Consider the following 90,445-nt stretch of genomic DNA (forward strand, 5'->3'; position numbering starts at 1 on the left):
GCCAATGCTCGGCCACGTGGGCCGCCGTGAGCTGGTAGCGTTCCGCGGCGCTCGCATACAGGAGGGTCGGCTTGCCGCCGAAGGCGCTCACGAAGTGGCGGTTGCAGGGATAGCAGGGGTCCGGCATCAGGACTTCGTCGCCCTCGGCCACCAGGGCGGCGCAGGCCAGCAGCAGGCCGGCCGAGGCGCCGGCGGTGACCACGATGCGGCGCGGATCGATGTCCAGGCCGTAGAAGCGGGCATAGTGGCCGGAAATCGCCTCGCGCAGCGCCGGCAGGCCCAGCGATTCGGTGTATTGGGTGGCGCCGCCGCGGATCGCTTCCATGGCGGCCTGCGCCACCATGTCCGGTGCGGTGAAGTCGGGTTCGCCGACGCTCATGCTGACGACGTCGATGCCGGCGCGGCTCATGGCGGCAGCCTGCTTGACCATTTCCATGACGCGGAAGGGTTCGATGGCGTCGACGCGGGATGCGACCTGGAGAGCGCGGGTCGCGAGCGCGCTGGTATTCTGTGTATCTGGCATCCGCTTATCTTACCTCAGGCCGGCGCCGGCTGCTCGGCGCGCAGCAGCCGGGCGCAGTCGGCGGCCGGCAGCGGCTTGCTGACGTAATAGCCCTGGATTTCGTCGCAGTCATACCTTTCCAGCTCGCGTATCTGTTCGACATTCTCGACGCCCTCGGCCACCACTTTCAGGTTCAGGCTGTGCGCCAGCCGGATCACGGCCTTGGTGATGGCGGCGTCGTCGAGGTCGTCCGGCAGGTCGCGAACAAAGGTGCGGTCGATCTTCAGGGCGTCCAGCGGGAAGCGCTTCAGGTAGGCCAGGCTCGAATAGCCGGTGCCGAAATCGTCCACCGACAGGCGCATGCCGAGCGCCTTGATGCGCGACAGGATCGCCACCGCCGCCTCCGGATTCGTCATCAGCATCGATTCGGTCAGCTCGAATTCCAGCAGGGTCGGATCGACCCCGGCCTCGCCGACGATGCGTTCGATGACGGCGGCCAGGTCGGTCTGCTGCAGCTGGCGGGCCGACAGGTTGATCGCCACCGGCGGCATGGGCAGGCCGGCCGCTTCCCAGCTGCGCAGCTGGCGGCAGACTTCGCCGATCACCCATTCGCCGGCCGGCAGGATCAGGCCGGTGTCCTCGAGGATGGAGATGAATTCGAGCGGCGCTACCAGGCCGCGCTGCGGATGGTTCCAGCGCAGCAGGGCCTCGAAGCCGCTGATGCTGCCGCTCGCGAGGTCGAGCTTGGGCTGGTAGTGCAGCAGGAATTCGTCGCGTTCCAGCGCCTGGCGCAGCTGGGACTCGAGCTGCAGGCGCTGGGCCGCGTTCTCGTGCTGGGCCGCCGAATAGAACTGCCAGGTGTTGCGGCCGCTGTTCTTGGCGCCGTACATGGCGGTGTCGGCGCTCTTGAGCAGCTGCTCGGCGCTGGTGCCGTCTTCCGGATAGCTGGCGATACCGATGCTGGCCGAGACGAACAGCTGCTGGCCCTGCAGGTGGAAGGGCTGGGCCAGCGCCTCGACGATGCGGGTCGCGATCAGCGAGGCGTCGCCCGAATGCCGCTCGTTCGCGCCGAGCCAGGGCAGCACCACCGCGAATTCATCGCCGCCCAGGCGCGCCACCACATTGTCTTCGCGCGCGCAGGCTTCCAGGCGCGCCGCGGCCTGCACCAGCAACTGGTCGCCGACGCCGTGGCCGAGCATGTCGTTGACGTTCTTGAAGCGGTCCAGGTCGATGAACATCACGGCGGCGCGGTGGCCGTGGCGGCCGGCGCGGTCAATCGCCTCTTCCAGGCAGGCACCCAGCTGGCGCCGGTTCGGCAGATTGGTCAGGGAGTCGTACTGGGCCAGGTAGGTCAGGCGCCGGCGCGCTTCCTGGCGCTCGACCCAGGTGGCGAGGATGTTGGCGATCCCGCGCAGGAACACGGCGTCGTCCTCGTCGAAGCGGCGCTGGCCGTCGCAGTAGGCGCCCAGCACGCCGTACTGGCCGACGCCGGCGTCGAGGCCGGCGCGCAGGCCGTGCATCGCCGCCAGCGGCGCGAACCAGGGGCGCAGGCCGGTTGCCGCCGGTTCCGCCAGCGGAGCGCCGGCGCAGCCGAGCTGCAGTCCGGCCGCCTGCGCCAGCCTGCCGGCGCCGCTGCGCAAGGTCAGCTGGCGCTCCGGGCCGATCTCGAACAGGGCGGCGCAGGGCGTGCCGAGGCCGTGCGCGGCGGCCTGCACGGCGTCGACGAACAGGTCGTCGAGGTCGTTGGCGGCCAGGGCCTTGCGGCCGAGCTCCGCGATCAGGGTCTGGCGCTTGGCGTTTTCCACGATCGCGCGTTCGAATTCCTTGCGCTCGGTGATGTCGATGTCGATGCACAGGTAGCGCTCGATGGCGCCGTCCGCCTCGAAGATCGGGACGATGGTCCGGTACCACTGCAGGCGGCCGGCGCGGCCTTCGACCGTGACCTCGCCGTTCCAGACCTGGGGCGAGGGACTCCAGGCCGCGGCGCTGCCGGCCGGACGGCCGAATTCGGCCAGCTCGCGGCCGAGCGCCTCGGCGCGCGTGTAGCCGCTGCTGCGCTCGAACAGTTCGTTGACGCCGACGATGCGGCCGGCCGGGTCGACGTCGCACACGATGGCGGCCTGGTCCACCGCGCTCTTGTGCTGCATGAGGGAGTTCATCAGCGAGTCGATGCGCTGGCCGTACTGCACGCGCAGGCTGGCGGCGCCCCGGTTGACGGCGCGGATCGCTTCCTGGATCTCGGTCGGGGCGTCGGCCTGCAGGTCGGCTTCGGCGGTGACGCGGCCGGCGGCGACGTCGTCCTCGAAGGAGCGCAGGCGGCCCAGGTTCGACAGCCAGCGCTTCAGCAGGGTGCGCAACAGCGCCACCCCGAGCACGAAGGCGACCAGGGCGAAGGTCGCGGTCTCGATCACCAGCGCCCATAGTTGGGAGGCGATCTTGTCGGCGTCGAACTCGAGCCGGATCACGCCGTAGTCGCGGCCGCCGACATTGGCCACGCGGTTGACCTCGTACAGCTTGGAGGCGATCAGCTGCGTCAGCCAGTCCGGCGCCGGCACGCGTTCGATTTTCGGCGCCTGCACCCGCAGCGTGCCGCCGGCGACGTCGATGAAGGCGGCGCTCTTGAACGGCGACTGGAACAGCATCTTGCCGAGGGTGCGCTGAACGGTGTCGTAGTCGCCGATCACCGCGCTGTCCTCGATGTTCTGGGCCGCGACCTCGATCAGGGTCATGGCCGCGTCCTGGGTCTCGTCGACGTGCTGCAGGAACTGGTAGCGGTAGAACAGGGCCAGGCCGATGCCGAGGAAGAGCAGCATGGTGAGGCTGAAGACGGTGAATACCCGGCCGGCCAGGGAACGCGGCAGCAGGGCGGTCGGCGACATCTTCCTGAGTGTCGAAGACATGCGGCTCAGCACGGTCATGGCGCCGTTCCTGTGTTAGCGCAGGCTGGCCGGCGCGTCGGCGTAGAAAGCCCGGTAGCCGGCGTAGTCGGCGTCGCCGGCCGGGACGAAGGCGACCGGCTTGGGTGCGCGCACCAGCTCGGTTGCGGCGTCCAGGATCTTGCGGCCTTCCGGATCGTCCCGCATGGTCAGGAAGGCCCTGGCGACGGCGCGCACCTCGGCGGCCGGCACGCGGGGTGAGGCCATCAGCGCCAGTTCGTTGTATGGCGGCGAGCTCCACAGGACCCGGAAAGCCTTGCCTTCGCGCTTCGCATAACCGTCGACCAGTTGCGAGTTGGCGCCGGTCGCCTTGACCTTGCCGGCGAACATCTGACTGAAGGCGGCGTCGTGGTTGCCGGTGAAGACCGGGGTGACGGCAATATTCTTGCGCAGCAGCTGGGCGTAGGGAATCTTGTAGGCCACCAGGGCTTCGGGTCCAGGGAAGGCGATGGCGTTGCCGGCCAGCTCACCGATGTCCTTGACCGGCGAATCGGCCGGGACCACGATCACGCCGTGCACCGGCGGCGCATCGCGGCGGCCGAACACGGTCCAGCCCATTTTTTCGCGGTCCGGGCTGAACAGGTGGTTGGTGAAGGCGAAATCGACTTCGCGCGCCAGCACGTAACTGGTGGTGTCGGCCGAGGTGCGGCCCAGCTTGAGGTTCAGATGCACGCCGCTCTTGTTCGAGACGTAGCGGATGATGGGATTCCAGAAGCTGGCCGAGATCTGCAGGTTGTACTGGTTGACCGGCGAGAAGTTGTAGCTGTGCGGTTCGGCGGCCGCGGCGCGCGCGAACAGGAGACAGGCCAGCGTCAACAGGCCGGTTTTGGGGAGCGTGTGCATGGTGTCGTGACAGGTCATGGACGCCGCTGCGCCCGGTAGAGTCACGCACTATATATCAGATTTCCTTTTTGCAACAGATCGGGTCTGTTCGCCAATCTTTCTTCTGATGCGCACACGCGACAGACGGAGCGATGGGGGAGAAGGGGGCGCAGGACGCGCCCCCGGATGGCGTTGAAACTTACTGGTGCGACTGGTGGCTGGCCGTCAGCTTGCGCATCAGGGGCAGGGCCAGCAGGGCGATCACGGTGCAGGCCACCGCGCCCATGCCCAGCTTGTTGAACAGGCTGGTGTAGATCGGCAGGGTCTGCACCGGATCGGTCAGGTCCTTCGGCACGCTGGCCAGGTTGGCGACCACGCCGCCCAGGTATTGGGAGATACCGGTGGCAACGAAATAGGCGCCCATCATGAAGCCGCTCATGCGGGCCGGCACGTAGCGCGCCACCATCGCCAGGCCCAGGCCCGACACCAGCAGTTCGCCCAGCGAGTACAGGCCGTAGCCGGCGATCATGACCCACGACGAGGTCATGCCGTTCACCGCGAAGGCGCCGGCCACGCCGTAGGCGAAAAAGCCGGCTGCCACCGCGGCGAAGCCGAGCGCGAACTTGCCGGCGATCGACAGGTCCTTGCCGGTGCGGCCTGCGGCCGAGTACACCCAGGCAAGCACCGGGCTCAGCACCATGATCCAGATCGCGTTCAGGGCCTGGAACTGGGCCGGCGACCAGGTCCACAGGTGGGCGCCGAAGACACTGAAGTCGAGCTCGACGTTACGCAGGGCGAACAGCGACAGCGAGGTCGACATCTGCTGGTAGAAGATGAAGAAGAACACGGTCTGCAGGGTCAGCACCAGGGCGGCGATCAGGCCGGCGCGCTCGCTCGGCTCGCTCTTGCGGATCAGGTGCACGAAGATGCCCAGCACGACGAAGCCGGCCAGGTAGACGAAGGCGCGCGCCAGGCCCTGGTTTTCCAGGATCTCGGCCGAGCCGAACACCACCAGCACGGCGCCGACCAGCACGGCGGCCAGCTTGCCGACCTGCAGGGGACGCTCGTCCGGCAGGCTGCCGACGTGGGCGATGGTGGCGCGCATCAGGGCCACGTTCAGCAGGCCGACCACCAGGCCGACGGCGCAGACCCCGAAGGCGGCGTGCCAGCCGAAGTTGTTGCCGTACGTGGCGTTGACGTAATCCTTGATCCAGGGCGTGGCCAGCATCGAGACGGTCGAGCCGACGTTCACGGCCATGTAGTACAGGGTGAAGGCGGAGTCGATCTTGGAATCGTCGCCTTCATAGATCTTGCGCACCAGGTTGGCGGTGTTGGGTTTGAACAGGCCGTTGCCGACCACTACCACGCCGAGGGCGCAGAACAGGAAGCGGGTGCTCTCGGTCGGTACCGACATCAGCGCGTAGCCGACGGTCAGGACCATGGCGCCGAGGTACATCGAGCGCTTGGTGCCCAGCACCTTGTCGCCGATCCATCCGCCGATTGCGGGAGCCACGTAGATCAGGGCGGCGGCCGCGCTCCAGACCAGGTTGGCGCGGCTGTCCTCGAAGCCGAGGCGTTCGACCATGTAATAGACGATCAGCGCCTGCATGCCGTAATAGCCGAAGCGCTCCCACAGCTCGATCAGAGCGACGGTGAGGAAGGAACGGGTTTGTGTGTAGGGTAGGGGTAGGGTTTCGGTTTTCATGGGTCTCCCGGATTCTCGGATGCCTGCCTTGTGGACAAGCAATCCCCGGATGCTACGCGACCCCGGCCCTTCGCGCAATGCCGGAAAACGGCGCGTAAAGACTGTCGTGGCGGGCTCTGCGGCTTTTTTCGCTGTCGTGCGGCACGAAAAAACTTGCTGAATATAAAATGGAACGTTGCCCGAGTCTGTCCGACCAATCGAGGATCGAAACGACACCATGAGAGTGCGCACCCACCTGAGCCTGCTTGCCGCGGCGGTCTTCCTGCCCATGATCGTCGGCGCCGGCGTCGCCATCAAGCTGCTGCTCGATGCGGAGCGCCATGCGGTGCTGCGCGGCATGCAGGAACTGGCGCGGGCTTCCGTGCTGGCGATGGACCAGGAACTGACGGCCGCGATCGCCGCCGGCCAGGCCCTGTCGACCTCGGCGCGCCTGCAGCAAGGCGATTTCGGCTCCTTCTATGTGCAGTCGCAGGCGGCGAATGCCGGCAGCGGCCGCCAGACCGCGGTGCTGCAAGAGGATGGCCAGCAACTTTTCAATACCGCGGTCCCCTACGGCCAGCCGGTGGCGGCCCCGGCACGCGGCGCCCTCCAGCGGGTGCGCGCCGTGTTCGCGCGCCAGCGTCCGACCGTGTCGAACCTGATCGTCGGCAGTTCCACCCACCGCTACATCATCTCGGTCGAGCTGCCGCTGGTGCTGGACGACGGCCGCCGGGTCCTGCTCGACCAGTGGTTCGGCATTTCCCACCTGAACAGCCTGCTGCCGCGCGACGTTCCGGCCGGCTGGCAGGTGGCGGTGTTCGACCGCGACGGCGCGACCCTGGCCCGCAACGGCGCCTGGTTGGCCGAGATCGCTTCGCGCGCCCGTCCCGACCTGCTGGCGGCGTTGCGCTCCGGCGCGGTCCAGGCCGATGCCGCCGATGCCAGAGGTGCGCCGATGACGGTGGCGCTGGCCCGCTCGGCCCTGTCCGGCTGGACCGCAGCGATCGGGGTGCCGTCCAGCGAACTCGCGGCCACCGCGGCGCGTGCGGTGTCGCTGATCGCCGCGACCCTGCTGTGCGCGGTGGCGCTGGCGCTGGCGGGGGCGATCCTGTTCGCGCGGCGTCTGTTGGCGGCGACGGAATACCTGGGCGCCGCCACCGAGGGCATGGCGGAAGGCTGGCTGCCGCCGCCGGCCGACCTGCGGATCACCGAACTGAACAGCTTGCAGCAGGTGCTGCACGCCGTCTCGAGGCGCCTGCAGAAGGCCGAGACCGGACGCCGCAAGCACCTGGCCGAAGTGCAGGCGGCGCGCAGCGTGGCCGAGTCGCAGAATCGCGCCAAGGACGAATTCCTGGCCATGCTGGGCCATGAGCTGCGCAATCCGCTGGGCGCGATCAGCTCCGCCATCGCCCTGATCCAGATGGGGGCGAGCGGGCCGGCGGCGGAACGCGCCCACCAGATCATCGGTCGCCAGAGCCGCCACCTGGCGCACCTGGTGGACGAGCTGCTCGACGCCAACCGCGTGTTGAGCGGCAAGGTGGTGCTGGCGCTGGCGCCGCTCGAGCTGGCCGCCGCCGTGCGCGAAGCCGCGCTGACCCTGCAGACCCGGGGTGCCACCAGCGAGCATCACGTCGAGCTCGACCTCGAGCCGGTGTGGGTGAACAGCGATCCGACCCGCCTGCAGCAGGTGATCGGCAACCTGATCGAGAACGCCACCAAGTACACCCAGGCCGGCGGCCACATCCGCGTCAGCACGCGGCGGCGCGAAGACATGGCGGAGCTGGTCGTGGCGGACGACGGCAAGGGCATCGAGGCCGAGCTGCTGCCGCGCGTGTGGGACGTGTTCGTGCAGGGCAAGGTGGCGAACCGCAGCAAGGGCGGCCTCGGGATCGGGCTGGCGGTGGTCAAGTCGCTGGTCGAGCAGCAGCACGGTTCGGTGGCCGTGGTCAGCCGTGGCGCGCGGCAGGGCAGCACCTTCACGATCCGCTTGCCGCTGGCGCCCGAGGCCGTGGCCGCCGTCGAGGCGCCCGCGCCCGAGGCGGCGCCGCTGGACGGCCTGCGGGTGCTGGTGGTCGAGGACAACCAGGACCTGCGCGAGATGATGTGCGCACTGCTGGCCTCGCGCGGCTGCGCGGTGAGCTGCGCCGCCGATGGCCATGGCGGCATCGCGCTGGCCCGCAACGCGCTGCCGCAGATCGCCTTCATTGACATCGACCTGCCCGACATCTCGGGCCACGAGGTGGCGCGCGCGCTGGGCGAGCAGGGCGGGATCCGGCTGGTGGCCGTTACCGGCTATGGCCAGCCGGACGATGTGCGGCGCGCGCTGGCGGCCGGCTTCGACCGCCATCTCAAGAAACCGGTGCGCCTGGAAGACCTCGAACGCGCGATCGGCGAGCTCGACGTGGTGCGCTGAATACAGTCAAGCAACAAAGAATGCGCCGTCTGCCGCAAACGCTTGCGGCAGCATTTCCCTCTCTTTGGCAGCGCTACCATTTGTCCTGGGCAATCGCCCGGCGCAGGCCCGGGGTCGGAGCGTTTTCGCCGCCGCTGCCGCTCGAGCTCGTCTTTATGCAAGCAGGATCCTGTACGATTGAATTCCCATTGGAGATTATCGAGTTGTAAAGTATTCTTGGTTTCAAATGTGAGGTACCAGATACTCACAACAACCTTATATCCTCATTTATGGCTGACTCCTCCCCAGGTTCTGCCGTTGGATACCGCGATGACGCCGTCATCGCGGGACTGCTTCATGAGCGCGGTGTGCATGTCCAGGGCCGCGACCCGGCCGCCGAGCGCAGTGCGCTGGCCTTGCTGGCCCAGTGCCTGGCCGACGAGCCCGAGCTGTTGCTGCAGCGGATAGCCGAGACGGCGCGCGCGCTGTGCGGTGCGAGCGCGGTGGTGATCGCCGTGCGCGAACCCGGCAAGGATGGCGAGGAAATCTGCTGGTGTGCGGTGGCGGGCGGCGGCGACGGCCAGGTGGGAAAGCGCTTTCCGCTGCAATCCTGCCCCTGCGGCGTATGCGTGCAGGCGGATGGCGCGGTGCTGTTCGAACACCCGGAACGGGAGTTCGAATCGGTCCGTGAGGCCGGCGTGAAGGTGGCGGAAGCCCTCGGCGTGCCGTGGCGCGTGCGCGGGCGTCCGGCCGGCGCGCTGATGGCGATCCTGGCCGACGAGGGCGAGAACTTCGATGCCCACGACCTCGAGCTGCTGCGCGAACTGGCAGGCTTCGCCGCCGCCGCGCACCGGGCCGGCGGCGCCCTGCGCGACAATCCGGACCCCGAACGGCTCGAACGCGAAGTGGAGCAGCGGATGCGGCCCGTCCTCGAAAGCAAGCAGACGCTGGAGCGGGAGGTCGAGGAAAGCCGCGCCGCCGAGCGCGCGCTGCGCGAACACAAGGCCCTGGTCGATGCCACCCTCAGCATCAGCACCGTCGGCGTCGCCTACTTCGACCTCGACGGCACCATCCATGAAGTGAACGAAGCCTACCAGCGCATGACCGGCTACAGCGGGGAAGAGCTGCGCGATTTCGAGAACTGGAAGGCCTCGACCGCGCCCGAGTTCTGGGACCTGACCCTGCGCTCGGGCTACGAGCTGCGCGACATCGGGGTCACGCGTCCCTACACCAAGCAGATGCTGCGCCGGGACGGCAGTCGCTGGTGGGGCCTGTACGCGCCGGCCCGCATTTCCGGCGAGGGCGCGAACGCGCGCTGCGTCTGCTTCATCCTCGACGTCACAGAACTGAAGGAGGCCGAGGCGCGCCTGGCCGAGAGCGAGCAGCGCTTCCGCGCCCTGGTCGAGGGTTTCGGCCAGGCGGTCTGGGAGACCGATGCGGACGGCAACTTCGTCGCCCCTTCTCCCAGTTGGTGCGCGTATACCGGGCAGCGCGAGGCGTCCTCGATGGGCAAGGGCTGGCTCGACGCCGTGCACCCGGACGACCGCGACTACGTGCGCCGCGAATGGCTCGCCGCGCTGGCGATGCGGCGCGGGATCAACATGGAATTCCGCGTCCACGTGGCGATGGGCGGCTGGCGCTGGACCAATGTGCGCGCCGCGCCCCTGTTCGGCCCGGACGGCAGCCTGCGCAAGTGGTTCGGCATGAACATCGACATCGACGAGCGGCGCCGTACCCAGGCCGCGCTGGCCGAGAGCGAGCGCCGCTACCGCATGCTGTTCGAGGCGATGGACGAAGGCTTCCTGCTGGCCACCGTGCAGCACGACGAGAACGGCCGCGCGGTCGGACTGGCGTATTCGGAAGCGAATCCGGCGGCGGTGCGCATGACCAGCATTCACTACGTCGGCCCCGGCCAGCTGAAGGTGAGGCCCGAGCACGAGCCCTGCTGGCTGGATGCCTGCGCCCAGGTCGCGCGCACCGGCGTCAGTGCGCGCTCGCAGTGCTTTGCCGAGGCCTTGTCCTGCTGGTTCGATTTTTATGTGTATCCGGTCGGCGGCGGCGAGGCGCCGCGGGTGGCGATCCTGTTCCACGACATCACGGTGCGCAAGCGCGCCGAGGACGCGCTGCGCGAGAGCGAAGCCCGGTTCCGCGCGCTGGCCGACGCCTCGCCGGCCCTGATCTACCAGTTCGACGCCGACGGCTGCCTGATGTACCTGAACCAGCGCGGCCCCGACGAGGGCGGCCCGGCCGGCGAGGCCGACTGCTGGCGCGCCATCGTCCAGCCGGACGACATGAACGCCTACCTGCTGGAAGTCTGCGAGGGCATCCGCCAGCGCGCCGCCTACACCCAGCGGGTCCGGGTGCCGGCGCGCGACGGCAGCTGGCGCTGGTTCGAGTCGCATGCCGCGCCCTGGTACACGGGCGACGGCCAGCACCGCGGCTACGTCGGCATCTCGCTCGACATCACCGGCGCCGTGCAGGCCGAGGAAGCGCTGAAGGAGGCCGACCGCCGCAAGGACGAGTTCCTGGCGACCCTGGCCCACGAGCTGCGCAACCCGCTGGCGCCGATCAGCAACGCGGTCCAGCTGATGCGCCGGCCCGACGGACGGCGCCAGTCCGACCGCGTGGTCGAGATGGTCGGGCGCCAGGTGCGCCAGATCGTGACCCTGGTCGACGACCTGATGGAAGTCTCGCGCATCACCCGCGGCAAGATCGACCTGCGGCTGGAGCGGGTGCCGATCGGCGAGATCATCCACAGCGCGGTCGAGACCAGCCAGCTGGCGATCGAGCGCGCCGGCCACCAGCTGGCGGTGGCCCTGCCGGAGGAGCCGCTGGTGCTGCAGGCCGACCGCGTGCGCCTGACCCAGGTGTTCGCCAACCTGCTCAACAACGCCGCCAAGTACACCGATCCGGGCGGCCGCATCTGGGTCGAGGTCTGGCGCGAGGATGGGCAGGTCCTGACCTCGGTGCGCGATACCGGGATCGGCATCCCGGCCGAGTCGCTGGGACGGGTGTTCGACATGTTCGCCCAGGCCCACCGCGCGGTCGGGCGCGGCCAGGGCGGTCTCGGGATCGGCCTGACCATGGTGCGCAGCCTGGTCGAGATGCACCACGGGAGCGTCGAGGCGCACAGCGGCGGCAGCGGGGCGGGCAGCGAATTCCTGGTGCGCCTGCCGCTGGCGCCGGTGGACGAGGGCCGCAGCGAGCGCCCGGGCCTGGCTCTGGCGCGGCCGAACGCGCCCTTCGCCGGCCAGCGCATCATGGTGGTGGACGACAACCGCGATGCCGCCGATACTCTCGGCCTGCTGCTGGAAGCCGACGGCGCCGACGTGCGCGTGGTCTACGACGGCCGCGCCGCGCTGGCGATGGCGGAAAGCTTTCTGCCGTCCAGCGTCCTGCTCGATATCGGCATGCCCGGCATGGACGGCTACGAGGTCGCGCGCCGCCTGCGCCAGGACGAGCGCTTCGCCAACATGCGCATCATCGCGCTGACCGGCTGGGGCCAGGATTCGGACCGCCGCCAGACCCGCAACCGTGGCTTCAGCCATCATTTGACCAAGCCGGTCAGCCTGGAGGACCTTCACCGAATCCTGATCTGACGCAAAATATCGACAAATCGCAATAATTTCCAGGCGTTTTCATTCACCCTGCATTTTTTATGCAAAGTGAGTTAGCTAACGTCAAAGCCCGATAGCGGCTGATAGACTGAAATCACGTCAACCCGTATTGGGAGGCAGCGATGACGTGGATTTCAGAATTTGTCAGGTATCTATCCGTGCTGGGCGACCCCAGGCTGGAGCCGGGCACGGTCGAAGGACTGCCCCCGTTCGCGCTGCGCCAGACGGCCGATGCGCTGAAGGCCGCCGGCTGGACCACGACCTATGAATACAATGGCGATGACGCCTGGGTCGATTACGCCCGCATCGACATGCGCAAGGGCCGCTCCAAGCTCAGGATCCTGTGGGACCCGGACAGCGGCGGCAGCATCGACGGGCCGCAGACCGTGCTCGAAGGGCTGCGCCCGCTCGACCCGTGGATGGACGAAGCCGGCGAGGGCCGGATCGATTATCAGAAGCGCTCGTCCGGACCCAGGTAGCGCCACTGCCCGGCGGGCAGCTCGCCCAGCTTGACGCGGCCGATCCGCACCCGCTTCAGGCCGATCACCTTCAATCCGACCATGTCGCACATGCGGCGGATCTGGCGCTTGCGGCCTTCCTTCAGGGTAAAGCTGAGCTGGTCGTCGTTCTGCCAGCGCACCTTGGCCGGCAGCAGCGGCTTGCCGTCCATCCACAGGCCGTGGTTGAGCTTTTTGAGCTCGGCGTCCGGCAGCTTGCCTGGCTTGGTGTACTGGACCCGCACCAGGTATTCCTTCTCGATTGCCGTGTCCTCGCCGATCAGCTGGCGCGCGATGCGGCCGTCCTGGGTCAGCACCAACAGGCCGACCGAGTCGATGTCCAGGCGCCCGGCCGGCACCAGGGAGCGCAGCTGGGTCGGGTGGAACTGCTCGGGCGAGGGATCGTCCTTCCAGCGGTTTTCCGGCTTGACCAGCACCACGGCCGGCTTGTAGCCGTCTTCGGCCTGGCCGCTCACATAGCCGACCGGCTTGTTGATCAGCACCGTCACGCGCTTGCTCTGCTCGGCCGCGGCCTGGCGCTCCACCGTGATCTTCTGGTGCGGCAGCACCTTGCTGCCCAGTTCGTTGACGACCTTGCCGTCGACCCGCACCCAGCCTTTGGCGATCCAGTCGTCGGCTTCGCGGCGGGAGGAGAGGCCCAGTTCGGACATGCGTTTGGAGAGGCGTACGGGTTCGGTCATAAGTGGTAAAAGTTGAACCGTCGTCCCCGCGCAGGCGGGGACTACGTTGGTTAAATTTTCAAAGCGTCGAGCAGCTCGGTTTCCAACTGCACCTGCACCCGCTGATTATGCAAGGCCTGCCCATCGATCAGGAACACGTCCTCGACGCGCTCCCCGAGCGTCATGATCTTGGCGGTATGCAGGTTGATGCGGTAGCGCGCCAGCACGCTGGCGATCGCATACAGCAGGCCGTTGCGGTCGTTGGCGGCGATCGACAGCAGCCAGAACTGGCCGCGCTCGTCCGGGCGCAGCTCCACGGTCGGGATGATCGGGAAGTTGCGCGACATCCGCGACAGGCGGGCGCGCAGCGGCGGGCTGAGCGCTTCCTGGCGGGTCAGCACCTCGCACAGCTCGTGCTCGATCAGGCTGATGATGTCGCGGTAGTTGTTGGCGAAATTCTCGTCCGTGATCAGGAAGGTGTCGAGCGCGTAGCCGTCCCGGGTCGTGTGGATCTTGGCGTCGAGGATCGAGAAGTTCTTGCGGTCGAAATAGCTGCAGATGCGCGCGAACAGGTCGGGCTGGTCCTTCACGTACACCGTCACCTGCAGGCCTTCGCCGATCGGCGCCAGGCGCGATTTCACGACCGGCTTGTCGCGTCCCAGCTTGTCGACCAGGGCCCGGGTCTGCCAGGCGATGTCGGAGGCGTCATGGCGCAGGAAGTAGGCGACGTCGAGCTGTTCCCAGAGTTTCTCGTGGGCGTGCGGGCCGAGCCCGAACAGGCGCAACGTGGCCAGGGCTTCCTGCTGGCGCGCCCGCAGTTCGCGGTCGGCCGAAGGCGGTTCGCCGCCCAGCACCCGCAGGGTCATCTTGTACAGGTCTTCCAGCAGCTTGGCCTTCCAGGCGTTCCACACCTTGGGGCTGGTGCCGCGGATATCGGCCACGGTCAACAGGTAGAGGGCGGTCAGGTGGCGTTCGTCCTTCACCAGGCCGGCAAACGCCGCGATCACGTCCGGATCGGATAAATCCTGCTTCTGCGCCACCTGCGACATGGTCAGGTGCTGCTCGACCAGGAATACCACCAGCTCGGTGTCTTCCTGCGAGATGCCGTGGTCGCGGCAGAATTCGAGCACGTCCTGCTTGCCGAGTTCGGAGTGGTCGCCGCCGCGGCCTTTCGCGATGTCGTGGAAGAGGGCGGCCACGTACAGCAGCCAGCGGTCGCGGAAGTTCGCGATCAGCTGGCTGCAGAAGGGGTATTCGTGGGCGTGTTCCGTCATCGTGAAGCGGCGCATGTTCCGCACCACCATCATGATGTGCTGGTCCACCGTGTAGACGTGGAACAGGTCGTGCTGCATCTGGCCGATGATGCGGCGGAAGTTCGGCAGGTAGCGGCCCAGCACGCCCATGTCGTTCATGCGGCGCAACGCGTGCACCAGGCCGACCGGGGCTTGCAGGATGCGCAGGAACAACGCGCGATGCAGGGGATTGGCGCGGAAGGATTCGTCGATCAAGGTGCGCGCATGCCACAGCGCGCGCGTGGTGCGCGCCGTCATGCCCTTGATGTCGGGACGTTCCGTCATCACCACGAAGATTTCCAGCACCGCGGACGGGTTGGCCTCGAAGGTGTCGTCCGCGGCGATGTCGATGAAGCCGTTGACTTCGTTGAAGCGCGGATTGATCGGCATCGGCCTTGATGCCTGGGGGAACAGCTGGGCCTCGATGTTCTGCAGCAGGATGGTGTTCATCTGGGTCACCACCTTGGCGGCCCAGTAATAGCGCTGCATCAGGTATTCGCTGGCGCGGCGCGCTTCCAGGCCCTGGCCGGTCGAGGTCAGGCCGAAGGTCTCGGCGATCTGGGTCTGGACGTCGAACACCAGGCGGTCCTCGCGGCGCCGGGTCTGCAGGTGCAGGCGCACGCGGATGTCCTTGAAGGCGTATTCCTTCTCCATCAGCTGGCGCGCCTCGGCGCGCGTGATCAGGCCGCGGATCGCCAGCTGGGTCCAGGAATTGCCGAGTCCCGCCGCCTTCGCCACCCACAGGATCACCTGCAGGTCGCGCAGGGCGCCCGGGCTCTCCTTCACGTTCGGTTCCAGGCTGTAGGGCGTGAACTCGTACTTGGCGTGGCGCAGCCGCATCTCGGCGGTCTTGGCGTGGAAGAAGGCCTGCGGATCCATCGCCTCGGCATAGCGCCGCTGCAGCTCGGCGAACAGGGCCTGGCTGCCGGTGACCAGGCGCGCCTCGAGCAGGCTCGTTTGCACCGTGATGTCGGCCGCCGACTCGCTCATGCATTCGTCGACGGTGCGGATGGCGTGGCCGATCTCCAGGCCCAGGTCCCACAGCAGCTGGACGAACTGCTCCAGCCTGGCCTGGGTGAGGGCGTCCGGCGGATCGCCCAGCAGGATCAGGAGGTCGACGTCCGAGTGCGGGAACAGCTCGCCGCGGCCGTAGCCACCGACCCCGACCAGTGCCGTTTCAAGCGGCAGCCCGGCCGCGCGCCAGGCGTCGCCCAGCACGCCGTCGACGCTGTGGCGCAGGCCGCGCAGCAGCTTCTCGGGTTTGCCGTTCTCGCGGAAGTCGGCAATGATGCGCTGGCGCTCGTCCTTCAGGCGCTGCCGCAGCTGCGTCTGGAGGCTGGCCTGCGGTTCGGTGGCGATGGTGCCGCTCATCTCATGCAGCGATTCAGGCCGGGACGGCGTCCTTGTTCAGCACGATCGCCGGCGGCGGCGGGGTGCCGGCCGAGGTGGTCAGCACCTCGTAGCCGGTTTCCGTTACCAGGATCATGTGCTCCCACTGGGCCGACAGGCTGCGGTCCCTGGTCTTGATGGTCCAGCCGTCCGGCATCTCGCGGATGTCGCGCTTGCCGGCGTTGATCATCGGCTCGATCGTGAAGATCATGCCGGCCTTCAGTTCCTCGCCGGTGCCCGGGCGGCCGTAGTGCAGCACCTGGGGCTCTTCGTGGAAGACCTTGCCGATGCCGTGGCCGCAGAATTCGCGCACCACCGAGAAGCCGTTCTTCTCGGCGTGCTGCTGGATCACGTGGCCGATGTCGCCCAGGTGGGCGCCCGGCTTGACCTTGCTGATGCCCAGCCACATGCATTCGTAGGTGATCTCGGACAGGCGGCGTGCCTGGATCGAGGGTTCGCCCAGCAGGAACATGCGGCTGTTATCGCCGTGGAAACCGTCCTTGGTGATCACGGTGACGTCGATGTTGACCGAGTCGCCGGCCTTCAGCACCTTGTCGCCCGGGATGCCGTGGCAGATCACGTCGTTGACCGAGGTGCAGACGGCCTTGGGGAAGGGCGGGTAGCCCGGCGGCGCGTAGTTCAGCGGGGCCGGCACGGTGCCCTGCACCTGGACCATGTATTCGTGGCAGAGGCGATCGAGTTCGCCGGTGGTGACGCCCGGCTTGACGAAGGGGGTGATGTAGTCGAGCACTTCGGCGCCGAGGCGGCCGGCGATGCGCATGCCTTCGATCTCTTCTTGGGTCTTGATGGTGATGGACATAATTTGTCTGTGACGCGAATTCAGTTCTGCAAGGGGATATCCGTCCATTATATGTGATCGGGCGGCACGTATGAACTTGAAATCGGAGGCAAATCCCGTTAGAATCTCGGGTTGCTCGTGTTCGTATCGAGCAATGTTGTAAAAAACGTCTTTTTTATTGAATCGCGAATGCGGCCGACAAGGGTGCCTGACACAGGTGTACCGGCCGTTATTCAAGACTTAACCCTGGAGAATCAAATGTCCGTTACTATGCGCGAAATGCTGGAAGCCGGTGTTCACTTCGGCCACCAGACCCGTTTCTGGAACCCGAAAATGGCACCGTTCATCTTCGGTCATCGCAACAAGATCCACATCATCAACCTGGAAAAAACCATGGCGATGTACCAGGATGCGATGAAAACCATCAAGCAGATCGCTGCCAACCGCGGCACCATCCTGCTGGTCGGCACCAAGCGCCAGGCCCGCGACATCATCGCCGCTGAAGCCCAGCGCGCTGGTGTGCCGTACGTCGACCAGCGCTGGCTGGGTGGCATGCTGACCAACTTCAAGACCATCAAGACCTCGATCAAGCGCCTGAAGGACATGGAAGCCGCGATCGAATCGGGTGAAGTCGAGAAGATGTCGAAGAAAGAAGCCCTGATGTTCTCGCGCGAGCTGGACAAGCTGCAGAAGTCGATCGGCGGCATCAAGGACCTGCAGGGCGTGCCGGACGCGATCTTCGTGGTCGACGTCGGCTACCACAAGGGCGCCGTCACCGAAGCCGGCAAGCTGGGCATCCCGGTCATCGGCGTGGTCGACACCAACCACTCGCCGGAAGGCGTTACCCACGTGATCCCGGGTAACGATGACTCCTCGAAGGCCATCACCCTGTACGCACGCGGCGTTGCCGATGCGATCCTGGAAGGCCGCGCCAACGCCACCAACGACGTCGTCGAGGCGGTCAAGGCTGGCGACGACTTCGTCGAAGTTTCCGAGCAAGCATAATGCCGGCGGGCGTCAGCCCGCTGGAGTGAAAGAAGGGGCGCCGAGCCTGGATCGAGCGCCCTTTTTTGCAAGCAGATTCAGCAAGAACAAACCTATTTAGGAGAAATGACATGGCAGCGATTACTGCAGCGATGGTTGGCGAACTGCGCGCCAAGACCGATGCCCCGATGATGGAGTGCAAGAAGGCACTGAACGAAGCCGAAGGCGACATGGCACGTGCCGAAGAGATCCTGCGCGTCAAGCTGGGCGGCAAGGCCTCGAAAGCAGCTTCGCGCATCACCGCCGAAGGCGTGGTGACGGCTTACGTTGCCGGCAACATCGGCGCGCTGGTCGAAATCAACAGCGAAACCGACTTCGTCGCCAAGAACGACGAGTTCATGGCCATGGCCAACCTGGCTGCCAAGCTGGTCGCCGAGAACAACCCGGCCGACGTCGCTGCCCTGGCCGCCCTGCCGGTCGACGGCAAGACCTTCGACGACGTGCGTACGGCACTGATCGGCAAAATCGGCGAGAATATGACCGTTCGCCGCTTCCAGCGCTTCGAAACCACCGGCAAGCTGGCTTCCTACCTGCACGGCGCGCGCATCGGCGTGATCGTCGACTACGACGGCGCCGACGAGCAAGTGGGCAAAGACGTCGCCATGCACATCGCCGCGATGAAGCCGGTCGCCCTGTCGGCTGAGCAAGTGCCGGCCGAGCTGATCGAGAAAGAGCGTTCGGTCGCCCAGCTGAAAGCCAAGGAAGACGCCGAGAAGGCCGTCGCCGAAGGCAAGCAGCCGCAATCGGAAGAGATCGTTGCCAAGCGCATCGACGGTTCGGTGCAGAAGTACCTGAAGGAAGTGTCGCTGTTCAACCAGGCTTTCGTGAAGAACGACAAGCAGAGCATCGAGCAGATGCTGAAGGCGAACAACGCCACCGTCAAGGCATTCACCATGTACGTGGTGGGCGAAGGCATCGAGAAGAAAGTCGACGACTTCGCAGCAGAAGTTGCCGCCCAGATGGCCGCAGCCAAGCAGTAAGCAGCAGTAAAAAGAAGACGGGCCGAAAGGCCCGTTTTCATAGTAGTACCCCGAATTCGAATCATCTAACATCCAGGAGCCCCATTCATGACCAAACCAGCCTACCAACGAGTCCTCCTCAAACTGTCTGGCGAAGCGCTGATGGGCGACGACCAGTTCGGCATCAACCGCGCCACCATCGAGCGCATGGTGGCCGACGTGGCGGAGGTGCAGAAGCTGGGCGTGGAACTGGCGGTCGTGATCGGCGGCGGCAACATCTTCCGTGGCGTGGCTCCGGGTGCGCAGGGCATGGACCGCGCGACCGCCGACTACATGGGCATGCTGGCCACCGTGATGAACGCGCTGGCCCTGGCCGACGCCATGCGCCAGCAGGGCATCACCGCGCGCGTGATGTCGGCGATCGGCATCGAGCAGGTGGTCGAGCCCTATGTGCGTCCGAAGGCCCTGCAATACCTGGAAGAGGGCAAGGTGGTCGTGTTCGCCGCCGGCACCGGCAACCCCTTCTTCACCACCGATACCGCGGCCGCCCTGCGCGGCTCCGAAATCTCGGCCGAGATTGTTTTGAAGGCAACCAAGGTCGATGGCGTATATACTGCCGATCCGAAGAAGGATCCGCACGCTACCCGCTACGAGCAGATCACTTTCGACGAAGCGATCGCCAAGCATCTGCAGGTGATGGACGCCACCGCGTTCGCCCTGTGCCGCGACCAGAAGCTGCCGATCAAGGTGTTCTCGATCGTCAAGCCGGGCGCGCTCAAGCGCGTGATCATGGGCGAAGACGAGGGTACACTGGTACACGTTTAACATTCCTTATTTAGCAAAACACAGGAGAGCAGTATGTCCGTCGCTGACGTGAAGAAAAACGCCCAGGACAAGATGGCCAAGTCCATCGACACCCTGAAGGCCGACCTGGCCAAGGTCCGCACCGGCCGCGCCCACACCGGCATCCTCGACCACGTGATGGTGGATTACTATGGTTCGCCCACCGCGCTGCCGATGGTTGCCAACCTGACCCTGATCGACGCCCGCACCATCGGTGTGACGCCGTACGAAAAGAAGATGCTCAGCACCATCGAGAAGGCGATCCGCGATTCGGACCTCGGCCTGAATCCGTCGACCTTCGGCGAAATGGTCCGCGTGCCGACCCCGGCCCTGACCGAAGAGCGCCGCAAGGAAATGGTCAAGCTGGCCAAGTCGGAAGCGGAAGACGCCAAGATTGCCGTGCGTAACGTGCGCCGCGACGCCAACGAACAGCTGAAGCGCCTCATCAAGGACAAGGCCATCTCGGAAGACGACGAGCGCCGCGCCCAGGACGAGATCCAGAAGCTGACCGACAAGTCCGTCATCGACATCGACAAGCTCGTTACCGAAAAAGAGAAAGAAATCATGACGGTGTAAACTGCGGGGGCGGGGCGCCTTTGTGCCCGCAGCCGCAAACTGTCCGCCGGCCGGGTCCGCCCGTGCCGGCGCCTTGTTTTTACCGCCGATACCGGCCTGATTTATGATTTTCAAAAGTTCGACCACCGCAGTTCCCGACGCGCCGGCGGTACCGCGCCACATCGCCATCATCATGGACGGCAATGGACGCTGGGCGACCAAGCGCCTGCTGCCGCGCGTGGCCGGTCACGTCAAGGGCGTGGACGCCGTGCGCAAGATCGTCGAGGCTTGCGTGGAGCGCGGCGTCGAGTACCTGACGCTGTTCGCTTTTTCCTCGGAAAACTGGCGCCGTCCGGCCGATGAGGTGTCCTACCTGATGGGCCTGTTCGTCGCCGCGCTCGAGCGCGAAGTGGCGAAGATGCACGCCAATAACATCCGCCTGAAGGTGGTGGGCGACCTGTCGCGCTTCGATCCGAAGCTGCAGGACATGATCGCCAACGCCGAGCGCAAGACCGCCAACAATACCCGCCTGACCGTGACCGTGTGCGCCAACTACGGCGGCCGCTGGGACATCATGCAGGCGACCGGCAAGATGGTGGCCGCCAATCCGGGCGTGACCGAATTCACCGAAGAGATGCTGGCGCCGCACCTGGCGATGGCCTACGCGCCGGAGCCGGACCTGTTCATCCGCACCGGCGGCGAAGAGCGCATCTCGAACTTCCTGCTGTGGCAGCTGGCCTATTCTGAGCTGTACTTCACCGACGCCTTCTGGCCGGACTTCTCGCCGGAGTCGCTCGACACCGCCATCGCCTCCTACCAGAGCCGCGAACGCCGCTTTGGCCGTACCGGCGAGCAGGTAGCAACCAAGGCCGCACGCTGATGCTGAAAACCCGCGTCATTACCGCAATCGTCCTGCTGGCAGTCCTGCTGCCGGTCCTGTATTTCAACAACTTCACGGCATTTGCGGTGGTGGCCACGGTGTTTTTCGGCGCCGCCGTCTGGGAATGCGTGCGCCTCTTCAATCCCGGCACCGGCAGCGCCCACATCATCGCCCTGGTCTGGACCGCCGTGTTCGCCGTCTCGGTGCTGACCGGCCACCTGAACGCCGCCTTCTGGGCCGCGCTCAGCCTGGCGCTGTGGATCGCCCGCTTCACGCCCTCGCTCAAGTTCGGCCTGCCGCCGCTGGGCAGCCCGTCCAACACGCTGCTGAGCCTGGTCTACGGCTTCGCGATCTTCGGCTGCTTCGTGGCCATCGTGGTGCTGTTCTCGTCCTCGCCGCTGTACCTGCTGTCGGTGATGGCGATCGTGTGGGTGGCCGACATCGGCGCCTACTTCTCCGGCAAGGCCTTCGGCAAGCGCAAGCTGGCGCCGTCGATCTCGCCGGGCAAATCCTGGGAAGGCGCGATCGGCGGCGGCATCGCCGTGCTGGTCCTGGCCTCGCTGTCCGTCGCGTACGGCGGCGCCGCCTTCGCAGGCACCTTCGCCGCGCGCGTCCAGCGCGGCTACGGCTGGCCGGCCCTGCTGGCCATCCTGGTCCTGATGGTCGCCGCCAGCATCGTCGGCGACCTCTTCGAGTCCCAGCTCAAGCGCCGCGCCGGCATGAAGGACAGCAGCAAGCTGCTGCCCGGCCACGGCGGCGTCCTCGACCGGATCGATGCCCTGATCCCGGTCCTGCCGCTCGCAGCCCTCATCGGCTCGCGTCTTTAAGCGGCTCTGAAGGAGCACACAATGCAACGCGTTACCATCCTGGGCGCCACCGGCTCGATCGGCGTCTCGACCCTCGACGTGCTCGCGCGTCATCCCGAACACTATGAAGTCTACGCGCTCAGCGCTCACAGCCGCGTCGACGAGCTGGCGGCCCAGTGCCGCCGGTTCCGCCCGGCGCGCGCGGTGGTCGGCTCGCCCGGCGCTGCCGCGCGCCTGAGTCAGCTGATCGCCGACCTGCCGACCGACGTCTCCTGGGGCGAGCAGGCCCTGTGCGAGATCGCCTCCAGCAGCGGCACCGATACCGTGATGGCCGCCATCGTCGGCGCCGCCGGCCTGGCGCCGACCCTGGCCGCCGCCCGCGCCGGCAAGAAGGTCCTGCTGGCGAACAAGGAAGCGCTGGTGATGTCCGGCCAGCTGTTCATGGACGCCGTGCGCGAGCACAAGGCGACCCTGCTGCCGATCGACAGCGAACACAACGCCATCTTCCAGTCGCTGCCAAGCCACTATGCGCGCAAGCCGGACGCGGCCGGCGTGGCCAAAATCCTGTTGACGGCGTCCGGCGGTCCCTTCCTCAAGCGCGAGGTCGAGACCCTCGAACACGTGACGCCGGAAGAGGCCTGCAAGCATCCGAACTGGTCGATGGGCCGCAAGATCTCGGTCGATTCCGCCACCATGATGAACAAGGGCCTGGAAGTGATCGAGGCTCACTGGCTGTTCGGCGCGCCCGCCGACCTGATCGAGGTGGTGATCCATCCGCAGAGCGTGATCCATTCGATGGTGTCGTATGTGGATGGCTCGGTGCTGGCCCAGCTCGGCAACCCCGACATGCGCACCCCGATCGCCCACGCGCTGGCCTTCCCGGAGCGGATCGCGTCCGGCGTGGCCCAGCTCGACCTCACCAGCATGGCGGCGCTGGAATTCCATGCACCGGACTTCCGCCGCTTCCCCTGCCTGGCGCTGGCCTTCGACGCCCTGCGCGCGGGCGGCACCGCGCCGGCCCTGCTGAACGCGGCCAACGAAGTGGCGGTGCAGGCCTTCCTCGACCGCCGCATCGGCTTCCGCGACATCGACCGCGTGGTGAGTCGCGTGATGATCGAAGTGCCGCATGGCGCGGCATCGAGCATCGACGCGGTGCTGGCCCAGGACGCGCAGGCGCGCCTGGCCGCCGGCCGCATCGCAGACAGCCTGGCGCGGGCCTGACGCCATGTTCAGCCACATCCTGATCGGCTTCCTGCTTGGCCTCGGCCCGCTGATCATCGTCCACGAACTGGGCCACTACTGGGTTGCGCGACTGTGCGGCGTGAAGGTGCGCCGCTTCTCGATCGGCATGGGCAGGGTGGTGTGGTCGCGCCGCTTCGGCGCCGACCAGACCGAATGGGCGCTGTCGGTGCTGCCGCTCGGCGGCTACGTCAAGCTGGTGGACAGCCGCGACCCGTCGACCGCCCCGCTGGACGCCAGCGAGGAAGCGCGCGAGTTCACGCGCCAGAACGTGTGGAAGCGCATGGCCATCATCGCCGCCGGTCCTGCCATCAACTTCGCGCTGGCGATCCTGCTGATGGCCGGCCTGTTCATGGTCGGCAAGGAAGAGCCGGGCACGCGCCTGCGCGCCATGCAGTCCGACACGCCGGTGTACGTGGCCGGCGTGCGCGGCGGCGACGCCGTCACCGAGGTGAACGGCAAGCCGGTCGCGGCCTGGAGCGACATGCGCTGGGAGATCGTGCGCGCCGCGATCGACAAGCGCGACGCCGAACTGACCCTGCGCGGCGCCGGCGGCAGACCCTACCGCGCCGTGATCCCCGCATCCACGCTGGCGCGCTTCGACCCGGACGGCAAGACCGACGTCATGGAGCAGCTCGGCATGCAGATGTGGCGCCCGCGTCCGAGCGTGGAAAAGGTGATCCCGGGCGGGGCCGCCGAACGCGCCGGCCTGCGCCACGGCGACCTGCTCACCGCCATCGACGGCAAGCCGGTCAACGACGGCATCGACGTCATCACCACCGTGCGCAAGGCGCCGGGCCGGACCCTGCAGCTGGACCTGCTGCGCGAGGGCCAACCCCTCCACCTGGCGATCACCCCGGACCGCGACCCGGCGAGGGGAGAAGGCGTGATCAAGCTGCTGGTGGCGCAGATGCCGGAGATGGTGAAACTGCAGGCCGGCCCGTTGCAGGCGGTCGCCAAGGGCGCCGGCCGCGCCTGGGACGGCGCCGTCACCACCCTGAAGATGATCGGGAAGATGCTGACCGGCGAGGTCTCGCTGAAAAACGTGTCGGGTCCGATCACGATCGCCGGGGTGGCCGGACAGGCCGCGGACGCTGGCTTTGCGACCTATATCGAGATGCTGGCCTTCATCAGCCTGAGCCTGGGTGTAATGAATCTGTTACCAATTCCCGTTCTGGATGGCGGCCAATTGCTGTATTATTCGCTGGAAGTTTTGACCGGGCGCCCCTTGTCCGCGCGTGTCGGAGAGATCGCGCAGCTCGCCGGGTTCGGCCTGATGCTCATGCTGATGGCGCTCGCCGTCTTCAACGACCTGGTGCGGCTGCTCTGATACCGGGCGCAGAATACGAAGTTCGTCCAATGACTGACCCATTGATCTAACCAATGAAATTACACTCTGATCGTCCTGCCTTGCCCCGCTTCGCCATGCCTTCCCGTCGCAGCCTGATCGGCGCCGCCGTGCTGGCGCTTTGCGCCAGCCACGCTCAAGCCGTCGCTCCCTTCGTCGTGAAGGACATCCGGGTCGAAGGCATCCAGCGGACCGAGGCAGGCACGGTGTTCAGCTACCTGCCGGTACGCGTCGGCGAAACCTTCGACGACGACAAGGGCACCGCTGCGATCAAGGCCCTGTATGCCACCGGCTTCTTCAAGGACGTGCGCCTGGAAGAAGAGAACGGCGTGCTGGTCGTGCTGGTGGAAGAACGTCCCGCCATTTCGAGCGTGGACTTCACCGGCACCAAGGAATTCGAGAAGGACATGCTGGTCAAGGCGCTGAAGGAAATCGGCGTCGGCGAAACCAAGATCTTCGACAAGGCATCGGTCGACCGCGCCGAGCAGGAACTGAAGCGCCAGTACCTGTCGCATGGCCTGTACGGCGTGAAGATCACCACCACGGTCACCCCGATCGAGCGCAACCGCGTGACGATCATGTTCAACGTCGACGAAGGCGATGCCGCCAAGATCAAGGGCATCAACATCGTCGGCAACAAGGCCTTCTCCGACAAGCAGCTGCGCGAACTGCTGCAGCTGAATACCTCGGGCTGGTTCACCTGGTATTCGAAGGCAGACCAGTATTCGAAGCAGAAGCTGACCGGCGACCTCGAGTCGATCAAGTCCTGGTACGCCAACCACGGCTACCTGGAAGCGACCGTCGAATCGACCCAGGTCGCGATCACCCCGGACAAGAAGGACATCTACCTGACCATCAACATCACCGAGGGCGAGAAGTACACCGTCACCGGCGTCAAGATGGAAGGCGAGACCTTCGGCCGCGAACAGGAACTGAAGCAGCTGATCCTGCTGCGTCCGGGCGCGACCTATTCGGGCGAGCTGCTCGAAGCCTCGAACAAGCGCATCTCCGACCGCCTGGCGAGCTTCGGCTACGCCTTCGCCAATGTGAACGCGAACCCGGAAATCGACCAGGCCAAGCACGAAGTCAAGTTCACCTTCATCGTCGATCCGGGCAAGCGCGCCTACGTGCGCCACATGACGATCTCGGGCAATACCATCACCCGCGACGAAGTCATCCGCCGCGAATTCCGCCAGTTCGAGAGCTCGTGGTACGACCCGAACCGCGTGAAGCTGTCGCGCGACCGCGTCGACCGCCTCGGCTACTTCAAGGACGTGACCGTCGAGACCCCGGAAAACCAGGGCACCACCGACCAGGTCGACGTCAATATCGCGGTCACCGAAAAACCGACCGGTAACTTCATGATCGGCGGCGCGTTCTCGCAGGCCGAGAAGTTCACCTTCACGGCTTCGGTCACCCAGGCCAACTTCGCCGGCAGCGGCAACACGGTCGGCGTCGAACTGAACACCAGCAAGTACAACCGCACGATCTCGTTCGCGCAGACCAATCCGTACTTCACCGACGAAGGCGTGTCGCGCGCCTTCCAGCTCTACCTGCGCACCTCGCGTCCGCCGGCGCTGAACATCGGTTCCTACACCGTGCGCCAGATGGGCGGCAACCTGACCTTCGGCGTGCCGTTCTCCGAAACCGACACCGTCTACTTCGGCGCCGGCCTCGAACGCACCAAGCTGGAAACCGACGACAGCTCGCCGACGCTGTACAAGGAATTCGTGCGCCAGAACTCGAGCGACAAGCTGACCAAGCAGACCGGCGTGGGCACCGCGACCACCGATGCGATCCCGTTCACCGTGGCCTGGGGCCGTGACTCGCGCGACAGCGCCATCACGCCGACCCGCGGCCGCTACCAGCGCGCCAACCTGGAGATCGACCTGATCGGCGACGCCAAGTACTACCGCGCGATCTACGAACACCAGTGGTACCGTCCGCTGACCCGCTGGATGACCCTGGCCCTGAAGGGCGAGCTGGACATCGGCGGCGGCCTGAAGGGCCACGCCTACCCGGTCTTCAAGAACTTCTACGGCGGCGGCATCGGTTCGGTGCGCGGCTACGAGAGCTCGTCGCTGGGCCTGGTCGACCCCTACACCCTGGACGCCCTGGGCGGCGCGCGCCGCGTGATCGGCAACGCCGAACTGCAGTTCCCGTTCCCGGGCAGCGGCACCGACCGCTCGCTGCGCTGGTTCACCTTCGCCGACACCGGCCAGGTTTATCAGGAAGGCCAGCGCATGCGCCTCGACCAGCTGCGCTACTCGGCGGGTATCGGCCTGTCGTGGATTTCCCCTGTGGGTCCGCTCAAGTTGAGTTATGCTAAGCCCTTGAACGCCAAGCCGGGCGACCGCCTGGAACGCTTCCAGTTCCAGATGGGTACCGGCTTCTGACAAGGATTGCGGAGCTCATGTTGGAGCTCATGTTGGAGCTCATGTTGGAGATTAAGTTGAATAAATCGATAGCCTCGTTGCCCAGGACCTTGGCGCTGGCCGCCGTCTGCGCGGGCGCGCTGCTGCATGTGAATGCACAGGCGCAGGTGCAGGCGCCGACCGGCCGGATCGGCTTCATCTACACCGAAAGGCTGATGACGGAGTCGCGCCTGGCAAAGTCGGCGGACGAGAAGATCCAGGCCGAGTTCTCGAAGCGCCAGAAGCAGGTCGACGACATGGTCAAGCGCTTCAAGACGGCGCGCGAGAAATTCGACGAAGACGCGCCGAAGCTCAACGACATCGACCGCACCCGCCGCACCCGCGAGCTGCTCGACATGGAGAAGGACGTCCAGCGCATGCAGCGCGAGTTCAACGAGGACCTGCTGCAGCGGAAGAACGAGGAACGCGCCGCCATCGCGCAGCGCGCCTTCAAACTGATCGAACAGGTGGCCGAACAGGAACACCTGGACGTCGTGCTGCAGGAAGCCATCTGGTCCAGCCCGCGCATCGACATCACCGACAAGATCCTCAAGCTGCTCGACAAATAAGCGGCAGCGCACAAGACGAACGCCGGCCGGACGGATGCGCCCGGCCGGCGTATCATTATCAAGATTGACTTCACTTTTTTACGGAACGACCAGATGGGCACTCGACTGGGTGAATTGGTCGAACGCTTCGGCGGACAGCTGGTGGGAGACCCGAACCTCGAGGTTCGGGGCATCGCACCCCTCGACAGCGCCGACGCTTCGCACATCAGCTTTCTAAGCAACAGCAAACTGCGCGCACTGGCGGCGCAAAGCCGGGCGGCGGCACTGATCGTCGCCCCGCTGGACGACGCCACCGTCGCCGCCACCTACGAAGGCGCGCGCATCGTCACCACCAACCCCTATGCCTACTTTGCCCGCGCCGCGCAGTACTTTGCCGCGCTGGAAGAAGTGCCGCCCCCCTGCGGGGTCCATCCGACGGCCAGCGTGCACGAGAGCGCGCAGATCGACCCGACGGCCCATATCGGCCCGCAGGTGACGGTCGAGGCGGGCGCCCGGATCGCGGCCGGCGCGGTGATCGACGCCGGCTGCTTCATCGGCCGCGAGGCGGAGATCGGCGAGCGCACCCACCTGTTCGCCAACGTGAGCTTCCACGCGCGCTGTAAAATCGGCAAGCGCGGCATCCTGCACTCGGGCGCGGTGATCGGCACCGACGGCTTCGGCTTCGCCAAGGAGAACGGCGTCTACATCAAGATCCCGCAGACCGGCCGCGTGATCCTGGGCGACGACGTCGACGTCGGCGCCAACACCACCATCGACCGCGGCGCCATGGCCGACACCATCATCGAGGATGGGGTCAAGCTCGACAACCAGATCCAGATCGGCCACAACTGCCATATCGGCGCCAACACGGCCATGGCCGGCTGCGTGGGCGTGGCGGGCAGCGCGAAGATCGGCAAGAATTGCACCTTCGGCGGCGCCGCCATGGTGCTCGGCCACCTGGAAATCGTGGACAATGTCCATATCTCCTCGGGCAGCATGGTCTCGCGCTCGGTGCTGGAGCCGGGGCAGTACACCGGCTTCTACCCGCTGGCCAAGAATTCCGAGTGGGAGCGCAGCGCCGCCATCGTGCGCAACCTGTCCTCGATGCGCGAGAAGATCCGCACGCTGGAAAAGCAAATCAAAACCCTGACTGACAACGCAGAACAAAAATGACGACCGAACAAAACCAAGGCGCCAAGACCCTCGCATCTAAAACTCTTGGTATCACCCAGATCAAGGAATACCTGCCGCACCGCTATCCGCTGCTGCTGGTCGACCGCGTGGTCGATTATGAGCTGGGCAAGACCATCACCGCGATCAAGAACGTCACGGTGAACGAGGAATTCTTCAACGGCCACTTCCCGCACCAGCCGGTGATGCCGGGCGTGCTGATGGTCGAGGCGCTGGCACAGACCGCCGCCATCCTGTCCTTCATGACCATGGGCGTGAAGCCGGACGAGAGCTCGGTGGTCTACTTCGTCGGCATCGACAACTGCCGCTTCAAGCGCCCGGTCGGCCCCGGTGACCAGCTCAGGATGGACGTCGAGATCCTGCGCAGCTCGCGCGGCATCTGGAAGTACAAGGCGCAGGCTAGCGTCGACGGCAAGGTCGCCGTCGAAGCGGAACTGATGTGCACGATCCGCGCCAACGAATCGGCGGCCGGTTCGGCTAACCCCCAAGCGGCAGCGGGGCAGTAATGAGCGGCCGGATTCACCCGACCGCGATCGTCGATCCGAAGGCGGAGCTGGACAGCTCGGTCGAGGTCGGCCCGTACTCGATCGTCGGCCCGCATGTGCGCATCGGTTCCGGCACCGTGGTCGGACCGCACGTGGTCATCGAAGGCCACACGACGATCGGCAAGGACAACCGGATCTTCCAGTTCGCCTCGCTGGGCGCGGCGCCGCAGGACAAGAAGTGGGCCGGCGAGCCGACCCGCCTCGAAGTCGGCGACCGCAATACCATCCGCGAATTCGTCACCTTCAACCTGGGCACCGCGCAGGATGCCGGCGTGACCCGCCTCGGCGACGACAACTGGATCTCGGCCTACGTCCACCTGGCGCACGACTGCCAGGTCGGCAGCAACACGATCTTCTCGAACAACGCCCAGCTGGCCGGCCACGTCCACGTGGGCGACTGGGCGATCCTGTCGGGCTACTGCGGCGTCCACCAGTTCTGCAAGATCGGCGCCCATGCCTTCATCGGCATGTACACCAGCCTGACCCAGGACGTGCCGCCGTACGTGCTGGTCTCGGGCAATCCGGCCGAGGCCCACGGCGTCAACATCGAAGGCCTGAAGCGCCGCGGTTTCACGCGCGAGCAGATCAACGCGATCCGCGCCGCGTACAAGACCATCTACCGCAGCGGCAAGACGCTGGAAGAAGCGAAGGCGCAAATGACGGAAGAGGCGGCCGAGGGCGGCGAGGGCGTGGCGCAGATCCAGGCCATGCTCGACTTCCTCGGCGCCACCAGCCGTGGCATCGTCCGCTGATTTGACCGCGCCTGTTCATCTGGCGCTGGTGGCGGGCGAGGTCTCCGGCGACATGCTGGCGGCGCGCCTGATGGCCGGCCTCAGGCCGCATCTGCCCGAGGTCCGCTTCTCGGGCATCGGCGGCCCGCGCATGCTGGAGCAGGGCCTGGTATCCGACGTGCCGATGGACACGCTGACGGTACGCGGCCTGCTGCCGGTGCTGATGCGCTACCGCGAACTGAAGGGCATCCAGAACCGCCTGCGCGACCGCTTGATCGAGGAGCGGCCGGCCGCCTTCATCGGCGCCGACTACCCCGGCTTCAACCTGGGCCTGGAAGAGCAGCTGCGGGCGAGCGGCATCCCGACCCTGCACTTCGTCGGGCCGCAGATCTGGGCCTGGCGGGGAGGGCGGATCAAGAAGATCCAGCGCGCGGTCTCGCACATGCTGCTGATCTTCCCCTTCGAAGAAGAGATCTACCGCAAGGCCGGCGTGCCGGCGACCTATATCGGCCACCCGCTGGCCGAACAGATCCCCCTGCAGCCCGACGTGGCGGCGGCCAGGCGCCAGCTCGGCATCCCGGAAGACGCCAGGGTCGTGACCGTGATGCCGGGCAGCCGCATGTCCGAGATCAAGTACCTGAGCGGACCCTTCGCGGGCGCCGTGCAACTGCTGGCCCGGCGCGACAGGAGCATCCGTTTCATCGCGCCGATGGCGGGCGGGCGCCAGAAGGCGTATTTTATGCAGATGATGGCGAAGGCCGGGCTGCAGGATCTGATTGGCTCCGGCGTGCTCGAGCTGATCGACGGCCAGTCGCACGCGGCCATCGCGGCGGCGGACGCGGTGCTGGCGGCCTCCGGCACGGCGACGCTGGAAGTGGCGCTGTTCAAGAAGCCGATGGCGATCGCCTACAAGGTGGTGCAGGCCGAGTGGCTGCTGATCCGGAACATGGGCTACCTGCCGTGGATCGGGCTGCCGAACATCCTGGCGCGCGAGTTCGTGGTGCCGGAATTCCTGCAGCACGCGGCCACGCCGCAAGCCCTGGCGGACGCGGTCTGGTTCCAGCTGACGGACGAGGCGAATCGCCGGCGCCTGCAGCAGCGCTTCCTCGACATGCACCACAGCCTGCTGCGCAACAGCGCCGAGGCCAGCGCCCAGGCGGTGCTCGAGGTCATAGGACAAGGATAATGAGCAAGAAGAAGTTCGATTTCTATCCGGGACTGCCCGCCAGGGGCCGTCCCTTCACCATTTCCGACGTCGTCTGCGGCGTGGACGAGGCCGGCCGCGGCCCGCTGGCCGGCCCGGTGTTCGCCGCCGCCGTCATCCTCGACCCCAGGCGGCCGATCGAGGGCCTGCGCGATTCCAAGAAGCTGACCGAGGCGCGCCGCGACGAGCTGGCACCCATCATCCGCGAACAGGCGCTGGCCTGGGCCATCGCCGAGTGCTCGCACATTGAAATCGACACGCTGAACATCCTGCAGGCGACCATGCTGGCGATGCGCCGCGCGGTCGAGCAGCTGGGAACCCTGCCGACCATCGCCCTCATCGACGGCAACCGCTGCCCGCAGCTGCCCGAGGCGATCCGCGCCCACGCCGTGGTCGAGGGCGACGACAAGGTGCACGCCATCTCGGCCGCCTCGATCCTGGCCAAGACCGCGCGCGACGCCGCCCTGGTGGCCCTGCACGAAACCTGGCCGCAGTACGCCTTCGACCAGCACAAGGGCTATTCGACCGCCCTGCATCTGGAGCGCCTGCGCCAGCATGGGCCATGCCCGGTGCACCGCCGCTCCTTCGCGCCGGTGCGCGCGCTGCTGCAGGCCGACCTGCTGGCGCATTTCGAGGTCGATCCGGCATGAAGACCGTCAGTTCGCGCGACAACCCCTTCTACAAGGACCTCAAGCAGCTCGCCACCAGCTCGCAGGCGCGCCGCAAGGCCGGCCGCTCGCTGCTGGACGGCGTCCACCTGTGCCAGGCCTGGCTCGACCTCAAGGGCCTGCCTGCGCATTGCGTGGTGTCCGAGGATGCGCTGTCGAATCCGGAGGTGGCGGCGATCGTCGCCCGCGTCGAGGCCGATCGCGGCTTCGTCACCGCGCTGCCGGACGCCCTGTTCGGCGCCATCAGCCAGGTCGAACACGGCGTCAACCTGGTGTTCGTGGTCGAGACCCCGGCGCCGCGGGTGCCCGATGTGCTGGGCGAATCGGCGGTGCTGCTGGACGGCGTCCAGGACCCCGGCAACGTCGGCTCCATCCTGCGCAGCGCCGGCGCCGCCGGCATCCGGCAGGTATGGTGCAGCCCCGGCACCGCCTTCTGCTGGTCGCCGAAGGTGCTGCGCGCCGCAATGGGCGCCCACTTCGTGCTGGAGATCTTCGAGAACGTGGAGCTCGCGCCTGTGGTGCGCAAGGCGCAGGTGCCGGTGCTGGCGACCAGCGGCTATGCCGCCGACTGCCTGTACGACGTCGAGCTGTCCGGGCCGGTGGCCTGGATCCTCGGCCATGAGGGGCAGGGCGTGTCGCAGGAGCTGCTGGACCTCGCCAGCCGGCGCGTCGCCGTGCCGCACGCCGGCCAGGTGGAGTCGCTGAACGTGGCGGCCTGCGCGGCGGTGTGCTTTTTCGAGCAATTACGGCAAACCAGGCAACAGCCGCAGCGCCGGGCATAGACGGCACCGCCTGCGCCATGTACCCTTGGGGCTGGGCAAGCGGAGTCGAAATGGACACAATGCAGTCAGCTTTACAGAACCTACATTTCCTGGTGGCGGAAGCCGAACCGGTGCAGCGCCGCGCGCTGATCGAGGCGCTCGGCCAGCTGGGCGCGAGCCGCGTCACCGACGTCCCCGACGGCCCCACCGCGCTGCGCACCCTGCAGGCCGGCTTCACGCCGAAAGTCGACGTCGCCGTCATCGACCTGGCCATGGGCGGCATGGACGGCCTCGAACTGCTGCGCGCGATCGCCGCGCTGAAGTCGAGCGTTCGCCTGATCGTGGTCGGCGCCCAGCCGGCCAGCGTGCTGTTCTCGGTCGAGACCCTGGCCCAGGCCTACGGCGTCGAGCTGCTGGGCACCATCGCCAAGCCGGTCTCCAGCGCCAAGCTCAAGACCCTGCTGGACAATCTCCAGCCCGCGGCGCGGCCGCGCGCGGTGGCCAGGACGCCGGCGTTCAGCTTCGCCGAAGTCGGCGCCGGCCTGCAGCAGCGCCAGTTCGAACCCTTCTTCCAGCCCAAGATCGAGCTGGCCACCGGCCAGGTCAAGGGCCTCGAGACCTTCGCGCGCTGGCGCCATCCCGAGCACGGCGTGCTGGGTCCGGGCGCCTTCATCGACGCGCTGGAGCAGAACAACCGCGTCGACTTCCTCGACTGGACCATGATCGAGCTGTCGGTCGAGCGCTGCCGCCAGTACCACGACCAGGGCATCCCGATCTCGATCTCGCTGAACCTGGCGCCCGAGACCCTGGCGCATCCGAACTTCATCCGCCAGGTGTCGTCCTGCATGAAGCGCCACGGCGTGATGCCGGACTATCTCACCTTCGAGATGACGGAATCGTCGATCCTGAAATTCGACGTCGACTTCATCGAACGCCTGGTGCGCCTGCGCATGATGGGGTTCGGCCTGGCGATCGACGACTACGGCACCGGACGCTCCAACCTGCAGCTGCTGGCGCGGATCCCGTTCTCGGAACTGAAGATCGACCGCTCCTTCGTCGACGGCGCATCGAAGAAGCGCCCGCTGGGCACCGTGCTGAAATCCTGCCTGGGACTCGCGCACAGCCTGGACCGCATGTCGGTGGCGGTGGGCGTGGAGACGCGCCAGGACTGGGACTTCCTGCAGGGGCTGGGATGCACGTATGCGCAGGGCTACCATATTGCCAATCCGATGGAGGCGGGCGCCTTCCCGGGTTGGCTGGAAGACTGGCGGCACTTTTTCTAAGCGTTGGCCGAGGGGTCGGAGCGCACACGCGAAAACCGGACTCTGACCCCTCCGCCGCCTAGTACTCCCGACGATCCGGCTTGATCTCCTGGAGTATGGTCGTCGAAATCTCTTCGATCGACTTGGTGGTCGACGACAGCCAGCGGATCCCCTCGCGCTGCATCAGGGTCTCGGCCTCGTTCACCTCATAGCGGCAATTCTCAAGCGACGCGTATTTGCTGCCGGCCCGCCGTTCGTTGCGGATCTCGGCCAGGCGCTCCGGCGTGATCGTCAATCCGAACAGCTTGTGCTTGAAGGGCGGCAGTGCCGAGGGCAGGCGGCCGCGTTCGAAATCGTCCGGGATCAGCGGATAGTTGGCGGCCTTGATCCCGTACTGCATCGCCAGGTACAGGCTGGTCGGGGTCTTGCCCGAGCGCGAGACGCCGACCAGGATCACGTCCGCATCCGCCAGGTTCTTGTGCGACTGGCCGTCGTCATGGGCCAGCGAGAAGTTGATGGCCTCGATGCGGCTCTTGTATTCCTCGCTGTCGACCACGTTGTGGATGCGGCCGATGGTGTGGGTCGACTTCACGCCCAATTCCTGTTCCAGCGGCGCGACGAAGGTCTGGAACAGGTCCATGTGCATGCCCTGGGCGGCGCGGATCACGGCCGAGAGATCGTGCTTCACGAGGGTCGAGAACACGATCGGACGCTGGTTGTCCGACAGCGCGACTTCGTTGATGCGGCGCGCCGCCTCATACGCTTTCTCGATGGTATCGATGAAGGGCAGGCGGATCTGGCGGAAGCGCATTTCGAACTGGCTCAGCACCGCGTGGCCGAAGGTTTCGGCCGTGATGCCGGTGCCGTCGGACACGAAGAACACGGTGCGCGCGCCGCTCGGGGTGGTGGGGGTGGTCAAAGAGGTCATGGTGCCTGTTTGCTAAGATGATGACAAAGTTGCAGCCGGCGCACTGTGAATCAGGCCGGCGCGCGGTAAAATGCTCGGCAACGGTTTTTGGATTGTGCTGCACGGCGCGAAGAATAACAAGAAAACACCGCCGCCCGGCACCGCCAGCGAAAGATTTCCATCATCAAAAAAGGTGTTTCATCATGACTAACCTGTCTACTGCAGCATTGAAGACACTTGACCCCGCGGCGTCGGGTGAAAGCGTCTACGTCGCTTCCTTCGAAAACCTGCGCATGACCGACGTCGAGTCGGTCGGCGGCAAGAACGCCTCGCTGGGCGAGATGATCAGCCAGCTGGCCGAAGCCGGCGTGCGCGTGCCGGGCGGCTTTGCCACCACGGCCGACGCCTTCCGCGACTTCCTGCGCCACAGCGCCGATGGCGGTCCTTCGCTGGGCCAGCGCATCGCGCAGCGCCTGGAAAGCCTGGACGTCGACGACGTGCGCGCCCTGGCCGCGGCCGGCGCCGAGATCCGCCAGTGGATCGTCGAGACCCCGTTCCAGCCGCGCCTGGAGCAGGAGATCCACGCCTTCTACGACCGCCTGGTGGCCGATTCGGACACCGAGGTCTCGTTCGCGGTGCGCTCCTCGGCCACCGCCGAAGACCTGCCGGACGCCTCCTTCGCCGGCCAGCAGGAAACCTTCCTGAACGTGGTCGGCATCGACAACGTGCTGGAAGCCATGAAGCACGTGTTCGCCTCGCTGTACAACGACCGCGCGATCTCCTACCGCGTGCACAAGGGCTTCACCCACGCCGAGGTCGCGCTGTCGGCCGGCGTGCAGCGCATGGTCCGTTCCGATACCGGCGCGGCGGGCGTCATGTTCACCATCGACACCGAGTCGGGCTTCAAGGACGTGGTCTTCATCACCTCCAGCTACGGCCTGGGCGAGACCGTGGTGCAGGGCGCCGTCAACCCGGACGAGTACTACGTGCACAAGCCGATGCTCGAGCTGGGCAAGAAGCCGGTCATCCGCCGCAACATCGGCTCGAAGCTGATCAAGATGGAGTTCACCAAGGAAGCCAAGGCGGGCCGCTCGGTGCAGACCGTCGACGTGCCGGTCGAGCTGCGCAACCGCTACTCGCTGAACGACGAGGAAGTCGTCGAGCTGGCCAAGTACGCCGTCATCATCGAGAAGCACTACGGCCGCCCGATGGACATCGAGTGGGGCAAGGACGGCCGCGACGGCAAGCTGTACATCCTGCAGGCGCGTCCGGAAACCGTGAAGTCGCAGCAGAAGGCCGGCGACGCCCAGCAGCGCTTCAAGCTGAAGGGCACCGGCACCGTGCTGGCCTCGGGCCGTGCGATCGGCCAGAAGATCGGCGCCGGTCCGGTGCGCGTGATCAGCGATCCGTCCGAGATGGAACGCGTGCAGCCGGGCGACGTGCTGGTGGCCGACATGACCGACCCGAACTGGGAACCGGTCATGAAACGCGCCTCGGCGATCGTCACCAACCGCGGCGGCCGCACCTGCCACGCGGCGATCATCGCGCGTGAGCTGGGCGTGCCGGCGGTGGTCGGCTGCGGCGACGCCACCGAAGTGCTGAAGGACGGCACCTTCGTCACCGTCTCCTGCGCCGAAGGCGACGAAGGCCGGATCTACGACGGCCTGCTGGAAACCGAGGTGTCGGAAGAAGTGCGCGGCGAACTGCCGCCGCTGAAGACCAAGATCATGCTCAACGTCGGCAACCCGCAGCTGGCCTTCGACTTCCAGTCGGTGCCGAACGGCGGCGTCGGCCTGGCCCGCCTCGAGTTCATCATCAACAACAACATCGGCGTGCACCCGAAGGCCATCCTCGAGTACCCGAACATCGACGCCGACCTGAAGAAGGCCGTCGAGTCGGTCGCCCGCGGCCACGCCTCGCCGAAAGCCTTCTACGTCGACAAGCTGGCCGAAGGCGTGGCGACCATCGCCGCCGCCTTCTGGCCGAAGCCCGTCATCGTGCGCCTGTCCGACTTCAAGTCGAACGAGTACAAGAAGCTGATCGGCGGCTCGCGCTACGAGCCGGACGAAGAGAACCCGATGCTGGGCTTCCGCGGCGCGGCGCGCTACCTGGCCGAAGACTTCGCCGAGTCCTTCGAGATGGAATGCATGGCCATGAAGCGCGTGCGCGAAGAAATGGGCCTGACCAACGTCGAGATCATGATCCCCTTCGTGCGCACCCTCGGCCAGGCCGAGAAGGTCATCGCGCTGCTGGCCAAGTACGGCCTGAAACGCGGCGAAGGTGGAGGCGAAGGCGGCCTGCGCGTGATCATGATGTGCGAAGTCCCGTCGAACGCCATCCTGGCCGAGCAGTTCCTGCAGTACTTCGACGGCTTCTCGATCGGTTCCAACGACCTGACCCAGCTGACCCTGGGCCTGGACCGCGACTCCGGCATGGAGCTGCTGGCCAAGGACTTCGACGAGCGCGACCCCGCCGTGAAAGCCATGCTCTCGCTGGCCATCAAGGCCTGCCGCGCGCAGGGCAAGTACATCGGCATCTGCGGCCAGGGTCCTTCGGACAACCCGGACTTCGCGCAGTGGCTGGTGGAACAGGGCATCGAGTCGATGTCGCTGAACCCTGACTCGGTGATCGATACCTGGAAGAAGCTGGCGGCGATGTAAGCAAGTTAGCGTTCGCCAGAACCCCCGCCCTTGTTGCACAACGGCGGGGGTTTTTCATTGGGGGCGCGGGTCAAGCCTGCGGCTGAAACGCAATCACCGCCATCCCCGCCAGCGCCAGGCCGGCACCGACCAGGTCGAAGCGGGTCAGCGCGATCCCGTCCACGAAGCGCAGCCACAGCAGGGCGACGGCGATATACATGCCGCCGTAGGCCGCATAGGTGCGGCCGGCGGCGCTCGGGTGCAGGGTGAGCAGCCAGGCGAACAGTGCCAGCGAGACGCAGGCCGGCAGCAGCAGCCAGGCGCTCTTGCCGGCCTTCAGCACCAGCCAGGGCAGGTAGCAGCCGAGGATTTCGGCCAGCGCCGTCAGTGCGAACAGGGCTGCGTATTTGGCGCCGAGGAGCATGTCGGTCGTGTCAGGCTGAACTGGCTAAACGGGCAATGCGATTTTCGCGAGCACGGCGCGGGCATCGACCACCGCGTTGCGGCCGCCGGCCTTGGCCGCGTAGAGGGCGGCGTCGGCGCGCGACAGCATGGCATCGATGCTCTCGCCCGGATGCAGGGTGGCGGCGCCGATGCTGACCGTGTAGCCGACGCCGATGTGGTCGTCCTCGCCCGGCGTGCGGTCGAGGCCGCGGCGCAGGCGCTCGGCCACCAGCAGGGCGGTCTCGGCGGCGGTATCGGGCAGCAGCACCGCGAACTCTTCGCCGCCCAGGCGGGCGACGGTGTCGATGCTGCGTACCACCGCGCCGGTGCGCTCGACGATGTCGGCCAGCACCTGGTCGCCGGTGGCGTGACCGTGGGTGTCGTTGATGCGCTTGAAGTAATCGACGTCGAACAGCAGCAGCGACAGCGGGCTGCTGCGGCGCTGGGCGCGCGCCAGCTCGCGCTCGGCCACCGCGAAGAAGGCGCGGCGCGAGTGCGCGCCGGTCAGGTGGTCGTGGTTGGCCGCGTGCTGGGCACGCGCGATCAGGTCGGCGTTCGCCATCATGACGGCGCCAAGTGTCAAGCCCGGCAGGGCAAGCGCCCCGGCCGCGAAAAACACCATGCCGACCGCGACTTCATTCCACGGCAGGACAACGCCGGCCAGCTGGACGCCATACACCAGCGCGCGCACCAGCTGTACGGCGGCATTCGCAAGCGCAGCGTACATCGTGAACAGGATCGGATAGCGCCGCGCCGATCTCTTGAGCGCCTCACGCAGCAGCATGGCCAGCTCGAGCTGCAACGCGCTGTGCAGGAGCGACATCGAAATTACGCGTCCCGGCAGCGTGTCGATACCATGGTGGAGGGCGACAATGAGAAACAGGCCCAGCGCCACGAACCCGCCCAGGCGCAACCACGAAATCTCCAGGCCCAGGTGGCGCCGGAATCCGGCCATGAGCATGACTGCGGTGCCGAGCAACAAGGCGTTCGCGACTTCGATCGTCAGGAATGCAGGGACGATTCCGCGTGCCGCGAACAGCGGCAGCGACAACACCGCCAGGGCGTTACCCGCGCACCACTCGCGAATACCGAGCGCGCCGCTGTCGCGCAGCGAAAACAGCACGAGCAGCATGACGGCGGAAAGCGCCATCGTTACCAGCAGAAGGCTTACGACGGTCAACATGGAGGGGTAGGGCAAGGGAAGGATAGATTTCCGTATGGTATCAAAAATTGACGAAAAATTGATATCAAACCCCCTTTGCATATCAATTTTCGTCCCCAAAATGGTGCAGAAGCAACTATAACGTTGACTCCTCGTACAGACGCGATAGACTAGGGATAATGAATTGTCTATTCAAGTCATCATCGAAACCGCAAAAGACATAGCGAACCCTCGTCACCCAAGCCGGGAGACGGGGGTTTTCGACTTTTTCAGGCAAGTGGGAAGAGAAGGAGGAAACCATGGCTGAGTGGATGGGCTGGCTCGTCGCCGCCGGCGTGCTCGTGATCCTGGAGCTGTTCACCGGGACGTTTTATCTCTTGATGATCGCCATCGGACTGGCGATCGGCGGGCTGGTGGCCCTGCTTGGCGCCGGCGGTCCCGTGCAGACCATCGCGGCGGCCGGGGTCGGCGTGCTGGCGACCGCGCTGCTGCACCGTTCGCGCTTCGGCCGGCCGGCCAGGCACGACGCCGCGCGCGACCGCAACGTCAACCTCGACATCGGCCAGCGCGTGACGGTGCCGGGCTGGGACAACGGCCGCGCCCGCGTGATGTACCGCGGCGCGCTGTGGGACGTCGAGCTTGGCCAGGGCGCCACGCCGCAGGCCGGCGAGTACCGCATCGTCGAGGTGCAGGGCAGCCGGCTGGTGGTGTCGAATGCGGTTTCGCATTCATAAGATTTGCTTAAGATTACAACTCATCTATAAGGGATGCTCATGGAATTTTCATTCGGTACGGTGGCACTGGTGATCTTCGTCATCGCGCTGGTCTTCGTGTTCAAGACCATCAACGTGGTGCCCCAGCAGCACGCCTGGGTGGTCGAGCGGCTCGGCAAGTACCACGCCACGCTCGCGCCCGGACTGAACATCGTCGTGCCCTTTGTCGACCGCATCGCCTACAAGCACAGCCTGAAGGAGATTCCGCTCGACGTGCCGCCCCAGGTCTGCATCACCAAGGACAATACCCAGCTGCAGGTGGACGGCATCCTGTACTTCCAGGTGACCGACGCCATGCGCGCTTCCTACGGCGCCTCGAACTACATCCAGGCCATCACCCAGCTGGCCCAGACCACGCTGCGTTCCGTGATCGGACGGATGGAGCTGGACAAGACCTTCGAGGAGCGCGACCACATCAACACGACCATCGTTAACGCGATCGACGAGTCGGCCGCCAACTGGGGCGTGAAGGTACTGCGCTACGAGATCAAGGACCTGACGCCGCCGGCCGAGATCCTGCACTCGATGCAGCGCCAGATCACCGCCGAGCGCGAGAAGCGCGCCCTGATCGCGGCCTCCGAGGGCCGCCGCCAGGAAGCGATCAACATCGCCAGCGGCGAGCGCGAGGCCGCCATCGCCCGGTCCGAAGGCGAGAAGCAGGCCGCCATTAACCGCGCCCAGGGCGAGGCGGCCGCCATCGTGGCGCTGGCCGACGCCAGCGCGACCGCGCTGCGCCAGGTGGGCGATGCGATCCGCAGCCCGGGCGGCGTCGACGCCGTCAACCTGCGCGTGGCCGAAGAGTATGTCCACGCCTTCGGCAACCTGGCCAAGACCAACAACGCCATCATCGTGCCGGCGAATCTGGGCGAGATGAGCGGCCTGATCGCGAGCGCCCTGCAGATCGTCAAGGTGCAAAAGTAATGCGGGTGGTGGTCGTCACCGGCGGCTCGGACGGCATCGGCGCCGAGATCGCCCGCCGGCTGGCGGCGCGGGACGGTGCCGCGGGCGGTCGAAACTTGGCGTTGGTGCTGGGCGCGCGCGACCGCGAAAAGCTGGAGCAGGTGGCAGGCCAGTGCGCGGCCCTCGGCGCACAGGCGCTTGCGGTGCCCACCGACGTCGCCGACCCGGACCAGTGCCGGCGCCTGATCGACACGGCCGTGCAGCGCTTCGGCCGCATCGACGTGCTGGTCAACAATGCCGGCCGCTCGGCCCATGCCTTGTTCGAGGAAGTGCCGGATCTCGGCTGGTACGAAGAGCTCATGCGCATCAACCTGTGGGGCAGCGTGTGGTGCACCCAGGCCGCCTTGCCGCACCTGAAGGCGGCGCGCGGACGGATCGTCGCCGTGTCTTCGCTGGCCGGCCTGATCGGCGTGCCGGGACGCACCGCCTACAGCGCCAGCAAGTTCGCGATGACCGGCTTCTTCGAGGCCCTGCGCGCGGAGCTGAAGGGCGCCGGCGTCTCGGTCACGATCGCCTATCCGGGCGTGGTCGATACCCGGATCCGCTACCGCGGTTTCAACGCCCTGGGCCAGGAGATGGGCAGCAGCGGCCTGCGCGAGGAGGGCGCGATGACGGTGCAGGAATGCGCGCGCCTGATCGTCGACGGCATGGAAGCGCGCCGGCGCGAAGTCGTGATGACGGCCAAGGGCAAGCTTGGCCGGCTTCTCAAACTTCTTGCGCCGGGCCTGGTGGAGAAGATGGCGCTGGCGGCATTGAAGGACGAGGTCAAGCCGCTCTAAGCCATCAGAAATCGACGCTGGCCGACACGCTCACGTTGCGCGGCGCGCCCAGCACCAGGTAGCCGGCGCCCGGATAGCCGCCCGCCGAGGCCCAGTAGTTGCGGTCGAAGGCATTGTCGATGCGGGCGCGGAAGCTCACGTCGCGGTCCATGATGCGGGTGAGGTAGTTCGCGCCCAGGTCGAAGCGGCTCCAGGACGGCAGCTGCTGGGTGTTGGCGGCGTCCGCGTACTGCTTCGAGGTGGTGACGGCGCGCGCGTTCAGCGACAGGCCCGGCACCTGCGCGATGTCCCATTCGGCGCCCAGGTTCAGCTGGGTCCCGGGCACGCCGATCGCATCCTTGCCCTGGTTGACGCCGCCGGCGGTGCGGCGCTGTTCGGCGTCCAGCAGGGTCAGGCCGCCCAGCACGCGCAGGCCGTGCATCGGCATGCCGAACACGGACAGCTCGAGGCCGCGGTTGCGCTGCTCGCCGAAGATGCCGAACACGCGGTTCTCGACATAGGCCATCGGCTGGGCGGTGGTGAAGACGGCCGCCGTCATGCCCAGTTTGCCGCTGTCGTACTTCACGCCGATTTCCTTCTGGCGCGAGGTGTAGGGCGCGAAGACCTGGCCCTGGTTGATGGGCACCACGGTGGAGCCGGAAGCGGTCGGGCCCTGCTGCAGCGCCTCGGCATAGTTCGCGTACAGCGACAAATTCTTCATCGGCTTGTAGACGATGCCGGCGACCGGGGTGTTGGCGCTTTCGTCGTAGGCGGCGTTCTGCAGGCCGCTCGTGTAGTCGTAGCTGGTGTCCTTGATGCGCTGGTGGCGCAGGCCGACCGTGATGCGCAGCGCGTCGTCCAGCAGGGCCATCGAGTCGGCGATCGCGTAGCTGCCGAGGATGGACTTGTGGGTCAGCAGCGGATGGTCCATCGAGCCGCCGGTGAAGAAGGTGGGCGAGGGCGCCGTCACGTCGACCGGGCGATACAGATTGGTCGGCCAGCCGGCGAAGTCGCTCATGCCGTAGGCGTTGAAGGACTTCATCTCGAAGCCTGATGCGCTGGCGCTGATGGTGTGCCTGACCGGACCGGTGCGCAGCTCGCCGCGCACGCCGACTTCGCCGGTGCGGGTGCGGTCGTCGCGTACGTTGTCGAAGCGGCCCATGTTCAGACCGCCGTTGTTGTCGGTGGTGGTGGTCGTGGTCAGCGCGTTGAACTCGCTGCCCTTGCGGGCGCCGAAGGCGGCCCAGCCGGTCAGGTTCGGGGCCAGGTCGACCTCGCCGCGCAGGGTGCCGAAGGTGTCGCGCTCGTTGGAGTGGGTCCAGGGCTGGGCGAAGTTGTGGCCGGCTTCCGGCGCGGCGGGCACGGCCAGGCCGGCGCCGACCGTCACGCTGGGACGGGCGTTGTCGAGGATGTGTTCCTGGAAGCCGACGTCGGCCGACAGGCGGTAGTTGTTGCCGCGGTAGTCCATGCCCACCGACAGCACGTTCAGCTGGCGCGATTCGCGGTCGACGGCGGTGTCGCCGTCGCGGCGCACGGCGTTCACGCGAATGCCGGCGCGATCGCCTTCGCCGAAGCGGCGCGCGACGTCGAAGGCGCCAAGCACCTGGCCGCCCGATTCCACCCCCAGTGTCACCTGGTCGAGCGGGTGGTTCGGCGCGCGTTTCGGCACCAGGTTGACGGCGCCGCCGATGCCGCCGCCGCCCGGGGCCGCGCCGTTGACGAAGCTGTTCGCGCCGCGCAGGATCTCGACGCGTTCCAGCAGTTCGGAGGCCACGAACTGGCGCGGCAGCAGGCCGTACAGGCCGTTGTACGCCATGTCGTCCGAGTTCACGGCAAAGCCGCGGATCACGTACAGCTCCTGGAAGTTGCCGAAGCCGCGCGCCACCCGCACCGAAGGATCGTTCTGGACCACGTCGGCCACGCTGCGGGCCTGCTGGTCCTGGATCAGGGCCTGGGTGTAGTTGGTGGCATTGAAGGGGGTGTCCATGATGTCGGCATTGCCCAGCAGGCCGAGACGCCCGCCGCGCGCCACCTGGCCGCCGGCATAGGCCGCGGACAGGCCCTGGGCCGATGCGTCGGCCGAGGCGCTCACGACGACGGTGGCGATGCCGGGCTGGGTGCCGGATTGCGCGTCCCGGGAAGCGGGAGCGGTCTGGGCGTGGGCGATGGAGCTTGCCAGCAGCAGGGCGCCGAAAGCGGCCGGGGTCAGGGTGGTGCGGGGGAGTGCGTGGTTCTTCATGACATTCTTGCTTTTGATGAGAATAATTCTCATTATATCCATCGCGCTTGATTTCGTAAATGAGAACTATTATTATTTAGCCTCATCCGCAAGCTCGCGCCACCGTCTCCGTCCTTCATGTCCCCCGCAAACCTCCGCCGCTGGTCCTGGATCCACAAATGGAGCAGCCTGGTCTGCACCGTCTTCATGCTGCTGCTTTGCCTGACCGGCCTGCCGCTGATCTACCACCACGAGATCGGCCGCCTGCTGGGTAACGAGGTCGAGCCGCCGGCGCTGACGGCGCAACAACAGGCGAATCCGCCGCGCGCCGACCTGGACAGCGTGATCGCCGCCGGCAAGGCGCGCTATCCGGACAAAGTGATGATGTATATGTCGCAGGAGGCCGACCAGCCGGCGCTGTGGTTCCTGACCATGGGCAGGCATGCGAACGATCCGGACTTCGTCTCGATCGCGATCGACGCCCGCACCGCGCGCTATGTGGCCGAACCGCCGATCGAGGGCGGGGCGGTGATGGCCTTCCTGTTCCACCTGCACGTCGACCTGTTCGCCGGCGTGCCGGGCAAGCTCTTCCTCGGCTTGATGGGTCTGCTGCTGGTCCTTGCGATCGGCTCCGGCGTGGTGCTGTACGCGCCCTTCATGCGCAAGCTGGAATTCGGCGCGGTCCGCCACGGCCGTACGGCGCGCCTGAAATGGCTGGACCTGCACAACCTGCTCGGCATCGTGACCCTGGTGTGGGCCCTGGTGGTGGGCGTCACCGGCGTGGTCAACACCCTGGCCGACGTGCTGCTGCAGGTCTGGCAGTCGACCGAGATCGCGGCCATGGTCAAGCCCTATGAAGGGTTGCCGCCGCCCGCGAAGCTGGCGTCGATGGAAGAGTCGGTGGCGCGCGCCCAGGCGCTGCAGCCGGGCATGAAGGTCGGTTTCATCGCCTTCCCGGGCACCCCCTTCGCCAGCGCGCATCACTATGGCGTCTACATGCGCGGCGACCAGGCCCTGACCGCCAAGCTGGTCAAGCCGGTGCTGGTCGACGCCGGTACCGGCCAGGTGACGGACCAGCGCACGCTGCCCTGGTACCTGAGCACCCTGCTGCTGTCGCAGCCGCTGCACTTCGGCGACTACGGCGGCGCCGGCATGAAATTCCTGTGGGCGCTGCTCGACCTGGCGACCATCGTCGTGCTGGGCAGCGGCCTGTACCTGTGGCTCAGGCGGGGCCGCGCGGCCAAGGCGAAGGCTGGGGATGAGGCGCGCGTACGGGCGGCGGGACAGCCTGCGCTGGCGCGCGAAGGAGAGCCGCGATGAGCGCCTTCCGTTCCTTGTGGGGCATGCCGATCCTCCTCGGCGTGCTGACCGCGGTCGGGCTGGTGGCGGGACTGCTGGGCGATGGCTGGTGGGATGTCGCGGCCGTGATCTGCCTCGGGATACCGGTGGCGGTGGGCGCGTGGCATATCGGGAAACCCCGCTAGGGTGGGCACGGTGTGCCCCCAGCGGCATGCATACCTGCGCTTTAATTTTCTGTTAAGCATACTCCCGCCAAACCATCGTATAAGGTGGATGAGAACAATTCCAAGGAGCCCGCAGTGAAGAACTTCGTCCGCAACAACAAAGGCTTCCTGGCCTTTCTGGTCCTGTTCGGCGTGTTCCGCTCGGCGGTGGCGGACTGGAATCCGATTCCCTCGGCCTCGATGCACCCCAATCTGTTGGAAGGCGACGTGGTGCTGGTGAACCGCATGGCCTTCGATCTGAAGGTGCCGCTCACCGACGTGGTGCTGGCGCGCATGGGCGAGCCGGCGCGCGGCGACATCGTCACCTTCCGTTCGCCGAAGGACGGTATTCTCCTGATCAAGCGCCTGGTGGCGCTGCCCGGCGACACCGTCGAAATGCGCAACGAGCGCCTCTACATCAACGGCAAGGGCGCGGACTACGGCATGGTGGCGGAGTCGCTGGATTCGATCCAGGGCGCGACCCTGCGCGCGCTGCAGCTGTCCGAATCGATCGAAGGCGGCAAGGGCTGGCGCCGCCACATCCAGGTGCTCCCGGACGTGGTTGCGCCGCGCACCTTCGGCCCGCTGCGGGTGCCGGACGGCCAGTACCTGATGCTGGGCGATAACCGCGACAACAGCGCCGACTCGCGCATGATCGGCCTGGTGCCGCGCAAGCTGCTGGTCGGACGCGCCGAGCGCGTGCTGGTGTCGGCCGACTACCAGGGCAACTGGATGCCGCGCACCGAGCGTTTTGGCATGTCCCTCTACCATGTAAACTGATTGTCGTTACAATCCCGCCTTTGGTTTAGCGAAGGCGATGTAGATGCAAAGACTGTTGACGGTGATCCTGGCCTGCCTGGGTATGGTGGGCGCGCTGGCGATCGATACCTATCTTCCCTCCATTCCCGCGATCGGGCGCGCCTTCGCCGTCGGTCCGGTGGCCGTGCAGCAGACCCTGAGCGTGTTCCTGTTCACGTTCGCCTTCATGATGCTGTTCTACGGGACCCTGTCCGATTCCTTCGGCCGCCGTCCCGTGATCATGGTGGCGCTGGTCATGTACACCCTCGGCTCGGTCGGCGCCGCGCTGGCGCCCACCTTCGGCTGGCTGCTCGCCTTCCGCGCGCTGCAGGGCTTGTCGGCGGGCGCGGGCTCGGTGATCGGCCAGGCCATCGTCCAGGACCGCTTCAGCGGTGCCCAGGCCCAGAAGATGATGTCCCACATCATGATGGTGTTCGGCCTGGCGCCGGCTATCGCGCCGGTGCTGGGCGGCTGGCTGCACGTCACCTTCGGCTGGCGCGCCACCTTCTGGTTCCTGGCGCTGTTCGGCGCGCTGATGCTGGTCCTGTGCTGGCGCCTGCTGCCGGAAAGCCTGCCGCCCGAAAAGCGCCACGCCTTCCATGGCGTCGCCATCGCCCGCAACTACCTGAAGGTGCTTGGCCATCCGCAGTTCCTGCTGCTGTCGCTGTCGGTGGGCCTGGCCTTTGGCGGCCTGTCCCTCTACATCGGCTCGGCGGCCAACTTCGTGATGGAGATCCTGCACCTGCCCGAAACCGCTTTCGCCTGGATGTTCATCCCGCTGATCAGCGGCATGGTGATCGGTTCGGCCTGGGGCGGCAAGCGCGCCGGCAGCCATGCGCCGGCAACGATGCGCGCGATCGGCTTCGGCCTGATGCTGCTTGCCTGCGTGCTGAACGTCGGCTATACCGCCTGGGCCGGCGCCGCCGTCGCCGTGCCCTGGGCCGTGCTGCCGCTGATGGTGTACACCTTCGGCCTGGCGGTGAGCATGCCGGCCATCCAGGTGGGCGCGCTGAGCCTGTTCCCGGACAACCGCGGCCTGGCCTCCTCGATGCTGGCCTTCATCCAGATGATGTCCTTCGCGCTGGTGTCGGGACTGGCCGCGCCGCTGCTGTTCGGCAGCGCCTTCAAGCTGGCCTGCGGCGTGACGGTGGGCCTGGCCGGCAGCTACGCGGCGGCGCGCCTGGCGGGCCTGGCGGCGCGCGACGTGCATACCCAAAAGTGATGTGCGGGCGGCGCCGCTGGCGCTAGACTGGCGTTTTCCGCACCGGAGAACGCCATGCATATGCGCGCACGCAGCCTCGTCCTGACCGCCCTGATGCTGGCCGGCGCCGCCGGGGCGCAGACGCCGGTCGGCGACTACCACCAGCACATCTTCAGCGCCGAAGACATCGCGTTGGCCGGCCCCGACTCCGGCCTGCAGCCGCTGGGCGCGAAGGACGTGATCGCACTGCTGGACGCCGCCGGCATCCGCAAGGCGACCCTGCTGTCGGTCGCCTTCTGGTACGGCAAGCCGGGCCGCCGGGTCGAGGACGAAGCCGGGCAGGTGCGCCGCGAAAACGACTGGACCGCCGCCCAGGCCGCGCGCTATCCGGACCGCCTGATCGCTTTCTGCAGCTTCAATCCGCTGAAGGACTACGCGTTGCAGGAGCTGAAGCGCTGCGCCGCCACCCCGGACATGGGACGCGGGATCAAGCTCCATTTCGGGAATTCGGACGTGCAGCTCGACGATCCTGCCCACGTGGCGCGCTTGCGCGAGGTGTTCGCCGCCGCCAACGCGGCGCACATGGCGATCGTTGTCCACATGCGGGCCAGCATCAGCAAGGAGAGGCCCTACGGTGCACGCCAGGCCAGGATCTTCGTCGAACAGCTGCTGCCGGCGGCGCCCGACGTGGTCGTGCAGGTGGCGCATTTCGCCGGCAGCGGGCCGGGCTACGAGGACCCACCGGCGCGCGAAGCGATGGCGGCGCTGGCGAGCAGCGTCGCCCGGCGCGATCCGCGCACCCGCAATCTGTATTTCGACATCGCCTCCATCGTCGATCGCGACATCAGCCCGGAACTTGCGCGGCTTGTCGCGGACACGATCCGCCAGGTCGGGTCGGGCAGGGTGCTGTACGGGACCGATGCGGCCCAGGGCGCCAACCTGCGGCCACGCGAATCCTGGGCCGCCTTCAGGAAGCTGCCGCTGACCGACGCCGAATTCGCGCAGATCGCCGCGAACGTGCCGCCGTATTTCCGCTGAGCTTCAGCGGCGGTTGCTCTTCATCGCCTTTTCGATTTCGCGCTTGGCGTCGCGGTCGCGTTCGGTGTCGCGCTTGTCGTGCTGTTTCTTGCCCTTGGCCAGGCCGACTTCGCACTTCACGCGGCCGCCCTTGAAGTGCAGGTTGAGCGGGACCAGGGTATAGCCGGATCGTTCGACCTTGCCGACCAGCTTCTCGATCTCGGCCTTGTGCAGCAGCAGCTTGCGGGTGCGCAGGGCTTCCGGATGGCTCCAGGCGGAGGTCGCGGTCAGGGCGCTGATGTGGGCGCCGAACAGGAACAGCTCGCCGTTGCGGACGACGACGTAGGCTTCCTTGATCTGCACGCGCCCTTCGCGGATCGCCTTGATTTCCCAGCCTTGCAGCACCAAGCCGGCCTCGTAGCGGTCCTCGATGAAGTAGTCGAAAAAGGCTTTCTTATTATCAATAATACTCATGAAATAGCTAAAATGCGCGCGTCGGTTAAACTACTGTTAATCCAACATCATAACAAACGGCTGACAAATGGCAGTAGTGCACAAATCAGTTTTCTTGGGCTATAGCGCCGAGCAAATGTTCGACCTCGTCGCAAAGGTCGAGGATTATCCGAAATTTCTCCCCTGGTGCAGCGGTGTGAAGCTCATCGAACGGACGGGCGACAACCTGACCGCCTCCCTGCAGATCAACTTCCACGGCGTGAAACAGAGCTTTACCACTGCCAACCACAACCAGCGTCCGACCCAGATGAAAATGCACCTGGTCGACGGGCCCTTCAAGATGCTGGAAGCGGTCTGGTCCTTCAAGTCGCTGCGCGCGGACGCCTGCAAGATCGACTTCGACATGCAGTACGAGTTCTCCAGCGTGATCCTGGAACAGATCGTCGGGCCGGTGTTCGGCATGATCGCCAACACCATGGTCGATTCCTTCTGCAAGCGTGCCGAGCAGGTGTATGGAATCTAAAACGCCCCAGTCGGCCGGCGAGCTGCAGGTCACTATCGTCTACGCCACGCCGAAGGACGAGTTCATCCATCCGATGCGCGTCGCGCCCGGCACCACGGCCGGCCAGGCGATCGAACACAGCGGCGTGCTGGCGCGCTTCCCGGAAATCAGCCTGGTGACCCAGACGGTCGGCATCTACGGCAAGAAGAAGTCGCTGGACACGGTATTGCGCGAGCGCGACCGGGTCGAGATCTACCGGCCGCTGGTGGCGGATCCGAAGGATTCCAGGCGCAGGCGCGCCGCCAGGAAGTAGGGTGGGGCGCTAGATTACGGACATTGCGCCAGAGTGCGCCTTGCCTTTTCCAGCCGCTGCGCGCGCTCCTCGTCCGATACGTAGTCGCGCTCGCCCTTCTTGTCGATGCGCACCAGACGTACGCCTGCATTTAACTGTGCCTGTTCCGCGCGCGCCGCATCGCATCCGGCCGCACGCGCCTTGTCTGCGGCAAGCGCTTCCCCCTCTTCCTTGGCCCGGCTGGCGGAACGCTTCCGGTAGTCCGCCTCGCGCTCCATCCAGCCCGGCGTGGACGGCTTTTCGGCGGACGCACCGGGCGTGGACGCCGGCTCGGGCGCCGGTTCCAGTCCGCGCGGCACCTTCAGGATACGGCTCGGCGGCGTGCCGGGCGGCGGCGGGCGATCCGAGAAGACGCGCGCGCCTTTTTCATCGATCCAGCTGTATTGGGCATGGGCGAGCTGCGGGAGCAGGGCGAGGGCGCCAATCGACAGGAGGCGCAGCCAGCTTGGGTTCATGATGTTTCCTTGCGTTATCTTTACCCTGATTTCGCCATGATTCGCCGGGCATGTCAACGTGCGTGGTTTTTCGCCGAATGGATGGGTTTCAGGTGCATTCGGGCCTTTTTTGGCCCCATGAAGACGTTTTACGGGAGTTTCTGTATAATTCGCTTTTGCGCCTATAGGAAATAAAACTATGCGTCTTCTTCAGAAAGCACTCACCTTCGATGATGTGCTGCTCGTCCCGGCCTACTCCAACATCCTCCCGGCCAACACGTCCCTGCGAACCAAACTGACCCGGAATATCTCGCTGAACATTCCGCTGCTGTCGGCCGCAATGGACACCGTGACCGAAGCCCGTCTCGCGATCGCGATGGCGCAGGAAGGCGGCATCGGCATCATCCACAAGAACCTGCGTCCCGCCGACCAGGCTCGCGAAGTGGCGCGCGTCAAGCGCTTCGAGGCCGGCGTGCTGCGCGACCCGATCACGGTCCCGCCGACGATGAAGATCCGCGACGTGATCGCCCTGCAGCACCAGCACGGCTTCAGCGGCTTCCCGGTGGTGGAAGGCAAGCAGGTGATCGGCATCATCACCAACCGCGACCTGCGCTTCGAGGAAGACCTGGACGCGGAAGTGCGCACCAAGATGACCCCGCGCGAAAAGCTCGTCTACGTCAATGAAGACGCCGACACGCTTGAGGCCAAGCGCCTGATGAACAAGCACCGCCTGGAGCGCGTGCTGGTCGTGAACGACGCTTTCGAACTGCGCGGTTTGATCACCGTGAAGGACATCCTGAAGTCGCATGAACACCCGAACGCATCCAAGGATGCGCAAGGCAAGCTGCTCGTGGGCGCGGCAGTGGGCGTGGGCGACAAGGACAAGGAACGCGTGGAACTGCTGGTGAAGGCCGGCGTGGACGTGCTGGTGGTCGACACCGCCCACGGCCACTCGCAGGGCATCCTGGACCGCGTCAAGTGGATCAAGGACACCTACCCGCAGGTGGACGTCATCGGCGGCAATATCGCTACCGCGGCCGCCGCGCGCGCGCTGGTCGAAGCCGGCGCCGACGCCGTCAAGGTCGGCATCGGCCCGGGCTCGATCTGCACCACCCGTATCGTCGCCGGTGTCGGCGTGCCGCAGATCACCGCGATCTCGAACGTGGCCGAAGCGCTCGAAGGCACGGGCGTACCCTGCATCGCCGATGGCGGCATCCGCTTCTCGGGCGATATCTCGAAAGCGCTGGCAGCCGGCGCCCACACCGTCATGATGGGCTCGATGTTCGCCGGTACCGAAGAGGCGCCGGGCGAAGTGATCCTCTACCAGGGCCGCAGCTACAAGGGCTACCGCGGCATGGGCTCGCTGGGCGCGATGGCCGAAGGCTCGGCCGACCGCTACTTCCAGGAAGCCTCGAGCAAGGCCGACAAGTTCGTGCCGGAAGGTATCGAAGGCCGCGTCGCCTACAAGGGCAGCGTGCTGGCCATCATCTACCAGCTGGTCGGCGGCGTGCGCCAGTCGATGGGCTATTGCGGCTGCGCGAGCATCGAAGAACTGCGTGCGAAAGCCGAGTTCGTCGAGATCACTTCGGCAGGCATGCGTGAATCCCACGTCCACGACGTGCAGATCACCAAGGAAGCGCCGAACTACCGCTCCGAATAAAGATCCCGAGACGCGGCCCCTGCGGCCGCGTTTTTGTATTCGCTATCAGAAGACCATATGCATTCCAAAATCCTCATCCTCGACTTCGGTTCCCAGGTTACCCAGCTGATCGCCCGCCGCGTGCGCGACGCCGGCGTGTTCTCCGAGGTCTACCCCTACGACATCGGCGACGACTTCGTCCGCAACTACGGCGCTTCCGGCGTGATCCTGTCCGGCAGCCATAACTCGACCCTGGAAGGCGACTCGCCGCGCGCGCCGCAGGCCGTGTTCGAACTCGGCGTGCCGGTGCTGGGCATCTGCTACGGCATGCAGACCATGGCGGCCCAGCTGGGCGGCAAGGTCGAAAACGGCAAGGTGCGCGAATTCGGCTACGCCGAGGTGCGCGCCCGCGGCCACACCAGGCTCCTGAACGGCATCAACGACTTCGTCACCGATGAAGGCCACGGCATGCTGAAGGTCTGGATGAGCCACGGCGACAAGGTCCTGGAAATGCCGGAAGGCTTCAAGCTGATGGGCTCCACCGACAGCTGCCCGGTGGCCGCCATGGCCGACGAAGAACGCCGCTTCTACGCGCTGCAGTTCCACCCGGAAGTCACCCACACCACGCAAGGCGAAGCCATCATCGGCCGCTTCGTGCACGAGATCTGCGGCTGCAAGAGCGACTGGAACATGCCGGACTACATCGGCGAAGCCGTCGAGAAGATCCGCGCCCAGGTCGGCAGCGACGAAGTCATCCTCGGCCTGTCCGGCGGCGTCGACTCGAGCGTGGCCGCAGCCCTGATCCACCGCGCCATCGGCGACCAGCTGACCTGCGTCTTCGTCGACCACGGCCTGCTGCGCAAGGACGAGGGCAAGATGGTCATGGACATGTTCTCGAAGAACCTCGGCGTGAAGGTGCTGCGCATCGACGCGAGCGACCAGTTCATGGGCCACCTGGCCGGCGTGACCGATCCCGAGCAGAAGCGCAAGATCATCGGCCGCGAATTCGTCGAAGTGTTCCAGGAACAGGCCAAGCAGCTGACTTCCGCTCGCTGGCTGGCCCAGGGCACGATCTACCCGGACGTGATCGAATCTGCAGGCAAGGGCAAGAAGGGCCAGACCATCAAGAGCCACCACAATGTGGGCGGCCTGCCGGAAACGCTCAACCTGCAGTTGCTGGAGCCGCTGCGCGAGCTGTTCAAGGACGAGGTGCGCAAGCTGGGCGTGGCCCTGGGCCTGCCGCACGACATGGTGTACCGTCACCCGTTCCCGGGTCCGGGCCTGGGCGTGCGTATCCTGGGCGAAGTGAAGCGCGAATACGCCGACCTGCTGCGCGAAGCGGATGCGATCTTCATCGAAGAGCTGCGCAATACCCCGTTCGTGGCGCCGATGGTGCCGGGTATCGACGCGGGTAAAGCGCCGGTGAACTGGTACGAGGCGACGTCGCAGGCGTTTGCCGTGTTCCTGCCGGTGAAGTCGGTCGGCGTGATGGGCGATGGCCGTACCTATGAATACGTGGTGGCGCTGCGTGCCGTGCAGACCCTGGACTTCATGACGGCGCAGTGGGCGCATCTGCCGCACGATCTGCTGGGCCGGGTGTCGAACCGGATCATCAACGAGGTTCGTGGTTTGAATCGCGTTGTTTATGATATTTCGGGTAAGCCGCCGGCGACCATCGAGTGGGAGTGACGGGAGTTCTCTAACTAGTTGATTCTAAGTTGGAATTTAATGAGCCGTTGATCATTGCCAGAATGATCAACGGTTTTTTTATCCGGGCGAGTAAGTTCGGGTATGCCAAAGTATTGCCAAGTAAGAGATTTTATTAGGATTAGACGTGGCACTGGCCATGAATCGCCACCATCTTCCTAGATACTCTATAGCCGTAAAGAATATCGCTTTTCAAACTCGGCAGGCGTTCAAGCCCATCATAGACTGAGTGTCGTGGCAGTTATCGCACCTGCTCATGCTTTGCACCAAGTTGTGTGGTGCTGACGAGGCAGCAGAACGACGCGCTGCGTGATCTGAACGCAACGCTCGAACAACGTGTGCGTGATCGGACAGCGGAGCTGAGTGCGGCCCAGAACTCCTTGCAGGCTTCGCACGAGCGGCTGAAGTCGAATTTCCTCACATTGATCAAAGTCCTGTCGAGCCTGATCGAAATGCGCGGGGGAGCTGTCGCGGGGCATGGACGGCGGATCGCCGACTTGGCGCGCCGGATCGCGCTGCGGATGGGCTTGACCCCGCGTGAAGCGCAGGACGTGTTCGTGGCGGGCCTGCTGCATGAAATCGGCAAGACCGGGTTTCCAGACAGTTTGCTCGGCATGCCGGAGTCAATGCTGAGGGGGGACAACCTGGGGCGCTACCGCAAATATCCGCTGCTTGGCGAGCAGTTGCTCATGCCTCTCGAAGAATTGCGCGAAGTCGCCGCCATCGTGCGCGCCCATCGCGAGCGTTTCGACGGTAGCGGCTTTCCCGACGGCGTGGCTGGCTTCGACATACCGCTCGCGGCGCGCATTTTGGCGGTGGCCCACGACTTCGAAGCATTGCAGCAGGGCCTGCTTGTTCAGCAGCAGATGGACGCCAGGCGGGCAACCGATCTGGTGGTGGAAAGCAGAGGCAAGCGCTACGACCCAGGCGTGGTTGGGGCATTCTACGATATCCGGACCGGACGCAGTATCTCCGAGGAAGTCGCGGAGATTGCCATGGGGATAACACAGCTCAAGCCGGGGATGGTGCTCAGCCGCGACCTGCTGTCCGCAGAAGGCGCCTTGCTGCTGTCGACAGATCACGTGCTGAGCGAGCGGATGCTGAAACAGCTTACCGAATTCGAGCACAGGGCGGGTACCGAACTTCAACTCTTCATCAGGTCTGGAGCAGCGCATGCGCCGTATTCTGATTCTTGACGACGAGCCTGGCGTACTGAATGCGCTGAGGCGCACGCTACGCTCGGCATTCCCCAAGGAGAGCGTCACGATCGAAACATTCGACGATCCCGAAAGCGCCGTTCTGCGTGCTGGCGACCAGGACTTCGATGTCGTGATTTCAGACTTTCGCATGCCGGGCCTCAACGGCGCCGACGTGCTGCAGCTGGTGAAGGGGCTGCAGCCCACCGCGACGCGCATCGTCGTGAGCGCGACCACGGATTACGCCGACATCATCGCGGCAGTCAACCGGGCCGAGGTGTTTCGTTACTTGGCTAAGCCATGGGAGCACGAGGAATTGGTCGCAACGGTGCGGGAAGCGTTCGAGCGGCGGGACTGCCTGATGCAGTCTAGGCCGGGGCAGCCTGCCGCGCAAGCGTCGGAAGTCCGCGCCGACCAGGAGGAATGCGCGCCGCACCAGTGCGAGTTGCAACAGCTTGAACAGGAAGAGCCAGGCATTACGCACGTGAATTGGGATGAACATGGGAATATTCGGCTTTTCTGATCGAGATGCGTCGAGCACGCGCGCTCGGACGAGCGGCTTCGCAGGTGCACTGAAACATGCTGGGTTCTTGAGCGAGACCTTGTCGATATGAAAAAATGGATTTCGCGTTTGATAGGCAACGCTGAAGCGGGGACGAACGAAGGTGCCGGCCAGGATGCCGATGGCACGGCGCAGGCGCGGCAGGCGGAGCGTACTTGCGCCGAGATCGATGCCGCCTACTATCGATGGCTGACCGCGTCCGCGGGATTCAACGCGCCTGCCGAGTTGGAAACCTCGATTCTCGATCAGGTGCAAGGCCTGTGCGACTCTCCGGGCGAGGCGGCCGAACTGGTGCCACGCGTGCCCGAGGTGATTCCGCGCCTGTTGCGTAGCCTGCGCGACGAGGAGGTCTCGGTCGCGGAGCTGTCGCGCCAGGTGGAGCAAGACGTCGTGCTGGTTGCGGAAGTCATTCGCGAGGCCAACAGCGCCTACTATCGGCCCTTGACCGCAGTCAAGACCGTCGAAGCCGCGATCATGATGCTTGGGCAAAATGGATTACGCATGTTACTTGCCCGTATCGGTTTTCGGCCTGTCATCAAAATGCAGTCCGGTGGATTTTTGCGGCGAGTTGCGCCCCAGATCTGGGGCCAGTCCGAAAAATGCGCGCTTGCCGCAAGCCTGGTGGCGCCGGGCCTGACCACCGGCGTGTTCGAGTCCTATCTGGCCGGCCTGATGCAGAACGTCGGTCTGGTCGTCGCGTTCCGGCTCGCTGAGCGTGTGTGCGAGCCAGGCAAGGTTCCTGCGTCCAGCCAGTTTGGTGTCAAGCTGCTGGCCTGTAGTCGGGCTCTCTCGGCGGCGATTGCAAGACATTGGGATTTTCCGCAGGACGTCGCAGACGCCATTGCGCAGGCAGCTGATCCTGGCGAGTCAAACCTTGCCCTGGCGCTTCGCCAGGGCGATTGTATTGCCAAGCTGCGGCTGCTGCTCGACAGCGGTGTCCTATCCGCAGACGATAACCTCATCTCGGATGCACTCGACAGTTTCCAGCAGCGCTGCCTGCGAAAGCTGTGCAATGTGGAAAGTTAAAGACATTTCGATTGCTTGCAATGCAGAGAAATCAGTAGCTCAACCATTTTGTCGGAACGGAAGGCATTTGCAACCTAATGCCGCCGAAAAAAAGAACGCGCTTGAAAGTGAAATCAAGCTAATGCGACAAATTTTATGTGTGTGCTCGTCGAGTGCTACAACATGCCGGTGCGCTACGCCTGTCTGGCGCGCAAGTTCTTTGAAACGTTGTCAATTTTCGATCATGGCCGCCCAATCTGGCATTCGGCGCCATTAGACCGGGACAGAACACTGTTCTTGCCGCTTAGTCTACAAGTGGCAGCGCGTGTCGGGGCCTCGACAATGCAGGTGCTATATTGTTCGAAAAAGATTGCAAGACGACGAGGCGCTTGAATCCGTCTTTTTCTTTGCCGCAACTTGGGGGGCTAAGGAATGGCCCGGTCCGCGCTTTATGGAGTTGATGCAATCGAATGCCAGATACCGATCGAAATCGCACACTTCTACCTGCCTTCCTAGTACTGCTGCTTGGATGCTCCGTTTCGTTCTCCGCTTTCGAACTCGAAAATCGCCTCGCTGGCGAACGTACCGCGCTTCACGCGGCGACCGACGCGGCCCAGTACCAGTACGCACTTGAGCAGGGCATCGGCGCTTACGCGCATTTAAGCCGGGACCTGGCGGGTTACGTCGCGGCCGCCGGTGATTCTGGCGAAGCTGGCTTCGTAAGATATGCGCGCACCGCCGATGTGCTTGCCGAGCATCCGGGCCTTCGCTCGATTGGATATGTTGAGCAGGTGCCAGGCTCCAGCCTGAATACCAATGCCTTGTTCTCATACTGGTACATGTATCCGCGAAGTGCAGAGGCGCTGCGTGCCTGGGAGCCCGACTTGTCGAAAGTACCTGAACGCCGGCGGGCAATGCAGGTGGCCCGCGATTCCGGCTTGCCCACCTCTACGCAACCGCATTCCTACCTGAGCAGCTCGAATGCAACGCCAGTGGTCGCCGTTTTCTCGCCCGTCTACCGCACGGCGCTCCCGCCAACTACGATTGCCGAGCGGCGCGCAGCATTGCGCGGCTTTGTTTTTTTAGTTGTCGATGTTGACGAGGCAGTGGAGCGGGTAATGGGGCCGGGATTTCGTCGGTCATTCGACCTTGAGATTTACGATGGATCGGTGCGCCCCGAGAATCAGTTGTATGACGGCGACAAACGACCGCACTTTCGCTTGGGCGACCGTGATTTTCCTGTGGCCCGCCAATCCGACCTTACGTTCGCTAACCGCACGTGGAAACTGTTTTTCTTCGCAAAGGCTGTGTACCGCGAGCGTTATTACAATCCCTACGGCGCAGTGATCCTGTTGGCGGGCTTTATGGCGTCGATCGGACTCGCCTACCTCACTGCAGCGTGGATGCGGCGTGTGGCCAAGCGCTCGCGCCGGCGCGCAGAAGTCATGCGCTTTGACACGATCTTCGAAAAACACCCTTTTGCGGCCTATTCCCTCGATCACCGACACCGCTTCCTGAGTGCAAACGCGAAGGCCTTGAATGATTTTAAATTGAGCAAGCAAGACCTGATCGGGAAGCCCATCGAGGAGATGATCGTGCCGGAGAATCTGTCGCGCTTTCTCCAGGCGTTTGCGGAGGTCTTGAATGGGGATTCGGTGTCCTTCGAATCGGCGCTGATCGATAACGTTGGCGTGCGCATCGAGGTGAGCATGATCATGCTTCCGGTAATAGCTAACGATCGGGTGATCAGTGTTCTCGGTATTGCCGAAAACATCACTGAACGAAAATTGATCGAGTGGCGCCTTGCGGACTCTCAGCGGATGCTCAAACTGGTCATCGACAACATTCCCCAGAGGGTATTCTGGAAGGACTCGCAGCTCAGATATCTGGGCTGTAACGAGGCGTTTTCTCGTGATGCAGGCTTGGCGCGACCCGAAGACATCGTTGGCAAGAGCGATTTTGAACTGGCTTGGCGGGCAAGCGCGGAATTGTACCGGAATGACGACATCGAGACGATGCGCTCCAACGAGCCAAAAATCAATTTCGAGGAGCGTCAGCTGCGTGATGATGGCAGTGAGACCTGGTTGCGTACAAGCAAAATACCGCTCTATGACATTGACGGACGCACCGTCGCGTTGCTCGGGTTATACGAAGATATCACTGATCGTAAGTTGCTTGAACGACAGCTGCAGCAATTGGCGCATTACGACAGTCTGACCGGGCTGGCCAATCGCGCCTTCTTCTACCACCACTTGGAATTGGTGACGTCGCGCGTGAAGCGCCGTCATGCGACAGTGGCGCTGCTGTACCTCGACCTTGACCGGTTCAAGGCGATCAACGATACCTATGGCCACGACGCAGGCGACGTGGTGCTCAAGGCGTTCGGTCAGCGCATCAAGCACGTGGTGCGAGAGACGGACCTCGTGGTACGCCTCGGCGGCGACGAATTCGCCGTGCTGCTGGAGGATTTGCCCGACCGCAAGACCGCAGAAACCGTGGCGCGCAAGCTTGTTGCGGTGATGCAGGCGCCATTTCCACTCGGCTCGGCCGACGTGGCGGCCGGCACTAGCGTCGGTGTCGCCTTTCTCGAGCCAGGTATGGCTGGCGACGAGGCGGTGCGCAGGGCGGATCAGGCGATGTATCGGGCCAAGCGTGGCGGACGCAACCGGCACGAGGTTTACGGCTCTGCTCTCTAAGCGTGCATTTGCAGGAGATTGTCGCCATCGGTAGAGAGCCTGGATAGCGGTGCTATGTCGCCGATCCCTTGGCGGGGACGGCCACGGTCGTAATCGTCGTTCCACTGGCGGAAGACATCCGTCCGCTCGTCAGAATCGGTGTAGACGAAACCATGGATCCACTCGTGTAGCGCTGACTAGATGATGCGATCTGCCTTACCGTTGGTTTGCGGTCGGTAGAGTCGGACGACGCGATGCTTAAGTGTTGGACGACAAAGGTTGGAGCCGCTTTTCAGCCCAGGCCTACGCGTCTTCGCAAGTGGACAAGAGCTACGGGAGAATCCGCGGCCAGTTGATCTATCTCTGCAGAGTTGTCGGCTCTGCCGTTGAAATCGCCGACTTCCGGCTCAGTTCGCGCCGCAATCGTGCGTGGCCTGCTCGCGTACATAATTTGCGCCGGAACCAATTTGAATGGCGACCGCCGCTGGTCATGCTCGATGTCGCTTCCCAGCGACGGTTGCTTGTCGGTTGCTCATCAACCGGGATTCACTGATGAGCTACCGTCAGCTCCTCATAGAAAGGAGCAATCCGAATTAGCGGATGTCGCAACTGCGTGTTGTTTGATCAACCAGAAGTCCCAGGTCTGGCGTAGTGTCCCGCCATGCGGAAGTGCAACATGCTACTGCTAATGGTACGGATCAGTTTGTAGTGAAAAAAGCTTCATCGAATCAACGGGCTAGCTCATCCATTGATAGAATGGGAATGACGCCAGGCTCGCCGGCGGCTGAAAAGCTTAGGCAGTAACGGCAACACGAGCCCCTGATTTCAGGGGCTTTTTTTCATGTTCACGAGAACAAAAGACGGAATCCTGAGAATGAGGAAAAGCAGGGCAATGACCCGAACGCGACGATTGTGCAGCACGCTGATGGGCATCGCATTGAGTTCCCTTGCTTGCGCACAGGGCCATTCCGTCGTTCTGGCCGACTACAACCATGCCGTCTGGACCGCGAGCGACGGCGCGCCCGTACACGTCGAGCGCATGACGCAAACGCCCGATGGCTGGCTGTGGCTGGGGACGCCGAACGGCCTGTACCGCTTCGACGGCGTGCGTTTCCACCCCTTCGTCGCAGCCAACGGCGAGCACTTGCTGAGCCCCCGGATCTGGGAGCTGGCACCCCAGCCCAACGGCGACCTGTACATCGCTTACGAGGCCCCGGGCCTGAGTGTACTGCACGCGGACGGCCGGCTTGAGCATCTCGCTCCGGGAACGAAGGAGAGTCCCGTCAGCAGGACCAATGACGTGGTACGCGACGGCGAAGGCGCGCTGTGGGTCGGCACATCCTCCGGTCTGCGGCGCCTGCAGCAGGGGCGCTGGTCGAAGCTGGGAGCGGCGCAAGGCTGCCCCGATGCGCCGTTGACGATCGCACTTGATCGCAACGACCGGTTATGGGCCACCAATGGCCGTCACCTGTTCCGCTACGACCGGGACGCCGAGCGTTGCGTCCCCGCCAGCCTGACTGCACCAAACCGCGACGCTTCCGAAAAGATGCTGGGATTCCGGACCTCGCAGGACGGCCGGCTCTGGGTTGGAGCGGATAGCTATCTTGCGCTCGTATCGGCGCCGGCGCCCGGTGCTACCGCGCGACCGGGCTACCTCAGCCAGGGATCGGGCAGTACCGCCATCTTCGACCGGGCCGGCAACCTGTGGGCACTGCGCTGTCCGACCGGCGTCTGCCTGGCCGCATACGCCGGCGTGGGCCAGGCGAGCTACATCGACGTGGCTGCGGCGACGACGAGCCGGCTCGACCAGCCTGGCCAGCTGAGCTCGCTGGCGCCGCGCGTGATCTTCGAAGACCGTGAAGGCGATATCTGGCTCGGTTCTGCGACCGGTATCGAGCGCTTCCGCCGGAATACCTTGCGCCCCTTGGGGCTGCCGGCCATCAAGGGAGATTTCCATGTCGCGCCCGACGCCGACGGCAGCGTGTGGGTGGTCGCTCCCCAGGAGATGCGGGGATGGCGCTACGATCCTGCGTCGCGCCGTCTCACGGCGTTGCCGGGCAAGTATCGCGGTGCCACGCTTGCGCCCGACGGTGCGGTCGTGCTCCTCAGGGAGGACGGCATTACGGTGCGCCGCGCCGGTGTCGAGACCGTTATCGACCTGCCGGGACCGCTGCCGATGGCGGCCTGGGCACGCGGCGACGGCCACCGGGTCTGGCTCGGCGGGGTGAACGTCCCGGTCCAGCTTTGGGACGGCCACGCCTGGCGGCCGCTGGCCGACCTGCCTGGCGCCGAATTCGTCTTCAGCACGGCGGGCCAGCCCGGCCAGATGTGGCGCGGACTGGCCGATGGCCGCCTGGTGCTGTTCGAGGGTGGCCGCCTGCGGGGGGAATACGGCCAGGCTGCGCTGGGCAACATCGGCCAGGCGACTTGCCTGTCGACGGCGCCCGAACTCGTCGTGGGCGGCGAAGCTGGCGTGGCAGTGTTGCACGAAGGGCGCTTCCGGCGCTTGCGCGTGGAGCGCGACGATGTGCTGCGCCGTGTCACCGGCTTCTTCGTGGCGGCCGACGGCACCCGCTGGCTGAACGGCGGCATCGGCCTGCTGCGTGTCGAAGCAAGCGATTGGCGCCGGGCGGTGGATAGCGGTGCGCCGCTGCGCTATGCCTTGCTGGACGCGCGCGACGGCTACTCGGGCACTGCGGCGGGTGTAGCGTCGTTGAGGTTGGTGGGCGAGCGCCTGTGGGTGACGACCACCGACGGCATCGTCGAGCTCGACCCGTCGCGGCGCGAACGCAATCCGCTGGCGCCGCAGCCCTTGCTGCTGGCGGTGACCGGGGATGAGCTTGCCTACCCGCTGACGCGCCCGCCGCTGATCCGCGCCGGCACCACGCGCCTGCGCTTCGACTTCACCGCGCCTGCGCTGAGCCGGCCCGAACGCATCGTCTTCAGCTACCGCCTCGACGGCGTGGACCGTGCCTGGCAAACCGGCTCCGAACGCAGCGCCACCTATACGGGGCTGGCGCCGGGAGACTACCGCTTCCGGGTGCGCGCCATGAACGAGGACGGCGTGTGGAGCGAAGGCGAACGGACTCTCGACCTGCACGTGGCGCCGACCCTGGTGCAGACCGCCTGGTTCAAGCTGGCGTGCGTGCTGGCCGGCCTGCTGCTGCTCTGGCTCGGCTACCGCCTGCGCCTGCGCTTCCTGACGCGGACCTTGACCGAGCGTATGAGTGCGCGGATGGAAGAGCGCGAACGCATCGCACGCGACCTGCACGACACCGTGCTGCAGACTTTCCAGGGTTTCGTGATGAAGGTGACGACGATCCTGCCCGCATCGGAGTCCGCGCTGGCGGACTCTTTGAGGCGCAGCCTGCGCGACGCCAAGGCCGCCATCGAGGAAGGGCGCGACAAGGTCGCAGCCCTGCGCGAGGGCGCGCACCACGAGCCCTCGCTGTGCGACTATCTTCGCACGACGGGGGAGCAGGACGCCGGGCCGGGCCAGCACTTCACGCTGCGCTGCGTGGGCAGGGCGCGGGCGCTGCATCCGATCGTCGAGCAGGAGTTGTGCGCCATCGGCCGCGAAGCCTTGCGCAACGCCTTCCGCCATGCGGATGCAAAACTGCACGAAGCGGTCGTGGAGTACGGTGCAGGCGCCCTGGTGCTGACCGTGCGGGACGACGGCCGCGGTATCGACGCCGGCGCCAGGGACAAGCAGGGCCACTGGGGCTTGCGCGGCATCGAGGAGCGCGCCCGGCGCATCCATGCCGACGCGCGCCTGCGCACGGCGCCCGGCGCCGGCACGAGCTGGCGGATCGAAATCAAGGCGGCGCTGGCGTATGCGGACGTGCGCCGGGGCCTGCGCTGGCGCTGGCCCTGGCGACGCTGACGTTCAGCGGCTCTGGACGTCCTGGCCGGTGCGCGACTCGAGCTGCGACGGCGCCGGCCTCACCGGCGCCTGGACGGCGGCGTGACGCAGGATCGACTGCGACTGGGACACCGGGCGCGTGATCGGCGAACGCTTGGCGCCGAGTGCGAAGTCGCTGGGCCGGTTCAGGCCCGTGGCCACCACGGTCACGCGCATGGCGTCGCCCAGCGACTCGTCGTAGACCGCGCCGAACTTGATGATGGCCTCGTCGCCGGTCTGCGAGCAGATCGCGTTCATTACCGCCTTCGTTTCACGCAGCTTCAGCGTTTCCTCGGATGCGGCAATGTTGACCAGCACACCGCGCGCGGCGCGCAGGTTCGAGCCGTCGAGCAGCGGGCAGGCAATGGCTTCTTCGGCCGCCTTGACGGCACGGTCTTCGCCGCTGTGCTGGGCGGAGCCCATCATGGCCATGCCGGTCTGGCGCATGACCGTGCGCACGTCCTCGAAATCGACGTTGACCATTCCAGGCACGGTGATGATTTCGGCAATCCCGGTCACCGCCTTGCTCAGCACATCGTCGGCGGCGGCAAACGCCTCCTTTTGCGTGATGTCGCCACCGAGGACTTCCTCGAGGCGGCTATTGAGGACGATGACGAGCGAGTCGACGCATCGGGCCAGGGTGGCGATGCCTTCTTCCGCTACGCGCATGCGCCGCGGACCTTCGAATTCGAAGGGCTTCGACACCACGCCGACGGTCAGGATGCCCAGCTCGCGCGCCACTTCGGCAATCACGGGCGCGGCGCCGGTGCCGGTGCCGCCGCCCATGCCGGCGGTGAGGAACACCATGTCGGCGCCTTTGAGCGCATCGGCGATGATGGTGCGTTCGCGCGTGGCGCTTTCGCGTCCGACGATCGGGTCGCTGCCTGCGCCGAGTCCGCTCTCGCCGAGCTGGATCCGTTTTTCGGTCTTGGTGTTCGACAGCGCTTGCGCGTCTGTATTCGCGCAAATGAATTCGAAGGTCGACACTCCGGAGGAGGCCATATGGCTGACGGCATTGCCGCCGGCACCGCCAACCCCGATTATCTTGATGACCGTTGCCGGTTGGGGAATGTTTGTTTCGGACAAGGAATACTCCGTTTGAAATTGTGTGTTCGACCGGCTGTAATTGCTGCGCGACAAGCGCATGCTGGTGCCGAGCCTATTAGACTACTTGCTGAGGTGCGCACGCGAAAGTTTGAAAACGTTACATTCGAAAATAATTGTAATAACGCGTGCAATGGCGCCGAAACGCTGGTGTGCGCTTAGGTGTGCAGCAAGGCCACGAACTGCATGAGCTCGTTTTCGCCAAGGTCCGACACTGCCGAGAAATTCATCCCGCCAGCGCTCCACCGGACCAGGTGATAGCCTTGCCTGTCTGTCATCTGCGGCCTTGTAGGCAGATCCTTGCCTGGCCAGATCGTCACATTAATCGGATGGCGATGGCGGCGGTAGACGAGGACCGCGACATTCTGGCCCGCCAGATAGTCGAGCCGGCCACCGATCAGCGGATATCCTTGCGCTGCGAGGTCGATGACTGGGGGAGCGAAGGGCAGCTTGCCGTTGAACCAGGGTTTGACGGTGTGTTGATCGGACGAGACAAGGTCGGTCAGGTGGTCGACTTGCAGGGACCGTATGTGACTTGCGACCAGTTCATCGGTCAGGATCTGTTGCGGCGACCGCGCCATGCGGTACTCGCCGACAACCCAGGCCAGGGCCGCTGCCAGCGCCACGGTGAGCGCCGCGGCGGTTTGCGGCCACCAGCTTCGCCGTGCAAGCGGGCTCGTGCGAGGCATCCGACTGGACGGCAGGCCCGTGACGACCTGCGCGTGCAGCGCCGGCGGTGCGCTGAAATACGGCGCTTTCTCACGTATCCGCATGCCGGCGCTGCGTTGTTCCTCGATCTCGCGCCGGCACGCGAGACAGGTCTCGAGATGACGATCCACCGCGAGCGTGTCGACGATGCCCAGCTCCCGGTCGACATAGGCGGGCAAGAGTTGCTGGATCTCGCTATGCTCCATCATTCCCTCCGATAGCCTCGCCGAGGTTTCTCGCGAGAAGCTTGCGGCCCCGTCCCAGCCTTGACATCACCGTGCCGATCGGAATACCGGCAATCTCGGCGATTTCCTTGTACGACAATTCTTCCAGTTCGCGCAGGACGACGACCTCGCGAAATTCAAGAGGCAGGGCGGCAAGCGCCTGTTGTACGGCCCGATCGCAATCCTGTTGCATCAGCCGGGCCTCCGGATTCCCACGGGTTTCGTCCAGGCCGTGGAGTTCTTCGTCGAATGCCGTCTCTGGCGGCACGCCTTTTTCACGCAATCCGCTGTAAAAGGTGTTGCGCACGATGCGAAGCAGCCACACGCGTCCGTCGCTGCCATGAAATCCTGAAAAATACTTGAACGCACGCATCGCGGCCTCCTGCACGATGTCCTGCGCATCCTCGCGGTTGCGGGTCAACCAGCAAGCGAGATTGAAGGCCGAATTCAGATGCGGCAGGATCAATTCCCGGAATCGCACTTCAAGGGCCGAGCTGTCCATACGCATCCTTCGCTTGTCATCCCATCAAGACTGCGCTCGCCTGGATTTTATTCCCGATTCGTCGGGTGGTCCGGGAATAAGACGTCGCTGCCGCCGGTATACGGCTTACCGATCCGATCGAATCGGGGATGAACATGGAGGAAGCAATGGAACACACTATCGACCGGCGCGATTTCCTCAAGCTGGCAGGGCTGGGTGGCGTGGTGTTTGCGTCCGGCCTGGCCGGCTGGGCCAGCGCAGGTACACCAGAAAAGGATTTTTATTTTGTTCAGCTGTCGGACGCGCACTGGGGTTTTGAGGGACCGCCCAATCCCGATGCCCGCGGGACGCTGCCGAAAGCAGTCGCGGCCGTGAACAAGCTGGAGCCGCCGCCCGATTTCATCGTTTTTACCGGCGACCTGACGCACACGACCGATGATCCGGTGGAGCGCCGCAAGAGGCTGGGCGAATTCAAGGGGATCATCGACGGTTTGAAGGTCAAGGATCTGCATTTCATGCCAGGCGAGCACGACGCATCGCTGGACCATGGTGCCGCCTTCCAGGAATTCTTTGGCGACACCCACTACAGCTTCGACCACAAGGGCGTGCATTTCATTGTGCTGGACAATGTCTCCGACCCCGCAGGAAGAATCGGCGACGCCCAGCTCGCGTGGCTGGCCAGCGACCTCGGCAAGACAGCAGCGAACCTGCCGGTCGTCGTGTTCACGCATCGTCCCTTGTTCGACCTGTATCCACAATGGGACTGGGCCACGCGGGATGGCGCGGCGGCTGTCGAGCTGTTGATGCCGCGCGCGAACGTCACTGTTTTCTACGGCCATATTCATCAAGAAAATCATCACATGACCGGCCATATTGCCCACCATGCGGCGCGTTCCCTGATCTATCCCTTGCCGGCGCCAGGATCGCAACCCAAGCGCGCACCGCTGCCATGGGATGCCGGGCATCCCTATCGCGGATTGGGATACCGCGAGGTGGCCGCGCAGCAGGCGGGGCAGGCCTTTCAATTGCAGGAATTCCCCGTCCAGGGAGGCTCGTCATGAAACCCTGCCTGCAGCGGCGCCTGTTCGTGCTTGGCACGGCGGCGGCTACCCTGAGCATGCTGGTTCCCGCAAGCGCGAGGCGCGAGCAGGAGCGCCTGGTGCAAGTGCGCGCCCGGCGATTCACGTTCGAGCCGGATGAGATCCGGCTCGCGCTTGGCGTACCGGTCAGCTTCGAATTCACTTCGCTGGACGTCCCGATGGGTTTCAATTTGCCGGACTTCGGTGTGCGAAGCGATATCCTGCCCGGTATGGTGACACGGCTCCGCCTGACGCCGGACAAGGCCGGTCAGTTCCCGTTTCATTGCGATATCTTTTGCGGATCCGGCCATGAAACGATGTCCGGAATGATTGTCGTGAGTTGAGGCGTGGTCCAGTCGTCCGCCCCGAATGTCCAGGATGTTCTAGAATTCCCCCGATCCATCTCGTCTGCCGCATGTGGTCTCGTCAGGAGGAGGGCATATGAACCTGTCGCAGGTGACCGTCCAGCCGGCTCCCAGGCCCGGCAGTTCTTTCCACCAGGCCCTCCGCATCCTGCCGCGGCCGCGCCGCGCCGCCATGTTCGATATCTATGCTTTCTGCCGCGCGGTGGACGACATCGCCGATGGCGCGGCGCCGCCTGCCGAAAAGCGTGCGGCGCTGGAGCGTTGGCGCGAGGACGTGCACGCATGCATCGACGGCGCCGGCCCGGCGCATCTGGCGAACTTGCAGCGTGATATTGCCACTTTCTCACTCGCACGCCCCGATTTCGACGCCGTCATCGACGGCATGCTCATGGACGCACAGTCCGAGCCTAGCTGCGCGCCGCCGGCGGCGACGCTCGACCTGTACTGCGACCGCGTCGCCAGTGCGGTCGGCCGGCTGTCGGTCAGGGTGTTCGGCCTGCCGGACGACGACGGCATCCTGCTCGCGCATCACCTTGGGCGCGCCCTGCAGTTGACCAATATTCTGCGCGACATCGACGAGGACGCCGGCATCGGTCGCGCCTATCTGCCGCGTGAATTGCTGATGGAAGCGGGTATTGGCCCTGGCGACGGCGGGTGGAAGGCGGCGGCGATCGCAGCCGATCCCGCACTTCCGCAAGCCTGTGTCCGGCTAGCCGGCCAGGCGCGCGCCTATTTCGACGAGGCCACGAATGTCATGCGCGGTCATCGCGGCGGCTGCGTGCGGACACCGCGCATCATGGGCGCGGTGTACCAGGCGCTGCTGGCGCGCATGCTCGAGCGGGGCTGGGCCGGGCCTCGCGGCGCGGTCAGGGTCGGCAGCCTCGAACGGCTCGGCATCCTGCTGCGGCATGCCGTTCTATAGCCCATCAATTCTGTAAAGGAATCATGATGCGATATTCAGCGTTCCGGGCATTGCATGTGGGGACGGCGGGTGCAGGCGGGGTCGCGCATGAGGCGCGCAGCCGCGGTCTCGAGCAGGGAATCGAGCGCGCGCTCCGGGCGGTCCTGGCCGAGCAGCGGCCGGACGGGCACTGGGTCTACGAACTGGAAGCGGATGCCACCATCCCTGCCGAGTACGTGCTGATGGTGCACGCGCTGGGCGAGCCGGCCGACCCGGCGCTGGAAGCGCGAATCGGCCGCTACCTTCGCCGCAAGCAGGGCGCGCACGGCGGCTGGCCGCTGTTTCATGACGGCGCCTACGACCCGAGCGCCAGCGTGAAAGCTTATTTCGCCCTGAAAATGATCGGCGATTCGCCGGATGCGCCGCACATGGTCCGGGCGCGAGAGGCGATCCGGGCGCGCGGCGGCGCCGAACGCAGCAACGTGTTTACCCGCATCCTGCTGGCGCTGTACGGTGTCGTGTGCTGGGACGCCGTGCCGGTCATGCCGGTCGAAATCGCGCTGCTGCCGCGCTGGTTCCCCTTCCATTTGTCCAAGGTCTCCTACTGGACCCGCACCGTGCTGACGCCCCTGCTGGTGCTCGACGCGCTCAAGCCGCGCGCGCGCAACCCGCGCGGGGTCGGCATCGACGAGCTGTTCCTGGCGCCGCCGCGCGAGCTTGGCCCGGCAGCTTGCGCGCCGCACCAGAATCCGTTCTGGTTCGCCTTCTTCAGCAAGGCCGAGGCCTGCGTCCGACTGCTGCAGCCCGGCATGCCGGCCCGCCTGCGGCGCCGCGCGATAGCACGCGCCAGCAGTTTCGTACGCGAGCGGCTCAACGGCGAGCACGGGCTCGGCGCCATTTTTCCGGCCATGGTCAACGCCGTCATGATGTTCGATGCGATGGGCGTCCCGCGCGACGATCCGGATGCCGTCCGTGCGCGCCGTGCGGTCGACAGGCTGCTGGTGGACCGTGGCGACGAAACCTACTGCCAGCCCTGCTTTTCCCCAGTGTGGGATACCGCGCTGATGAGCCATGCCCTCCTCGAAACGGGCACGCCGGAAGCGCTCGAGGCGGCGCGCCGCGGCCTCGAGTGGCTGCGTCCCCTGCAGATCGTCGACCTGCACGGCGACTGGGCGGAGCGCCGCCCCGGCCTGCGCCCCGGTGGCTGGGCCTTCCAGTATGCGAATGCGCACTATCCGGACGTCGACGATACGGCGGTCGTGGCGATGGCCATGCATCGCTACGACCGGCTCCAGCCCGAGCCCGGTTTCCAGGACGCGGTCGAGCGCGCCCGCGAATGGGTACTCGGCATGCAGTGCCGCGGCGGGCGCCACGGGCACGGCTGGGGTGCCTTCGACCCGGAGAACACCCACCTCTACCTGAACAACATTCCCTTCGCCGATCACGGCGCGCTCCTCGATCCGCCCACTGCGGACGTGTCCGCGCGCTGCGTGTCGATGCTGGCCCAGCTCGATCCGGCTGCCTGCCGCGACCGGAAGGCGCCGGCCCGGCGTGCGCTGGCATGGCTGCTCGACGAGCAGGAAGCGTGCGGCGCATGGTATGGACGCTGGGGCATGAACTATATCTATGGCGCCTGGAGCGTGCTGTGCGCGCTCGGCGCCGCCGGCCTGGACATGAAGGACGAGGCGGCCGTGCGCGCCGTCGCATGGCTGGCATCGATCCAGAACGAGGATGGCGGCTGGGGCGAGGACGGCGACAGCTACCGTCTCGGCTACGACGGCCACCGGCCATTCCAGTCGACACCTTCGCAGACCGCATGGGCGGTGCTCGGGATGATGGCGGTGGGAGCGGTCGACTCGCCGGCCGTCGCCCGCGGCATCGCCTGGCTGCTCGAGCGGCAGCGCGAGGATGGGCTGTGGGACGAGCAACACCACACCGCGACCGGCTTCGAACGCGTGTTCTATCTGCGTTACCACGGCTATGCGCGCTATTTCCCCTTGTGGGCGCTGGCGCGCTACCGCAAGCTGCGCTTTAGCGGCGGCGGCAAGCCGGGGTATGGCATGTGAGGGACACGGGCGAGCGGGATGCCAGGGTCATCGTCGTCTGCGGCCTGGGCTTCGAAGCGGCGATCGTGTCCAGGCTGGGCGTGGCCACCGTGCGCGGGCCCGGACCGCAGCGGATTGCCGATGGGCTCGATGCCCTGCTCGCCGGGCAGCGCGGGCGCGCCGGGGACTGGGCCGGCATCCTGAGCTTTGGCTGCGCCGGCGCCACCGATCCCTCACTGCGGCCGGGCGACTGCCTGCTGGCGTCAAGCGTGTGGAGCGCGGCCGGGGCGTTTCCCGTGGATCGCGCCTGGTCGCGTGCACTGCGGGCCCGGCTGCCGCAGGCGCGCGAAGGCCTGCTCGCAGGGCTGGATTTCCCGCTCGCCACGAGCAGGGACAAGGCAAGGCTGTGGCAAGAGACGGGCGTGCGCGCGGTCGACATGGAATCGCATGCGGCGGCGCTGGCGGCGAGGCGTCATGGCCTGCCGTTCGCAGCCTGCCGGGTGGTGCTGGACCCCGCCTGGCGCAGCCTGCCCGCATGCGCCCTGGCTGCGATGCGCCCTGGCGGCGGCACCGACATCCCGGCGCTCCTGCGCGGCCTCGCGGCGGCACCGCATGAAGCCGCCGCACTGGCCGTTTTGGCGCTGGATGCCTGGCGCGCGCGGCGTTCCCTGCTGCGCCTGGCCGTGCGGCTCGGCGGGGCGCTGGCGCCGCCGCGTTGAGTCACTTGTTCTTGCCGGCGGGGCGGTCGCCCGCCGTGCCGCCTCCGGTCGCATTGCTCTTCTGGTCCGCCTCGTAGTCGGGCAGGGCCCGCGGCTGCTCTTCCTCGATTTTGGACTGCCGTTGCGCCAGCCAGGCGTCGCGTACGAACAGGTATTTGTCGAGGGCCGCCTGTTCCAGCAGATTGGTCGCGTTCAGGTAGCGGGCACGTTCGCTGACGAAGTTGATTCCCCACAATGAATTGCGAACCGCGGGGCGGGCGTAGTTGACGGGCGTAACGAACTGGTCGGCGCCGAAGCCGGCGGCGTCGCGGAAGGTGCTGGGCCCGAACAGCGGCAGCACCAGATAGGGACCGCTCGCCACGCCATAGTGGGCCAGGGTCAGGCCGAAGTCCTGGTTGTGTTTGGGAATCCCGGCCGGCGTCGCGATGTCGAGGAAGCCCAGGAGGCCAAACGTGCTGTTGACGGCCACTCGCATCAGGTCGGACATGCCGTCCATGAGGCGCAGCTGGGCGAAATTGTTGAACATGACCGGTACATCGCCCAGGTTGGCGAAGAAATTCGCGATGCCCGTACGGATCGGACTCGGCACGACGCGGTTGTAGCCGCGCGCCACCGGCTGGGCGACGGTGCGGTCGACGGCGTCGTTGACGCGCCAGGTGACGCGATTGAGCGGCTCCAGAGGATCGGCTGGATTGCTGCCCGGGCCGGTGGCGCAGCCACCCAGTGCGGCGAGGCCGGCGAGAGCGGCCAGGCGGATCGCGGGTGGCGCAGCGGAGGGTTGGATGTGTGTTCGCATACGGTTCTGGCCTTGGACGTTTCAGGTGGACGAAGGCGCGCGTGCGCTACTGGCCTGACGCTGCCGCGCGCGCGGCTGGCCAAGCAGGATAGGCTGGAAGAAGACGGCGCCGATCAGCGTACAGATCAGGGACAGCACGAGCAGCTCGCCCATGCTGGCGGTGCCAGGATGCCCGGACAGCCACAGGCTGCCGAAGGCAGTCCCGGTGGTGGCGGCGCTGACGACGATGGCTTCGGTCAGCCCGTGCTGGAGCAGAGCGGCTTCACCGCTGCGCCATGCCATGACATAGTAGATCTTGAACGCCACGCCCACGCCGAGCAGCAGGGGCAGGGCGATGATGTTGGCGAAGTTCAGGGATATGCCCAGCAGGACGCTGGCTTCGAGCGTGACGAGGCCCGAGACCAGCAGTGGCACCATGGTCCTCAGCACGTCGCCGAACTGGCGGAAGGCGAGCCACAGCAGCAGTGTAATCGTGAGCACGGCCAGCACCGCTGCCTGCACGAAGGCATCGACGATGAGCGAGGCCGCACCGAGCACCGAGATCGGGCCGCCGCTGGCGTCCGGCGCCACGCGCTGCACGGCCAGCGCGAAGCGGCGCAGGCGTGCGCTTTCCTCGGCGGCACTGTCCGCTTTTGCCCCGGTGGCGCGGCGGGGGCTGACGTCGACCAGCGCGCGGCCATCCGGGGTCATCCAGTTGTGCTTCAGCTGCCCGGGCAGGCTGGCGAGCGTCACCGGGGCGGCCTGCAGCGCCAGCTTGAGGCCGTCCAGTGCCAGCCGGAGCGGGGCGGCGATGGCGGCCTCGGCACGATCGCGCGCGGCGGCATCGGCACGCGCCAGCGCAGCCAAGGCATGGCTCAGGCGTGTGGCATGAAAGGCGCCAGGGCCGGGATGGTCGAGTGCCGCGTTGCGCAGCGAGACAGCGGCGGCCTGTAGCGCCGCCACGCGGGTGCCGTCGGTGGCCGGAGGCAGGGGCTGCTGATACAGTACCGGCGTCAGGACGGCCGCGGTCGCGGCGATGCGCTGGAGCTTGGCGGGTTGCTGCTCCGGCACCAGACTGGCAAGGGTCAGCGCCTGTGCGACTTCCGGCAGTGTTTCGATGCGTGCGGCGACGGTCCGGGCCTGCTCCAGCGAGGGCGCCAGCACCTGGACATTGTCGAGGCCGATGTCGGTGCTGCGCGACATCGCCTGCAGCGAAGTCATCGATTCGCTGCGGGGATCCTTCAGGTGCAGCGGATTGAAGTCGAATTCGAGATTGCCCAGCAGCGGCAATCCGGCGGCCACCATGGCCAGGGTGCCGGCCAGCAGCGGCTTGCGATGCGCCTGCAGCGCCCGGTCGACCGGCGCCAGCCAGGGAAAGCCCGGCGCGGTCCGGCCGGGCGGCGGATCGAGCAGCCGGATCAGCGCCGGCAGTACCGTCAGGCAGGAGGGCAGCGCCACGAACAGGATCCCGCAGCCGGCGATCTGGCCCAGCTCGGCAACGCCGCGGTAGGCCGTCGGCAGGAAGGCGAGGAAACCGAAGGCGGTGGCGATCGCCGCCAGCAGGAGCGGCAGCGCGATCGCCCGACCGGCCTCGTGCAGGGCCTGCGCGGTGCTGGTGCGGCGCTGGTGCATCTCGCGGAAGCGCACGCCGAACTGGATGCCGAAGTCGATGCCGATCCCGACGAACAGGATGGCGAAAGCGATCGAGATGAGGTTCAGTGCGCCGACCATCATGATGCCCAGCGCCGCCGTCAGGGCCAGGCCGCCGGCCATGGTCAGGCAAACGGCCAGGATCAGTCGCCCGGAGCGCAGCGCATACCAGAGCAGGGCCAGCACCAGCAGCAAGGCGGCTACGCTGGTGGCCAATGAGCCTTCCTGCAGCGAGGCGAATTCGTCGTCCGACAGCGGAATCGGCCCGGTCAAGCTGACATTCGCCTGGTAGCGCTGGGCCAGGCGCAGCTCGCGCGCGCTGGCCCGGACCGCTGCCGCCGCCGCCGAGCCCGGCATCAGGTCCTTGAAGTCCAGCACTGGAATGGCTTCGACCAGGCTGAAGGCACTGCCCGCCGGGCCGGTGTCGACCAGGTTCTGCCAGGAGAGCGCGGCCTGGCGTCCGGCCAGCACGCCTTCGACCGCGTCGGCGCTCTGCGCGAGCAGCGGCGCCATGCCGGGCAATCCGATCTGGCCGCTCTGCAGCGGCGCGCCCAGCGAGACCGACAGCAGGTTGGCCAGGCCGCGCAGGGAGGGATCGCGGGCCAGGGCGTTGAGCAGGGGGCGGGCATCGCGCAGGCCATCGGTCAGGCGGCCCAGCTCGGCCTCCGGCACATAGAGCAGGCCGTTACGACGGAAGAAGTCCTCGCCCTCGCCAAGGCTGACAGAACGGAAGCGGTCCGGCTGCCGGCGCAGGCTGGCCGCCAGTTCGCGCGCCGCCTGCGCGGCCAACTCGGGCGCGGGGGCGCGCACGACAACCAGCGTCGTATCGCTGCGACCCGGGAAGGCTGCGGCGACGGCGGCGTCGCGTCTCGCCCAGGGCGCATCCGGATCCATCAGGCGGCCGACGTCCGTGGTGATGGCGAAATGGCCGGCGACATACAGGCAGGCACCGGCCACCAGCAGTGCGAACCCCGCCACGACGGCCCAGGCGTAGCGCACCGAGAGGTCGACGATCCTGGCGATCAGTGTGGTCAGCATGTGCTCGTGATAATGGAGTCTGGCTCATTAAACCCGAGAACACGCCGCCGCATCGCACGATTCGCCGCGCCGCCGGGCCACCGAAGCGGGCCCTTGCCGCCCTTTGCGCTACACTGGTGCGGCCCGCGTCGGGCCACTCATCGGGAGACGCAGAATGAAGCTTTCGAGGCCCTCCTTGCTATTGTCGATCGCCGTGCTGTGCCTGGCGGCCTTGCCTGGCGCCCATGCCGGGCAGGCCGAGCCGGACCCTCTGGCATCGGCGCAGGCGAGCCGCTCGCCCGAGCAAGTGGTGAAATCCACGATTGAGGGCGTGATGGCGGCAATCCGCAGCGACGCGGGCGCCCGCGCCGGCGATCCGGAGCGGACTTATCAGGTGGTCCGGCAAACTTTCTTGCCGTCCACCGACTTCATGTTGACCACCCAGTACGCGGTCGGTCCGGCCTGGGGCTCGGCGACTCCGGCCCAGCGCGAGGCGCTGTTCACCCAGTTCCAGACCCTGCTGGCGCGCACTTATGCGCTGCAGCTGACCCAGATCCGCGAGCAGGACACGAGCTTCAGCTATGCGAAGCCGGCGCCGCTGCCGGCCGGCGCCAGCGACGCGGTGGTCAAGACCAGCGTCGTGACCGGTGGCGAAGTCATGCCGATCGCCTATCGCCTGCGCAAGACCGGCGCCGGCTGGAAGATCTACGACATCGACATGATGGGCGCCTGGATGATCCAGGTCTACCGCCGCCAGTTCGCAGCCCGGCTGTCTGCGGGCGGCGTCGATGGACTGATCAGCTACCTGGCGGCGCACAACGCGGCCCCTTGATGCTTTCCCGGCGCCAGCGGCCCGCTTCGAACCATTGCCACGACAACAGTGCGGGAATGGCGATGAGGATTTCGCGCATGCGCTTGACCAGGGCCAGCGACAGGGACACCTCGCCGCCCACGCCGGCGAGGTGGCCGAACAGGATGGTGGCCGCCTCCTGCACACCGAGTCCGGCCGGCACCATGAAGCCGGCATGGCGCGCCGCCTGGGTCAGGGACTCGATCGCGAGCGCCGTCGGCAGGCCCACCGGATGGCCGAGCAGGCGCAGCGCATACCAGGTCTCGAAGCATCCCGCGAAATAGGACAGCAGCTGCCAGCCCAGCGCGCGCAGCAGGAGGACGTGCTGTCCGAACAGCCGGGCGACGGCGGCATCCAGGGCGGCGCCGTCCAGGCCCAGGCCGGCCACGATGCGGTCGCCGGACAGACGCAGCGCCAGGGCCTCCAGCCGCCGGAAGGCCTGGCCGCCGCGCAGCAGCCACCAGGCCAGCAGCGGCAGTGGCAGCGACAGCAGCAGGCTGGCCCCGATCACCCAGACCTGGCCCATGCCGGCGGCCACATGCGCCATCAGCACCAGGCCCAGGCCACAGAACAGGTACAGCACGGCGATCGTGATCAGCACTTCGACGATCACGCTGGCGGTGACGCCGGCGGTGTCGGGAACACGCAGGCGCGCCAGGCGCACCCCCGCCAGCTCGCCGCCGACGCCGGCGGCGGGCAACAGGCGGTTGATGGCTTCGCGTACCGAAGCGACCCACAGCAGGTAAGCGAGGCCGGGCGGACGCGGCGGCGCGGCATCGGGTGCGGTGTCGCGCCCTGGCCCGGTCGGCAGGGAGAACCAGGGTTCGAGCAGAATTCGCCAGGCCCAGGCGTCCAGCGCCAGCGTGCCGAGGCGGACGGGTACCAGCAGCAGTAGCGGCCAGCCGGCATGGGCAAAGGCGCGCAGCACGTCCCGCCAGCCCTGCCACGCGACCAGCGCGCACAGCAGCGCCAGCCCGGCGATCGCTGCGCCGATGACCAGCCGCCTCATGCGCACACGAGGTCGGCGAAGCCGCCGAAGCGGAAGCCGCGTGCGCGCAGGCGGTCGCGCGCCTGGCGGACGCGTGGCGACACCAGTGCGCCGTATTCGTCCGCGTGGCGGTAGCCCGTCATCGAAGCGGCGATCGCCGCGCCCGACTCCAGGGCGGGGTGCAGATAGAGTTCGCCGACGCCGGAAGCAGGCAGTTCCCGCAGCGCAGCCAGGAGTGCCTCTTCATCGAAACGTCCCGACAGGCGAAGGCCGACGATATAGTCGTTGTGGCGGATGCCGGCCGCCCGCAGCCGGGCTCGCAGCAGGAGCAGCCAGGGCCTCAGCCAGAACGGCAGGCCGTCTTCGAGCGGCAGGCGTACCGCGTGCAGTCCGAATTCGCGGCCGATTTCCAGGATCAGGGACAGCACGGTGGGATGCAGGTGGAAGTGCTTGTGTGCATTGAGGTGGTCGAGTGCCAGTCCGGTGGCGGCGAATTCTTCGAACTGGGCGCGAATCTCGAGCGCCAGCTGGGACCGGACCCGGGGCAGGAAGAAGAAGCGGAAGCCGTCGCGCACCATGCGCGAGCCGAAGCGGCCGGAGGCGTCGACGAGGTCGGGGATCAGGCAGCGCGGAAGGCAGGGTTCGCCATCGGCGAGCACCAGGTGCAGGCCGACCCGCAGCGCGGGACAGGCGCGCGCGCGCGCCAGCGCATCGCCTGCGGCAGCCGCGCCGACCATCAGGCTTGCGGCGGACAGGACGCCGCCGCGATGCGCGCGCTCGACCGCCTGGTTGACGCTGGCGTGGAGGCCGAAATCGTCGGCGGTGATGATCAGGCCGGGGCCGGGTGCGGCATTCATGCCTGATGCGCGCGCAGGAAACGGAAGAATTCCACGCCCTCGCGCAGGCGCCGCTTCGTCATCTCCCAGCTCTTCATCATTTCGCGCACGATCTCCCAGATCTTCGAGGGGCGGAAGTAAAAGCTGCGGTAGAAGCGTTCCACGCCGTGGTACATCTCTTCGCTCGACAGGTGCGGATAGCTGAGGGCGGCCAGTTGTACCCCGCTCTCGTTGACCAGGTTGATGGTCCGGTTGGGCGGAATCCATTGGTTCTCGACCGCCTGCTCGTAGAGCCGGGTGCCGGGGTAGGGCGCCGCCAGCGACACCTGGATCGTGTGCGGGTTGATTTCCTTGGCAAACGCGATCGATTTTTCGATCGTCTCGCGTGTCTCGCCGGGCAGGCCGAGGATGAAGGTGCCGTGCACGGTGATGCCGAGGGCGCGGCAGTCGGCGGCGAAACGCCGCGCGATGTCGGTGCGCAGGCCCTTCTTGATGTTCAGGAGGATCTGGTCGTCGCCGGATTCGTAGCCCACCAGCAGCAGGCGCAGGCCGTTGTCCTTCATGATCTTCAGGGTGGAGTACGGTACGTTGGCCTTGGCATTGCACGACCAGGTGACGCCGAGCGCGCCGAGGCCGCGCGCGATTTCCTCGGCGCGCGGGCGGAAATCGGTGAAGGTATCGTCGTCGAACATGATCTCCTTCACTTCCGGCATGTTCTCCTTGATCCAGCGTACCTCCTCCAGCACGCTTTCCGGCGAGCGGATCCGGTAGCGATGCCCGCCGACGGTCTGCGGCCACAGGCAGAAGGTGCAGCGCGAGCGGCAGCCGCGTCCGGTGTACAGCGAGACATAGGGATAGTTCAGGTAGCCGATGAAATAATTGCGGATATTCAAGTCCCGCTTGTAGACTGGAGCGACGAAGGGCAGTTCGTCCATGTTCTCGATCATCGCGCGCGGCGGATTATGGCGGATGCTCCCATCCCTGTCGCGCCAGCTGATGCCGTCGACTTCCGCGAAGGGCAGGCCGGCGGCCAGGTCGCGGCAGGTGTAGTCGAATTCCTCGCGCGCCACGAAGTCGATCGCGGGACTCGCCGCCAGCGATGGCCCTGGATCGACGGCGACCTTGGCGCCCACCATGCCGACCAGGATGGCCGGCCTGTTCTCCTTGAGCAGTTCGGCGAAGCGCGCATCGCTGGGGAAGGAGGGCGTACTGGTGTGGATGATCACCAGCTCGTAGCCGCAGGCGATGGCCAGGGTCTGTTCAACCGTCAGTCCATCCGCCGGCGCGTCGAGCAGGCGGCTGCCAGGTACCAGGGCGGCCGGCTGGGCCAGCCAGGTAGGGTACCAGAAGGAGCGGATCTCCCGTTTGGCCTGGTAGCGCGAACCGGCGCCGCCGTCGAAGCCGTCGAAGGACGGCACTTGCAGGAAGAGCGTTTTGCGCTGCGGGTTCGTGGTCATCGGGGGCTCCGTCCGGGTTCGGGTTTGTCGAGGGAGGATGGCGGTGCGCCGGCGCCGCGCTCGCGGCGGTCGCGTCGGTCGACACACAGCAGGTGATCGCGCCATTGTGCGGTGGCGCCGATGAACGCGCTCAGCCATTCCAGCAGCAGCAGGCAGTCGCGCAGCGGCGCCATGCAAAAGTTTCCGGCGCCCGCCGCCGTGCGCGCTTGCAGGCCCAGGCGTGCGCACAGGCCGACCGAAGCCAGGGCCCAGCTCCAGGCGCCGGGTGAGAGCCACAGGCCGAGTGCGAGCATCGGCAGCGTGAAGGTCACGAAACAGAACGCATAGCCGGGCGGATTGAGCGAACGGATCGTCTGCATCCAGCGCCGCTCGCGCCGCCAGAGCGCGCCCAGGCTCGCTTCCGTGACGTCGGTGGACACGCGCACGTCGGAGAGGGCCGTCGCAAGTCCGCGCCGGCGCGCCAGTTCGCCGAGCCAGAAGTCGTCCGCCAGCCTGTCCTTCAAGGCGTCGAAGCCACCGATGGCACGCAGCACCTCGGTGCGCAGGGCGATGGTGGCGCCAAAGCCGAAATCGCTGCTGCCGCCGCGGCTCGCCACGGCGACCGAGGGGGCGAACCAGGTGTCGATGAAGAGCGCGCCCAGGCGGCTCCAGAAGCCGCCGGTCGCCCGGCCACGGTAGAGGCAGGTGACGATGCCGACCCGCGGGTCGGCCAGCGGCGCGGTGACGCGTTCCAGATAGTCGGGCTCGACGGCGACGTCGCTGTCCGCCAGCACCAGCCAGGGATGGCGGGCCTGCGGTGCCATGTTGATCAGGTTGCTGACCTTGAGGTTGCTTCCGTGCACCCGCGAGTCGATCACCAGTGCCATGTCGAGTGCGGGATAGCGCAGCCGGATGCGCTCGACCACAGCAATGGCCGGGTCGTCGGGCGCCCGCACGCCGAACACGACCTGGAAGCGTGGGTGGCTTTGCGTGCAGAGTGTGGCGAGATTCTGTTCGAGGCGGGGCTCGGCGCCGCACAGCGGCTTCAGCACGCTCACGGGAACCCGCGCCCCGGGGGCGCCGGCCCGTGCGCGCGGCCAGGTACGGGGACGGCACAGCAGCGCCGCCAGCGCATACAGCGTGGCGAGCACGATGAGGAGTGAACCGGCGACGGCGCTCAAGAGTAGCATCGGATGGCGCTCCCGCGCATGTCAGGCCGGCCCGGCGGTGCCGGCCGCAGGCGCCTGTGCCGCCTTGCGCCCGCGGATCTCCTCGAGCTTGATGGCGACGTGCCGCGCATGGACGTACTGGGCGGGCCGCTGGCCTTCGAGTGCGATGTCCGGCGCCATCGGGCCGCTCGTGGCCACGCCCTTCAGGGCGACCCGCGCGGCGCTCAGCGGGTGGACGAAGGTGTCGGCCACCGCGCTGGCCTCGTAGCCGCTGTGCACCATGCAGTTGGCGCATTTCTCGTAGCGGCCGGTGCCGTAGGCATCCCAGTCGGTCTCTTCCATCAGTGCCTTGAAGGTGGGCGCATAGCCTTCCCCCAGCAGGTAGCAGGGCCGCTGCCAGCCGAACACGGTACGCGCCGGGTTCCCCCAGGGGGTGCAGTGATAGGTCTGGTTCCCGGCCAGGAAGTCGAGGAAGAGGCTGGACTGGCTGAAAGGCCAGCGCCGGCCGCCTTCGCCACGTGCCAGGATGTCGCGGAACAGTTGCCGGGTCGCGTTGCGGTTCAGGAAGTGCTGCTGCTCGGGGGCGCGCTCGTAGGCATAGCCTGGCGAGACGGTGATGCCGTCCACGCCGAGTTCCCCGACCGCGTCGAAAAACGCGGCGACCCGTTCGGGCTCGGCATCGTTGAAGAGCGTGCAGTTGATGTTGACGCGGAAGCCTGCCTGCTTGGCGCGCCGGATCGCGGCCACCGCGCGCTTGTACACGCCGCGCTGGCTCACCGCGCGGTCGTGGGTCTCTTCGTCGCCGTCGAGGTGTACCGACCAGACGAAGAAGGGACTGGGCCGGTACTGGTCCAGCTTCTTTTCCATCAGCAGCGCGTTGGTGCACAGGTAGACGAACTTGCGGCGCGCAACGATGCCGGCGGCGATGGCGGGCATGTCCCTGTGCAGCAAGGGTTCGCCGCCGGCGATCGACACCACCGGGGCGCCGCACTCGTCCACCGCGCCGAGGCAATCCTCGAGCGACAGCCGCTGGTCCAGGATCTCGTCCGGATAATCGATCTTGCCGCAGCCCGAGCAGGCCAGGTTGCAGCGGAACAAGGGCTCGAGCATCAGCGCGAGCGGATAGCGCTTCTGGCCGGCGAGGTGCTTGCGCAGCACGTAGGCGCCGACCAGGGTTTTCTGGAGAAGGGGAATTGCCATGAAACCTCCGTTAGGCGTTCAGGCGGTGCAGTCCGCCAGTTCGGCAGGCAGGCGGAACTCCACGCGTTCCACCGGGCCGTCCATGGTCGCGACTTCGACCGGACCCAGGCGCCGCAGGGTGTCGATGACATCCTCGACCATCGCTTCGGGCGCCGAGGCGCCGGCCGTGATGCCCACCGTGGCGGCGCTCGCCACCCACGCGGGATCGAGCTCGCTGCCGTCGGCCAGCAGGTAGCTCGGGATCCCGCATTCGGCACCGAGTTCGCGCAGCCGGTTCGAGTTCGAACTGTTGGCGGCGCCGACCACCAGCAGCACATCGACCTGCCTGGCCAGTTCGCGCACGGCGCGCTGGCGATTCTGGGTCGCGTAGCAGATGTCCCGCACTTCCGGCCCGACGATGTCGCTGAAGCGCCGCTGCAGCGCCGCGATGACGCCGCGGGTGTCGTCGACGCTCAGCGTGGTCTGGGTGATGTAGGCCAGCGGCGTGTCGGCCGGCAGCTCGAGCGTCTCTGCTTCCCGCTCGTTCTGGACCAGCAAGACCGGGCCGTCGATCTGGCCCATCGTGCCCTCGACCTCCGCATGGCCGGCGTGGCCGATCAGGATCACTGTGCGGCCGCCGGCAACGTACTGGCGGCCCTGGATGTGGACCTTGGTCACCAGCGGACAGGTGGCGTCCAGCACGTGCAGGCCGCGCGCCTGTCCGTCCGCCTCGACCTTGCGCGCCACGCCGTGGGCGCTGAAGACGGTCACGGCGCCCGGCGGCACCTGCTCGAGTTCGTCGACGAACACGGCGCCCTTGTCCCGCAGGCCGTCGACCACGGTCTTGTTATGGACGATCTCGTGGCGCACATATACCGGCGCGCCATGCCGGTCGAGCGCGCGCTCGACGATCTCGATGGCGCGGACGACGCCGGCGCAGAATCCGCGCGGTTGGGCAAGAATGACTCGCATGGGCGCTCTCCATGAAGGCGGTTAAGCGATGTTTTGATTACAATCGGCTCACGGACGCCGGCTTCGGGCGCCGCGTGGAGGTGCCGATGGCTGGACAGGAAAGGATCTTGATCACCGGCGCGGCCGGCTTCATCGGTTCCGCCGTGGCGCGCGCGGCCCTCGTGCAAGGCCACCCGGTACGCCTGCTGGTGCGTGCAAGCAGTCCGCGTGCCAACCTCGATGGGCTCGATGCGGAGCTCGCGGTCGGCGACGTCAGGGACCAGGCCGCCGTCGAGCGTGCGCTGGACGGCGTTTCCTGCCTGCTGCACGTGGCGGCCGACTATCGCCTGTGGGCGCGCGATCCCGACGAGATCGTGCGCAACAACGTCCAAGGGACGGCTGCCGTCATGCGGGCGGCGCTGGCCGCCGGCGTCGGGCGCCTGGTCTACACGAGCAGCGTCGCCACCCTGCGCGTCGGACCGGACACCGTGGCGGCCTGCGAGGACGAACCGGCGGCGCCCGAGCAGGCGATCGGCGCCTACAAGCGCAGCAAGATCCTGGCCGAGCGCCTGGTCGAACGGATGGTGGCCGAGGAAGGCCTGCCGGCCGTGATCGTCAATCCGTCCACGCCGATCGGCGCGCGCGACCTGCGGCCGACGCCGACCGGACGCATCATCGTCGAAGCGGCGCGCGGACGCATGCCGGCCTTCGTCGAGACCGGCCTGAACCTCGTCGACGTGGACGATGTGGCGCAGGGCCACCTGCTGGCACTCGCGCGCGGACGTATCGGCCAGCGCTACATACTGGGTGGCAGCAACCTCATGCTGCGCGAGTTGCTCGGCGAGATCGCGACCCTTATGGGACGCCGTCCGCCCCGGGTCAGGCTGCCGGTGGCGCCTCTGATTCCGCTGGCCCATGCGGCCGAGGGCATTGCCCGCCTGAGCGGGCGCGAGCCCTTCCTGACCGTGGACGGCCTGCGCATGTCGCGCAACCGGATGTTCTTTACCTCCGCCAAGGCCCAGCGCGAGCTGGGATACCGGCCGCGCGCCCACGCGGAGGCGCTGCGGGCGGCGCTCGCCTGGTTCGAAGGCGCCGGCTACCTGGGGTAGGATGCAGGCCGGCAAGCGGGCAATCGTCGCTGGCATCGCTGGCTCTCAGTGCGGGCGTTCGGCGTGCCGGGCGGCGGCGCGGGTTTTGCTACGGGGCAGCAGCCGGAGCGCCAGGCGCGCCATGCGCGGCACCGTGAGCGGACGCTGGAGACGCTGGTCGTAGCCGGCGAAGCGGCGTTCGTTCTCTTGCAGGCACAGCGCCAGCAACTCGCGCAAGGTCGGCGCTTCGGCCGCCACCGATTGCGCGCCGTTCAGCGTGAAATTGTTGTCCGGCGCGGCCGCGTCGTCGCCGTCGATGGAGCGTGCCAGACCGATGCGCTCCCAGGCCAGGAAGGCCCAGACACGGGCGACCCTGGCCTCGAAACGCAGGCGCCGCCAGAGGCCGAGATGGGCCCGGTGCCAGGCCAGCCAGTTGGCAAACAACAGGATGTGGCGGCATTCCTCCTGCATGACGGGCTCGAAGGTTTCCACCAGTTCGCAGGGGAACAGGCCCGAGCGGCGCGCCACTTCGAACAGGCCGAAGGCAAAGAAACTGTCGATGCATTCGCTGTAGCCGGTGACCAGGTAGGCCCACTCCGTGTCGCCGGGCAAGGCATAGGGGGCCTCGGGCGCCAGTTGGATGCCGTAAGCTTCGACCATGCGCGACAGGACTTCCTTGTGCCGGTTTTCCTCCCAGGCATTGAGGGCGAGCGCACAGCGGATGTCCGGGTTCGAGACGGTGCCGGCGTAGGCGGCCATGCGCAGGCGCGCCTTGCCTTCGGTCTGGACCGCGATATCCCAGATCGGCAGCGCGACGATGCGCGCCAACGCAGCCGGGTCGAGCGCCGGCCAGTCGAGCACCGCGGGCCGGTAAGGATTGAAGGTGTCGCGGAACATGCGGCAGGTCTCGGTCCGGTGCAGGTCGGTTCCCGGCACCAGCGGACCCGCAGCCTGGCTGACCCAGCGCCGCATGCCTGCATCCGCGGCGTCGAGCGCCGCACGGTCGGCGCGCGACGTATCCTGTGGCGGCGGACAGAAGCCGGGCACGAGTCGCTCGATATCGAAATCATCGTACAAATACTTGCCCATGCGATTCCCCCGCAGGCCGCCTATCCGTGCGAACGATCATACACGGGTGTCTTTGGCGACGGCACACGCAAACTCCGTGTCGTCCCGAACGGACATCGTGCTTTGCCGAAGCATCGTCCTGGAGCCTGTTCCGAAATATAATAGGCGACCGAAGTTTTACTTCAGGCAGTATCTAGACTCATGGAGCCCTGTTCGACAGGGCTCTGTTTTTTGCACTTTGAGCACAAAATTTGGACTCCTTCCATGGAAATTAAAGTCAACTTTCTCGACAAGCTGCGCCTCGAGGCCAAGTTCGATGACTTCACGGTGATCGCCGACCAGCCGATCCGCTACAAGGGCGACGGCTCGGCGCCTGGCCCCTTCGACTACTTCCTGGCCTCGTCGGCCCTGTGTGCGGCTTACTTCGTGAAGTTGTACTGCAACACCCGCAACATCCCGACCGAAAACATCCGTCTTTCGCAGAACAATATCGTCGATCCGGAAAACCGCTACCAGCAGATCTTCAAGATCCAGGTCGAGCTGCCGCCGGATATCTCCGAAAAGGACCGCCAGGGCATCCTGCGTTCGATCGACCGCTGCACCGTGAAGAAAGTGGTGCAGACCGGTCCCGAATTCGTGATCGAGGAAGTCGAGAACCTGGACGCCGATGCGCAAGCCCTGCTGACCGTGCAGTCGTCGGCCGAATCGAGCACCTATATCCCGGGCAAGGATCTGCCGCTGGAGCAGACCATCGCCAATATGTCGGGCCTGCTGGCGGGACTGGGCATCAAGATCGAAATCGCGTCCTGGCGCAATATCGTGCCGAATGTCTGGTCGCTGCATATCCGCGATGCGCATTCGCCGATGTGTTTCACCAATGGCAAGGGCGCGACCAAGGAAAGCGCACTGGCCTCGGCCCTGGGCGAGTACATCGAACGCCTGAGCAATAACCACTTCTATGCCGGCGCCTACTGGGGCGAGGAAATCGCCAACGCCCCCTTCGTGCATTATCCGGACGAGCGCTGGTTCAAGCCCGGCGCCGACGATGCGCTGCCGCCCGAGATCCTGGACGAGTATTGCCTGGGCATTTACGATCCCGAGGGCGAACTGCGCGGCTCCCACCTGTACGACACCAACTCCGGCAACGTCGAGCGCGGCATTGTCTCCCTGCCGTATGTGCGGCAGTCGGATGGCGAGACCGTGTATTTTCCGTCCAACCTGATCGAAAACCTCTACGCCAGCAATGGCATGAGCGCCGGTAATACGCTGGCCGAAGCCCAGGTGCAGTGCCTGTCCGAGATTTTCGAACGGGCGGTCAAGCGCGAAATCATCGAAGGCGAAATCGCCTTGCCCGATGTGCCGCAGGAAGTATTGGCGAAATACCCCGGCATCGTGGCCGGGATCCAGGGCCTGGAAGAGCAGGGCTTTCCGGTGCTGGTCAAGGATGCCTCGCTGGGCGGACAGTATCCGGTCATGTGCGTCACCCTGATGAATCCGCGTACGGGCGGCGTGTTTGCTTCCTTCGGCGCGCATCCGAGCTTCGAGGTGGCGCTCGAGCGCAGCCTGACGGAATTGCTGCAAGGCCGTAGTTTCGAAGGTTTGAACGATCTGCCGCCGCCGACCTTTGCCAGCGAAGCCGTGACCGAGCCCTACAACTTCGTCGAGCACTTCATCGATTCGAGCGGCGTGGTGTCGTGGCGCTTCTTCAGCGCCAGATCCGAATACGATTTCGTCGAGTGGGATTTCTCGGGCGAGGGCAGCAATTCGAATGCGGACGAAGCAGCGACCCTGCTCGGCATTCTCGAAGACATGGGCAAGGAGGTCTATATGGCCGTGTATGACGAGCTGGGCGCCACCGCCTGCCGCATCCTGGTGCCCGGCTACTCCGAAATCTATCCGGTCGAGGATCTGGTCTGGGACAACACCAACAAGTCGCTGCTGTTCCGTGAAGATATCCTGAACCTGCACCGCCTCGGCGACGATGCCCTGGCCGCATTGCTGGAGCGTCTCGAGAACAACGAGCTGGACGAGTATTCCGACATCGCCACCCTGATCGGCATCGAATTCGACGAAAACACGGACTGGGGACAGCTGACCGTGCTGGAACTGAGGCTGCTGATCAATCTCGCCTTGAAGCAGTTTGAAGAAGCCCAGGAACTGGTGGGCGCCTTCCTGCAGTACAACGACAATACCGTCGAACGCCGCCTGTTCTACCAGGCCCTGAATGCGGTACTGGAAGTGGTGCTCGACGACGAGCTGGAACTGGACGATTACGTGGTCAATTTCCGCCGCATGTACGGCAATCCGCGCATGGACGCGGTGCTGGGTTCGGTGGACGGCAGCGTCCGGTTCTTCGGCTTGAGCCCGACGAGCATGAAACTCGAAGGTCTCGACAGGCATCAACGCCTGATGGACAGCTACAAGAAACTGCACAAGGCAAGGGCCAACAGCAAATGACCATCTTCGCTACTCCCGTATTCGACGCCACCGTGATCTACGAAGGCAAGGAACTCTTCAAAGGCCGCGGCGCCGCAAGCATGTGGGCCGAAAAGCTGGCCCGGGAAATCGAAAGCCCCGTCACGGTGGAAAAGATCGGTACCGGCTGGGCCCTGTGCGGCAGCGTCGACGGTGTCGAGTGCAAATGGGGCATTCTCGGCCAGCGCCTCAAGCGCCTGGACTGAGAGGGGCGTCAGGCAAGCATGTCGACTTCATCGCTGACGATCTCGCGCATCCTTCACGCTGGCTACGTGGTCGAATGCGGGGGCACCCGCATCGCATTCGATACGATCTTCGAGAATCCGTTCAGCCGCAACTGCCACGCCTTTCCCGACGTCCGCTTCGACCAGAAGCAGATCCGGCGCCTGCGTTTCGACGCCGTGTTCATCTCACACTTTCACGACGACCACTGCTCGCTGGAGAGCCTCGACCTGCTGGACCGCGCGACGCCGCTGTACATCTACTGCATCTTCGAGGAATTGTTCGAGATGGTGAGCCAGCTCGGCTTCGAACGGGTGCATCCCTTGCGGCTGAACGAGCCGGTCGAGGTAGGCGCCTTCGAGGTCGTGCCGCGTGAGGCGATGGATGCCGACGTCGACTCGATGTTCCAGGTGAAGGCGGCCGGGCTGAACCTCCTCAACGTCGTCGATTCCTGGATCGACGAGGAAACCCTCGCCAAACTGGTCGGAGAGGGGCCCTGGGACATGGTGTTGTGGCCGTTCCAGACCATGCGCGAACTCGAAGTGCTGGCGCCCTCGCGTGCCGTTGCGGCGCCGCCAGCCCTGCCGGAAGAGTGGTTGCCCCAACTGAAGGCCCTGAATCCGCGCTATGTCGTGCCGAGCTCCTGCCAGTTTTTGCAGGAACCGTGGTCGTGGTACAACCGTGCGTTCTTTCCGATTTCGTATGCACAGTTCGGACGGGAGGTGGCGGCGGCGCTGCCGCAGGCGCAGGTGGTGAGGCTCGAACCCGGGATGTCGGTGCGGCTCGACGCCACGTCGCTGCAGCCGGCGCCGCCCCTGGGCTGGGTGATTCCGGTCGGCTGCCAGGATGTCGATTACGTCTACGAGGGTATTGCGACGCCGCCGTCGACGGCCGATATCGCGCGCCATTTTGCGCCCCTGACGGAGGCCCAGCATGCGCGCGTCATGGAATACTGCCGCACCACCCTGCCCGTGAAATACGCCGAAGTCGAGGCCGCATCCGGCTATTTCGACAGCCCCCGCGTCTGGCAGCTGTCGGTCTACGACCACACGGGCGCGGCGACGCGCTTGCGCTACCGGCTCGAGGCCGACGGCGGCGCCTGTCTCGACGAGGACGCCGCACCGCTGGCCTGGACCACCGACATTCCTGCAGCGAAGCTCTATGCGGCACTCGAACTCGGCGAGTCCCTGACGTCGATGTACATGCGCATCAACGATACCGTGTTCGACGCCGAAACCGAACGCGAACTGGCGGATGCCGATGTGGTCGACGACCCGCTGATCCGCTGCCTTTTCAGCGCCACCTTCGGCGCTTACCAGGCGGCCCAGTTGCGCAGGCTGCTGGAAGCTTCCTCGTCCTGACGGGCGGCGCCGGACTCAATCCGCCTGGACGATGAACCCGGCGACCAGCGCGGCGAGTTCATCCGGCCGCTCCCGGTGCGGCACATGGCCGGTATCCTGCATCATCACGATGCGCGACGGCCCGCCGCAACGCTGCGCAATCATCTCGGGATGGTGCGCCGAGCCGTATTCGTCGCGTACGCCATGGATGGCCAGCACCGGGCTGGTCACCATCGGCAGGACGTCGGCGAGCGACCAGCCTCCGAACGCGGGATCGAGCCAGGTGCCGGTCCAGGCGTCCAGCACCCATTTGGCTTTCTCTCCGTGATACCTGCTCAAGCGCTCGAACTGGTCCGCGTTTTTAAATTCTTCCTTCGCGATCTGAATGCCTTGCCGGGTTTCGTCGGCGGCATACGCCTGGGCCGCGACGGTGATCAGCGCGCTGCAGTCGTTCGCGTAGCGTGCGGCGCAATGGACCGCCATGCCGCCGCCCACGCTGTGGCCCAAGGCGACGAAGCGCTGCAGGCCGAGCCGTTCGCGGATCAGCGGGAAGAAGCGTTCGGCCTCATCGGCCACGAAATCCAGTTGCAATTTATCCTGCCTGGGGCCGGAACGGCCGAATCCCAGCCTGTCGTAGGCAACCACGCTGCGGCCGGTGGCGGCGGCCAGCCTTGCGGGGAAATCCCGCCACAGATCCACGCAACCCAGGGAATCATGGAAAAGTACGATGGGCGCCTTATCGGCGGCGCCGTTCCAGATGCGGGTGAAGGTGCGGCCTTGCGGGTGGGCGATCCAGACGTCTTGGTGCGGGGGAGGGGAGATTGCGGGCTTGTTCATCGCAAAACGATAGCATAAGGGACCGGGGGCGCCATCTCGCAATAGAATATAGCCGGGTTGACTACGAGGAGACTACCATGCAGCAAAGCTTGAGCTACGTGCACGGCGCACATGAGGTCCCGCTGATCGGGGAATCGATCGGGGTTCATCTCGCATCGATCGCCGCGCGTTTCGGCGATAACGATGCGCTGATCGTGCGCCACCAGAATATCCGCTGGACCTACCGCGAATTCGACGAGCGGGTGACACGCCTGGCCGCCGGTCTCCTCGGGCTCGGGCTGGAGCCCGGCGCCCGGGTCGGTATCTGGGCCCAGAACTGCGCCGAATGGGTGCTGGTGCAGTTCGCGACCGCGCGCGCCGGCCTGATCATGGTTAACATCAATCCGGCCTATCGCCGCTCCGAGCTCGAATATGTGCTCAACAAGGTGCGGTGCAGCGCCCTGATTCTGGCTCCCGCATTCAAAGCCAGCGATTACATCGGCATGGTGCAGGAGATTGCGCCGGAAATCCAACATTGCAAACCGGGTGCGCTGCAGTCGCTGCGGCTGCCCCACCTGCGCCACGTCGTGCGCCTCGGCACCGAACGGACGCCCGGCATGGCCAATTTCGATGAGCTGCTGGCGCCGCCCGGCGCCGAGGCGCTGGCATTGTTGTCGAAGGTGCAGAGCGAGGTGCAGTTCGACGACCCGGTCAATATCCAGTTCACCTCCGGCACGACAGGAGCGCCGAAAGGCGCAACGCTGAGCCACCATAACATCCTGAACAATGGCTTCTTCATCGGCGAGGCGATGAAGCTGGGCATGCGCGACCGTCTTTGTATTCCGGTGCCCTTGTACCACTGTTTCGGCATGGTGCTTGGAAATCTCGCCTGCGTCACGCATGGCGCGGCCATGGTATTCCCCGGCGATAGCTTCGATCCGAAAGCGGTATTGGAAACGGTGCAGGCGGAACGCTGTACCGGCCTGCATGGCGTCCCGACCATGTTCATCGCCATCCTCGATCATCCGGATTTCAAGCAATACGATCTGTCGACGCTAAGGACCGGCATCATGGCGGGCTCACCGTGCCCGGCCGAGGTGATGAGCCGGGTCATCAATCACATGCACATGGACGAAATCACGATTGCCTACGGGATGACGGAGACCTCGCCCGTGTCCTTCCAGAGTTCGGTCGACGATCCGGTCGAGCTGCGGGTCACGACCATCGGGCGCGTCCATCCTCACCTCGAGGTGAAGATCGTCGACGCCAATGGCCGTATCGTTCCCCGAGGCGTGAAAGGCGAACTGCTGACCCGCGGCTATTCGGTCATGCTGGGCTACTGGGACGACGAGGAAAAGACGCGCGACACCATCGATGCGGCGCGCTGGCTGCATACGGGCGACCTGGCCGTCATCGACGAGAACGGTTTCGCGGCTATCGTGGGCCGCTCCAAGGACATGGTGATCCGTGGCGGCGAGAACATCTATCCGCGTGAGATCGAGGAATTCCTGTATCGCCATCCGAAAATCATGGACGTGCAGTGCGTCGGCGTGCCGGACCAGAAATACGGCGAGGAACTATGCGCCTGCATTATCCTGCGCCCCGGGGAGGAGGCCAGCGCCGAAGAGATCCAGGATTTCTGCCGCGGCCAGATTGCCCATTACAAGATACCCCGCTATATCCGCTTCGTGTCTGCCTTCCCGATGACGGTGACGGGCAAGATCCAGAAGTACGTCTTGCGGGACCAGATTGCTACCGAGCTCGGCCTCGCCGGCTGAGCAATCGAACCATGGAATGCAAATGTCGGACACTAAAAACACCCCCTTTCAGCTCACCCTGACCGATATCGAAGTCGGTTCCCTGCTGGTAAAAGTCCTGGCGCAGCATGCGAAATCCGGGCGGGGAGAGCCGATCGCCCACGAGGATTTGCTGACGCTCGGGCGCAATATGTATCCGAAGGATGCGATGTTCGGCCGCGAAGTGCCGGTCGGGATCGGCATGAAGCTCGCCTTTGTCGAGTCCTTCTGCAAGGCGAAGGGCTATCCGAACCTCGCTTGCCTGGCGGTCGACAGGGCGACCATGGACCCTGGATGGGAGATCGAAAGGGAGGCCGTGGCGGCGCAAGACTGGACGGGCGTCGATGCGGCGCTGGCGGCATACGCAGAGGCAGCACGGGCCGCGGTGCCGAAGCGATTCAAGCCGCGGAAGGAACGTCCGGCCGACGTCGCCTGGTATGCCTTTTACTGCTCGCATCGCGAGGCATGCGCCCGGGTCTCGGCCGAGGACAAGAAAGAGATCGTCAATCTGCTGATGGCAGGTCTGGATCCGGACACGGCGCTACGTCGCGTCATGGCTGCGAAAGCAGGGTAGTTTATGCCCCTTGCATACCCTTGTGCGGTTTGCTATAGTGCGCCTCCTGCTTCTGCAGCGCACGTCGAGATTCAACACCGAGTGCACACTGAAGAAAAGGATGAGTTGACGAACACTGCGAAACACTGCATAATCTCGCTTCTCTGCTGCTGACGAACAAAACGATTCGCCGGATG

General features: G+C 65.9%; 76 protein-coding genes (1 of these 76 only partly in view). 50 read left to right on the plus strand and 26 right to left on the minus strand.

Going from position 1 to position 90,445, the window contains the following annotated elements:
- From AC1DOP_RS02255 to AC1DOP_RS02270, 4 genes are all read right to left on the minus strand, one after another.
- Nucleotides 1-523 carry the start of a pyridoxal phosphate-dependent aminotransferase gene (locus AC1DOP_RS02255; protein ID WP_441934359.1) on the minus strand. The gene continues 689 nt to the left of window position 1, outside the view, so only the first 523 of its 1,212 coding nucleotides appear in the window; it begins with the start codon at nt 521-523; the stop codon falls past the left edge of the window.
- A 14-nt stretch (nt 524-537) separates the two neighbouring features.
- The gene (locus AC1DOP_RS02260) at nt 538-3,420 is read right to left on the minus strand and encodes an EAL domain-containing protein (RefSeq protein ID WP_441934361.1); all 2,883 of its coding nucleotides are present in this window, start codon (nt 3,418-3,420) and stop codon (nt 538-540) included.
- Between the two features lie 15 nt (nt 3,421-3,435).
- Nucleotides 3,436-4,281, minus strand: a complete 846-nt coding sequence (locus tag AC1DOP_RS02265; protein WP_441934363.1) for a phosphate/phosphite/phosphonate ABC transporter substrate-binding protein — start codon at nt 4,279-4,281, stop codon at nt 3,436-3,438.
- 178 nt (nt 4,282-4,459) lie between these two features.
- The gene (locus AC1DOP_RS02270; RefSeq protein WP_441934365.1) at nt 4,460-5,965 is read right to left on the minus strand and encodes a peptide MFS transporter; all 1,506 of its coding nucleotides are present in this window, start codon (nt 5,963-5,965) and stop codon (nt 4,460-4,462) included.
- 217 nt (nt 5,966-6,182) lie between these two features.
- Here AC1DOP_RS02270 and AC1DOP_RS02275 point away from each other — a divergent pair, with 217 nt between their 5' ends.
- The 3 genes from AC1DOP_RS02275 (at nt 6,183) to AC1DOP_RS02285 (ending at nt 12,432) form a co-directional block, all read left to right on the plus strand.
- Complete coding sequence (locus AC1DOP_RS02275; RefSeq protein WP_477249538.1) at nt 6,183-8,357, plus strand: hybrid sensor histidine kinase/response regulator; 2,175 nt, start codon at nt 6,183-6,185, stop codon at nt 8,355-8,357.
- A 347-nt stretch (nt 8,358-8,704) separates the two neighbouring features.
- Entirely contained in the window at nt 8,705-11,935 is a 3,231-nt protein-coding gene (locus AC1DOP_RS02280; RefSeq protein WP_477249541.1) for a PAS domain S-box protein, read from the plus strand.
- A 140-nt stretch (nt 11,936-12,075) separates the two neighbouring features.
- On the plus strand, nt 12,076-12,432 hold the full coding sequence (locus tag AC1DOP_RS02285; protein ID WP_441934371.1) for a hypothetical protein: 357 nt from the start codon (nt 12,076-12,078) through the stop codon (nt 12,430-12,432).
- Here the strand turns inward: AC1DOP_RS02285 and AC1DOP_RS02290 are convergent.
- From AC1DOP_RS02290 to map, 3 genes are read right to left on the minus strand one after another with little or no spacing between them, the layout of a single operon-like run.
- Nucleotides 12,405-13,151 (minus strand): pseudouridine synthase, encoded by a 747-nt coding sequence (locus AC1DOP_RS02290; RefSeq protein ID WP_441934373.1) that lies wholly within the window; start codon nt 13,149-13,151, stop codon nt 12,405-12,407. The two genes, AC1DOP_RS02285 and AC1DOP_RS02290, sit on opposite strands and share 28 nt — an antisense overlap.
- Nucleotides 13,152-13,201: 50 nt before the next feature.
- On the minus strand, nt 13,202-15,793 hold the full coding sequence (locus AC1DOP_RS02295) for a [protein-PII] uridylyltransferase (protein ID WP_477249543.1): 2,592 nt from the start codon (nt 15,791-15,793) through the stop codon (nt 13,202-13,204).
- A gap of 13 nt (nt 15,794-15,806) precedes the next feature.
- Entirely contained in the window at nt 15,807-16,679 is an 873-nt protein-coding gene (gene map, locus AC1DOP_RS02300; protein ID WP_441934376.1) for a type I methionyl aminopeptidase, read from the minus strand.
- Between the two features lie 189 nt (nt 16,680-16,868).
- Here map and rpsB point away from each other — a divergent pair, with 189 nt between their 5' ends.
- The 17 genes from rpsB (at nt 16,869) to AC1DOP_RS02385 (ending at nt 33,629) form a co-directional block, all read left to right on the plus strand.
- Nucleotides 16,869-17,615, plus strand: coding sequence for a 30S ribosomal protein S2 (gene rpsB, locus AC1DOP_RS02305; protein ID WP_441934378.1), 747 nt, complete (start codon nt 16,869-16,871; stop codon nt 17,613-17,615).
- A 110-nt stretch (nt 17,616-17,725) separates the two neighbouring features.
- Nucleotides 17,726-18,634 (plus strand): translation elongation factor Ts, encoded by a 909-nt coding sequence (gene tsf / locus AC1DOP_RS02310; RefSeq protein ID WP_441934380.1) that lies wholly within the window; start codon nt 17,726-17,728, stop codon nt 18,632-18,634.
- An 87-nt stretch (nt 18,635-18,721) separates the two neighbouring features.
- The gene (pyrH, locus tag AC1DOP_RS02315) at nt 18,722-19,438 is read left to right on the plus strand and encodes a UMP kinase (RefSeq protein WP_441934382.1); all 717 of its coding nucleotides are present in this window, start codon (nt 18,722-18,724) and stop codon (nt 19,436-19,438) included.
- Nucleotides 19,439-19,471: 33 nt separating this feature from the next.
- On the plus strand, nt 19,472-20,032 hold the full coding sequence (gene frr, locus AC1DOP_RS02320; RefSeq protein ID WP_441934384.1) for a ribosome recycling factor: 561 nt from the start codon (nt 19,472-19,474) through the stop codon (nt 20,030-20,032).
- A gap of 103 nt (nt 20,033-20,135) precedes the next feature.
- Nucleotides 20,136-20,891: a polyprenyl diphosphate synthase gene (gene uppS / locus AC1DOP_RS02325; protein WP_441934386.1), complete on the plus strand. Its 756-nt coding sequence runs from the start codon at nt 20,136-20,138 to the stop codon at nt 20,889-20,891.
- Entirely contained in the window at nt 20,891-21,718 is an 828-nt protein-coding gene (locus tag AC1DOP_RS02330) for a phosphatidate cytidylyltransferase (protein WP_441934388.1), read from the plus strand. The genes uppS and AC1DOP_RS02330 overlap by 1 nt, the downstream gene beginning before the upstream one ends.
- Nucleotides 21,719-21,739: 21 nt before the next feature.
- Entirely contained in the window at nt 21,740-22,918 is a 1,179-nt protein-coding gene (gene ispC / locus AC1DOP_RS02335) for a 1-deoxy-D-xylulose-5-phosphate reductoisomerase (RefSeq protein ID WP_441934390.1), read from the plus strand.
- 4 nt (nt 22,919-22,922) lie between these two features.
- The gene (gene rseP / locus AC1DOP_RS02340) at nt 22,923-24,266 is read left to right on the plus strand and encodes an RIP metalloprotease RseP (RefSeq protein WP_477249548.1); all 1,344 of its coding nucleotides are present in this window, start codon (nt 22,923-22,925) and stop codon (nt 24,264-24,266) included.
- 53 nt (nt 24,267-24,319) lie between these two features.
- The gene (gene bamA, locus AC1DOP_RS02345; RefSeq protein WP_441934394.1) at nt 24,320-26,680 is read left to right on the plus strand and encodes an outer membrane protein assembly factor BamA; all 2,361 of its coding nucleotides are present in this window, start codon (nt 24,320-24,322) and stop codon (nt 26,678-26,680) included.
- A gap of 56 nt (nt 26,681-26,736) precedes the next feature.
- Nucleotides 26,737-27,267 carry an OmpH/Skp family outer membrane protein gene (locus AC1DOP_RS02350; RefSeq protein WP_477249550.1) on the plus strand — a complete coding sequence of 177 codons (531 nt, stop codon included), beginning with the start codon at nt 26,737-26,739 and terminating at the stop codon, nt 27,265-27,267.
- Nucleotides 27,268-27,360: 93 nt separating this feature from the next.
- The gene (lpxD, locus tag AC1DOP_RS02355) at nt 27,361-28,419 is read left to right on the plus strand and encodes a UDP-3-O-(3-hydroxymyristoyl)glucosamine N-acyltransferase (protein WP_441934398.1); all 1,059 of its coding nucleotides are present in this window, start codon (nt 27,361-27,363) and stop codon (nt 28,417-28,419) included.
- Nucleotides 28,416-28,943 (plus strand): 3-hydroxyacyl-ACP dehydratase FabZ, encoded by a 528-nt coding sequence (fabZ, locus tag AC1DOP_RS02360; RefSeq protein WP_477249552.1) that lies wholly within the window; start codon nt 28,416-28,418, stop codon nt 28,941-28,943. Before lpxD ends, fabZ begins: the two co-directional genes overlap by 4 nt.
- Entirely contained in the window at nt 28,943-29,734 is a 792-nt protein-coding gene (lpxA, locus tag AC1DOP_RS02365; protein WP_477249554.1) for an acyl-ACP--UDP-N-acetylglucosamine O-acyltransferase, read from the plus strand. The genes fabZ and lpxA overlap by 1 nt, the downstream gene beginning before the upstream one ends.
- On the plus strand, nt 29,718-30,899 hold the full coding sequence (lpxB, locus tag AC1DOP_RS02370) for a lipid-A-disaccharide synthase (protein WP_477249556.1): 1,182 nt from the start codon (nt 29,718-29,720) through the stop codon (nt 30,897-30,899). Before lpxA ends, lpxB begins: the two co-directional genes overlap by 17 nt.
- Nucleotides 30,899-31,567 carry a ribonuclease HII gene (gene rnhB / locus AC1DOP_RS02375; RefSeq protein ID WP_441934406.1) on the plus strand — a complete coding sequence of 223 codons (669 nt, stop codon included), beginning with the start codon at nt 30,899-30,901 and terminating at the stop codon, nt 31,565-31,567. The genes lpxB and rnhB overlap by 1 nt, the downstream gene beginning before the upstream one ends.
- Nucleotides 31,564-32,367, plus strand: coding sequence for a TrmH family RNA methyltransferase (locus AC1DOP_RS02380; protein ID WP_441934408.1), 804 nt, complete (start codon nt 31,564-31,566; stop codon nt 32,365-32,367). The genes rnhB and AC1DOP_RS02380 overlap by 4 nt, the downstream gene beginning before the upstream one ends.
- 59 nt (nt 32,368-32,426) lie before the next feature.
- Nucleotides 32,427-33,629, plus strand: coding sequence for an EAL domain-containing response regulator (locus tag AC1DOP_RS02385; RefSeq protein ID WP_477249559.1), 1,203 nt, complete (start codon nt 32,427-32,429; stop codon nt 33,627-33,629).
- A gap of 58 nt (nt 33,630-33,687) precedes the next feature.
- Here the strand turns inward: AC1DOP_RS02385 and ppsR are convergent, their stop codons facing one another.
- Entirely contained in the window at nt 33,688-34,536 is an 849-nt protein-coding gene (ppsR, locus tag AC1DOP_RS02390; RefSeq protein ID WP_441934412.1) for a posphoenolpyruvate synthetase regulatory kinase/phosphorylase PpsR, read from the minus strand.
- Nucleotides 34,537-34,808: 272 nt separating this feature from the next.
- Between ppsR and ppsA the strand changes: the two genes are divergently transcribed.
- Complete coding sequence (gene ppsA, locus AC1DOP_RS02395) at nt 34,809-37,175, plus strand: phosphoenolpyruvate synthase (protein WP_441934462.1); 2,367 nt, start codon at nt 34,809-34,811, stop codon at nt 37,173-37,175.
- 70 nt (nt 37,176-37,245) lie between these two features.
- Here ppsA and AC1DOP_RS02400 read toward each other — a convergent pair whose 3' ends face one another.
- Nucleotides 37,246-37,578 (minus strand): YnfA family protein, encoded by a 333-nt coding sequence (locus AC1DOP_RS02400; protein ID WP_477249561.1) that lies wholly within the window; start codon nt 37,576-37,578, stop codon nt 37,246-37,248.
- Nucleotides 37,579-37,602: 24 nt separating this feature from the next.
- On the minus strand, nt 37,603-38,781 hold the full coding sequence (locus AC1DOP_RS02405; RefSeq protein ID WP_441934416.1) for a GGDEF domain-containing protein: 1,179 nt from the start codon (nt 38,779-38,781) through the stop codon (nt 37,603-37,605).
- Between the two features lie 278 nt (nt 38,782-39,059).
- Between AC1DOP_RS02405 and AC1DOP_RS02410 the strand changes: the two genes are divergently transcribed.
- Genes AC1DOP_RS02410 through AC1DOP_RS02420 form a run of 3 tightly spaced genes read left to right on the plus strand, consistent with a single transcriptional unit; the run spans nt 39,060 to nt 41,272 of the window.
- Nucleotides 39,060-39,494, plus strand: a complete 435-nt coding sequence (locus AC1DOP_RS02410) for an NfeD family protein (RefSeq protein WP_477249564.1) — start codon at nt 39,060-39,062, stop codon at nt 39,492-39,494.
- A gap of 39 nt (nt 39,495-39,533) precedes the next feature.
- A complete protein-coding gene (locus tag AC1DOP_RS02415; RefSeq protein ID WP_477249565.1) occupies nt 39,534-40,454 on the plus strand; it encodes an SPFH domain-containing protein in 921 nt (306 codons plus the stop codon).
- Nucleotides 40,454-41,272 (plus strand): SDR family oxidoreductase, encoded by an 819-nt coding sequence (locus AC1DOP_RS02420; RefSeq protein WP_477249567.1) that lies wholly within the window; start codon nt 40,454-40,456, stop codon nt 41,270-41,272. Before AC1DOP_RS02415 ends, AC1DOP_RS02420 begins: the two co-directional genes overlap by 1 nt.
- Before the next feature lie 4 nt (nt 41,273-41,276).
- Here the strand turns inward: AC1DOP_RS02420 and AC1DOP_RS02425 are convergent, their stop codons facing one another.
- Entirely contained in the window at nt 41,277-43,490 is a 2,214-nt protein-coding gene (locus tag AC1DOP_RS02425) for a TonB-dependent receptor (protein WP_477249569.1), read from the minus strand.
- A 117-nt stretch (nt 43,491-43,607) separates the two neighbouring features.
- Here AC1DOP_RS02425 and AC1DOP_RS02430 point away from each other — a divergent pair, with 117 nt between their 5' ends.
- The 5 genes from AC1DOP_RS02430 (at nt 43,608) to AC1DOP_RS02450 (ending at nt 48,008) form a co-directional block, all read left to right on the plus strand.
- Nucleotides 43,608-44,789 carry a PepSY-associated TM helix domain-containing protein gene (locus AC1DOP_RS02430; protein WP_477249571.1) on the plus strand — a complete coding sequence of 394 codons (1,182 nt, stop codon included), beginning with the start codon at nt 43,608-43,610 and terminating at the stop codon, nt 44,787-44,789.
- The gene (locus AC1DOP_RS02435) at nt 44,786-44,953 is read left to right on the plus strand and encodes a hypothetical protein (RefSeq protein WP_441934427.1); all 168 of its coding nucleotides are present in this window, start codon (nt 44,786-44,788) and stop codon (nt 44,951-44,953) included. The genes AC1DOP_RS02430 and AC1DOP_RS02435 overlap by 4 nt, the downstream gene beginning before the upstream one ends.
- A 114-nt stretch (nt 44,954-45,067) precedes the next feature.
- The gene (gene lepB / locus AC1DOP_RS02440; RefSeq protein WP_477249574.1) at nt 45,068-45,751 is read left to right on the plus strand and encodes a signal peptidase I; all 684 of its coding nucleotides are present in this window, start codon (nt 45,068-45,070) and stop codon (nt 45,749-45,751) included.
- 43 nt (nt 45,752-45,794) lie between these two features.
- Complete coding sequence (locus tag AC1DOP_RS02445) at nt 45,795-46,991, plus strand: multidrug effflux MFS transporter (protein ID WP_477249576.1); 1,197 nt, start codon at nt 45,795-45,797, stop codon at nt 46,989-46,991.
- A gap of 54 nt (nt 46,992-47,045) precedes the next feature.
- Entirely contained in the window at nt 47,046-48,008 is a 963-nt protein-coding gene (locus AC1DOP_RS02450) for an amidohydrolase family protein (RefSeq protein ID WP_477249578.1), read from the plus strand.
- Nucleotides 48,009-48,011: 3 nt separating this feature from the next.
- Here AC1DOP_RS02450 and smpB read toward each other — a convergent pair whose 3' ends face one another.
- Entirely contained in the window at nt 48,012-48,461 is a 450-nt protein-coding gene (gene smpB / locus AC1DOP_RS02455; RefSeq protein WP_441934435.1) for an SsrA-binding protein SmpB, read from the minus strand.
- 67 nt (nt 48,462-48,528) lie between these two features.
- Here smpB and AC1DOP_RS02460 point away from each other — a divergent pair, with 67 nt between their 5' ends.
- Both AC1DOP_RS02460 and AC1DOP_RS02465 read left to right on the plus strand, forming a co-directional pair.
- Complete coding sequence (locus tag AC1DOP_RS02460) at nt 48,529-48,963, plus strand: type II toxin-antitoxin system RatA family toxin (protein WP_441934436.1); 435 nt, start codon at nt 48,529-48,531, stop codon at nt 48,961-48,963.
- The gene (locus tag AC1DOP_RS02465) at nt 48,953-49,255 is read left to right on the plus strand and encodes an RnfH family protein (RefSeq protein WP_441934437.1); all 303 of its coding nucleotides are present in this window, start codon (nt 48,953-48,955) and stop codon (nt 49,253-49,255) included. Before AC1DOP_RS02460 ends, AC1DOP_RS02465 begins: the two co-directional genes overlap by 11 nt.
- A 14-nt stretch (nt 49,256-49,269) precedes the next feature.
- Here the strand turns inward: AC1DOP_RS02465 and AC1DOP_RS02470 are convergent, their stop codons facing one another.
- Nucleotides 49,270-49,749 (minus strand): DUF4124 domain-containing protein, encoded by a 480-nt coding sequence (locus AC1DOP_RS02470; RefSeq protein ID WP_441934439.1) that lies wholly within the window; start codon nt 49,747-49,749, stop codon nt 49,270-49,272.
- 178 nt (nt 49,750-49,927) lie between these two features.
- Between AC1DOP_RS02470 and guaB the strand changes: the two genes are divergently transcribed.
- The 7 genes from guaB (at nt 49,928) to AC1DOP_RS02505 (ending at nt 62,395) form a co-directional block, all read left to right on the plus strand.
- Nucleotides 49,928-51,388, plus strand: coding sequence for an IMP dehydrogenase (gene guaB, locus AC1DOP_RS02475; protein WP_441934441.1), 1,461 nt, complete (start codon nt 49,928-49,930; stop codon nt 51,386-51,388).
- 57 nt (nt 51,389-51,445) lie between these two features.
- Complete coding sequence (gene guaA, locus AC1DOP_RS02480; protein ID WP_477249581.1) at nt 51,446-53,056, plus strand: glutamine-hydrolyzing GMP synthase; 1,611 nt, start codon at nt 51,446-51,448, stop codon at nt 53,054-53,056.
- Between the two features lie 296 nt (nt 53,057-53,352).
- Nucleotides 53,353-54,270: an HD-GYP domain-containing protein gene (locus tag AC1DOP_RS02485; protein WP_477249583.1), complete on the plus strand. Its 918-nt coding sequence runs from the start codon at nt 53,353-53,355 to the stop codon at nt 54,268-54,270.
- Entirely contained in the window at nt 54,248-54,793 is a 546-nt protein-coding gene (locus tag AC1DOP_RS02490; RefSeq protein WP_442124378.1) for a response regulator, read from the plus strand. The genes AC1DOP_RS02485 and AC1DOP_RS02490 overlap by 23 nt, the downstream gene beginning before the upstream one ends.
- Before the next feature lie 87 nt (nt 54,794-54,880).
- Nucleotides 54,881-55,858, plus strand: coding sequence for an HDOD domain-containing protein (locus AC1DOP_RS02495; protein ID WP_442124377.1), 978 nt, complete (start codon nt 54,881-54,883; stop codon nt 55,856-55,858).
- 449 nt (nt 55,859-56,307) lie between these two features.
- Nucleotides 56,308-58,533, plus strand: coding sequence for a sensor domain-containing diguanylate cyclase (locus AC1DOP_RS02500; RefSeq protein WP_477249586.1), 2,226 nt, complete (start codon nt 56,308-56,310; stop codon nt 58,531-58,533).
- 916 nt (nt 58,534-59,449) lie between these two features.
- Nucleotides 59,450-62,395 carry a sensor histidine kinase gene (locus AC1DOP_RS02505; RefSeq protein WP_477249588.1) on the plus strand — a complete coding sequence of 982 codons (2,946 nt, stop codon included), beginning with the start codon at nt 59,450-59,452 and terminating at the stop codon, nt 62,393-62,395.
- A gap of 3 nt (nt 62,396-62,398) precedes the next feature.
- Here AC1DOP_RS02505 and ftsZ read toward each other — a convergent pair whose 3' ends face one another.
- From ftsZ to AC1DOP_RS02520, 3 genes are all read right to left on the minus strand, one after another.
- On the minus strand, nt 62,399-63,559 hold the full coding sequence (gene ftsZ, locus AC1DOP_RS02510) for a cell division protein FtsZ (RefSeq protein ID WP_442124374.1): 1,161 nt from the start codon (nt 63,557-63,559) through the stop codon (nt 62,399-62,401).
- 116 nt (nt 63,560-63,675) lie between these two features.
- Entirely contained in the window at nt 63,676-64,434 is a 759-nt protein-coding gene (locus AC1DOP_RS02515) for an anti-sigma factor family protein (protein WP_477249591.1), read from the minus strand.
- Nucleotides 64,421-64,951, minus strand: a complete 531-nt coding sequence (locus tag AC1DOP_RS02520; RefSeq protein ID WP_442124372.1) for a sigma-70 family RNA polymerase sigma factor — start codon at nt 64,949-64,951, stop codon at nt 64,421-64,423. The genes AC1DOP_RS02515 and AC1DOP_RS02520 overlap by 14 nt, the downstream gene beginning before the upstream one ends.
- Before the next feature lie 146 nt (nt 64,952-65,097).
- Between AC1DOP_RS02520 and AC1DOP_RS02525 the strand changes: the two genes are divergently transcribed.
- The 5 genes from AC1DOP_RS02525 (at nt 65,098) to AC1DOP_RS02545 (ending at nt 70,039) form a co-directional block, all read left to right on the plus strand.
- Complete coding sequence (locus AC1DOP_RS02525) at nt 65,098-65,991, plus strand: metallophosphoesterase family protein (RefSeq protein ID WP_477249593.1); 894 nt, start codon at nt 65,098-65,100, stop codon at nt 65,989-65,991.
- Nucleotides 65,988-66,353 (plus strand): cupredoxin domain-containing protein, encoded by a 366-nt coding sequence (locus AC1DOP_RS02530; RefSeq protein WP_442124370.1) that lies wholly within the window; start codon nt 65,988-65,990, stop codon nt 66,351-66,353. Before AC1DOP_RS02525 ends, AC1DOP_RS02530 begins: the two co-directional genes overlap by 4 nt.
- Nucleotides 66,354-66,450: 97 nt before the next feature.
- The gene (hpnD, locus tag AC1DOP_RS02535) at nt 66,451-67,296 is read left to right on the plus strand and encodes a presqualene diphosphate synthase HpnD (RefSeq protein WP_477249595.1); all 846 of its coding nucleotides are present in this window, start codon (nt 66,451-66,453) and stop codon (nt 67,294-67,296) included.
- Nucleotides 67,297-67,319: 23 nt separating this feature from the next.
- A complete protein-coding gene (gene shc, locus AC1DOP_RS02540) occupies nt 67,320-69,341 on the plus strand; it encodes a squalene--hopene cyclase (protein ID WP_442124368.1) in 2,022 nt (673 codons plus the stop codon).
- A complete protein-coding gene (locus tag AC1DOP_RS02545) occupies nt 69,338-70,039 on the plus strand; it encodes a phosphorylase family protein (RefSeq protein ID WP_477249597.1) in 702 nt (233 codons plus the stop codon). Before shc ends, AC1DOP_RS02545 begins: the two co-directional genes overlap by 4 nt.
- Before the next feature lies 1 nt (nt 70,040).
- Here the strand turns inward: AC1DOP_RS02545 and AC1DOP_RS02550 are convergent, their stop codons facing one another.
- Nucleotides 70,041-70,835, minus strand: a complete 795-nt coding sequence (locus AC1DOP_RS02550) for an MlaA family lipoprotein (protein WP_442124366.1) — start codon at nt 70,833-70,835, stop codon at nt 70,041-70,043.
- Nucleotides 70,836-70,856: 21 nt separating this feature from the next.
- Nucleotides 70,857-73,502: a hopanoid transporter HpnN gene (gene hpnN / locus AC1DOP_RS02555; protein WP_477249599.1), complete on the minus strand. Its 2,646-nt coding sequence runs from the start codon at nt 73,500-73,502 to the stop codon at nt 70,857-70,859.
- A 154-nt stretch (nt 73,503-73,656) separates the two neighbouring features.
- Here hpnN and AC1DOP_RS02560 point away from each other — a divergent pair, with 154 nt between their 5' ends.
- Complete coding sequence (locus AC1DOP_RS02560) at nt 73,657-74,313, plus strand: MlaC/ttg2D family ABC transporter substrate-binding protein (protein ID WP_442124364.1); 657 nt, start codon at nt 73,657-73,659, stop codon at nt 74,311-74,313.
- Here the strand turns inward: AC1DOP_RS02560 and AC1DOP_RS02565 are convergent.
- From AC1DOP_RS02565 to ispH, 6 genes are read right to left on the minus strand one after another with little or no spacing between them, the layout of a single operon-like run.
- Complete coding sequence (locus tag AC1DOP_RS02565) at nt 74,279-75,340, minus strand: lysylphosphatidylglycerol synthase domain-containing protein (RefSeq protein ID WP_477249600.1); 1,062 nt, start codon at nt 75,338-75,340, stop codon at nt 74,279-74,281. The genes AC1DOP_RS02560 and AC1DOP_RS02565 overlap by 35 nt on opposite strands.
- A complete protein-coding gene (gene hpnK, locus AC1DOP_RS02570) occupies nt 75,337-76,176 on the minus strand; it encodes a hopanoid biosynthesis-associated protein HpnK (protein ID WP_477249602.1) in 840 nt (279 codons plus the stop codon). Before hpnK ends, AC1DOP_RS02565 begins: the two co-directional genes overlap by 4 nt.
- Nucleotides 76,173-77,612, minus strand: coding sequence for a hopanoid biosynthesis associated radical SAM protein HpnJ (gene hpnJ / locus AC1DOP_RS02575; protein ID WP_442124361.1), 1,440 nt, complete (start codon nt 77,610-77,612; stop codon nt 76,173-76,175). Before hpnJ ends, hpnK begins: the two co-directional genes overlap by 4 nt.
- Nucleotides 77,609-78,781 (minus strand): bacteriohopanetetrol glucosamine biosynthesis glycosyltransferase HpnI, encoded by a 1,173-nt coding sequence (gene hpnI / locus AC1DOP_RS02580; protein ID WP_477249604.1) that lies wholly within the window; start codon nt 78,779-78,781, stop codon nt 77,609-77,611. Before hpnI ends, hpnJ begins: the two co-directional genes overlap by 4 nt.
- Nucleotides 78,782-78,802: 21 nt before the next feature.
- On the minus strand, nt 78,803-79,960 hold the full coding sequence (gene hpnH, locus AC1DOP_RS02585) for an adenosyl-hopene transferase HpnH (protein WP_442124359.1): 1,158 nt from the start codon (nt 79,958-79,960) through the stop codon (nt 78,803-78,805).
- A gap of 18 nt (nt 79,961-79,978) precedes the next feature.
- Complete coding sequence (gene ispH / locus AC1DOP_RS02590) at nt 79,979-80,911, minus strand: 4-hydroxy-3-methylbut-2-enyl diphosphate reductase (RefSeq protein ID WP_477249606.1); 933 nt, start codon at nt 80,909-80,911, stop codon at nt 79,979-79,981.
- A gap of 86 nt (nt 80,912-80,997) precedes the next feature.
- On the opposite strand from ispH, the gene hpnA reads away from it, so the two are divergent.
- Nucleotides 80,998-81,999: a hopanoid-associated sugar epimerase gene (gene hpnA / locus AC1DOP_RS02595; RefSeq protein ID WP_477249608.1), complete on the plus strand. Its 1,002-nt coding sequence runs from the start codon at nt 80,998-81,000 to the stop codon at nt 81,997-81,999.
- Between the two features lie 45 nt (nt 82,000-82,044).
- Here the strand turns inward: hpnA and AC1DOP_RS02600 are convergent, their stop codons facing one another.
- A complete protein-coding gene (locus tag AC1DOP_RS02600) occupies nt 82,045-83,067 on the minus strand; it encodes a ferritin-like domain-containing protein (protein ID WP_477249610.1) in 1,023 nt (340 codons plus the stop codon).
- A gap of 243 nt (nt 83,068-83,310) precedes the next feature.
- Here AC1DOP_RS02600 and AC1DOP_RS02605 point away from each other — a divergent pair, with 243 nt between their 5' ends.
- From AC1DOP_RS02605 to AC1DOP_RS02615, 3 genes are read left to right on the plus strand one after another with little or no spacing between them, the layout of a single operon-like run.
- The gene (locus tag AC1DOP_RS02605; RefSeq protein WP_442124355.1) at nt 83,311-85,503 is read left to right on the plus strand and encodes an OsmC domain/YcaO domain-containing protein; all 2,193 of its coding nucleotides are present in this window, start codon (nt 83,311-83,313) and stop codon (nt 85,501-85,503) included.
- Nucleotides 85,500-85,727, plus strand: coding sequence for a hypothetical protein (locus tag AC1DOP_RS02610; protein WP_442124354.1), 228 nt, complete (start codon nt 85,500-85,502; stop codon nt 85,725-85,727). The genes AC1DOP_RS02605 and AC1DOP_RS02610 overlap by 4 nt, the downstream gene beginning before the upstream one ends.
- 18 nt (nt 85,728-85,745) lie before the next feature.
- Complete coding sequence (locus AC1DOP_RS02615; RefSeq protein ID WP_477249612.1) at nt 85,746-87,104, plus strand: MBL fold metallo-hydrolase; 1,359 nt, start codon at nt 85,746-85,748, stop codon at nt 87,102-87,104.
- 15 nt (nt 87,105-87,119) lie between these two features.
- Here the strand turns inward: AC1DOP_RS02615 and AC1DOP_RS02620 are convergent, their stop codons facing one another.
- Complete coding sequence (locus AC1DOP_RS02620; RefSeq protein ID WP_477249614.1) at nt 87,120-87,920, minus strand: alpha/beta fold hydrolase; 801 nt, start codon at nt 87,918-87,920, stop codon at nt 87,120-87,122.
- A gap of 77 nt (nt 87,921-87,997) precedes the next feature.
- On the opposite strand from AC1DOP_RS02620, the gene AC1DOP_RS02625 reads away from it, so the two are divergent.
- Both AC1DOP_RS02625 and AC1DOP_RS02630 read left to right on the plus strand, forming a co-directional pair.
- Complete coding sequence (locus AC1DOP_RS02625; RefSeq protein WP_477249616.1) at nt 87,998-89,677, plus strand: AMP-binding protein; 1,680 nt, start codon at nt 87,998-88,000, stop codon at nt 89,675-89,677.
- 22 nt (nt 89,678-89,699) lie between these two features.
- Nucleotides 89,700-90,269, plus strand: coding sequence for a hypothetical protein (locus tag AC1DOP_RS02630; protein WP_442124350.1), 570 nt, complete (start codon nt 89,700-89,702; stop codon nt 90,267-90,269).
- Nucleotides 90,270-90,445 lie beyond the last annotated feature (176 nt).

It is taken from the genome of Massilia sp. 01N410 (assembly GCF_056399665.1).

Coding starts and splice junctions, on each gene's coding strand:
- AC1DOP_RS02260 (WP_441934361.1), bottom strand. CDS start 3,420: ATGACCGTGCTGAGCCGCATGTCTTCGACACTCAGGAAGATGTCGCCG.
- AC1DOP_RS02265 (WP_441934363.1), bottom strand. CDS start 4,281: ATGCACACGCTCCCCAAAACCGGCCTGTTGACGCTGGCCTGTCTCCTG.
- AC1DOP_RS02270 (WP_441934365.1), bottom strand. CDS start 5,965: ATGAAAACCGAAACCCTACCCCTACCCTACACACAAACCCGTTCCTTC.
- AC1DOP_RS02275 (WP_477249538.1), top strand. CDS start 6,183: ATGAGAGTGCGCACCCACCTGAGCCTGCTTGCCGCGGCGGTCTTCCTG.
- AC1DOP_RS02285 (WP_441934371.1), top strand. CDS start 12,076: ATGACGTGGATTTCAGAATTTGTCAGGTATCTATCCGTGCTGGGCGAC.
- AC1DOP_RS02290 (WP_441934373.1), bottom strand. CDS start 13,151: ATGACCGAACCCGTACGCCTCTCCAAACGCATGTCCGAACTGGGCCTC.
- AC1DOP_RS02295 (WP_477249543.1), bottom strand. CDS start 15,793: ATGAGCGGCACCATCGCCACCGAACCGCAGGCCAGCCTCCAGACGCAG.
- map (WP_441934376.1), bottom strand. CDS start 16,679: ATGGACGGATATCCCCTTGCAGAACTGAATTCGCGTCACAGACAAATT.
- rpsB (WP_441934378.1), top strand. CDS start 16,869: ATGTCCGTTACTATGCGCGAAATGCTGGAAGCCGGTGTTCACTTCGGC.
- tsf (WP_441934380.1), top strand. CDS start 17,726: ATGGCAGCGATTACTGCAGCGATGGTTGGCGAACTGCGCGCCAAGACC.
- pyrH (WP_441934382.1), top strand. CDS start 18,722: ATGACCAAACCAGCCTACCAACGAGTCCTCCTCAAACTGTCTGGCGAA.
- frr (WP_441934384.1), top strand. CDS start 19,472: ATGTCCGTCGCTGACGTGAAGAAAAACGCCCAGGACAAGATGGCCAAG.
- uppS (WP_441934386.1), top strand. CDS start 20,136: ATGATTTTCAAAAGTTCGACCACCGCAGTTCCCGACGCGCCGGCGGTA.
- AC1DOP_RS02330 (WP_441934388.1), top strand. CDS start 20,891: ATGCTGAAAACCCGCGTCATTACCGCAATCGTCCTGCTGGCAGTCCTG.
- ispC (WP_441934390.1), top strand. CDS start 21,740: ATGCAACGCGTTACCATCCTGGGCGCCACCGGCTCGATCGGCGTCTCG.
- rseP (WP_477249548.1), top strand. CDS start 22,923: ATGTTCAGCCACATCCTGATCGGCTTCCTGCTTGGCCTCGGCCCGCTG.
- bamA (WP_441934394.1), top strand. CDS start 24,320: ATGAAATTACACTCTGATCGTCCTGCCTTGCCCCGCTTCGCCATGCCT.
- lpxD (WP_441934398.1), top strand. CDS start 27,361: ATGGGCACTCGACTGGGTGAATTGGTCGAACGCTTCGGCGGACAGCTG.
- fabZ (WP_477249552.1), top strand. CDS start 28,416: ATGACGACCGAACAAAACCAAGGCGCCAAGACCCTCGCATCTAAAACT.
- lpxA (WP_477249554.1), top strand. CDS start 28,943: ATGAGCGGCCGGATTCACCCGACCGCGATCGTCGATCCGAAGGCGGAG.
- rnhB (WP_441934406.1), top strand. CDS start 30,899: ATGAGCAAGAAGAAGTTCGATTTCTATCCGGGACTGCCCGCCAGGGGC.
- AC1DOP_RS02380 (WP_441934408.1), top strand. CDS start 31,564: ATGAAGACCGTCAGTTCGCGCGACAACCCCTTCTACAAGGACCTCAAG.
- AC1DOP_RS02385 (WP_477249559.1), top strand. CDS start 32,427: ATGCAGTCAGCTTTACAGAACCTACATTTCCTGGTGGCGGAAGCCGAA.
- ppsR (WP_441934412.1), bottom strand. CDS start 34,536: ATGACCTCTTTGACCACCCCCACCACCCCGAGCGGCGCGCGCACCGTG.
- ppsA (WP_441934462.1), top strand. CDS start 34,809: ATGACCGACGTCGAGTCGGTCGGCGGCAAGAACGCCTCGCTGGGCGAG.
- AC1DOP_RS02400 (WP_477249561.1), bottom strand. CDS start 37,578: ATGCTCCTCGGCGCCAAATACGCAGCCCTGTTCGCACTGACGGCGCTG.
- AC1DOP_RS02405 (WP_441934416.1), bottom strand. CDS start 38,781: ATGTTGACCGTCGTAAGCCTTCTGCTGGTAACGATGGCGCTTTCCGCC.
- AC1DOP_RS02410 (WP_477249564.1), top strand. CDS start 39,060: ATGGCTGAGTGGATGGGCTGGCTCGTCGCCGCCGGCGTGCTCGTGATC.
- AC1DOP_RS02415 (WP_477249565.1), top strand. CDS start 39,534: ATGGAATTTTCATTCGGTACGGTGGCACTGGTGATCTTCGTCATCGCG.
- AC1DOP_RS02420 (WP_477249567.1), top strand. CDS start 40,454: ATGCGGGTGGTGGTCGTCACCGGCGGCTCGGACGGCATCGGCGCCGAG.
- AC1DOP_RS02425 (WP_477249569.1), bottom strand. CDS start 43,490: ATGAAGAACCACGCACTCCCCCGCACCACCCTGACCCCGGCCGCTTTC.
- AC1DOP_RS02430 (WP_477249571.1), top strand. CDS start 43,608: ATGTCCCCCGCAAACCTCCGCCGCTGGTCCTGGATCCACAAATGGAGC.
- AC1DOP_RS02435 (WP_441934427.1), top strand. CDS start 44,786: ATGAGCGCCTTCCGTTCCTTGTGGGGCATGCCGATCCTCCTCGGCGTG.
- AC1DOP_RS02445 (WP_477249576.1), top strand. CDS start 45,795: ATGCAAAGACTGTTGACGGTGATCCTGGCCTGCCTGGGTATGGTGGGC.
- AC1DOP_RS02450 (WP_477249578.1), top strand. CDS start 47,046: ATGCATATGCGCGCACGCAGCCTCGTCCTGACCGCCCTGATGCTGGCC.
- smpB (WP_441934435.1), bottom strand. CDS start 48,461: ATGAGTATTATTGATAATAAGAAAGCCTTTTTCGACTACTTCATCGAG.
- AC1DOP_RS02460 (WP_441934436.1), top strand. CDS start 48,529: ATGGCAGTAGTGCACAAATCAGTTTTCTTGGGCTATAGCGCCGAGCAA.
- AC1DOP_RS02465 (WP_441934437.1), top strand. CDS start 48,953: ATGGAATCTAAAACGCCCCAGTCGGCCGGCGAGCTGCAGGTCACTATC.
- AC1DOP_RS02470 (WP_441934439.1), bottom strand. CDS start 49,749: ATGAACCCAAGCTGGCTGCGCCTCCTGTCGATTGGCGCCCTCGCCCTG.
- guaB (WP_441934441.1), top strand. CDS start 49,928: ATGCGTCTTCTTCAGAAAGCACTCACCTTCGATGATGTGCTGCTCGTC.
- guaA (WP_477249581.1), top strand. CDS start 51,446: ATGCATTCCAAAATCCTCATCCTCGACTTCGGTTCCCAGGTTACCCAG.
- AC1DOP_RS02490 (WP_442124378.1), top strand. CDS start 54,248: ATGCGCCGTATTCTGATTCTTGACGACGAGCCTGGCGTACTGAATGCG.
- AC1DOP_RS02495 (WP_442124377.1), top strand. CDS start 54,881: ATGAAAAAATGGATTTCGCGTTTGATAGGCAACGCTGAAGCGGGGACG.
- AC1DOP_RS02500 (WP_477249586.1), top strand. CDS start 56,308: ATGCCAGATACCGATCGAAATCGCACACTTCTACCTGCCTTCCTAGTA.
- ftsZ (WP_442124374.1), bottom strand. CDS start 63,559: ATGCGCTTGTCGCGCAGCAATTACAGCCGGTCGAACACACAATTTCAA.
- AC1DOP_RS02515 (WP_477249591.1), bottom strand. CDS start 64,434: ATGATGGAGCATAGCGAGATCCAGCAACTCTTGCCCGCCTATGTCGAC.
- AC1DOP_RS02520 (WP_442124372.1), bottom strand. CDS start 64,951: ATGGACAGCTCGGCCCTTGAAGTGCGATTCCGGGAATTGATCCTGCCG.
- AC1DOP_RS02525 (WP_477249593.1), top strand. CDS start 65,098: ATGGAACACACTATCGACCGGCGCGATTTCCTCAAGCTGGCAGGGCTG.
- AC1DOP_RS02530 (WP_442124370.1), top strand. CDS start 65,988: ATGAAACCCTGCCTGCAGCGGCGCCTGTTCGTGCTTGGCACGGCGGCG.
- hpnD (WP_477249595.1), top strand. CDS start 66,451: ATGAACCTGTCGCAGGTGACCGTCCAGCCGGCTCCCAGGCCCGGCAGT.
- shc (WP_442124368.1), top strand. CDS start 67,320: ATGATGCGATATTCAGCGTTCCGGGCATTGCATGTGGGGACGGCGGGT.
- AC1DOP_RS02550 (WP_442124366.1), bottom strand. CDS start 70,835: ATGCGAACACACATCCAACCCTCCGCTGCGCCACCCGCGATCCGCCTG.
- hpnN (WP_477249599.1), bottom strand. CDS start 73,502: ATGCTGACCACACTGATCGCCAGGATCGTCGACCTCTCGGTGCGCTAC.
- AC1DOP_RS02560 (WP_442124364.1), top strand. CDS start 73,657: ATGAAGCTTTCGAGGCCCTCCTTGCTATTGTCGATCGCCGTGCTGTGC.
- AC1DOP_RS02565 (WP_477249600.1), bottom strand. CDS start 75,340: ATGAGGCGGCTGGTCATCGGCGCAGCGATCGCCGGGCTGGCGCTGCTG.
- hpnK (WP_477249602.1), bottom strand. CDS start 76,176: ATGAATGCCGCACCCGGCCCCGGCCTGATCATCACCGCCGACGATTTC.
- hpnJ (WP_442124361.1), bottom strand. CDS start 77,612: ATGACCACGAACCCGCAGCGCAAAACGCTCTTCCTGCAAGTGCCGTCC.
- hpnI (WP_477249604.1), bottom strand. CDS start 78,781: ATGCTACTCTTGAGCGCCGTCGCCGGTTCACTCCTCATCGTGCTCGCC.
- hpnH (WP_442124359.1), bottom strand. CDS start 79,960: ATGGCAATTCCCCTTCTCCAGAAAACCCTGGTCGGCGCCTACGTGCTG.
- ispH (WP_477249606.1), bottom strand. CDS start 80,911: ATGCGAGTCATTCTTGCCCAACCGCGCGGATTCTGCGCCGGCGTCGTC.
- hpnA (WP_477249608.1), top strand. CDS start 80,998: ATGGCTGGACAGGAAAGGATCTTGATCACCGGCGCGGCCGGCTTCATC.
- AC1DOP_RS02600 (WP_477249610.1), bottom strand. CDS start 83,067: ATGGGCAAGTATTTGTACGATGATTTCGATATCGAGCGACTCGTGCCC.
- AC1DOP_RS02605 (WP_442124355.1), top strand. CDS start 83,311: ATGGAAATTAAAGTCAACTTTCTCGACAAGCTGCGCCTCGAGGCCAAG.
- AC1DOP_RS02610 (WP_442124354.1), top strand. CDS start 85,500: ATGACCATCTTCGCTACTCCCGTATTCGACGCCACCGTGATCTACGAA.
- AC1DOP_RS02615 (WP_477249612.1), top strand. CDS start 85,746: ATGTCGACTTCATCGCTGACGATCTCGCGCATCCTTCACGCTGGCTAC.
- AC1DOP_RS02620 (WP_477249614.1), bottom strand. CDS start 87,920: ATGAACAAGCCCGCAATCTCCCCTCCCCCGCACCAAGACGTCTGGATC.
- AC1DOP_RS02625 (WP_477249616.1), top strand. CDS start 87,998: ATGCAGCAAAGCTTGAGCTACGTGCACGGCGCACATGAGGTCCCGCTG.
- AC1DOP_RS02630 (WP_442124350.1), top strand. CDS start 89,700: ATGTCGGACACTAAAAACACCCCCTTTCAGCTCACCCTGACCGATATC.